This is a genomic window from Tenacibaculum sp. 190524A02b, assembly GCF_964036645.1.
Classification (GTDB): domain Bacteria; phylum Bacteroidota; class Bacteroidia; order Flavobacteriales; family Flavobacteriaceae; genus Polaribacter; species Polaribacter vairaonense.
The window spans coordinates 4938056-5036910 of sequence record NZ_OZ038525.1 but is presented as its reverse complement, the minus strand read 5'-3'; the positions used below and the strand labels follow the sequence as shown (position 1 = coordinate 5036910).

The window sequence follows — 98855 nt, the reverse complement described above, 5'->3', positions numbered from 1 at the left end:
ACTGGTAAAAAACGATTATTTTGTTAAATTTCATTTAGGATTCAGGGGATTCTAAACTCTCATATTTAGATGAACAAAAATGTGAATAAATTTCAGTAAAAAAAAACCAAATCACTATTGATTATTATTTTTTTTTTATGTATTGTTATTCTAAAAATTAATATTTTGCATCAACACACAACATCTACTAGAATTCGATATGGTGAAACAGACCAAATGGGGGTAGTATATCACGGCAACTATGCACATTTTTTTGAAATTGGCCGAACCGAATGGCTTCGCAATCTTGGTGTTACCTACAAATATATGGAAAAAAACGGCATCATACTCCCTGTTATTTCATTAAACTGTATTTTTAAAAAATCTGCTTTTTATGATGATATTATCACAATAAAAACGTACCTTAAAAAAGAACCGTCAGTAAGAATTGAATTTGATTATGAAATTACCAATCAAAACAATGAAGTATTGTGTACAGGAAGTACCATTTTAGCGTTTTTAGATAGTATAACTAAAAAGCCCATTCGTTGCCCTGAGTTCTTATTACAAAAATTAAACACAAAAACTGTAGATAATTTATAATGAAAATATATACAAAAACAGGAGATAAAGGTACCACAGCCCTTTTTGGTGGGACAAGAGTCCCTAAACACCACTTAAGAATAGAAAGCTATGGAACAATTGACGAGCTTAACTCCCATATTGGTCTTATAAGAGATCAAAACATTAACTTATCTATAAAAAATAATTTAACTAAAATACAACATGACTTATTCACTTTGGGAGCTATGCTGGCTACTCCTATTGAAAAGGAAACCTTAAAAAGCGGTAAAGAGCGATTAAATATTCCTAAAATTAATAATGATTCAATTTCTTTTTTAGAAAAGGAAATTGATCAAATGAACGAATCCTTACCACAAATGACACATTTTATTTTGCCAGGGGGACACCCTACCGTGTCATTCTGTCACATAGCTCGTTGTGTATGTAGACGTTCTGAGCGTTTAACTGTCGCTTTAAGCGAACAGGAGGTTATAAATGATACCGTTTTAAAGTACTTAAACCGACTTTCTGACTACCTTTTTGTATTGGCACGGAAGTTGACTCAAGAATTACAAACTGAGGAAATTAAATGGATTCCTGAAAAGTTTTAAAACAAGTTCTTTAATTTTACGATCACATTTGATAAAAAAAACTTGACTTTTTATAAAAAAAAATTATTTTTGCGAAAATCAAAAACACCGATAAAGAAATGTATTGGACACTTGAATTAGCATCTTATTTAGCAGATGCGCCATGGCCGGCAACAAAAGACGAATTAATTGATTATGCCATTCGTACGGGAGCCCCGTTAGAGGTAGTAGAAAATCTACAGGATATAGAGGATGAAGGAGAGGCTTATGATTCAATTATAGAAATTTGGCCAGATTATCCCACAGAAGAAGATTATCTTTGGAATGAAGATGAATATTAAAACAACATAAAAAAGTCTCTTTTCAGAGGCTTTTTTTTTGCTTAATTTTAAGCACTAACATAATAACTATTTTAACACGTTAATTAACTAAACTTAATTAACTGTAAAACAATATTTTAAAAATGAGTATTTTAAATTCGATTATAAAGATTTTTGTTGGAGACAAGCAACAAAAAGACCTTAAAACACTACAGCCAATTGTAGAAAAAGTAAGAACCTATGAAAGCGCATTAAATAATTTATCTAATGATGAATTAAGAGCAAAAACTATCGAATTTAAAAATAAAATTAAAGATGCTACTGCCTCTTATACTGAGAAAATAGCTTCATTAGAAACTGAAGCTACTAAAGCTGATATTGATAGACAAGAAGATATCTATACAGAAATAGACAAATTGAAAGATGAAGCTTATGAAGCTTCTGAAAAAGTTTTAGAAGAAATTATGCCTGAAGCTTTTGCTGTAGTTAAAGAAACTGCAAAACGTTTTACTCAAAACCAAGAAATTAAAGTTACCGCTACTCCTTTTGATAGAGAACTATCTGCTACTAGAGAGCACGTTAACCTAGACAATGATTACGCTTTATGGGATAATTCCTGGGACGCAGCTGGTAAAGACGTAACTTGGGACATGATTCACTATGACGTTCAGTTAATAGGTGGTTCTGTTTTACATCAAGGTAAGATTGCAGAAATGATGACTGGTGAAGGAAAAACACTAGTATCTACACTACCAGTTTATCTTAATGCATTAACAGGTAACGGTGTTCATGTTGTTACTGTAAATGATTACTTAGCTAAACGTGACCGTGCATGGATGGCTCCTATTTTTGAGTTCCATGGACTAAGCACGGATTGTATTGATTTCCATCAGCCTAATTCTGAAGAACGAAGAAAAGCTTATAATGCTGATATTACTTATGGTACTAATAACGAATTTGGCTTTGACTACTTACGTGATAACATGGCTAGTTCAAAAGAAGATTTGGTACAAAGAGCACCTAATTATGCTATTATTGACGAGGTTGATTCTGTTTTAATTGACGACGCTAGAACTCCTTTAATTATTTCTGGAGCTGTGCCACAAGGTGACCGCCATGAATTTAATGAATTAAAACCTTTAGTATCTGATATTGTTGCTATCCAAAACAAGTACCTAGTAGGTGTTTTAGCAGAAGCAAAAAAACTTATCAAAGAAGGAGACACCAAAGAAGGAGGTTTCCTTTTATTAAGAGTTTATAGAGGTTTACCTAAAAATAAAGCTTTAATTAAGTTCTTATCTCAAGAAGGTGTAAAACAAATTCTGCAAAAAACAGAGAACTTCTACATGCAAGATAACAACAAGTTAATGCCTGAAGTTGATGCTGAGTTATGGTTTACTATTGAAGAAAAAAATAATCAAATAGATCTTACTGATAAAGGAATTGCTCATTTATCTAACGTTACTCAAAACGATACGTTCTTTGTTTTACCTGATATTAGTGTAAAAGTTGGAGAAATAGATAAAAGTGATACTACTCCAGAAGAAAAAGCGGCTCAAAAAGAGGAACTATATAGAGAGTTCAGTGTAAAGAGTGAACGAATTCACACTATGAATCAACTTTTAAAAGCATATACTGTTTTTGAAAAAGACGTTGAATATGTAGTAATGGATAATAAAGTAATGATTGTAGACGAACAAACTGGACGTATTATGGATGGCCGTCGTTACTCAGATGGATTACACCAAGCAATCGAAGCTAAAGAAAATGTAAAGATTGAAGATGCTACACAAACTTTTGCTACTGTAACTTTACAAAATTACTTTAGAATGTACCGTAAGTTATCAGGAATGACGGGTACCGCAATCACTGAGGCAGGAGAGTTTTGGGAAATCTATAAATTAGACGTTGTTGAAATTCCAACTAACAGACCAATTGCTCGTGATGACAAACAAGATTTAGTTTATAAAACTACTCGCGAAAAATATAATGCTGTAATTGATGATGTAGTAGAATTAGTACAGCAAGGAAGACCTGTTTTAGTTGGTACTACTTCTGTAGAAATTTCTGAATTATTAGGTAGAATGCTACAAATGCGAAAAATTTCTCATAATATCTTAAATGCTAAATTACACAAGAAAGAAGCTGATGTTGTAGCCGAAGCAGGAAAACCTGGGCAGGTTACCATTGCTACAAATATGGCTGGTCGTGGTACCGATATTAAATTGTCTGATGAAGTAAAAGCTTCAGGAGGTTTAGCTATTATAGGTACTGAACGCCATGATTCAAGACGTGTTGACCGTCAGTTACGTGGTCGTGCTGGTCGTCAAGGTGATGTAGGTTCTTCTCAATTCTATGTAGCTCTAGATGATAATTTAATGCGTTTGTTTGGTTCTGAAAGAATTGCCAAAATGATGGATAGAATGGGATTAAAAGAAGGAGAAGTAATTCAACATTCTATGATTTCAAAATCTATTGAACGTGCCCAGAAAAAGGTAGAGGAAAATAACTTTGGTATTCGTAAACGTTTGTTAGAATATGATGATGTTATGAACGCACAACGTGAATTTGTTTACAAACGCCGTCGTCATGCATTAGATGGTACTCGTTTACAAATTGACATTGCAAATATGATTTATGACACTTGCGATTCAATTGTTAAAGCGAATAAATTAACTAAAGATTTCCAAAATTTTGAATTTGAATTAATCCGCTTTTCTTCAATGACTTCTCCTTTTTCTGAAGAAGAATTTAACAATACTTCAGAACAAGAATTAGTAGATAAATTATATAAAATAGTTGCTGACCACTATAAAAATGACACTGAAAGAAATGCTGCTCAAGCTTTTCCTGTAATTAAAAATGTTTTTGAAAATGAAGGAGATCGTTATGAACGTATTGTAGTTCCTTTTACGGATGGAAGTAAAACCTTACAAGTAGTAACTAATCTTAAAGAAGCATATGAAACTGAAGGAAAATCCTTAGTTAATGACTTTGAGAAAAACATAACTTTAGCCATCATAGATGAAAATTGGAAAGATCATTTACGTAAAATGGATGAGCTAAAACAAACCGTTCAAAATGCAACATATGAGCAAAAAGATCCTTTATTAATTTATAAATTTGAGGCCTTTGAACTTTTCCAAGCAACTATTGACAAAGTAAATAAAGAAGTACTTTCTTTCTTGTTTAAAGGAAAACTTCCTACACAGGATGAATCTCAAATTTCTGAAGCTCGTGAACAACAACGTGAAAAGTTAGACTTACGTAAAGATGAAGTTCAAAACTCTACTCAACAAGCTATAAGTAATGCACGTCAACAAGAAACACAAGAACAACAAGCGATCGAGACTATTGTTAGAGAACAACCTAAAATTGGACGTAACGAACGTGTTACTATTAAAAATGTAATGACGGGAGAAGAAAAAGAAGTTAAATACAAACAAGCTATTCCTTTATTAGAACAAGGAACTTGGGTCCTATACAATAAATAACAACGAAATACATATTATGTAAAAAGCTCAGATGAATTCTGAGCTTTTTACGTTTATATAACCTTATTTTTACAATAAATAAAACTTTTTATTACTAAATATTCATATTCGCTTATCAATAACCAAACATTAGTAAAGTAATTTTGATTTAATTGGCAGTAAACCTGTTATGATATAGACACTATTACTTTATAATATGAAAAAACACAAAAAACGTAAACTTGATATTGTTGTTATATCTGATATCCATTTAGGTACCTTTGGTTGCAGAGCCACAGAACTTAACAACTACCTAAAAACTATAACACCAAAAACTATTATTCTTAATGGTGATATAATCGATATCTGGCAATTTAATAAACGTTATTTTCCTAAACCTCATATGAAAGTAATAAAACAGTTAATGTCTTTTATTACCTCAGGCACAAAAGTATATTACATAACAGGAAACCACGATGAAACACTACGTAAATTTAAAGGTTTTACTCTTGGGAGTTTTGAAATAGTTAATAAAGTAATTTTAGATATTGATGGTAAAAAAGGCTGGTTTTTTCATGGAGATGTTTTTGATGTTACCATGCAACATTCTAAATGGCTTGCCAAGCTAGGTGGTATTGGTTATGATACTTTAATAATGATAAACACTGCTGTAAATTGGATTAGTGAAAAGTTTGGATATGGAAGACTTTCTTTTTCAAAGAAAATTAAAAACAGTGTAAAAAGTGCTGTCAAATTTATAAATGATTTTGAAACAACTGCCTCTGATATAGCCATTGAAGAGGGGTATGATTATGTTGTTTGTGGGCATATACACCAACCTGAAATAAAAGAAATCAATAATACAAATGGAAAGACTTTATATCTAAATTCAGGAGATTGGATAGAAAACTTAACAGCTTTAGAGTACAATAACAACTCTTGGAGCTTGTACGAATACGAAAAAGATGAATTAGCTCAAAACATTCATCTTGATTATAAAATAAAAGATTTAGAGTTAGTGAGTGCAGAAGCTAATAATGCACAGCTATTTGAAGAACTTTTAGCTGAATTTAATATTAGTAAAACTTTAAAATAAAATAGTTTATGAAAATTTTATACGCAATTCAAGGAACAGGAAACGGGCATGCTAGTAGAGCTATAGAAATCATACCTTTTTTACAAAGAAAAGCAGAAGTTGATGTTTTAATTAGTGGCTACCAATGTGAATTGAAATTTCCTTTTGATATCAAATATAAATTATATGGTTTAAGCTTTATTTTTGGAAAAAAAGGTGGTGTTGATATTTGGAAAACCATAAAAAAAATAAGGTTGCGAAACTTATACAAAGAAATTCAATCTATTCCTGTAGAAGAATATGATTTAGTTATCAATGATTTTGAACCTATTACTGCATGGGCTGCTAAATTAAAAAACATTCCTATTATTTCTTTGAGTCATCAAAATGCTGTTTTAGATGAAAATGCACCTAAATATGGTCTCTATAAATTTGAGCGATTAATTTTAAAATATTATGCCCCAGCAAGAGTAAAATTTGGATTCCACTTTAAGCCTTACTCTTCTGCTATTTTTACGCCAATTATTAGAAAGGATATAAGATATAGAAATGTTACTAACAAAGGACATTACACTGTGTACCTTCCTGCTTATAGTGATAAAAAAATCATTAAAGTTTTATCTGAATTTAAAGGTGTTAAGTGGGAAGTATTTTCAAAGCACACAGATAAACACAAATACAAAAAGAATATTACTATTAGGCCCATAAATGGTAACGAATTTATTAAAAGTATTGCTTCTTCAAGTGGTGTATTATGTGGCGCCGGTTTTGAAACACCAGCCGAGGCATTATACCTTCGTAAAAAACTATTGGTTATTCCTATGAAAAATCAGTATGAACAACAATGTAATGCTTTAAGCTTACATGAAATTGGTGTTCCTGTTTTGAAAAAATTCAATAAAAATCAATACGCTAAAATTAGTAAATGGTTAAAATCTAAAGATATTGTAGAAGTACACTATCCAGATATTACTGAGGATATTTTAGACGCCATTACATTACCTTTCTATAATGAAACTATTTTACCTACCATTGTATAGTAGGTAACTGTTTTTCTTGTAAAAACACATTTGTTTTCGAGAAATGTTTATTTCCAAACCAATAGCCTCTATTGGCACTTAAAGGTGATGGGTGTCCTGAAGTTAAAACATGGTGTTTTTTCTTATCTATTTTTGCGCCTTTCTTTTTAGCGTACCCTCCCCATAAAAGGAAAACAATATCTTCTCTATTTTTAGAAATCTCATCAATAACAGCATCTGTAAACTCCTCCCATCCTTTCTTTTGATGGCTTCCAGCTTGTCCCGCTCTTACAGTTAGCGTTGCATTTAATAAAAGTACACCTTGTGCTGCCCACTTAGATAAGTCACCAGATTTTGGATAAGGAATTTCTAAATCACTTTCAATTTCTTTAAAAATATTAATTAATGATGGCGGATGTGCAATACCATCATGTACCGAAAAACACAAACCATTTGCTTGTCCAGCTCCATGATATGGATCTTGTCCTAAAATTACCACTTTTACCTCTTCAAAAGCACAATTATCAAAAGCAGCAAATATATCTGAACCTTTGGGATAACATGTTGTTGATACATATTCTGATTTCACAAAATTGATAAGTTCTTTAAAATATGGCTTTTCAAACTCTTCTTGCAAAACATTTTTCCAACTATCGGCTATTTTTACTTGCATTCTTTCTTATTTTTGTGCACCCAAAAAAGTTATTGACTAATTGTCTTGGGAAAGTATCCTTTAAAATTTAATCAAAAGTAAACATTGAAAACCGTAATTGCAGATAAAACATTACAAGATTTAGAATTTAATACTGTTTTAGAACAAGTAACTGATTTTTGTATTTCTAACTTAGGTAAAGAAAAGGTTTTAGCAACTAAACCTTATACTAACATAAAAAAGTTATTTTTTGAATTGCATTTAGTCAATGAATATACGAGTTCTTTTGAAAATGAAAATAGAATTCCTAATCATGGTTTTGAAGATATTACGGAACATGTTAAAAGATTAGCTATTGAGAATAGTTTTTTAGAAACTGAAAACTTTTTAAAACTTGCTACGGTTACGGAAACTGTAAATGAGTTAAAGAAGTTTTTTCTAAAATTTAAAGAATATTATCCTACGCTTTGTGAATTAAGCGAAAATATTGAATACACAACCTTTGTTTCTGACGCAATCACCAAAATAATTACTTCTTATGGAGAATTAACAGATAATGCTTCTCCTACTTTAAAACAAATTAGGAAAGACATCAATAGTGTTAGAGGTAAAATTTCTGAGAGTTTCTCTAGAGCTTTAAGTAGAAACATTGCCAATGGTTATTTAGATGATATTAAAGAAACGATTATAGATAATCAACGCGTACTTGCTGTTTTAGCAATGCATAGACGTAAAGTACAAGGTAGTTTATTAGGATCATCAAAATCAGGTAATATTGTTTACATAGCTCCACAGGCTACACTAGCTTTTAGTAGAGAGCTTCAGAATTTAATATATGAAGAAAAACAAGAAATTGTAAAAATACTTAGAGCTTTAGCGGAAGAAATTAGACCCTATACTCCGCTACTGACTCAATATATAACTTTTTTATCACATATAGATGCTGTTGGAGCTAAAGCTAAATATGCACGAGAAATTAATGCGATTCTTCCTAAAATTACCAAACGTAAAAATATTTTTTTAAGAGATGCTTATCATCCTGTTTTATGGAGGAAAAATAAAGCAAAAGATATTCACACAGTTCCACAAACTATTTCTTTAAATAATAAACAACAAATTATTGTTATTTCTGGTCCTAATGCTGGTGGAAAGAGTATTACTTTAAAAACTATTGGTTTACTACAAGTAATGTTACAAAGTGGTTTTTTAATTCCCGTTCATGAACGTAGCGAAACCACTTTTTTTAGCACTATTTTAACAGATATTGGAGATAACCAATCTATAGAAAATCAATTAAGTACGTATAGCTACCGATTAAAAAATATGCGTAACTTTTTGCGTAAATGTAATGACAACACCTTGTTTTTAATTGATGAGTTTGGTACTGGTTCCGATCCTGAATTAGGAGGAGCTTTAGCTGAAATTTTTCTAGAAGAATTCTATGATAAAAAGGCTTTTGGTATTATAACTACCCACTATGCTAACTTAAAAGTTTTGGCAAATGAATTAGACAATGTTACCAATGGAAATATGCAGTTTGATGAACGTACTTTAGAACCTTTATATAAATTATTTATAGGACAAGCGGGTAGTTCATTCACTTTTGAAGTGGCTCAAAAAAATGGAATCCCTTTTAGTTTAATTAACAGAGCTAAAAAAAGAGTTGAAACGGAAAAAGTACGTTTAGACAAAACAATATCTAAACTTCAAAAAGAGCGTAATCGACTTCAAAAAACTTCTGACTCTTTAGAAAAACAAAAATCTAAAGAGCAGGAGCATATAGAAAACTTAGAAATTAAAGAGCAGAAAATAAGAGAAAAATTAGAAGGATTTCAAGAGTTATATGATAACAACCAAAGAATGTTATCATTAGGAAGAACTATAAATGAATTTTTAAATAAGTATTTCCAAACTAATAATAAAAAGGAACTTAGTACGAGTTTTTTTAAATGGGTAGCTGCTGAAAAAACAAAATTCACGAAGAAAAACCCTCCTAAGAAAAAGAGTAAAACAGAGAAAAAACAGGAACAAATTGCTGATAAGAAACAAAAAGAGGCTATTAAACAAGTAGAGAAAGAAGTGCTACAAAAAGTAGTAAAAGTTAGAGAAGAAAAGAAAAAAGAAGCTGCAAAAATAGCACAAGAAAAAGCTAATTATGTTTTTAAAATAAATGACCGCGTTCGCTTAACTGATGGAAATGCTGTGGGAACCATTGATAAAATTGAAAAGAAATCTGTTTTCATAAATTATGGTTTATTTACCACAAAAGCCTCTATAGAAAAAATAGAACTGGTAGAACGTGCTAAAAAATAAAAAGGTTAGTCTTAAGACCAACCTTATTTTTTTACACCATATGGCCTTGGCAAGCAAGCATTGAACATCTGCCAAATAAATTTCTACAAAAACCCCAACCGCAACCATCATTGTTACCACCTATTCCATTACCCTTAATTGTTTTTAGTTCTTCTTTCTTTAGAACTTTCCCCAAATTTAAAATTGTTTTTTTCATACTACTTTTAAGTTTTAGTTTGATTAATATTTTGTAGTCTTAAAATGTAAAAAACCACACTCATTACTTTTTACAACATTCTTAAAAAGTAACTTTGTAAATGTAAAAACTAATAAAACACGGAAAACCACCCGATTAGGGTGATTAACTTTTCTTTAACAATTTTAAAGTATTACTTATTAACTCTTAATAAGACACTCCTGGTGTTTTATATAAATAGTTTTTGTTTTCTATTTGCTTTATTAAAAAGTCAGCTACATTTGCTCTTGAAATTTTTAATTTTAATGTTTTAATCAATGGGCTAAAACCATGTTGGTAACTTTTTATTTCTTCATTATCAATAAATGCACTGGGACGTGCAATTGTCCACTCTAGGCCGCTATTCTGTACATAATATTCTTGTAATTCATGATCTAAAAACACCTGCTTTAAAAACCATCCAAACATTATACGTTTCCAAAAAAAGTTAAGGTTATGTGTACTAGCCCCAGCTCCTAATGTTGTTTGACAAATAATTCTTTTAAGGTTATTATTTTTCATTCCTTCAAGAATATTTTTTGTTCCTTGAGAGCGAACTTTACTTTTTCTATTTTTTCCAGCACCTAAGGTAACAATTACTACTTCTTGATTTTTTAATGCTTTATTTACATCTTCAATAGTTAAAACATCTCCAACCACAATCTTCAAGTTTTTATTTCTAACCGCAGCTAATTTTACGCTACTTCTACAAAATGCCGTTACTTCATATCCTTTTTCTAATAACTGTTGAACTACTAATTTACCAACACTTCCTGTGGCTCCAAAAACGATTATTTTTTTCATTTCTATTTACTTTAAAATTACACTCCAAAAGTAAAAGACATAAATTTTTAATAATTGAACAAAACCGACAATTGTATTTAAATATAATGCTTTAGGTAATAAGAAGGCGTTTTTCCCGTATAGCTCTTAAAAGTCCTTATAAAGTGAGATTGATCTGAAAAACCACTATCTATTCCTATAGCTATTAGAGAGTTGTATTTTTCTTTTGTTAGCTTATTCAGTGAAGTTTGAAACTGAATAATTTTAGCAAATTGTTTTGGAGTTAATCCTACGCTTGTTTTAAAGTGTCGTTCTAAAGTACGTTCAGTCATATATACTTGATTTAAAACATCTTTAATTTTTACTCTTCCATTCTTTTCTAAAATAAATTTTATTGCCCTTTCAATACTATTATTCCTCGCTTGTTTATTAACTCTTATAAGCATTCTAATTAACTCATAAATTATATGTAACTTTTTATCTTGGTCATTATTCAAAACCAATTGTGCCTTAAAAGAGTTTACATCTAAATAGTCTATCTGCAACAAATCATAGCAATCATCATTTAATAGTTTAGGGTTTACATCTAGTAAATATTTAGAAGCAAATGGATACAACTGTATTACTATATATTGATAGACACCTGTAGTATTTAATGAAATTGGTTGAATAGTTTGACCATACAAGAATAACTCTGATAACTTTTTTCTTTTTGGTAATAAGTAAAAACCATTTTCTGCTTGTTGAAACATAATCCCAGGATAACCATCTGCATACAAAGGAATAGATGTTTCTACCTCTTTTTTAAAACTTTCTCCTATCATAATACAATTAATATAAGGAGCTAAATCTTCTGGTATTTTATAATTTACTTGTATCAAAATAATTAACAAAAATGCTTTTAGTATCAAAAAACGGTTCTTTCATATAAAAATATTTTCTTAAAAGTTTTCTTCTTATATATTCACATATATACCTACGTAACTTTAAAGATATGCTACGACCTATTCATAGTTTTCAAAAAAAACTTAAACATTTAACTATCCAATATCTAACTTTTATTCTTTTAACATCTTCTTTCTATACTAAAGCTCAATATTTAGACATTGACACAACCAAAATAAACAAAACATTACTTAGTCTACATAAAAAAAATGATTTTAGTGGAACAGTTATTATAAAACAAAAAGACAAAATCTTATACCAAAATCATTTTGGATATAGTGATATTAAAAATAAAACTTCATTTAATTACAACACCAAATTTCAAATAGCCTCCTTATCTAAACAATTTACCAGTTTTGGTATTTTAATTTTAGAACAAGAGAACTTATTGACTACAAATGATTTTGTTTCTAAACATATTCCTGACTTTCCTTTTCCTACTATCCAAATTAAGCATTTAATGTCGCATACTTCTGGATTACCAAATTTTGTTAAAACCATGTGGAAAGATTTAGATACTACCAAAGTTAATGGCAATGCCATTATGCTCTCTATGTTAAAATCTAACAAATATCCTTTACAATGGGAACCTGGTACTAAATTCGAATACAGTGACATTGGTTATTGCTTGTTAGCTATTATAATTGAAAATGTTAGTGGCGTTGATTTTAAAACCTTTATGAAACAAAAACTATTTACTCCTTCTGGTATGTACAATACTAATGCTGAATTTGTAACAGACACTCGTTCATTAAATTATAAAGAATTAGCTAAGGGATATGAATTAAATAAAACTTCTAATCAACTATTAATAGCTAACCAATTACCTTCTAATAATTATGTTTATTGGTTAGGTGGTTTTTATGGTGATGGTTCTGTAATATCTACCGCAAAAGATCTTTTAAAATGGGATAAAGCATTATACCAAAATACAGTTATTTCTAAAAAAAGTTTACAAAAAGCAATGACTCCTTTTACTTTAAATAACGGTCTACTTTCTAAAGCTTGGGGTACAAATTACGGGTTGGGTTGGTTTTTGTACAAATCGCCAGTTTTTGGTATTATACAAACACATTCAGGTGAACAACCTGGTTATAGAAGTAGACTTGTTAGAGCTCCAGAAAAACAACTTACTATTGTAATTCTCTCAAATATTTCAAATCCAAACTTTAATCAAATTAATATTTTAAAAATATTAGAAGAGCAATTATAAATCATAATAAAAAACCGAACAATCTGATGTTCGGTTTTTTTATATTTTAAACTGTTTTTGTTTTTCTAAACATTAACCAAAGTCCAATTAAAACTAACGGAATACTTAGAACTTGTCCCGTATTTAAAGAGTTAAACACCCAGTCTTCTCTTCCTTCAACTTGAGCTTTCTTTACAAACTCAATAAAGAATCTTAAAGACCATAAAACTACCATAAACACTCCAAATAAATATCCTGATTGTTGTTTCTTATCTGTTTTCCAATATAAATGCCAAAGCACAAAAAATAAGGCTAAGTAACTAAATGCTTCATATAACTGCGTAGGATGAGAAGGCAACCTCTCTCCTGCTCTTTTAAAAATAACACCAAAACTACTACCTGTATGTTTTCCGTAAATTTCTGAATTAAAAAAATTACCCATTCTAATAAAAAAACCAGCCAAGGCAACCATAATACCTAACCTATCTAAAATAAACAACCATGGCTTTTGCAAATGTTTTTTTGCATAGAAAAATAGTGCAATTGGAATAGCTATGGCTGCTCCATGGCTTGCAAAACCAGTAAACCCAGTAAACTTCCAACCTTTTAGCATACCAAATAAAGCGGTTGCTCCTTCTTGCTTTTTAATAGGCAAAACTATTTCTAATAAATGGTTTTGATAGTAATCCCAACTATAGAAGAATACATCACCCAAACGCATTCCTACTAACATAGATATAAAAACGTACATGAATAATGGGTCTAATTTTTCAATTGAAATTTTATCTTCAATATAAATTTTCTTCATTAGGCGTAATCCTAAAATAAAAGCTATTACAAACATTAAGCTATACCACCTAACACCGAAACCTCCTATTTTAAATATTTCAGGATCAATATCCCAAACCACAGATAAATAAGTCATTCTTTATTTTTAGTTTTTAGTCATCATAAATAAAACAAAGTTTATTCTTTATTGTTTTTCTATGTTACTATTATTCTTTATTTGCTTTTGTTTCTTTTTCTGGTACTGGATCATAACCACTTCCTCCCCAAGGGTGACAGCTAAAAATTCTTTTTAGAGCTAACCATCCACCAGAAAAAAGCCCATGCTTTTGTAGCGCTTCTATTGTATAATGTGAACAAGTAGGTGTATATCTACAACTAGCTGGTGTAAATGGAGAAATAGCTGTTTGATAAAAACGAACTAATAAAATGAATGGATATGTTAGTATTTTTTTCAAATTAATTAATAGTGAACGTTGTACCTTCTCTACCGTCTTTCAATTGAATTCCTAAAGCTATTAGCTCGTCTCTAATCTGATCAGATAATGCCCAATCTTTATTTTCTCTTGCTTCTTTACGTAACTTAATTAACAACTCTACAACTCCTTCAATCTTGTCTGAGCTTTGTTCTTTAGCATCATCCAACAATCCTAAAATATCAAACACAAAAACATCCAAGGTGTTTTTTAACACCGTTAAGTCTGCTTCTGTTATTTGCGCTTTTTTATCATTTAATAAATTAATAAACTTAACTGCTTCAAATAAATGTGCAATTAATATTGGTGTATTAAAATCGTCATTCATCGCATCGTAACATTTCTGTTTCCATGCTTGTACGTCAAAATCTGTAGTTTTACCTGTAGCTATTGATTTTACAATTTTCACTGCTTCCATTAATTTATTATAGCCTTTTTCCGAAGCCAATAAAGCATCTCCTGAAAAATCTAAAATACTACGATAGTGTGCTTGCATAATAAAGAAACGAACAACACCAACATTAAACGCTTTTGGTAACACATCGTTTTCTCCAGTTAAAATTTCATTTGGCAACACATAGTTCCCTGTAGATTTTGCCATTTTTTGTCCATTAAGCAACAACATATTGGCATGCATCCAATAATTTACTGGCTGTACTCCTGAACAAGAATGTGATTGAGCTATTTCACACTCATGATGCGGGAATTTTAAATCCATTCCTCCACCATGAATATCTATTTGTTCTCCTAAGTACTTTGAGCTCATTACAGAACACTCTAAATGCCAACCTGGAAAGCCATCACTCCAAGGAGAAGGCCAGCGCATAATATGACGATCATCTGCTTTTTTCCATAAAGCAAAATCTTGAGGATTTTTCTTGTCCGATTGACCATCTAATGCTCTTGTATTATGAATGGCATCTTCTATAGTGCGTCCTGACAAAATACCGTAATTATTATCTTCATTGTACTTTAAAACATCAAAATACACAGAGCCGTTTACTTCATATGCAAAACCTTTTTCCATGATTTGTTTTATCATTTCAATCTGCTCTACAATATGCCCAGTTGCTGTTGGCTCTATACTTGGTGGCAAGAAATTATATTTTGCTGTTACTGTATGAAAGTCTACTGTGTAACGTTGTACCACTTCCATTGGCTCAATTTCTTCCAAACGAGCTTTCTTTGCTATTCTATCTTCACCTTCATCTGCATCATTTTCTAAATGGCCTGCATCCGTAATATTTCTAACATAGCGAACTTTATATCCTAAATGTAGTAAGTAACGAAACACCATGTCAAAAGACATAAAGGTTCTAACATTACCTAAATGAACATTACTATACACCGTTGGACCACAAACGTACATCCCTACTCTACCTTCGGTTACTGGTTTAAAAAGTTCTTTACTTTTGGATAGTGAGTTATATATTTTAAGTTGATTGTTTTTGTATAATTCCATAGTAATAGTGACTATTAACAGATGCTAAAGATAGGCACTTTATAAAGAATAGCGAAATGGAATTTAAAGGAAGTTTTTCAAGCAATTTAGTGTAAATCTCTTAACTTTTATTCATAGGTTTTTAACTGTGAATGCTTTCCTTTTATAGTAATAGTTTTATCAGTTGCTATGATCTTAAAACTTCCATTAATGCTTTTTTTATCATCCGTATTTACAATAAGTTTTGTGATTGGTTTATGATGATAGTATGGATGCTTATCACCAATAATATACTCCAATTCTTTATTAGCTCCTTCTAGGTTAATAACCGCATTTGCATAGTTTAAAGACACTTTTAATGTTTGGAAATTAGGATGAATTTTCTCTATAACCAATTCTCCAAACTTATTATCTACTTCTACATTACTTTTTACATAAGCAATATTCAATCCAGACGATTTAGCGTTTACTTTTGTATTGGTAACCGATGCTAATTTTGCATCGGTTACGTTATTTAAAACTAAAATACTCTTATCTAAAACATTAATACTTACTGGTGAAAAAGAAATATTTAAACTTCCTCCATTAATAGCATCTGCTTTAAAGTTTCCATAACTAACTTTTCCATTTACTTTTGTTTTAGGAAGTTTCACTTTACAATGACGAGTATTTAAGTTAAAGGTAGCTCCTTTTGGTACTTTTACTGTTATTTTTTTGGTGATTTTCACTTTTTTACCATTGATCATTAAATTACCATGATCTGACGACATATACCCAAATTGCACATGTTTTAATGCTTCTTTAGCTTCTTGCAGAGCTCTTTTCATTTCATCAGCTTTAATTCTTCTTACCCCTGCTCTTACTTTTCTTTTTTCTGCATTTTTTTTCCTTAATTCTTCGGCTCGTTTTCTTAGTTCTTTTGCTTTTTTATCTCTCTTTTTAGACCTTTTAGCTCTTTTAGTCCTTTCTTTAAACTTTTTATATTCTTTAGATTTTTTAAATTTCTCCCAATCTTCTTTTGATTTTATTGTGATGCTATTTACACCATCTTTCCAATCATAAAAATAAACATCTCCATCATCTTCATACTTTTCAAAATCAAACTCGATATCCTCTAATCCAGAAACTATTTCTTCTACATCAATATTTATTTCTGGAATATCAGCTATAACAGGATGTGCACATTCATTTTTATTACTTGAATTACAATTTTCAGGATATTTATGATGCGTATTATAATACACAAAATTATCTCTACCAAAATTATAAAAATTGTTACTTGTTGCTTTTATTTTTACGGTATTTTTATTACCTAAAGCTTCAAAATTCCAGTTATTTAAGTATTCTTCAGCTTCTTTTTTATTCATGCCTTCTACTTCAATTATTGCTTCAACAGCAACTTCATTTTTATTCCATGTAGTTACTTCTATATCTGCATTATTTGCATTAATATCAATTACTACATCTTTATTAGTATAAAATCTTTCATTAAATTTTTTATCTACTTTTTGCGCCCATAAAGCTCCAGTTAAAAGCAGTAAAAAAATACTTGTTTTAAATCGTTTGCTCATAATTTTGATTTGGATTTTTAAATTCTTGTAATTGTTTTTGCATACGTTTTAACAGCTGTAAACGCAATTGCAGATTTCCAATCAATGCATTGATAGTATCATCGTTAACTCCTTTTGTATTGAGCTCTTTGGTTAACGATTTATATTCTTTTGTTAATTCACCAAGTTGTGCCAAGTACACATCAAATACTTCTTTATTTTCTTTAGTGAGTTCTAATTGACTTAACTGGTAATTAATCGTATTAGTATAATATGTTTCGATGGTTTTTAACTCAGGAGAAATACTTCCTAAACTAATTTCTGATATATTTTCTTTGGTATTTGTTGTTACAATAGGAGGTTGATTACTCCCCTCAATACCGCCTGATTTTGGATAAAATGTAATTCCTAATCCAACTAATATTACAATAGACGCTGCTACATATAACCATTGGTATGATTTACTTTTTAGTTTAACCTCATCCTTATGAAATTCTTTATGCAACTTATCTTGAAAACGAGCACGATGATTTTTTGACAACGTTGCCTTTTCACCTTGATTATTTTTTACAATATCTCTCATATCTTTATGCATAATACTTCGTTTTTAAATGCTCTTGTACTTGTTTTCTTCCTCTCATTAAATGTGTTCGGGAAGTTACTTCTGAAATCCCTAATATTTCTGAAATTTCTTTATGATCGTATCCTTCTAATAAATACAAACTTAGTACAACTCTATATTTTTCTTTTAATTTTTCAATACAACACACAATATCTTCATAGGTTATATTTGAAGCTACTTTCCAATTATCTTCTTCTATTATAGCTCCTGTAATTTCTTCATTTAATGAAACAACTTCTAGCTTTTTCTTTTTAAGCCAATCAATACTTTGGTTGATAACTATTCTTTTTAACCACGCTCCAAAGGCTACTTCTTCTTTATATAAATCAATTTTTTTAAACGCTTTTATAAATGCATCTTGCATTACATCTTCAGCATCATGTGCATCTTTCACATAACGTAATGCTACATTGAACATGGCATCACAATACAAATCATACAATTGCATTTGTGCCTTTGCATCATTGTTTTTACAAGCCTTGATTATAGCTATATGTAGCTTTTTAGTTGATTTCATGCTCAGTTTCTTGCCTTAAATACGATTCTTTTTAGAGCGCGTTGCATTTTTAGCTAAAATTTATTTCTAAATTTACATTTTATATTTTGTTTTTATAAAAATGAAACAGCAAAACAAATCCGCATTATCAGAAAAAGACGGCGTTTCTAAACCAGAAACAACAAGTGAAGCCTCTGCGAAAAAAATTAAGTTAAATAGGCGTAAACAAACTTCTGTTAGTGAATTTATTGAAAAAATTATTGCTGGAGATATTACTTATTTAAGTAGAGCTATTACACTGGTTGAAAGTACTAATAATAGGCATCAAGAAAAAGCTAATAAAATTCTTGAAGCTTGTTTGCCGTATGCCAATAATTCTATTAGAATTGGTATTACAGGAGTTCCTGGTGTTGGCAAAAGTACTTTTATTGAATCATTTGGCTCACACTTAACTTCTTTAGAAAAAAAAGTGGCTGTTTTAGCAGTAGACCCAAGTAGCTCTATTAATAAAGGTAGTATTTTAGGTGATAAGACTAGGATGGAACAATTAGTAACAGATAAAAATGCTTTTATTCGTCCTTCTCCTTCTGGTACTTCTTTAGGTGGTGTTGCACAAAAAACTAGAGAAACTATTATTTTATGTGAAGCTGCTGGATTTGATACTATTATTATTGAAACTGTTGGTGTTGGACAATCAGAAACAGCTGTACATTCTATGGTAGACTTCTTTCTACTTTTAAAACTGGCTGGTGCTGGAGATGAATTACAAGGTATTAAACGAGGTATTATTGAAATGGCGGATGCAATTGTAATTAATAAAGCAGATGGAGATAATGCTAAAAATGCAAAAATTGCTAAAGTTGAATTTAATAGAGCTTTGCATTTGTACCCTCCAAAAGAAAATGGCTGGGTTCCTAAGGTATTAGTAGCAAGTGCACTTCACCATCAAGGCATTGATGAAATTTTTAACATGATTGACATGTACATTGCTAATGCTAAAAAAGAAAATTATTTTACGTTAAAACGAAATAATCAAAATAAATACTGGCTGTTAGAAACTATTAACCAACAATTAAAAGCTAACTTTTATAATACCCCTAAGATCTCTCAACTTTTAGAAACCGAAATTAAAAAACTTGAAAACGGCGTAACTACTCCTTTTAATGCTGCTAAAAGGTTGCTAAACCAATAAGAGAGTTTTTTTTAAAACAAGCTGCTAAACTATCCTATTAATTAAATAGATTAACTCAAATCTTATCAATTAAAATACACTTGTAAATTCCTCAAAAAAACAAACCTAGGGAAAACCCTTAACAAAAAAACACAACAAAAAACTCATTATCAAAAAACTAAAAAAAACACCACATTTAGACTAAGCAAAACCCCTTAGCTTTAAACTAGGGTTATTAGGTATACATAAAAAAGTAATTTTAACATTTTACATTCAAAAACTATTGTATATTTGCCTCAGATCTAGGAGACGTCCTAGGTTCTTTTCTTTTTCATAGCAATTTTCCCACTCAATTTTTTGAGTGGGTTTTTTTATTCTAAAAGGTTTCTTAAAATCACTATCAACTCATGCTTATAATATTCTTCTGTAGAAAAAAAGAGTTTTTTATTTACTGAATGCTAAAAACTCTTCTAATAAAACTACAATGAATTCATACTAATTTTACCCATTCTAAAACCAACTAAGGGTTTCCACTTAGTTAAACCTAAAATTTAAAACTGATTATTAATCACTTAAAAATAAAACAAAAATCAAACTAAGGGTTTTCACTTAGTTTAAGTTCAGGGTTTTTAGGTATACAAAAAAGTAGTTTTTTTAACATAACATACGCCTTAACTGGTATAAATTTGTACTCGGTCTAGGAGACGTCCTAGATTCTTTTCTTTTTCATAGCAATTTTCCCGCTCAATTTTTTGAGTGGGTTTTTTATTTCTTGAAATGTCCCGTCCTAAAATAGCGTTACAACTAAAAGTTATTTTATGGATTCTAGGAAATCAGATTATGTAAAGCGAACCCAAAAGGATTATAGTTTGTCCTTTAAACTACAAGTTGTTCAAGAGATTGAGCAAGGATTATTAACCAGAACTCAAGCGATTGATAAATATGGTATTCAAGCAAGATCTACGATTCGTACTTGGTTAAAAAAATATGGTAAATTTGATTACGATTTTAGTATAAATCAAACCATGTCAAAAACACCTGAACAGCGTATTTTAGAATTAGAGCAACAAGTCAAGCTTTTAGAAAAGCAAAAAGCACGTGCTGAATATTTAGCAGAGCTTGCTGATAAAAAAGTCATCATTTTTGATATGATGATTGATATTGCTGAAGAAGAATTTAATATTCCAATCAGAAAAAAGCACGTACCCGAGTTATCAAAAAATATAGTCAAGAAGCCAAAGAAAGCATAACAGCTACCTGTGATTTACTCGGGGTGAATAGGCAGGTATATTATAGAGCTATTCATTCATATAAAGAGAAACAAAAGCTTAGTAAAAAGGTTATTGATTTAGTAAATACTATCCGTATATCAATGCCGAGAATAGGTACAAGGAAATTATTTTATCTTTTAAAATCTGAATTAAAAGCAATTGGTGTTGGTCGTGATAAGTTGTTTAAAATATTAAAAGCTAATAATTTATTAATTCTACCAAGAAAAAAATATCATATAACTACAAATTCTCATCATAGATTTAGAAAACATGTAAATCAACTTAAAAATATAGAATTTGTAAGACCTGAACAAGTATGGGTGAGTGATATTACTTACATTGGAAAGAGAGAAAACCCATGTTATTTAGCGCTAATTACTGATGCTTACTCTAAAAAAATAATGGGGTATGATGTCTCTAATAGTTTAAATGTAGCAGGTTCTTTAAGAGCCCTAGATATGGCAATCTCTAATAGAAATTATAATAAAGAACCTATTATTCATCATTCAGATAGAGGGTTACAATATTGCTCTAATGAATATCAAAAAATGTTAAGTATCAATAATATCAAACCTAGCATGACTGAAAAATATGATCCTTATGAAAATGCTATAGCTGAAAGAATCAATGGGATTCTTAAACAAGAATTTGCAATTGATAAATACGACGTTTCTATACAAATTAAAAAGAAGTTAATTAAAAATGCAATCAATATTTACAATCAAATAAGACCTCATTTATCAAATTCAATGTTAACTCCTAATCAAATGCACCAACAAAAAAAAGTCAAAAGAAAAAGCTACAAAAAACTAAAGGTAGCAATTTAAAAATTACTACCTTTAATATATTAATTATTGTAACGAGTATTCAGGACGTCACAAAACTTTATAAATAATTTCGGTATAACCATTTCTTCTTTTCCTCTTTAACTGAAAAATTAAAGAATTCTCACTCTATATTCATCATGAAAACACAACAAAATCGTCCGCGAAAGTCGTTGACACCTCTGTTAACTCAACAAAGGTAGTTCCTAGAGTCGGAGAAAAACAGATAATTAATTACTTTAAGTTAAAAATATACATCATGTTAACTAATACTAATTATTCCTGTATATTTAATCCTAAATTTTAAGCAATGACAGAAATAGAAAACGATTTAATTACTTGGAATGATTTTACTAAAGTTGAAATGCGTATTGGTACTATTATTACAGCTGAAATATTTGAGGAGGTAAGAAATCCTGCTTATAAAATGCAAGTTGATTTTGGTGAATATGGTATAAAGAAAACCTCTGCTCAAATTACCAAATTATATACACCTGAAGAATTAATAGGCAAACAAGTAGTAGCCGTTGTGAATTTTCCTAAAAAGCAAATAGCCAATATTATGAGTGAGTGCTTGGTACTTGGTGGCGTTGGTGATAACAAGGAAGTTACTTTATTAAACCCAGAAAGAAAAGTTAAAAATGGCACTCGAATTGGGTAAGCAATTGTCTGCGAAGAATATATTTTTAGTTGATGCTGTTGGTGCCTTACTATCAGCATTTCTTTTAGGTGTACTACTGCCAAAGTACCAATATTTATTCGGTATACCTATCAATACTTTATACATACTTGCTTGTATTCCTTTGCTATTTATTGTTTATGACATAGCTTGTTACTTTCTAATAAACAAAAATCCAACTATTTTTATAAAAGTTATTGCATTATTCAATATACTTTACAGTATAGTTTCATTGACTTTTGCTTTTATACATTATCATCAAATTACAGTATTGGGCTGGATTTATATGATTACAGAAATTGTTATCATTCTTACTTTAGTTACTATAGAAATTCGTTTAGCCAATAGAAGCATTATATAGCTCTTTATTTAGTATATTACTACTTTTAAATTTTAACTTAATGATAAAAAACACTGGTGTAAAAAACCTTCAGGAACTTCTAAAAAACATGAAACCTATATTAAATGAAGGAAATTATGTTTTTACTTCTGTTAGTGATATTAACTCTATACCTAGAGAGCTTGCTATTTGTGAGATGAGAGAACAAGAGGGACATACCGTTATTTTATTAAAAGAGAAAGCAGATCAATTAGGTTTAACTTATGAGTATATTGCTTCATGGATCACACTTACTGTACACTCTTCCTTAGAAGCAGTTGGTTTAACAGCTGCTTTTGCCACAGCACTTGGTAATAATAATATTAGTTGTAATGTGGTTGCTGGCTATTATCACGATCATATATTCATTGATAAGAAAGATACTGAAAAAGCTATGGAAGTTCTAACCAGTTTAAGTAAAACTATTTAACCGAAAAATCACAAACATCAAACATTACATTATTAGGAATAAAGTGTTGCACTTTTAAGATTGTTTTATTTGATTATCAGAATAATTATGCACTACATAATCTCCCCACTCGGCAATAGACCTTAATAATGGAATTAAGGTTTTACCAAATTCACTTAAAGAATATTCTACTTTTAATGGTGGTTTACTTGCATATACTTTTCGTATAACAATACCGTCTTCTTGTAATTGTTGTAACTGCAAGCTTAACGTTCTTTCTGTAACTCCTTTCATTTTTTTTCTTAGTTCATTATACCGTAATGTACCATCCATTAAATAAAATAATATTACGGTTTTCCATTTTCCGCCTATCATCCCCATAGTTACACTTGTACAACAGGGATATTCTTTGCCTTTTACTGTAAACATATTGTTAAAATTACTACTATCCTTTTTGACCGTTATTGTAAAACTTAAAAACTATATTTAGTTTTGTTACTATAATTTTTATAGTTTAAAATACAATATTATGAGTTTTCTTGAAAAAATGCAAAACAGATATACAACAAAGGTTTATGACACCTCTAAAAAGTTAACTAAAACTCAAATTGACGATTTAAAAGAAGTGCTACGTTTAAGTCCTTCTTCTATAAACAGTCAACCATGGCAATTTACTTTTGTTTCTGATACTGAAACAAAAAACAAACTTGGTTTGGCTTCTTTTTTTAATAACGAACGTATTCAAAACTGCGATACACTTGTTATTTTTAGTGCTATTAACAATTTAGAGTTATTTGAAAATCAAATCAATAAAGGTTTACCCGAAGCTGCTGTAGGTTATTACAATCAGTTTATTAAACCACTTCCTAAAAGTCAAATTATGACTTGGTTTGAAAAGCAAACGTATTTAGCATTAGGTGTTTTTTTAAGTGCTTGTGCAGAAATGGATATTGATGCTACTCCCATGGAAGGTGTAGAACCAGAAAAGTATGATGCCATTTTAAAACAGAAGGATTATACTACTTTAATGGCTGTAGCTATTGGTTATAGAGACCAAGATGATTTTAATCAGCCTTCTAAAAAAGCTAAATCTAGAAGAGCACAAGAAGAAGTTATTGTAACCATATAGTTAATTTCTATAGTTTATACTAAACCGTACCTAATAAACAACCTTAAACTAAAGTTTTAAGGTTGTTTATTTTTTAAAACTCCAGCACACAATTCTGGTTAACTTATTTCCTTGGTGCATTGGAATTACTTTGAATGTTTTTACTCCTAGTTTTTTAGCAGATTTTTGTAAACTTTCTACATTTTCTTTTTTAGATACCAAACTGGTAAACCATATACTAGCTTCAGGGTGCAAAGAACTCTCATATAAATATGTATGCAGAAACGCTTTTTCGCCTCCTACATACCACAATTCATTTTCATTACCTGCGAAATTTCTAACAGTATTGTTTCCTAAATTTCTTGATTTTCTTCTATTCGCACCTCTTGCTTCTTCTAAAGATTTATAAAAAGGCGGATTGCACATCGTTGCTGTAAACGCATCCTTTTCTTTGAGAATACCTTTTAGTATATGATTTTCGTCCTTTTGAAACCTTAGCTTAATACTTTGCGTTAGTCCGTTTTTATCTATAATTTTTTGAGCAACTGCTAATGAATCTGCATCAATATCTGTAGCGGTAAAATTCCAGTTATAAACAGCTTTTCCTAATAATGGATAAATACAAGTAGCCCCTGTTCCTACATCTAAAACATGTGCTTGTTTTTCATTTCCAATTAAACCTGCTAAATGATGAATGTAGTCTACTCTTCCTGGTATTGGCGGGCATAAATTTTCATCTGGAAATTCCCAATGAGCAATTCCATAATGCGCACTTAACAATGCTTTATTAAAGATTTTTACAGCTTCTGGATTGGAAAATTCAATGGTTTCTTTTTCGTATTTCTCAACTACAAACTTAGTTATTGCTGGATATTTTTCTTTTAACAAAGTAAAGTCATACCCTTTGTTATGAATGTTATTAGGATGTAGTGATTTCATACAAAATGATTAAGTAGAGTAGCTTTTTTGCTACGACGCAAAGAAACAAAATTCTAAAACAATTAATGTTCTTTTATTTTTGCTCTAAGGCTTTACTTCTGCTCAAACTTACCTATTTCTTAAACCCAGTAGTAAACAAGTTCCTTGCTCCTTTCAATCCACATTTTTGATATTTATGATAAACCTGAGCGGCTCGTTCATCAATTTGTTTTCCTGTTTCACCTTTTATCCATCCATCAATAGCAGCTTTTAAGGTATATGCTTCTGGTGCCATTAAATGTGTTGTCCATAAAATAGGATTCGCTTTTGCTTTTTCTATTTCAGTTGAAAAATAGGCTTGACTATAGCATGCTAAAACAATTGCATCTACTTTTTTAGTTACTGTAGGTTTATAGTTAATATTTACATTAAACTCCATTAAACCATCATGTCCTATATAAGTTACCAAATCAGAAGCTCCTCCAAAATTTAGTATTAATTTATTATGAGTAACTACTACTGGATTTTGTGTGTTAGATGCTTTTAAAAAATCTTCTGTACACATTTTTATATACTCGCCATCATAAGCATCTGCTAATAAATAAATATCTTGTGTATTATGTTTAAAAAGTAACCTATCTAAAATTTTAGGGTTGGATGATTTTAACTGTTGTATCAATCTCCAATCTTTGGTTCTAGATTTGAAAAATGTTTTAACTCCAAAACCTGCACCCCAATACAAATTACTTTTAGGATCTTTTCCGTTTCCTAATTGTTTAGGTACTGGAACTATTCCTTGAAATTCATTGTCACATAATGCAACAAACACATGAATTGTTTTGGGTTTTGCTTGAGCTAACACCGCTACAAACAACATAAATACAATGACTATTTTTCTTTTCATTTTTTTAATTTGATTTTATATACTCATTCATAAACTTCTTATAAATTATCTCTTGATCATAACTAAAAGCCATTGCTCTAGTTTGAAAAATAAATAACTTATTTTCAATTTGACAAAAAAATGGAGTCGTATTGAAATAAACTAAACTTCCTACTTCTTTTATTTGTTCTAACGCTTTCTTAGCTGCACCTTTATTAGCAAATTCCCATTGTTCAATTACACCATCAGAAATTAAATCACTTTTATTTTTCTCTCGGTAATAATATCCCCAAATGCTTTCTACTCTTTTAAATATTTCAATGTCAAAATTGATAGGGTATTCACTATTAATTTCAGATTTATACGCTCTATATATTGAACTTTTCTCTAATTTTATTGGGTAAAAAGGTCTGTTTTTAAGATACTCTACATTATGTCTGTCCAGTTCAGCATAGATAGCTACTTTTTTTAACCTTTCCTCATCTGAAACCCAATTATATTTTTCAATATTAATCACAAATTCCTGAATTTGGGAACAAGGTATATTTACATTAGCTACTTCGTCCTTCCTTCTAAATTCCTCAAGCCTACTTCTCCAAGTATCTATTTGTTTTTGTTTTCTACTTTTACAAGCTCCTAAAAAGAAAGGAATCAAAAATAGTATTATAACTCTCTTTTTAATCTTTTTCATAAAAAATCTTACTCCAAAATCAGCAATGTAAACGTTAACTCTAATGGGTGTAAATTATCTTTTAAATGCTTAATAAAACCGTTGCTATATTCTAAATAATACTCAGAGAAATTACGTTGACGTTCTTCTAAACTCTGATTAGGTAATATCTCATTTTGTAATTCTGTTATGCGTGTAACTAAATCATGCTGTCTTCTTTTTTCTGCACGTACCCAACGTTTCTCTAAGTTTTTTAGCCCTTTTAATTGCTTTTTTTCCTGAGCATTTACCGCTCCTACAAAAGAAACATCTGTTTTTTCAGCAACCTTTCTCAAGGTTTCAAACTGATTTTCTAAAAATGCTTTTTGTTGACTAAAGTCAACTTGTTCTTCTGCATTTTCTAATACTTTTTGTTTTAGTAATGTGTTTTGTTTAATAAAAACTTCTTCTGTAGTAACCTTCAGTTTTGCTAACTTTTTAACTTGTTTTTCTGAAAATACTTGTACTGAATTCCTTAATAATAAAATAGGAAACGGAACAGCTACAGCTTCAAAATAAGCTTTTAATTGTAACCAATACGCCAACTCTCCTCCTCCTCCAATGTAACACAAATTAGGAAGAATTACTTCTTGATATAAAGGACGCATGATTACATTGGGTGAAAATCGTTCTGGAAATTCATGAGTATGCTTTTCCAAAGCTTCCCAATTCCAAGTAATATCCGTATTATTTACTTTGTACACATCATCTTCGAACAAAATTCGCTCTCGGATTCCATCGTGTAAGTAAAAAAGATTAATTTCTCTTGGGTTTACCTGAATCTTATAATTTTTTCTTAAGTCTTCAACGGTTTTTGTTACTTCTTTAAAAGAAACCTGTTCTGTTAATTCTTTAACTACATAAGGTGTAAATACCTTTTTTAATTCGCTATCATCTCCATCAACAACCACCAATCCGTAAACACCAAACAATTCATTCGCAATATATCTTGTGGCAGAGGCTAAATGGGTATGTTCAACATAGGCTTTTTTAAATAAACCTTTTAAATATTCCGCATTTTTAGAACTTCCTAAATGTTCAGAAAACACTGCTAAAACTTCTTCCAATCCTTCGGTTGAAAAACGCCCAACACCACCAGTTTGTGTGCTATTCCACTGTACTTTTTTTCCTTTGAAATTAAAGTAATTGATTTCCTCAAAATCATGATCTTCTGTAGCCATCCAATAAATAGGCACAAAATGCTCTTCTGGAAATTTCTCTCTTAACTCTTCGCAAAGGTTTATGGTAGCTATAATTTTATACAAAAAATATAAAGGGCCAGTAAACAAGTTTAATTGGTGTCCTGTAGTAATAGTAAACGTATTATTTTGCTGTAATAGCTCAATATTTTCTTCCGTTTTCTCACTTGTAGGTAATCCTTCGTATTGTTTTTTCAAAGACAACACTAAGCTATCTCTAGTTTCTTGTTTAAAATCTAACTTCTTTGTTTGTAGCTGATTTTTAAAACCTTCAATATTTGGAAAATTATAGTAAAAAGGTTGTATTGTTTCTTTTTGATCTAAATAATCTAACATGGTTTTAGAAAAAAAACCTGTTTTTTTAAAAGGTATTTGTTTTATTTCCATGTATTCCTGCTATTTAAAGTAGTTACTATTTTTGAGTGTATTGATAAGCAGGCAAATTGTTGCAAAGTATTTAAATTAGTTTCCTTAGTTTGGAAACATTCACTTTCTGTTGTAGTCATAGTTCAAAAATACTAAAATTTACGTTTTAGTCGATGACGGATACACATTCTAACAGATTTTTAACTAGTTTGTTTTTTAAAAGATGTTTTTACTTATTTTTACAGTTGGTTTTTAAGAAAATATGCAGTTTAAACATCCTGAAATTCTATACTTTTTAGCACTGTTGGTAATTCCAATTATTGTGCATTTGTTCCAATTACAAAAATTTGTTAAAGTTCCGTTTACTAATGTTGCTTTTTTACAAAAATTAGCCATGCAAACCCGTAAAAGTTCCAAAATTAAAAAGTGGCTTGTGTTAGCTACTCGTTTACTTTTACTTACGTTTTTGATTTTGGCTTTTGCCCAACCTTATTTTAGCAATAGAAGTGCTAATGAACAATCTCGATATCATATTTTTTTAGACAACTCGCTAAGTACAAACACGCAAGGTAAAAAAGGCGATTTATTACAGGTTGCTTCTCAAGAAATTATTGACAACCTTTCTGAAAAAGCCAGCTATACTTTACAAACCAATGCTCAATTTTACAGAAATAAAACAGCTTCAGAATTAAAAGAAATCCTTTTAAAAATAGAGAATACTCCCCAACAAAAAGAAATGAAAGAAGTGGTACTCAAACTAAGTTCAGAAAATAGTTTGTATGATACTCCTAATAAAAATATTGTTATTTCTGATTTTCAAAATGCAACTGCTTCATCATTTAAAAACTTAGAGACACCAACTTCATTTGTTCAGTTAACACCACAATTAAAAGAAAACTTGTCTATTGATAGCGTAACTGTTGATGAAAATGGTTCGACTAATTTTACAGTTAACATTACTGTAAAAAACCAAGGAATTGCTAAAAAGGACATTCCTATTGCTATATATAATCATCAAAAATTAATTAACAAGCAGACTTTTTCTATTGATGAAAATGTAAGTAAAAAAGTAACCTTCTCTATTCAAAAAACGCCTACTTTTTTAGGAAAAGTACTTTTGAATTACAACGATGCTTTTTCTTTTGACAATACTTTTTATTTTACGCTAAATTCAGGTGAAAAAATTAACGTGCTAAGTATTGGTAAGCAGCCTTCTTTCTTATCAAAAGTTTATACCAAAGATGAATTTAATTTCTTACAATATTCTGTTGATAATATAAACTATAATGCTATTCCAAACCAACAACTCATTGTTTTAAATGAAGTAGAAAGTATTCCAAATACCTTAATTGCTAGTTTGGTTGATTTTACTAAAAAAGGAGGGAATTTAGTTATAATTCCTCATCAAAAAAGTAGCATTAATACCTACAATAATTTATTAAAACAATTACAGGCTGGGCAAATTGTAAAACAACACAACGATAGTTTAAAAGTTACGAACATTCAATTTAACCACCCCATTTTTAAACATGTTTTTGAAAAACAAGTTCGTAATTTTCAGTATCCATATGTAGCTTCTTATTATAATAGTTCTTTAAAAAGAGCCTCTTCTATTTTAAATTTTGAAAATAAGAAACCGTTTATTTCTCAAGTGCAACTTGAAAATGCTGCCGTATTTTGGGTAGCTTCTTCTTTAAATAAAGAAAATAGTAATTTTATTAATTCTCCAATCATAGTTCCTATTTTTTATAATATTGGAAAGCAAAGTCTACAGCTATCTAAGTTGTATTATACTATAGGGAAACAAAATACAATTGATGTTCATAAACGATTAGGTAAAGAAACGGTGTTGTCTATTAAAAATAAGGAAAATGCTTTTATTCCTTTACAACGTGTTTTTCAAAGTAAAGTTAGCATTACTACAACTGAACAACCTTTAAAAGCTGGCTTTCATTTTGTAATGCAAGAGAAAGACACGCTTAAAAGTCTTGCTTTTAATTACCCTAAAGAAGAAAGTTCCCTTGAATATACAGCAATACAAGATGAAATAAACAACTCAAAAAGTAATACGATATCCACCTCGGTAAAGGAAACTTTGCAAGAAATACGTAAAAAAAATGAAGTTCAATGGCTTTGGAAATGGTTTTTAGCCCTTTCCATTGTATCTTTGCTCCTTGAAATTTTGATTTTAAAATTCTTCAAACCATGACAACGCTGTTAAAGTCGGCAACTATTATAGACGCTTCAAGTCCTTATCACAACCAAGTAAAAGATATTTTAATTGCGGAAGGCCGTATTACTTCTATTGAAAATGAAATTCCTACTCAAGAAAACTACCAAGTTATTCAGCTAGATAATTTACATGTTTCTACGGGTTGGTTTGATACCAGTGTGTGCCTTGGTGAGCCTGGATATGAAGAAAGAGAAACTATTAACCATGGTTTGCAAGTAGCTTCTAAAAGTGGTTTTACAGAAGTAGCTGTGAATCCGAATACGCAACCTATTACGGAAAACAAAGCTGCTGTTGAATATTTAATTCATAAATCACACGGACATGCCACTAACTTATACCCTATTGGCGCTTTAACGCAACAAAGTAAAGGTATAGAAATGGCTGAGTTGTATGATATGCAACAATCAGGAGCCATTGCTTTTGGTGATTATAACAAACCCTTAGCTAATGACAATTTGGCAAAAATAGCCTTGTTGTATGCGCAAAACTTTGATGGCTTGGTGTTAAGCTTTCCTAACAACAAACTAATTGCTGGTGAAGGTGTTGCTAATGAAGGTATAAATAGTACTACTTTAGGTTTAAAAGGAATTCCTGCTTTGGCTGAAGAGCTTCAAATTTCTCGTGATTTATTCTTATTAGAATACACAGGTGGTAAATTACACATTCCTACTATTTCTACTGAAAAATCTGTAAAGCTTATTAAAGAAGCTAAAAAGAAAGGATTAGATGTAACCTGTAGTGTATCTGTACATCACTTATTTTTAACGGATGACGAATTACATGGTTTTGATGGTAATAAAAAAGTAAACCCACCTTTACGCACTAAAAAAGACACAAAAGCTTTGATTAAAGGTGTTAAAGAAGGTACTATTGACATTATTACTACGGATCATAACCCTATTGATATAGAGCACAAAAAAGTAGAATTTTCTACTGCAAAAGATGGAACCATTGGTTTAGAAAGTGCTTTTGGCGCCTTAAACTCTATTTTAGATGTTGAGACTATTACAAAATGTTTATCGGTAAACCCTAAAAAACGTTTTGGTATTCCAGTACATAGCATTCAAGAAAATGAAAAAGCCTGTTTATCTTTATTTAATCCTGAAGGGGAAACTGTTTTTACAGAAAAAAACATTCTTTCTACTTCAAAAAACAGTGTTTTTTTAGATAAAAAATTACAAGGAACATGCTATGGTATTTTTAACAACAATCAGTTAGTAGTAAACAAATAACATGAGCAATCTTAGCGTAGTTGAAGAAGGTAAAACCAATGCCATTATTAGTCATTTTTGGATTATAGGAACCTTAGTCGCTTTTATTTTAGACAACAATAAAAAAAATCCTTTCACACGTTTTTATTTAAGACAAATGATTGGTATTCATCTTTTATCACTTATCAATGGATGGGTAGTGTATAAATATATTGGTGGTTTTGTTGGATGGATTATTAGCGCTGGTTTAGTATTCTTTTGGATTATTAGTTTTATTAATGTTCTAAAAGGAGAAAAGAAATTAGTACCTATCTTTGGCGAACATTTTCAAGAATGGTTTAAATCTATATAAGAAATTTAATGAGCTTACATCATATTGTTAGACAGCCTAAAACGGCGAGTGAAAATCCACCTTTATTAATATTACTTCATGGCTATGGAAGTAATGAACAGGATTTATTTTCTTTTGCAGAAGAGTTACCTGATAATTTACTAATTGTTAGTGCTAGAGCACCGCATGATATGGGCTTTGGTGGTTATGCTTGGTACGCTATTAATTTAGATGCCAATAATGGTAAGTTTTCTGATATTCCACAGGCAAAAGCTGCTGTAGAACAAATTGCTAATTTTATTGATGAAATTAAAACTACTTATAACACACATCCTGAAAAAACATTTTTATTAGGCTTTAGCCAAGGGGCCATTTTAAGTTATGCCTTAAGTTTAAATCACCCTAATAAAGTACAGTATGTAGTAGCTTTAAGTGGTTATATTAATGATGAGTTGTTACCGAATGCGGTAAGCAACGAAATTGCTACAGATTATTACATTTCACACGGTACGGTAGATCAGGTATTACCGGTAGATTGGGCAAGGAAAGCGCCTCATTTTTTATCGGCTAATAATTTATCACACGCCTATTCAGAATACCCTGTGGGGCATGGTGTAGCACCTCAAAACTTTTATAGTTTTAAAAGTTGGATAGAAGAGAGATTATAATGAATAGTGGTTTACAAGCATGTAAACATGCTTAAATTTTAAAGTTTATACTATGTTTGACATATTAAATCAAGACACCCTTTATTTTTGGAGTGCGCCTTTTTTTCTGTTAGTTATTTTAATTGAAATGTATTTTAGCTACAGAGCAAAGGCTAAAAACTACGAATTTAAGGATACTTCTACCAATGTATATTTTGCCTTGGTAAACTTTAGTCTAGATTTACTAATGAAAGGATTTTCTTTCTTAGTAATGGGCTTGTGTTACCAATACCGCTTTATTACTTGGGATAGTTCTTTAGTATATTGGTTGGTCGCTTTTATAGGACAAGATTTCTTGTATTATATCCACCATTATGTAGATCATCACTCACGTTTTTTCTGGGCGGTACACGTTACACATCATAACTCAGAATTTTACAATATTACTACAGGATTTAGATCGCCTGTTTTACAACCATTATTCCGTTATATGTTTTTCTTACCCTTAGCTTTTGCAGGTATTGAACCCTTACATATTATGTTTGCTTATGCTATGAATCAAAACTACGGAACACTTTGTCATACTAATTTTATTAAAAGTAAATTAGGTTTATGGGGTTATATTTTTGTAACGCCTTCACATCATAGAGTTCACCATGCTTCTAACACTAAGTATTTAGATAAAAACATGGGAATGGTATTAATTATTTGGGATCGAATTTTTGGTACGTTTCAAGCAGAGGAAGATGAAATGGAGTATGAGAAATTAAAGTTTGGTTTAACAAAAGATTTAGAAGACAGAGGCCCTATTAATGTAATTTTCCATGAATGGAAAGAAATTTTTAAAGACTTCTTTGTTCGTAAAAAAGATTTACCAATAGCTACCAGAATAAAGTATGTTTTTATGCCTCCAGGCTGGAGTCATGATGGTAGTTCAAAAACAAGTAAGGAATTACAAAAAGAGCTACGAGAAACAAGTGTTAAAAAAACAGCGAATAAGAAAGTAGCGTAATTGTAAATGATATATCTAAAAACCCAAGAGTGTTGCTCTTGGGTTTTTATTTTCTGTTATATATCGAGGTTAACCCGTAATAATAACTTAGCTTTTACAGATTACAAATCTGCTTTCTCTTTTAATACACGCTCCGAGCGAATAGTATTTAACCTTTCTTAAAACATAACTTTTTTTCTAGATATTTAACTATTTAAAAGCTCTAAATTTAACGGTTTTAAATCATCATATTTTGCATCTATTTCAATTCCAAACTCTTTATTTAACATCTCTAAATATGCATTTCCTTCTTCTATTTCAAACATCTCTTCTTTACCGTTTATCATTCGTTTTAATTTGGTATCTAATAAGGTTATAATTCCATTTTTTACTGGAATGGCAGCAACTCTTTTATTTGTAAAAAAAGAATTTTTACTTGTTGAGCTAAAATGATTTCCGTATTCAATATCTCCATCATATATAAAACTTAAATCAAAACTATATAAGTCTTTCCACTCCTCTATTTCTTTTTTCTGAAGCATATAACCATATAGTTTACTATCTATTAATCTATACGAATTGTTTTCATAAGATATAACTTTATTAAAAACTAAAGGAATAGGCAATAGTGGTGAATTAGAACCAAAGCCTAAATCTACAATCCACTTTTTTTCTTCAATAGTTACCAATGTCATTTGATGTCCTCTTCCTGTTGGCTTTCCTGTTACATGTACTCTACTTAGTAATGGACGTGCATCAAACCCAAAAGAGTTAAGTGCCATTAGCAAAAGTCCATTTAATTCAAAACAATAACCTCCCCTTTTTCTATCAATTAATTTATTTACAATATCCATTGGCTCTAAATTAATGCTACGTCCTAAACAAATATCAAAATTTTCAAACGGAATTGTTAAATGTTGCGCACGATGAATAGCTTTTAAAGATTCGTAACTTACAGTTACCGTATCTTGAAATTTTATTCTTTCTAAATATTTCTCTTTGTTAAAAATAAACTTACTCATATTAGTATACTTTTTATTATTAAACCATCACATATTTCATTCTAATTTACACTCTAACTAGAAACTAGAATTTTAACATGCAACTAGATTCTAATAAAACAACTCAACCCTTCTTTATTAAATTATTTTACTATTCTACTATTACAAACTTAGATTAAAAAAGTAGGTTGTATTACTATTTTCAATACGAAACACTTACTTGCAAATAAGTAAAACCTATTTAAAATAAAAAACAATAAGACATTCCAATACACTTGTTCTATAAGAACTATGAAGTACCTAAACCTACATAAACTGGACAGAAATTTTTAAGAAATTAAATTTGTTTTAAAGAGGGATAAAATCAAGTTTTTTCAATAATATAATTAGTTGTGTAAATTTGATAAAGTCACCCGAAAAGAATAAGAAAAATGCTAAGATTATTATAAGGTTAGCTGTATAGTTTATGTACTAAATTAGTACCATACTTTATATAGCTTCGTATTTGTTTACTACAAATTTTAATGCTTTAATACAATCATCTAAACAATCGGCTAATTGTGTTTTCCAAATTGTTACTTCAGTAAAAGAACCATCACGTTGAATAACCCTATAATTCCCTATTCTGAAATTCATTTTAAATCGAAGTAACCTTTTTTTAATTTTAGATTTCCCTTCAATTATTTTTTCTCCATTAATAAGTTCCATATAATCAAACCTTTCAATGTTTTTCCCTAAAATTTTAGTGATTTCTTTTTTATCAATAAAATAGATATGTTTCGTTGTTACAAGAATTCTTCTTGATCTTTTAAGTTTAATCAAAAGAACCTCTAATTCGTTATTTTCTATAACTATATCTTCTTTAAGTTGCTTATTGGGATTGTCAAGAAATACGATTCCTCTACTATTTCTATAGTACTTTACCTTTTTTAATATTTGATTCCTTATGGCTTCTTTTTTCTTTTTCAATGCCACGTGTTTTTAAAGATTCTTTTTTATTAAGTTTTCTCTTTTAGGATTTAAAATTTCTTTCGAATTCTCTTCTATTATTTTATCTAATAAAGCACTATAACCATTATTAATTTTGAATTCTATTTCATTTTTATATAAAGGAAAAAAACTATAAATATTTATAATCCTTCCCTTCTTTTTAATTTTTGTAAAACTTTCATCAAATGTTACTGATGGTAAAATTATACCGCCCACAAACGCTGTATCATCTCCATATGGTAAAAAATTAGCATCATAAACAATGGAATGCCCTATTCCTATCCAACTATCCTCTTGATGTGGAAACTTAGCCGCTTGTTTTAACATTGATATGATGTAGTCATTTTTATTTTCTCCTGTGTAAACCTTTTCAAATTCAATTTCTTTAGGAATTAGCATCATTATCTCTGCAAACTTAAGATCATTTGAATTTTCAACTTCTTCTGGAATTTCCATTTCTAAAGAGCTCATACCCGAAGTTATCAAAACATCAAATTTATATGACTTTGTTTTAATCAAATGTACATGTATCTTAAAATCTAAAGCCATTAATTCGTGAAAAACTTTTACTTCTGAATCTGGAAAGTATTTTTCAATATGCTCATTTATCCACTCATAATGTTCCTCAAAATAATCTCTGTTTTGAAAAGAATCGATTATATTTTGTATTACACTCATTTTCCTTACTATTCTATTTGTATATCCACAACAAAGTAGGTTTTCTTTTCTTTTTTAACAAGCCATCTATTTGTTTCATTAATTTATTTGAAACAGCCGGACAGCCCCAACCTTCTGGTGCTCCTTTCGGATATAGCTCGTTTTCTGGAATCATTTTCCAAGAATGCAATACTATAAACCTTGAATAAGCCTTGCTGTTCGTTTTTTCTAATCCGTGAAGTTTATAATTTACATGTATTCCCCAATTGCTATACCCTCTTTTTCCTATTTTATATTTTCCAATAGAAGAACAATGGCTATTTTCTACATTACTAAATGTGGGATTGGTTTTGGTAGCATCTACACCCCATGGATTATCACAACATCCGTGAGAACATAGACCTTGATTGATAATTGACTGGTTTTTAAAACTGTAAATAAAAAATCTATTTTTCCCTGAGTGAATACTCATATCTACCAAAAAGCAAAACTCAGTATTCAATCCATTTTTTTTACAGTACTCAAGGGCTTCCTTTGTTTTATCTTTTAACTTAGTATTAAAAATAGGTTTAATGAAATCTCCTTGGCTATTGTCTTTACTATTAAAATTTAGCAGCGTAATAGCTATAATTAGTATTCTTAGCAAACTTCTTTTCTTCATAGATTAATTTCTTTTTATGTAATTTATTATACCTAATAATTAACTTGCTTTTTACCAAAAATAACTAAAAATTATTCGTTTTAGCTTTTAATAGAAATCTCTAATAAATTATTATAATACAAATTGCTTTGTTTGGAAATATTATAGCTCAGATAAATTTTAAAGAAGACAACATCATACACAACAAATTTACAGTCTCCACAAGGATTCGAGTACTAATTTTTCAAACAAGTAATTAAATCACTTTTTTTTATACCCCTTACTATTATATGGTATTTTTATTTCATCTCTTCAATCGGTACTTGTTCTTTTGAATTGCTAATCAATATTGCATAATCAATAAATTGCAATGTATTTTTTCCTCTTAATTTGGTCGTGTTATAGTCTTTTAAAAACATTTTTATTTCAACTAAATCTGTACCGTTCAAATAAGGTGAATTTTCTTGGTTTAGTTTAAAAATAGTCAAATCAGACAATCTTGTTTTTTTCAAGTTCTTTATCCCTTTAAAATACTCTTTCCAATAGTCTGAAATTCCAAAGCCTGCTTTTGTGGTGTAGCCTTTATAATTCTGTTCTTTGTCATGTTTTTTATCCCAAAGAACTTTACTCTTAGTCAAATACCCAATAATAGTAATTATATTTTCTCTAGAGTAGATATTATTTTCAATTAGTCTTGTGAAAAATGACGGATAATTTCCTTCTCTGTGCTTTTGTAGATGTCCATATCCATATTTTGCAAATTGTTTTTTGTTTTCCAAATTAAATTTTGATTTCAAGACTAAATAATTGTCAAATATTATTTTTTCTCTTTCTCTTCTCTCTTGAAAATTGTAATTAATTGTTTGAATTATGTGGTTAAAAGTCCATATATCATCAATTTGTGTAGAATACTTCTCTTTGTTTGAAAGGTAATCTTTAACAAAAGATTTTACTTTTTCATTTAGTTCTTCATTCCAAATAGTAAAGTTTAAACCTTCTTGATTAATAGCTTTCTCCAAAACTTGTCTTTGAGTCCAATTACCATCATCTTTTGATAGCAATAGAATATGTTTTATGGGAAACTCATATTCATTAACCACATCACAACCAATTACTTTAATTGATTTCTCAGGATGTTTTTTTAGTATTTCACGAATGTTTTTCCAATGGTTATAAGTTTGAATAGTTCCTTCTTGAGAAACCATTGTTTGAAAAGCATAAGTCAACTTATTTAACAATTTTTCATCTCCTGTTTCTAAATATTTTTGCACGAAAAATGCTTGACTAAAATTTGCTTCAATTATGTAATAGTCTAGCATATCTTTTTCAAGTAGTGATTTTACTAAAATTATTTCAGCTTCATAAGGTTTAGAACTACCATGCAATGCTCCAAATCCAATAATATTAAAGTTAGTTTCTGTTACGTTTGGTTTTTCGCTTCTTAAATCAACTCGGTTTTTAGATAAGTACTCAATTTTGTTTTGCGCAAATACTCCTTGAGTTAAGATTAGTACTAAAAACGTAATTCCTATCTTTATTTTCAATGACATGTTTTATATTTTAATAACGCAAAAGTAAAAGAGTATTCATTAAAAAAATTGTAAAAAAGGAACATTAGGGTTTAAGATGCCAAAAGGTGTATTTCTTATCTAAAAGTGTTCCTTTATCAAAAAAAGATTTAGGGGTATATTTAGTAAGGTTTTTATAAGTTTTAATTAAGTGAGACTGATCACTAAAGTTAAACTCGTAAGCTATTTCTGCAAAATTTTGGTTTGATTTTTCAGAAAGTTTTTTATTTATAGTTTTCCTAAAAACAAAAATCTCATGAAATTTTTTTAAAGAAACTCCTAAATGAGATTTAAAAACTCTAGTTAAATGCTGTCTACTAACTCCAAGTTCTTTTGAAATTTCCGATACTGAAAAATTTTCATAGTGGTTGAAAATGTATTGAAGTGATTTTTCTACTACCGGGCTATCAAATTTAATTAATCTCTTTTCTAAGAATTTATCAAGTAAATTAATGAGAACTTCTGTTTTTTCCGTTGAAAAAAGTTGTTCAAGTTCTTTTTCAGAAAAAAACTTAACGTCTGTTATATAATTTGAAAAATCTAACCCTCTATAAAACTGTTGAACCCCTAAAGGATGGAACACAACTACTACTCTATGTAGTTTTCCTAATTGTTTTACAGTTAAAATATTTTCACGTAAAGGTGTAAAAATCTGATACGGTTTTGCATTTTTATCAAATACCATTTCTCTATCTTTTAAGCGAATATGAGACTTATAAAGTGAGATGGTATTATTAAAATGAGGAAAACATTGAAACTCACTAGTTACATTATCTGGTTTTATGTCTAAATAATAATAATCAACGAATTTTTTAACAATCGAATTTTGTGGCTTAAACGTTTCAAATAATTCATTCATTTATCTTAGTTGTAGTTCAAATGTCAATAGTTTTGTATATAAGCACTAGCAATTTTTTATGCAACTACTTTTCCGATTACAATATACTTTAATAAAATGAAAAAGCTACAGCAAAGTAGAGTTTACCTCATTTTTTAGCTCCTTAATTCAATATTTGTGTTTGTAAAAAATAAACCCTTCTTAAAAAGGTTTATTTAACATTACTTTTTACAAAACCGTGATCCTATACAATGGTTACCTTTGTTTACCTTTCGTATTTTATCTTTTCCGCTTATAACAATTTTGCACTATTTGGTTTAAATAGGTTTTTGTTTCAATCAACTCATACTTCTGCTCGTTTGGTAATTCAGTAAACAATGAAGAACCACCACCTAATAAAATCGGAATAGTCGTAAGAACCATTTCATCAATCAAGTCTTCCTTTAAGAAATTTCTAATTGTTGTTCCTCCATCAATATATAACCTCTCATATCCTCTTCCGTGAATTTGCTCTAAAATTTCTGTTAGAGTTCCGTTAACTAAAAAAGCCTTTTCTTTATGAGATTCAGGTATTTCTTTAAGTTTATTACTCAATACAAAAACAGGTTTCGTGTAAGGCCAAGGAACATCAAAACTAATTACGGTTTCAAAAGTCGTTCGTCCCATAACAAGTGCGTCAATTCCTTTAGAGAATTTTACATATCCCATATCATTGTTGTTTGGATTTGGAATAGATTGTAACCAATCAATTCTGCCTTTTTTGTCAGCAATATAACCATCCAAACTTGTTGCTATAAACACTTTATTTTTTTTATCCATATCTGTACTTTGTTTAAAGTTAAATGCAAAATTAAATGATTCCTATGCTTTGAAATTGTACAGAATTTACCCTTTCATAAATTGTTTTGGTGTTAATCCACTATATTTTTTAAATGTTCTTATAAAATGTGATTGGTCATAAAAACCACAGTCAAGACCTAAACTTGTGAGGTTTTTATATTTATTGGTTTTAAGTTTAATTATTGCGTGATTGACTTGTTTTAATCTCACGTATTCGTTTGGTGCTATATGAAAAGTATTCTTGAATTTTTGAATAAAACTCTTTTGAGAAATCGAAATTAACTTATTAAAATCCTTTATTCTCTTTGGTTCAACTATTTTTTTATTTAGATAGGTCTCAAATTTTATCAAATCATTTTCTAAGTGTGAGTTTTGAAATAATTTAAACAACTCTACTTCAATTTTTTTTAAATCTGGTTTTGTTTTTATAAAAAACTGTTCAAACAGGATTTCAGATAAATTTCCAATTATTGAACTGTTAATTTGCTTTGCTATTAATCCATAACAAAACGGTTTTAAGATGAGTCCAACGTTAAGATGCTTGCCCGAAACTTGTGTATGAAATGGTTTTGTTTTTAGCCCCGATAATATTTGATGGTTATTCTGAAAATTAAATTCCTCAACATTTTGCCCATTTACAGAAAATGAGTCACCATAATTGAAAATCAATTCCGTGAACAAAGGTGCGTAATGAATTGTTTGAATTTCATAATTATCTGATTGACTTACCCATATTGCATTTATAAATTGGTTAAGCGGATAATTTGGACAATATGTTTTAGTATTATTCAATTAAATTTCGGATGTTACTTCTATATGAATATCAACATTATAAGATTAAATCATAAAACCTTATGCATATTAATTTTCTAAAAATAATAATATCATCTAAAATACCTATTTCTCTTTATATTGTTTCTTACTCATAATCACCACATGAAAAGATTCGTGGGAGAGCTGGGGAAAAATAAAAAGAATAAATATGGACTTTTAAAACAGGCACAAAAGTGACTTGAATTTGTAGTGTTTGTTTTTAAATGATTTAAAATCAAAATATAAAAACTCATAAATAAATCTAAAAAATTGCCACTAAATAACTGAAAATAAAATAGCTAAAAAAGTCGTTTTACCCCTTACCATATTCTGGATCAGTCAACAAGACATATATATAGCGTTAACCTATCAGCACGCCATACGCTTAGTTATTGTATGCAGTTTTTATATTAATACACTATTTAAATAGGTTTGATTATTTATTAAAGTTTCTTCTAAAATTGATTTATAGTAATTACTACCAAATACAGATTTATCATCATTAATTTTGGTTAAGACGAGTTGTTTGATTTGGTTTTCATCAAGAAGACGACTACTTGCAGATATTAAGTTTGTCAACTCTGATATAATTTTATGGCTCTCTTTTTTAAATCTTTGAGGTAAGTGTAAACGTGAATAGTGATTCTCTAATAAATCAAAAAAATCAGGATTTATATTATTAATATTCCGTAATTCAAAAGTTGGTTGTATGTTATTTGCAGTGATAACCAAATCGACAAATAAATACTGGTCATTTGGTAAAATGTCCGTATAAAGATTTAGGAAAATAGTTTTATTATTCTCTTTCCAATTTTCATTTTTATGGCTGTTACAAGTGGTACACGCAGGTAATAAATTCTTTGGGTTAACTGAAAATTCGGGAAACTCACCTTTAGGAACAATATGGTCTAAGGAGCCAACTGGTGCAATAGTACAATATTGACAAGTGTTCATAGCTCTATTATCTAAAACAGTCGTAATGCTATTTTTTAATTTTACTAAACGTGAATTGCCTGAAGTATATAGTTTTAATAGATCCTCTTTTTCTTGATTTACATACCCATTTGGAATTAAACTTACGTGATTATTTGTATTATGAGCCGTATCGTAATTATTATAAAGCACTTTTATATTAGGAGAAAGTAGATTTACTCTTTGTTTATAATCAGGGTCTTTCGAAGAATTTCTTTTTGATGCTATAACCTCATCTAAGAAATCTGATGTGCTATCATTGTATACATTAAGATTTCTCATCAATTATACTTTTTAAATAGATTCTCGTATTAAGGCTCAATGGAATATTTTCAGATGAGATTAACGATACTATTTCATCATACGATTTACCTGATTTAACTAAACGAGTTAATATCTTTTTGTATTGATTAGGAATACTATTGTTGCCAAAAATATCTTCAGTAATTACTGTCAGGTTTTCACCAAATGTTTCTGAAATCGGCTTTCTAACACTTAAAACGGATTCTTCTCTATCCATAATATAAACATTGCTTGAAAGGAGTTCCCTAACTATAAGTGGTGAGTGAGTCGCTAAGATACAATAAGATTGAAATTCATTAGTAAGGTTATATATAGCATTTATTAATTGAGATATAGCATTGGGATGCAGATGTGTTTCTGGCTCATCATAAATAACTAATGAAGCATAACGAATATTTGCAACAATCTCTGTAATTATATACAAGAGAATACTTTGACCGGAACTAAGTTTTTTACTAACGCTATTAAAGCCTTTTATATCAACTGTGTACTCCCAAGAAACTTCTGTTTCAACTATAAATTCATTAATAAGTTCTTGGTCTAAAAAGAAAGGAAGTAAATTAAGCCATTTATCAAATCTTCTATTAGTAGCTATTTTTTTCCAAGAGCTATGAAATCTTAATTTTAGACCTTTTTCACTGTAAAGTTCCCCTTTGGAATCCTTTAGACCACAATAGACATAATTAAAATCCGCAGTTTTTTTAGGAATATCAAATGAGTCGAATGCGCTATATGAAACCGCTACTACCTTACTAAATAATGGTGTTTTTGGAGTAAAAACATCATTGTTCTTCTTCGAAATATCAATTGGCAGTGAAGTAATTAATTGAGTTTTTCCTGTTCCATTTTTACCAATTAATGCGAAAATTCTACTTGGGATAGCTCTATTTGCATCAAAATCAAAATGTACATCTATTGGTTCATCGGCAAATTTAGGTTTGAACGAATACTGGAAACTATAGAGGTTTTTAAGGTTGTAATCATAAAGACGATACTTTACTTCACGTAATAACTGCTCTTGCTCATCATACCTTATTAAAGAATTTCTAAAATAATAGTGATTTTCAAATTCCTCTAAAATGTCGGGAAATATTGCAATATCCTTTAATGCCCAAAAAATACTGTCATAAGTCTTATCAAATATTGATTTTAAATTTTCATAGTAGCTATACTCTGTACCGAGAGAACTAAAGTTTTCATTTAATACAGTAAAGCTCTCATTTAAAATATCAGGAGTGTTATCTATTTCTTGATGAATAATTTTTACAGAACCTATTTTTAAGCATTCATCTCTGTTTGGGTAAAAATATAAATAGTACGTTGACCTATTACCATAATCATTCCATCCACTATTATTTGATAAAACAAAACAAGGGAATAAATCTGGAGTTCTGTGGGTGTCTTTATAATCATAAAATCCATCAGGATTATTATCAATGAAAAATGGAATTTTATTTTCAATTATTGTAGAAGGTACTACATTCTTTATGTCTATTTCCTTAACAACATAAACTGGTAAGCCTTCTTCAGTATATGATTCAAGGGAATAGGTTAAATTTTCCTTTTCTAAATATGGGTTGATTAATAAATAATACCTCGTAATGTCATCATCATTATTTCTAATATTTGGATGAATAATCTTATTCAAAAAGGAAAGAAAAACATCAAGTTCATCGACAATATTGAATCTCTCTGTAAGAACATATTCGTACTCCCAATCGTAATTATTAACTAAATGCTGAAAGGCGTCATCATAAGCATTGTTATACCTACTATCTTCAGAGGGAAGAGATTTTAAGTCAAGCATCTCATCCAAAAACTCAATTATATTAATATCATCTTGAGATTCACCAAATAAATCCTGTTCTGATAGAAGCATTCTCAGGATATTTAACCTTATTTTTTTTGTCAATTTCACTTATTGAATTCTTCTGTTTTTTAATTGCATACAACATTATAGGATTAAATCATATAAGCCGCAGGCGCATTTTGATTTAACCCGTAGTTGAACTATGCGGTATCATTTTACCTATGGTTTATTATGAGGATTACCCCCTTTTTTTCTGTTTACCAAATTTAAATTATTTTACTAATAGAAGATCAATTTTTCTGTGTTATTCTGATTTATATAGCCATTATAAAAAATAAGGAGTTTTTATACTGTTTGTTGTTTGGTTCTACTAGTTTATTTTGTTTTTGAGCACAAGTTTATTTATCAGAAAAAAGAAGGTTTTCTGGTAGTTTTATCAATTGATTATGTACTATTTTTATTTTCTATAGCTTTTCTAAATTATTAATATAGGGTCAGCTCTAATAGGGAGTATTATTTTAGTATTCTTTATAAGACCACTTTTACATTTACAGCATACTAGCTCTTTTAGTGATCATTTTGGATATACAACAGACTTTATTTTGATAGCATATTTTTTCAGTAGTTATTCTTACAAAATCTTTTGGTAATATTATGTTTTATTTACAGGCATTCTTCCGTTCGTGTTCAATTAGCCATTTCTTTCGCTCAATTCCTCCACCATATCCAGTCATTTTTCCATCTTTCCCAATTACTCTATGACAAGGTATAATAATAGAAGTTCTATTGTTACCATTTGCGGACGCAACTGCTCTAATTGCTTTTGGTTTGTTGATTTTTTCTGCTTGTTTTTGATAAGTTATTGTTGTTCCGTATTCTATTTGTTGTAAACAATTCCAAACTGAATTTTGAAAATCAGTTCCAGGTGTTTCAAGTTTTACGTCAAATTTTTTTCTTACCCCCTCAAAATATTCTTTAATCTCTTTCTTAACTTGTTTGATGTGTTCGTTCTCGCCCAAAATAATATTAGCCTTCAATAATTTTTGTAAATCTTTAAATTCTGTTTCGAGCATTCTTCTGTCAACAAATTCCAATAAACAGATTCCATTATCTGTTGCACAAACAAACATTGGACCTAAAGGTGTTGTAAGTCTGTTAATAAGTATTATGTTTTTATCTTTAATTTGTTTTGGTGATTTACCTACAAGTTTTTTAAAAGTGTACCCAAAACCACTTAACGATTCGTAACTTGTGTCAAAAGCAGTATCTGTAGCATTCTTTCCTTTTTTCAGTTCTTGAAAGGCATTGTTTATTCTATACATTCTTTGATATGCTTGAAAAGTCATACCATAATTATTTTTAAACCATCTACGCACAACCTCTGGACTAATTCCTTTTTTTCTTAATTGAAAGTCGGTTATTTTGTCTTTAGGATTTTCTTTTACCAATATAATAGCTTTCTCGACTTGTTCAGGTGCTTGATTTGCATTTTCCGTTGGTTTACAAATTTTACAAGGTCTATATCCATTATCCAAAGCCTCCTTAAATGAAGTATAAAACTCTACATTTTTCAATTTTGGTTTTCTTGCTCGGCAAGTTGCAATACAAAAAACGGAAGTGGTTTTTACACCTACAAAGAAAATACCTACAAAGCTCTGTTTTCTATCTAACAGAGCTTGATAATAAGTTTCGATTTTGTTATTGTCTGTAATCAGCATTTTAAAATATTGACTTAAATGAACTTTGATTTATAACAGTTTGTAAACTTTCTTCAAATTTATCATACATCTTGTCAAAAAGGAAATTCCCCATACTTATTCGTTTTACACCTAATTTTGCTAATGTCTCAAAATTTGGAAGGTTAGGCATACACATTACATTAATTGGTAAATCTGTTGATTCGACTATTGCTTTAATGTCATTTTCTTTCTCAATACAAGGAACGAAAATTCCATTTGCTCCAGCATTTTGATAAAGTTGAATTCTTTTTTTTGTTTCTTCAATTACATTATCTTGAAGTAAAATAAATGTATCTGTTCTCACATTTATAAAAACATCAATATTTTCCTTTTTTAATTCCCTCTTTATTTCTTTAAGTGTCTTTGCGAAGTCTTTAGCGTTTAATAAAATCCGTTTTTCGTTAACAACACTATCTTCGATATTAATTCCAACAACTCCTAATTTTGCTAATCTTTTAATATGATTAACAATTTCTTTTGGTTTGCGACTATATCCCGATTCTAAATCAACTGACAAAGGTAAGTTTGTGTTTATAGCAATCTTCTTTACGAAATATTCCAATTCAGAAAATTCCATTTCTTCACCATCTTTATACCCTAAAATTGATGCAATTGCGGAACTCGAAGTTCCAATTGCTTGAAAGTTTAACTTTTCGGCTGTTTTTGCACTTGGTACATCCCAAACATTTCCAATTAATAAAGGTTTATCTTGGCTGTGTAAATTTCTAAACTCCATCTTTTTATGTTTTGATGCAAAGTAACTATGATAAAATTTAGTCAGCAACCGAAAATTGGACGAGTATTTTTTTTGCTTGCACAAAACGTATAAGGTCTAAATTTAGCGTTGTGTGGTTACATAAATTATTCGTGTAGTGATCATTAAGAAAAATAATTTGTGTAATGAAATTCAGAACCTTTTGTCTGCTGTTTTTATTTTGATTTCATTTCTGTTAAAATTAATAATAAAAAAAGGAACTGTTACAAATTCGGAACAATTTAAATCTAAACTTTTTTCCAATATTCCCATAGCGTATAAAGTTTTCAATTTTAGGTTCCTGCAAGTACTCAATCTAACATAACTGAGCACCTCTTATTTTTTACTATAAAAACATTACTAAACTATATTACTTGGCTTTTAAACGTTTAATTTCCTCCAATAAAAAGGTATACTGTGCTTCTAGCCCATTTACTTCACTCTGAATTTGCAATACCTTAACTAACGATCGCTCTTTTAATCGAATTTCTAAGTGCGATTTACGCAAACCTATCCAATGTTGTTGCTCTTGTGTTAAGTTTGTTTTTAACAACTCATTACAAGCATGGATACCTCGTAACCAGTTTAATCGGGTAAGCTCTAAGGCCTGCAAGGTTTCTTTACGCTTCTCTATACTTTCGGTTATTTTTTTAGCGTATTTTTCTAAGTGTTCAATACACTTCTTCTCCTCTACTTCTATAAAATTAATAGCCCCAGAAAGCTCGGTTACTGGTAGTTTTAATGCTAAGGCATTGTGCAAAGGAATCAAAGCTTGGTAATGTGGCAAACTCATTTGCCTACGCCCAACAACTAACGAGTTAACAAAACTATAAGAGCTGCGTAAATATTTAGCCAAAATAGTAGTGGTTATATTATAATGTAGTTTAATACTGTTTAGCATTTTTTTGCAATTTTATTTTAGTAATCTTCCTAGAAAAATCTTGTACAAACTTTTTTCTCTAAAAAATTTTCTTGTACAACGGTGTACAAACATTTGCTGTACAAACTTTTTTTTGTCATTTTTTTTCTTGTACAGACTTGTACAAACTTTTTTTTCTGAAAAATTTTCTTGTACAACGGTGTACAAGCATTTGCTGTACAAACTTTTTTTTTGCATTTTTTTTCTTGTACAGACCTGTACAAACTTTTTTTTCTGAAAAATTTTCTTGTACAAATGGCCTCCAAAAAAGCCCAACATAATACGTTAGGCTACAATACACTAAGCAGTTAAGACTGCTTTACGCGCTTCTAATTGTGAAATAGCTGCTTCTAAAACAGGTATTTGTGAATCTAATTGCTGGTGGTTTAACTGGCTTTCAATTACATCTACCGCACTATAATTAGCATCTCTGTTTTGTAACGATTTTAATTTGGTTTCTTCACGTTCAATTTTTAACTCCAAATTTCGTTTTTCTTTAGCGTCGCTAATTACCTCTAAGGCTGCTTGGTACCCAGTTATAATGGCTTGTACACTTACAATTCCTTCTTTTACTTCTACTGTTTTGGAAGATTTTCCCTCTAAAGATTCTCCTAGATTTCGCAATCTTCTTTCCAATAGCGTTTTTTCGGCTTGAGTAATTTCAATAGCAGTTTCACATTCTGCAACGGTGGTCAATAAACTTACGTCTAATTCCATGATATAAAATAATTAATGATTAACAATTTTTCTTTTAAGAGGTACGCTAATATAAAACAGAATTCAATAAGTACAACAACCTCAACTAGTTTTAACCTTTGTTTAATATTTTTTTAACATTCAGTCTTTTTAATAGCAAAAATGCCTTGCACAAGGGTAGTTTATTTATGAGTTGACTTATATGTAACTGGTAATGCTCCTTTTTAACACTAAAATGTACTACCCTTGAAATTATTTGTAATACAATTGAAACTCTTTTTTATCGAGGAATTTTCATATTCGGAATTGTTCTCGATACATCTCCTTACAGTCGACACTCGGAATGACAGTAAAATTTTAAACAATGTCATCACGATTGTAACGCAGTGAAAAGAAGTGATCTTTTTATTTTAAATGATAAGTTTTAAGTTACTACTAATTAAAAACTAATAACTACATTACAGAAAATTGATAAAAAGATTCCTTCACTTCGTAAACTACGTTCGGAATGACACAACTCAACGTCACTACAAGGCATCGAAGCAATCTTTTCACATACAGTTAGCCAAAAGCCAATGGCTCAAAGCTAACAGCCAAAGGCAAAAAACAACTAATATTAAGGGAAAACCCTTAGATACATTTCAGGGAAACTGAGTATTGCAATTCACACAAAAACCCTTTATGTTTGAAGCTTACAAAAACACAACAACTAACTAATAACCAACACAAAAACACTTACACCCTCTGTTATTTCATAGTATATTTACATTAGTTATTAATAAAAAAAACCAATGTAAACATGAAAAAAGTAACATTAATTATAAGCGCTATAATAGGTATGTTAGTACTGGCTAGTTGTACAGATAATACATTAGAAGAAGTTGAAAGTAGAGAACAACAAAGAGTCCAATTCATTGAACCAGGAGATGATGGAACAATTAAAGATTCCGACCCAGACGACGACGGAGAAGGCTAAAAAATATTCAAGGAGTATAGTAGCTGTTATTTTTTTAGTTATTGGAATAACAGCATCTTTTCCTCATAAATTTTTTACTCCTACTAGTAAAAACCCTAAAATATATAAACTCAATAAGGAAAGAGCTACTCTTAAACAATTTTGGAACCATAAGGAATATGTGCATGATAGTTTATTTAAAAACAACTTGATTACAAAAGAAGCTTACTTTTCCATCAAAGCAACCAACGAAAAAGCACGTATTACCGCCTTTAGAGAAATTAGTAAAAAACGAAAACTATATACTCACGAATTTGCTTTTAATGGTAGAGGAAGTCTTAACTATTGGTTATGGTTATTTGGTGTATTACTTTCTCTTTTTATATGTGCCAGCTTTTTAGCTATTAAAGATGCCCGTTTAAAAAGAGCTGGTTTATTAAAATGGTATGAACCACATGCCTCAATGGGGTTTATTTTAGTTTCTTTATTTTGGTTATACCATGCTATATTTAAAACCTCTAATGATTTTTCTCTTTCTATTTATACCTTATACATACTTGCTGTTTTAGTACCGCTATCTTACTTTATATATCACTTTTTAAGAAGAACTTTTGTTATTGAAGAAAAACTATTGGAAAACATTCGTGATTTGGTATCACATGTATTAAAAAACACCAAAGAAGATAAGGAGCATGAAAAATGGGAATTATTAGATAAAGTATCAAAAAATGGAAAGTAAAAAGAAAAAGAAAGTTATAGAACAGCTACAGCAAACGGCTCAAATTCCTATTAAAGATAAAGAGGAACAATTAGAGGTTATTATAAAAAAACAGGAAGATGAAATAGCCAAATACAAAGCCATTTCTATTCAAAACTTAAACAAGTATTTTTTATAGACTTATTAAAAAACAACTTATACAATTTAAAAAGTGTATTATTCACTTTTTAAATATGCTAATAAATCTTCTTTAGAGGCAGTAATTTGTGCCACTTTTTTAGCTACTTTAATCCCTACCATATTAGCAAATACTTTTTGTTTCATAAAAGCTTCTTCATTAGCTACTACAAAAGCAGCCAATTCATCTATGGTAACTTTTACTCCTTCTTTTTCAAAATACAGTGTTGTTTCCTCCTTAGCCTTTACGCCTGTTAACAACCACTCTATTGAATATTGTGGATATTTTTCATGAATAATAGATGCTAAATTTCTACTAATAGCCGATTTTCCTCTTACTATTTTATAAAGCCTTTCAGGTCTATCAAAACCTAATTCTTCTGATAATTTTTTTACATTACCCAGTGCCAAATCTTCTACTATAAAATGTATAACCTCAATAGATTTTTTAATCCTAATATCCATCGTAAAGAATATTTTTTTTAAAACATACACTAAAAAAGTTGTTTTACACTTTTTTTGTTGTATATTTGAAATGTCAAACGTTGCTAACAAATATATGTAAATATAACCTTTTAAGAGGTACAACTTGCGTATATAAGACGTACAGGCATGTATACAATAAAAGAATAAAGAAAGTAACCTTATTAATAACTAAAAATGTTTATCAACTACCCAAACCATCAGCAACCAATCCCCATACTTTATGAAAACAAACATACTTCACAATCATTACAGATTGTTAGCTATTGTAGAAGCCTATGCCAGTGTGTATAGTGATGATGTACAAAATGTAGTTTTGCAGAAGGAAATCATTGATACGTTGAGTGACGCCCGTGAAATACAAAAACAAGGCTCAGTACCCTTGTTTGTATTTCCTAATTAGGTTAGTGCTTTTATAAGTTTAGAAGGGTACTTATAATTGTAATTAACTGTTCTTTCCTTGAAATGGTCAACTATTAGGTGTGCTTAGTGTTTGGTTTAGTACACAATATCGGTTGCACGCCTTTTAGTTGACCTAAATATAATTAATTATACAAAAACAACTTACCATACTCCTAAAATCTTTAGAAATCATGAAGAAAAAAAGAATAAAAAACTTTAACTCTATAAAAACTTTAATATTCTTAATTATAATTTCATTTACACTTAAAAATTGTAGTACTACAGAAAAAGTAGAAACTTTAAAAATTAAAAAGTCTGTAGCTGTTGTAAGCTATAATGATTTTTTAGATACCTCAATAATTAAAGAGAGTAATTTAAAAATACTTGATGCAACAAATTATAACTACTTTAAAAGCTCTAATGAAGAAATAAAATTTAAATTATTACAAAACTATGTATTAACAAGTAAAATAAAAGATCAGCTTACTTATTCAATCCCCATAGAACCATTAAGCTATATAGATAAAAAATACCTTTATTATTTAATTATTGAAAAAAACAATAAAGGACTAACTAAATATATACTAAAAACATCTACATCCGGAAATAAAATAAGCCTTCAAAAAATAGCAGACGAAAAAGAGAAAAATGTTAAAACTAAAAATAAAACATACAATAGGAATAATAACTGCACCTTTATTACTATTGAATCACCTCCAACTTGTGAATGCGGATATTATAACAATGGCAACTGGGTACAAGTAAGTACTGCAAATCCTGGAGGTACTATAACAACCATGATTTGCCCAAATCAAGGGCAACCAATAAAAGCTACTTTTCATACTAGTACAACCTCACAAGGAAGTGGTGGTGGAGGGAGCGTGAGTAGTTCAGCTTTTGGTGCAAACCCAGGACCTGTATACGTATATTCATCACAAGAAGAAAGATGTTATCCTGATGGTACTTGTACACCTCCACTATATATTCCCACGGTAAGTACACTTAATGATAATCCTGAAGTCCCATCCGAAGAAGACAACCCACTTTTAGGAGCGGATTGTAGAAGTTTTGAATATGCCCAGCCTCCGGGTTCTTTACAACGAGCTTGTGGAGTAAAAGACTTTAAACATACTTTTTATAGTTTAGAAGTAACGAGCGATGGAAGAATTAAAGCCTATGAAGTAACCTCAAACTTCCCTATAGTTTACTTTACAATGCCTACTGGAATAACCAATGGACAAGCTGCTAATAATACAGCCAAAGCTATAACTGCAGCTATTAGAGCTACAGATGTTTATTATGGAATAAACCCAAGAGCTTCTAAAGAGCAAGTAGGTGATTTTTTTAAACAGAGTATACAAACCGCTTTAGCTGTTTATGGTGGAAGAATGACTCCTGACGCACCTTTTAGCATTAGAAGTCCTGCTCCCTATTTAACAAGCTTGATTGGAGCAAAAACAGATTGTAATTAATTATATTTGTTTAAACTATTAGATAATAGAATGCAAGTATTTATATCATATTTATTACTTTTTAACCAGATTACAATGAATATAAATCATAAAGAATTTGAAACTTGTTTAGGAAAAGAAGTGTCTGAGGTAAATAAAATACTAACTTTAAGTTTTAGTAATATACACACTAGTAACAAACAATTATACTTTGCTTTTTTAGAAGAAGATAAATACTATTATCAACAGTCTTATAAGGCAATTTCTTTGATTCTTAACAACAAGAAAAAAGTAATTTCATTAACAATTCACTTTAATCAACTAGTAAACAATCAATTTTACAAAAGTTTACAAGCTGCTTATGGTGCACCTAACTCAATTCAAGTAATTGAACAAGAAAAAAGAATAGCTAAAACCTCTATTAACGATACTTTATTTAAACAAGAGTTAAGTAAAAATATAGTAACAACAAGAAAAGGAAGCTTAGAAGAAAATCCTTTGTTTATTATGTGGAAATCAGAAACTATTTCTATAGAAATACTCAATAAATACAAGCAAAGTACAAGCGAATTAACCTTTAAAGCTATTGATTACTAAACTCCAGAATATTAATAAGCATAAATAAGGGAACAATTTAAAACGGTTACCTTATTTTTATTGCTTTCTCTTTATGTTTTAAAAGCAATAAGAATAGTAGTATAACCTCTATTAAAAATAAAAACTTGAAGTTATAAGTTATTTCTAGTTTTATACTTTAACCGTTATCTTTTCTTACGCACGCCTTTTGGTTGACCTAAATACATAAAATTTAACAGCACTGCGTTTTGTAATTTATTAGCTAATATAGATAAGCTACTTATTAAAAAAGTTTAAGCTAAATAAAAATATTGTGTGCATAATCATCAACTTTTTTATTACTGTTATACAATTAAATACTTAACAACTTCTTAAAGTTTTGTGATTGCCTTCTTGATATTTCTACATTAATTCCTTGCTTCATTTCTAATTTAAGCTTTCCATTAAACCAAGGTGTTATATTTACAATATGATTTGTATTAATAATTTGCTGCCTGTTGGCTCTAAAAAAATAAGTATTGGGTAATTTTTCTTCTATTTGATTTAAAGATTTATATAGTAATGGTTTGTTATTCTGAAAATAAACACGTGTATAATTTCCTACAATTTCAAAAAGCGTTATTTCATAAAGTTTAACTAACCAACAATCTTCTCCTTCTTTAATAAATATTTGACTGTTTTCTGAAAGTTTTTGAGTTTGTAGTTCTGAAATAGTACGTGAAGCTATTTTTTTAGAAACCTTATCTACAGCACTTTTAAATCGTTTTTTATTAATAGGCTTCATTAAATAATCCAAGGCATTATACTCAAATGATTTTACAGCATATTCATTATAAGCTGTGGTAAAAATAACCATGGGCACCTCATCTAATTCTTCTAACATTTGAAACCCATCTTTTTCAGGCATGTTAATATCTAAAAACAATAAGTCTGGCTTCGTATTTTTAATTAAAAGAATGCCTTCATCTGCATCTTGGGCTTCTCCTATTAAATTAATATTTGAAAAATCTTTTATCAACTCTTTTAACTCATTTCGTGCTAAACGTGAATCTTCTACTATTACTGCATTTATAATCATAGTAATGGTATTTTAATGGTTGCTAATACCTGATTATTTTCTTCTTTTAAAATAAAACTAGCTTTTCCTTTATATAATAAAGCTAAACGTTGTTTTATATTTTCTACCCCTAATCTAGTAGAATCACTATCCATTTGCAATTGTCCTGTATTACTAACTTTTATATACAGCATTTTATGTTTTTGTAAGATGGTTAGTTTAATTCTTCCTCCCTTTTTAAGCTGAGCAATACCATGTTTTATTGCATTTTCTATTAACATTTGTATAATCATTGGTGGAATTTGAATCCCTTCAAGGTTTATCAAAATTTCTTTTTCAAATTGTAAGCGTTCTTCCATTTGGATTTTAGAAATAGCCACATAATTATCTACCATTTCTAATTCCTCTTCTAATGAAATGGCATGTAGTTTATTTTTAGTAAGGGAATAACGAAGCATTTCAGAAAGTCTAGTAATCATTTCTCTAGATCTTGGCACGTTTTCTAACATTAAACCACGAATATTATTTAAATTATTAAACATAAAATGAGGATTAAGCTGTCCTTTAAGTGTATCTAGCTGAGATTCTTTTAAATTAGCTTCTAAACTAAGTTGTTTAAGTTCTGCATTCTTTAAACGGTTTTGGGCTTTAATCATCAAAAAAATAAAAAGGCTAATGCTATTAAAGATAAAAAAATAGAGACTATTGTATATTTTTTCTAATGAAAGCATTGTATAATCTTTACTTTCAATATTTAATAGTGAGCTTTCCATTAGAAACCATATTAATAAGGTATAAAGTAATTGAACTATAAGAAATATTATTAGCGCTTTAAAAATGTATTTTTTAAAAGGGTTATTTAAATTGACTTTATTTTCAATAATAAAAGAAGTGCCAAAACTTAACAGAAAAGCCAAAACACCGCATATAAACCCTTTTAACCAAAGATCAGAATCTAAGTTTATACTGATATCCACTTCTAACCCTACTTCTTTTTTTATTAAAAGTAAGTTTGGGCCAGAAGTGTATATAAAAAATAATATTTGCCAACTTATAAAAAGAAATGTAATATATCTTTTATTTGTACTAATCTTCATCTATGATGAGTATTTTACCATTTCTAATGTAAATTTACTCAATTAATCTAATCTTGTTTTACTATTTTTAACACTTCATTTTTACCTGTAGAAGTATTAATTTCTAGATAATAAACCCCATTACTTCCATAAATAGGAACTGTTAATATATTGGTATTTGTATAGTTTTTTTGAGAGATGGTTTGACCAATAGCGTTTGTAATGGTTAGTAGTACATTTGTATAGTTATTTCCTAGATTTATTTGAACATTATTTTGAGTAGGATTTGGAAATGCTCTGAAATCCTGAACTTTTAGAGTTGAATTACTTAAAACTTGTGAATTTGTAAGTACACGCACATAACCTGATTCTAAACCGTTATCACTATTTAATTCTGATCCTATTGCTACAGTATTCCCATCATTACTAATACTTACAGAAAATCCTGAATAATCATTTTCATTTGCCCCACTAATTACTGTTTCAACTAATGACCAATTATTGGCTTTATAATTCATGACATGTGTAGAACCTGAATTTACCACACTACTATGAACAAATGAGGCTCCAATTGCTAAAGTAGTTCCATCGGCATTTAAACTTAAAGAACTTGGAAAAAACTTATTACTCGATGGTCCATCAATATCACTCCCTAATTGTGTCCAAGAACCTGAAATATTTTTATAAACACGAACATGCCCTGAATTTGATCCATTTCCATCATTACTTCGAGCGCCAATAGCAATTGTAGATCCATCATCACTTAAACTAATAACCTCTCCAGAATTATCATCTTCCGCTTCTCCATTTATATCGTCTCCAATTTGATTCCAACTTCCAGAAGTATATTGATATATCTGTACGTGACCTGCATCTTCTCCATTTTTATTATTATTGTACGGCGCTCCAATTGCTACAGTATAACCATCTGCACTTATAGCTACACTAGTACCAAAAAAGTTATGGTTCGCTGCACCATCAATATCATTCCCAAGTTGTTCCCAAATCCCTGCTTCATATTGATACACTCTGACATGCCCCGTATCTTGTATTCCATTGGCATCATTATAACGTGCCCCTATGGCTACAATAGTACCATTATGATTAATGCTTACTGCACCTCCTGAGTTATTAGCCAATGCTTCTCCGTCAATATCAGTTCCTATCTGATTCCAAGTTCCATTTACATTCTTAAAAATTCTTACATGTCCTGAATTTCTACCATTTCCATCATTAAAAAGAGCTCCAATAGAAACGGTAGTTCCGTCACCACTTAAACTAAGTGCTTGTCCGGAAAGATCATCTATAGCTTCACCATTAATATCTTCACCTATTTGAATCCATTGGTTTGCTTCATAACCAAAAACTCTTACATGTCCTGATTTAGTACCATTACCATTATTGTATCTAGCTCCAATGGCCATAACAGTTCCATCACTGCTAAGACTTACATTACCTGCTCTATCAGAAGCAAACTCTCCTGCAACAGTGTTTCCTAACTGCGTCCATTGTGCAAAATTAACTAAGGGTACTAGCAAAAAAAGTAGTGTAATTTTTTTCATTTTATTTTACATTTATTAATAATAGTAAAGTATTCTCCTATAGTACCTGTACTTAAAAAACAATTGATTCTTTATTTTCAATAAGTTTAAAAACTAGTATCAATTAAATTTTAATATTTAGTTACTATAAATACTATTCATATACTTACTATTATTTTATTATATCGCATCCAAAAATAGCTGTACAGTATTGTCTATTTTATAAAAATATGAGGAACGGTAATTTTAGATAGTTAAACGGTTAGTTAAGTAAAACTGTATTTTAAAGTATTGACTCTATGAGGTATTTGAAAGGTTTGAGTAAACCATTAACAGATAGATTGCTTATTATTTTTTCCATGTTATTGCTAAAATTGATAAACACGTGCTTTTTCTGTACAAAAAAAAACTAAAAAACACATTTACATTTACCCTATAATTATTAGGGCGTAACTCGAAAAGCCTTTATTAAATAGAGTAGAGTAATTAAATAAAAAAATATGCCTCCAATTACAGTAAACGTAGGTGAAATATTAGAAGTAAATCAGAATAATGAAATTAGAACCCGTGGTTGCGATCCATGTGTGGGTTTAATTGTAATCTATGACGCAGGTGGGGGAAACTTAATTAAAAGATGTGCGCATTTTACAGTTAATTTTGCAGGTCCCTATACCCAAGATAGAATAGACCAAGCTTTAAACCCTATTCTTAATAATTTTTTTCAACCTATAGGCATAATCAGTGTTGGATATACCTGGGGAGAAGGAGCCGCAGGCATGGGATCTAATTTCATTTGTAACAATCTTGATATATATTTTGCTGACTTTAATCCTGTTTCTAGCAATAATAATGATAGTATAACTTCAAATGGCGCCAACGTTCAATTATTAAACAATCAACATTGGGCATTTACAAACATTCCTCCTCTTAATAATAATGCTGATTTAAATTAATCAGAGAATATCATTCTTTTAACAAAAAACAGTTTCATTAGGTTAATGAAACTGTTTTTACAATTCAATTTCTATAATTAAAATTGATTAGCTAAACTAACCATGAATCTCAAAATATTTTTATTACTTTTTCCAAGCTCTAAGTCTATCAATATACAAATAGGTTTCCACAAACTTTCGGTGTGCAGTGCTTGTCATTTTTTCTACTAAATTTAATGCCGTAATATAACTGGTTAAATTTCCGTTGGAAGAACTAAACTTACCATCTTCAACAAAAGTTACCAAACTATCATTCTGGACTTTTAAATTAGGATAATCTTTTTGTAATTGTTTTCCGCCACCTATCCAAGTTACAATTTTGTGTCCATCTGCAATACCTGATTTCCCAATTAACTGTGCTCCTCCACAATTGCTTACCATGTATTGGGTTTCTTTGTTTTTTTCTTTTATAAAATTAACCATGGCTTTATTACGTACCTGCGCATACATATCATAACCACTTGGTACAAATAAAGCGGTTAGCTTAGGGCAGTTTTCAAAAGTATAATCGGGCACCAAGTGTAAACCTTCTTCTGTAGTGATTGGTTTTTCTGTTTGCGCTATGGTGATTACATTGAATAATTGCTCTCCTTTATGCGAGGGTTTTCCAAATACATCTGAAGTAGCTACTACTTCACCTTGTAAAACTCCATTAAACATAAGCAATCCAATAGTAGGCAGTTCTGGTTTAAATGGTTTTAAATGCTTTGTTAAGGTATCTACTTCTACTACGTGTTGCTCTTTAATTACTACTTTTTGATTGTTTTTTGATGGTTGAGAATTACAACCTATAAGCATCAATGTAAAAATAAAGGTTGCTAAAAAGTGTTGTTGTTTCATAATTTAGTATTGTTGTTAGTATTTATTGGTGTTCTCTTTCTGAAGGTTTTATAATCATTCTAAAATATTGATCCTTGTAGATATAATATCCTAACCAATTGTAGAGGGTTCGTACTTTATTTTTAAAGTTTACCAAGCCCATAATGTGTACAAAAATCCAAATAAGCCAACTGGTAAATCCTTGCATCGTAAACTTTTGTTTTGGAAAGTCTAGCACGGCCTTATTTCTACCAATAATAGCTAAAGCTCCTTTATCTATATATTTAAAAGGGCTCCATTTATTATCCTTTCTATGTAAATTTTCAGCTAAGTTTTTAGCTTGCTGCAATGCAGCTTGAGCTAACTGAGGATGACCTTTAGGATAACTTTCATCTCCTTCTATGATAGCACAATCTCCTAAGGCATAAATATTATTATAAGATATTACTTGGTTAAAACGATTGGTTCTTAATCTTTTTCCTGATCCAAAACAGTTTTCATGAAATCCTTCAAACACTTTTGCAGATACACCTGCTGCCCATATGAGGTTTTTAGACTGAATTTCTGTACCATTAGATAACAACACGGTTTCTCCATTAAAATCATTTACAAACGTATTCATGGTTAATGAAACTCCTAACTCAACTAATTTTTTACTGGTATATTGACTTGCTTGTTCTGACATAGCGGCAAGTACAGCATCTTGGCCATCAATTAAATGTATTTCACCTAAATCTTTGGTTTTTAGTTCTGGATAATCTTTACTTATAATGGAACTTTTAATTTCAGCTAATATCCCTGATAATTCTACTCCTGTTGGTCCAGCCCCTGCAATTACAAAAGTTAAGTGTTTTATTCTTTCAGCTTCATCTTCAATTCTTGTTGCTCGGTCAAATCGAGTGAGAATTACATTTCTAAGTGATAATGCATCACTAATAGTTTTCATAGGCAAACTATGTTTTTGGATGTTTTTATTTCCAAAAAAATTAGTTTCTGTGCCCGTAGCCATGACTAAAATATCATAAGACAACTCACCATTATTTAATTGAATTTTATTTTCTTCTGGTAATACTTTTTGAAGTGTTCCTAAACGAAATCTAACATTTTTATACTTACGTAAAATTTTTCGGAATGGATAACTGATAGCGGAAGGCTCCATAAAACCTGTAGATACTTGATAGATTAAAGGTGGAAAAAAATTGTAATTGTTACTATCTACTAAAACAATTTGATAATTGGTTAATTTAGATAAGTTTTTCACCAATTCCAAACCTGCAAATCCCCCACCTACAACCACAATATTTTTAGTATTTTTCATAGTTGTGCTTTGCTTTTGTTAATTATAAAAACAAAGTTAGCGGAAGCTTTTATGAAAAAAATTAAGCTGGTTTAAGAAAACTGTTTCTTCTTAATTTCACTTAAATATTCGGGTGTTAAACCTAAAAAACTAGCTAAAACATATTGAGGCACGCGTTGTACAAATTCTGGGAACTTTTCTTTAAATCGAAAAAATATTTCTTCCTTTGAGTAGGTATTGTTATACTTAAAACGCATTAAAGCCGCACCATAAGCAGTTTCATAAATGGTTCTAAAATACCGTTCCATTTTTGGAAATTTATTTAACAACTCATGGTATTTTGAAAAGCTAATGGATAAGATTTCAGACTTTTCTACCGCTTCAATATTAAAATTTGACGGATGTTGATTTTGAAACGCTAAAAAGTCTGTTAACCACCACTCTTCTATAGCAAATTGTGTAGTTTTTTTATTCCCTAAGTTATCAAAAAAATAGAGATGTAAACATCCTTTCATCACAAAAAACACGGTATCACAACGTTTTTCAGAAAAAAGTAACGTTTCTTTTTTAGTATAAAAATGATATTCAAAAAAAGTAGCAATTTCAGATGCTTCTTCTTCTGAAAGTGTTATGTAAGTTCGTATATGGTCTATTAAAATTTGTTCCTTCATCCTATAAGGATTACACTGTGATTTATGTAGTTTTCTTTATGGTATAAATTTACTCATAAAGCTTCCTTTTTCCAAGAAAACTGGGCTTGTATTCTATCTTTTATTCCCATAAAAAAGTTAAGCTGTTTTAAGAAACGAAAAAACTTAATTTACATTTTTTGCCCTTTTAATTTTATGCGTGATTTTTTTTCGCATTACTGGACTGTCAATCACATGCTCTTTGTCATAAACTTCTAGCAACCTATTTTCTTTGTTGTACTTATAAACTTCGTAGACTAATGTTAAATTAGGGTGGTTTTTCACTTCAAATTCTCCTTCTCCAAATGCTTCCTCAATTTCATTCCAATTGGGTTTGTATCCAGAAGTAATATTTTCCATCCCTTTTAAATATTCAATTTGAATAAAATTACCATATTCGCTATGCCTCATCCAATGCTTATCTGTTAATACGAATCTTGATTTAGGAAAAATTTTCTTTATAACTTTTTTTCCTACTGACTCTTTATGAAAACCAAAGTAATACCCAGGTTCAATTGTCATTCCATAATTAAAATGAATTGCTATAACATCTTCCAAAACATACTTTTGGAATTTACTTTCAGACTCACAAATAATACCTTGTATACTACTTAATTCTTCTTTTTCTTCTTCATCTACATACTTCTGTAACAAATTAAAATCATTATTTAATGACTCTATAACTTCTTTTTTATTTAAAACTTTATCAAAAGTATAGTTCTCATCAACTTCATAAAACAACGTTTTTGTTAAAACATCTATTTCACTAAAGTCAAAGCTGTTCAATTCATCAAGGAGTTTTATTGGGTTCAAAATAGATTTAGGATAATATATTTCAAACCTTCTATCATTATCTCTAGTTAACTCTACAACATATTTTCTACTGAATTCTTTTGATGCCCTCTCTTTATATCTAAAACGTTCTTGTTTTTCAACTTCAAACATTACCTTCTCTTCCCAAATTGGCACTAATTTCATTTTTGTAAAAATATTTATAGATTAATTCAATTCTAAATTAACATTTACACTTTCTTATCATAATTTCTTTAAACTAAAAAGAGTTTTAAAGAAGTTCTGTTAAATTTCTGATTAATACATCTACCTCTTTTTGCGTATTAAAAATATGAGTAGAGAATCGTAATACATTTATTTTCCCCAAGTTTTTTACTACCATATTTTTCTCTTTTAACGTAGTATAGATTTCTTTTGATGTTTTTCTTTTAGGTGTTATTGCTACAATCCCTGATTGTAATTCTTTTGAATTAGAAGTAAGTATAGAAGCTTGTTTATTTTCTTGTAGTGCTTTTAATAAATACGAGGCTAATTTTGTATTATGCTTCTCTATAGCTTGGATTCCTCCCCATTTTGCTTGTTCATCTATGGCTTTTCCTAATCCTATAAAATTAGCTACATTTCTTGTTCCTGTATTATGATTATACAGTTTATAACCTGAAGCCAACTCTAAGGTGTTAATGTTTTTTTGTTGGTTTTTAGCTATGTACAAAAAGCCTGTTTCTTTAGGTCCTAACATCCATTTATGGCCGCTAGCTGCAAAAGCATCAACTCCCATAACTTTTACATCAACTTGTAACATTCCTATTGATTGTGCGCCATCACTAATTAAAAAAATTCCTTTAGGTTTGGTTATTTCTGATAGTTCTTTAAAAGGCATTCGCATTCCCGTTACTGTAGAAACATCCATAAAGCTACAAACCTTTGTTTTAGAAGTAATTTGTTTTTTTATAATTTCTAAAACTTCATCTGTTGTTAAATTTTTTCTAGGAAAAGCTATTTTTTTAACTTTAATACCTTGGTGTTTTTCTAAATACTCCCATCCTACTCTTCCTCCATAATGTTCATCTGTTGAAATAATTACTTCATCTCCTGCTTTTAATTGTAATCCTTTAACTAACATATTCATTCCCTCAGTAGTGTTTCGCGTAAGAATTATCTCGTCTTCCTGAGCATTGATATAATTAGCTATTTTGGTTCTTACAGCATTGGCTTGTCTTCCTATAGGTCCCCAATTATTGCTAACCGGATTGGCTTCTAATAAACACATATTTTTATAAACTGTTTCTACTACTTGTTGGGTAGATGGCCCTAAGCTTCCAGTATTAAAATAACTTAAACCTTCTTCTAGTAAAAACTCTTTACGAATAGACTTACTATCTGCTTTTAATAATTGTTTTTTATTTTGAAAAAGAGGTAACGGACTCGCTGCAAAAGCTCTAGTTCCTATACTTGCTCCCATTACCCCTAATGATACTTTTTGTAAGAATTTTCTTCTTGATGAACTACTCATAATTAAATTTTCTCCCCCCAAGGTAGTAATTCTTGACTCTTTACAGTATGTATAAATTAACCTTTTGTAATGATATTTTTTGATTAACTAGTAAAATACTATACTAACAAACTAGCTATTTTTCCTATTTTCCATGGAGCTGTATTATTTTCATCTCCATCATTCCTATTGTCATAATGTGTAAATCGCAATAATTCTTCTTTACTTTTAGTTCCAAAATCTACACAATGTACATACTCATGAACTAATGTGTTTACAATACTTTTTTTAGACCGCCTTAACTTAGCTGTATTTACAGATATTTTAGTTCCATTTCCTGTTTTTGCATTGGCGCGTCCAAACGGATTCCAATACGTTCTTATATACACTTTATCTCTGTAATCTTTAATCAGCCCTCCTACTTCCTTTGGAGAAAGTTTACTATTATCAAATGTTTTGCAATTAATTACTGCTTCATAAAAAGTTGAAGCTTCTAAAATTTCATTTGTTTTTTCAACCGCTAATCGTAATCTTTTATTTCGCTTTCTATATACTATTCTCATATCATTAATTTTTACTAAAACATGGTTAAAAATTTTGCTGCATTTTTATAAAAAAAATTCTCAATATACTCTTTTAGAACAGGCTTATTAAAAATGCCTATATACTCCTTATCATAGTCATATTGAATACCATGATTGTATAGTATATGCCAATCACTCCCGTACATTACTTTATCAGAAAACTTATAGGTTTCATTATCATTTTCAAATAAATACTGAAGTCTTTTTACATAGTTTTCCATTTTTCCATCATTTTTAACATGAGATAAAAAACCTACCTCGCAATATACGTTGGGGAACTTAACACACAGTTCATACATTTTTTTTGCATAAGGATATTCTATATTTCCTGCCTCATCTTCTGAACCAGTAAATACTTCTCCTTCGTCTGGATCAAAATCATCAAACCAACCATCAACTCCTCCAGCATGTCCCATACAAATTCTCAGGTTCTTAAACTCTTGTATACTTAGAAGTTCTTCCCAATATTTAGGGTTACAATTTTCACCCGATATACCTGGTTGAGCTTGAAATCCTTCATTGGTACAATGCGTTAAAATAGGTATGTCATATTCAATACAAAATCGAAAAAGTTCTTTATTATTTCTATTTACTTCTTCATCTGGATCATTGATAGGTTTATAACCAAAAGAAGGGTAAAACTTTACTCCGATAAACCTTTCATGATTCATATACTTTTTAATCAACCTTAAACTCTCTGGCCTTTTGGGATTATAAGGCAAAAAACCTATTAAATCTGTATGCAAATCCAACATCTTTTTCATCCTCTTTATTTGTTCTTCAATTCTATAATAGGCAGGGTTACCAAAAGCACTGCTACTATCTTTAAAATAATGATAACCATCTAGCATATGAAAAACAAAAGTGTTCACACTTGGGTAGCTTTTTTTCATTTTTTCATAAACTTTTTTTTCTGAACGAGTCATAAATAAAAACCACTTAAGAAAATGAAAACCTGATATTACCTTCTTTATCAATTTTCTCAGTTTTCTTTTAATTGAAAACAGTTTCAGTGCTTTTGCTTGCTTGGCTGACTTCATTCCTCCTATCTCAGTAAAAATCTCTTTATCTAATTGATCATTTTCTATATCATATACAGCTTCATAAAAATATTCTTCATCCATCAACCTTTCAATTTCATGATCATCAAGTAAATCAACAATGTTTTCTGCTAAAACATCATTCTCTTCTTCTAGCATTTTAATATCTATTGTTTTACGAGTATCTTCAAAAGACATGTTTTTAAACGCTTCTAACTCTTTAAATCTACTCTTTCCTGTGGCTATTAATAAAACAATTTCAGCTGTTTTTGCATGTGCATCTTTTATAAAAGGAGCATACGCTTTTATGGCTCCAAAAATAGGTATGTATTTTAAGTTAAAAATATGTACATGCATATCTATTATTTTTTCTGGTAGTATCATCATCATTCTATTTTAGTTACAATAAGGGCAATCTGGTAAATTATAGCTTTGTTGTAGTTGCTTATAATAAGCACATTGCTTTTTTAAAGCATTGGTATTTCCTGCACACTTATATGTATATGCTGCTTTACATTGTACTTCAAACTGAGTACTCATATCTGGTCCATTATAGTTAGACAAAGAACAATTAGCCCCTGAAGACTGTTCTGCTATTTCTTCATCTTCTCCAAATAATTCTTCACAACTACTTATACTTAGTGAAAAAATAAAGTATAAACTCCAAATTAAAATTTTGTTTGTTTTCATAATCCTATGGTTTTTTATCTCTTTTTCAAAACTACCTTAGGATTCCAATAAAAATATCATACTTTAGTATGGTATTTTTAAAAGCTTATGAAAACCAAACTATTAACTACCACCTTACTTTTTAGTTTTCTCTTTTCTTTTGCTCAAGAAGACAAAACCAATACTATTTATAATCAAATTTGTGTAATCTCTTCTAAAGAAAAATGGGGCATTGAAGAGGTCTATCATAAATTCAAAGACTCTAACTTCACCAAAACAAAACTTAAAAAACTTTATAGAAAACTAGGGAAGAAGAATTGGTGGTTATACATACCTGTAAAAAAAGCAAATGGAGAACAATATTTAACTTTTTCTTTCCCCTATTTAGCATACGGAAAATTGTATTTATGTAAAAACGATTCTATTATACCATTACACAGAACTTCCTATTATAAAAAGTTTCCTTACAAATATCTATTTTACAGACACCCTACTTGGGAAATCCCTTCTGACTCATTAAACAGTAGCGAAGTAATTCTTAAATTAAAAAACGGAGGTAGTAGAACACGACTAGAACTGCATTTGGAAACTAAAAATGAGTTCCTCAAACGAACTCAAACTGAATATATCCAATTTGGATTATTCATCGCTTTTTTAATATCTATGATTTGTATACTCCTATTCTTTTCTATTTTAAAAAAGGAATACAGTGTTCTCTTTTACGCTGTTTATATTTTTTGTATGGTTATTGAATTTTTAGCTGGTAAAGGTCTAGGTATTCAATTCATATGGTCTGACTATCCTTTTATAACCAAAAACATTAGAAGTTTTACTCAAACTTTTGCTGTATTTTGCATGGGATTCTTCTATTTAAGGTTTTATACTTTTTCAAAGGATGAAACTATTTCTAAAAACATTTTTAAATGGGGTACTATACTTACTATCCCATTAATGCTACTTTATTTATATAAATATCTTGGAGGAGGAATGGTAAGTTTATACTTGTATGTATGGGTTTTATTAAAGATTATTATATTTATTTGGTTTGTCAATCATATTTATTTAGCTCGAAAAAAGAGAATCCCTAATTACCTTGTTTTTGCTTTTGCTGCACCTATTGTAAGTATTATCATTTCTCAAAGTATTAATCCTTTAAATACGGATAGTAATTGGTGGATTTATGGTACTGCTAATATTTTTTACATTGCTTTAGTTATTGAAATTTTATGTTTTACTCGCTTTATTTTTAATGCAGTTATACAATCTCAAAAAAAATACACACAATTAAAAAAGATAAGTGATGAGTTAAAATATAGTCTTCAAAATAAAACAATAGAAATACAAGAACAAGAAAGAAATAAATTACTAAAAAATGTTCATGATAGCTTTGGTGGATACTTAGAAGCTTTAAAACTTAGATTACTAAATAAAGATAAAGATACTCCTAAAAAAATTGAAGAAATTTTAAATGCTTTTGATAATGACTATAGATACCTTTTAAATAATTTATACGCTCCTAAAATTAACGCTAATAACTTTATTGAGACCTTAACCGAATTTATTTATAAAATAAATAATATAACGAATAATATTATTTCCTATAATATCTCTTTAGAAAACACTCAGTTATCTAAAGAAAAATGTATTCATTTATATAGAATAATTTCTGAATTAGTTACCAATGCTATTAAACATTCAAATGCAAATAAAATTAAAATTGTGATGTCTAAAACCACCTCCAATACTATTCTATTAGAAGTTAATGATAATGGGTTAGGTTTCAATACGTCTAAACATTATAAATCATTCGGCTTACAATCTATTCAAGAAAGAGTAACTAAAATGAAAGGTAAATTTAGCATACAATCCAATAAAAATTTAGGTACCTTAGTTACTATTAAAGTTCCTGAGAATGAAGAAAATTAATATTGTTATCGCTGACGACAATCGTTTTTTTTGTGACGCCTTAAAAGATAGTATTCAACAACATAATGATTTTTTGGTGAAAGCAACTTTTAACCATTTAAACGATTTAATAAACTATACCAATCATTGTATTTTTGATATATTAATTCTTGACGTTAATTTCAATGGTATAAGTTCACTTGAATTTATAAACGAAATTAGACCTGTAGAAAATAATTTTAAAATTATTTTACTTACTACATTAAATAACAATTTAACCAAACAAGAAGCTTTAGAAAAAGGTATAGATGCTTTTGTAGGAAAAGACTCTGATTTAAGTAGTTTTAAAAACACTATTATAAATACACTTAAAAACGGTAGTATTAAAACGAACAATACTAAAGCGAAAATAAGTATTAACAACACTACCTATACAAAACGAAAGATTGAAATTTTAAGAGCTTTGTATAAACATTCTGATAAAAATGAAAAAGCACTTTCTAAAATTCTTCACATTTCAGAAAGTGCTTTAAAATCTCACAAACGTGAGTTGTTTGAAATTACTGACACAAATAATACCACAGAACTTATAAAATATGGCATTAAAAATGGTTTAATTTTACCTTAGCTATAGTATTTGAGCTGCGTGTTCTTTCGTTTTTACCTTTAAAATTACTTCTTCAATAATCCCTTCAGCATCTATTATAAAAGTAGTTCTATGAATTCCGTCGTATTCACGTCCCATAAATTTCTTAGGTCCCCAAACACCATAGGCATTAATCACTTCTTTTTCTTCATCCGCTAAAAGAGGGAAAGGCAATTCATGTTTATTTATCCAATTTTGTTGACGTTTTGCACTATCTGCACTTACTCCTAAAATAGCATACCCTTTAGCCAAAAACTCTTGATAATTATCTCTTAAATTACAAGCTTCTGCTGTACAACCAGGCGTACTTGCCTTAGGATAAAAAAACAATACTAATTTTTTACCTACATAATCTGATAATTTTCTTTCTGTTCCGTTTTCATCTTTACAGTTAAAATCTGGCGCTTTATCTCCTTTTTTTAATGTTGTCATATTTTTTATTTGAATAGTTTGTTTAATCAAATTTACAAATTACTACCTAATATATAAAGTACAATTAAGGAAGTTTGTAAATTAGCATTCCAAAATACTTGATACCTATACCATGACTAAAGCCGAAAAAGTACAGTTTGTAATAGATACATTAGAAAAACTATATCCTGAAACACCAATTCCTTTAGATCATAAAGATCCTTATACTTTATTAATAGCTGTGCTTCTTTCTGCTCAAAGCACAGATGCAAGAGTAAACACCATTACACCATTATTATTTGAAAAAGCAGACAATCCGTATGACATGGTTAAATTAACTGTAGAAGAAATTAGGGAAATTATTAAACCCGTTGGGTTATCTCCCATGAAGTCTAAAGGGATACACGGATTATCTCAAATATTAATTGAAAAACATAATGGTGAAGTACCTGCCGATTTTGATGCTCTTGAAGAATTACCTGCTGTTGGTCATAAAACGGCTAGTGTAGTAATGGCACAAGCTTTTAATATTCCTGCTTTTCCTGTAGACACACATATTCACCGTTTGATGTACCGCTGGAATTTAACTACAGGTAAAAATGTAGCTCAAACAGAAAAAGATGCAAAACGTTTATTCCCTAAAGAATTATGGAACAAACTACACTTACAAATTATTTATTATGGTAGAGAATATTCTCCCGCACGTGGATGGAATATTGAAAATGACATAATTACAAAAACTATAGGTAGAAAATCTGTTTTAGATTAAAAATAAAAACCAAAAGTTGCGCATTACTAAAAAAATAATTAGCAATTAGCCTACTAAACTAGAAGGGTTTACTTTTTTTATTTAAATTGGCATAACAAATTATTAACAATTTTTAAACCCTTCTACTTATGAAAATCAATCAATTTAAATTTATTGGTCTTATTGTCGTATTCGGAATTTTTACACAATCATGTAATAACAACCCCGAAGTAGTTAACTTACCTGAGCCCCAGAATCAAGAAATTCCACAAGAGGTAATGAACAAACTAAAAGAAGTTAACTTAAATACCAATTACATTAAAAAAGTCACCTATGAAACTCTTGAAGGAAATATTGAGCATGCCTATGAAGTTGAGGGTGACGTTGTTATTTCTCATGATGAGTTAATGCGCTTAGGAACACAATCTCTAGGAAAAAGTAATGCAAATTCTAAAAAGCAATACAGAACTTTTAACCTAGTTAGTACACCTAGAACCATCACTGTTGTTGGTTATACCGGCGGACAATTTGCTTTAAGTAATACTGCAAGAACTGGTTTACGTTATGCTGTTAACAATTTCAATGCTTTAAACATGTCTATCCAAATGAATTTAGTTTTTACAACTAACTTTGATGGAGACGATATTGTAGTATATTATGATGCTGGCAGAGAGTTACCTGAAGACAGCGTAAGAGGTAGAGCAGAATTTCCTTCGAGTAATGGTTTACCTGGACTTAGAGTACGCATAAATACTGGAGCAAACAGATCTGGAGATGCGCAAATTATAGAAGGCCTTATGACCCATGAAATTGGCCATACACTTGGATTACGTCATACGGACTGGGATACTAGACAATCTTGTGGACAAAGTGGTGAATCACCAGGTTCTATTGGAGCAGTTTATATTCCTGGAACAGCTGGGGCTAGTAATGACCCTTCTTCAATTATGAATTCTTGCTTCCCTTCTAGTGTACAAGGAGAGTTGAGTCGTTTTGACAAAATAGCCTTGGAATACCTTTATTAAAAATAACCTTAGATAAGTACAGATTGACTTTACGGGGCAGAGAAAAGCGAGATTATCAAATATAATCTCGCTTTTTAATGTTTTTACAATACTTTTGCTAACTACCTTTAACCACACATTAACGCTGAAGGATTAGTACCACAACAAGGATGCATGCTATTACTAGGATATCTGCAAAAAGTCCACCAATCTACACCTCCATTCCCATTAATTTCTTTTAATTCTTGCTTTTTCAAAACTTGAATTTCTTTGTTTTTTAAAATGTTTGTTAACATAACTATATTTAATTTTGGTTAGTATACTAGTTTGTTATTTTTAATACGGAAGGTACTAAAATTAAAAAAAGTCTCAAATACTATATTTGAGACTTTTTCCACTCTTAATTCAAATTCAATTCAATGAGATAGTTTGATTTAGTTCTAACTATATTTAATGATTTTGAGAAGTCAATTAAAAACTGAATTGTTTCTTTTTTAGGATTCATTTTAGAGTCATAAGACTTGTCTGAGTAAATGTGCGTCATATAATATTTTTTATGCTTGTTTCCAAGTATTAAACGCAACTTTTCTCGGTTTATTATACTAATTAACTAAAATAATATTATTTTTTTCTACAATCTTTCTTAAATTGATTAAAGCATAGCGCATTCTTCCTAAAGCAGTATTAATACTTACTCCTGTATTTTCTGATATTTCGTTAAAACTCATATCATTATATATACGCATTACTAACACTTCTCTTTGTTCTTCAGGTAATTCGTCTATTAATATTTTCACATCTTCTAAGATTTGCTCTTTAATCATCTTATTTTCAACATTTAAAGAACCGTCACTTATTACTGAAAAAATATCAAACTCATCTGAATTATTGAATTTAGGCATTCTATTACCTTTTCTAAAATAATCAATAATTAAGTTGTGTGCAATACGCATAACCCAAGGTAAAAATTTACCTTCTTCATTATAAGAACCTTTCTTTAAAGTTCTTATTACTTTAATAAATGTGTCTTGAAAAATATCTTCGGTAGCATCTTTATTTTGTATCTTGCTATAAATAAAGCTATACAATCTTTGTTGGTGGCGTTTGATTAAAATTTCTATAGCCAGCTCATTTCCGTTAATGTAATTCTTTACTAATTCGCTATCAGTGGTAACGTTTGTATTCATATAACTACTTTTTACGAAGAAAACTATAAGCTCTCTTCTAGGTTAAGGGGTAAAATTTATTTTTATAAAAAGTAATTATATTCTATAGGCGTTATTCTTTAATATTGACTAATAAACATTTACAAATATTGTATTTTTAAAACACTTATACAAATAATATTTCATTTTTTTTAATCAAAAACCTAATTAATCGTAATCTTACAACACTTTTTTAATAAGATTTTTAATTTTGGAAACAGCAAAAAAAATACTATTCGCACAGTTAAAACAATTAACTTTTAATATACCCTACCAAAAAAAATCATTTTTTTACATTTTTTTACACTTCTTTACATTAAAATAGTTTTGAATTGCCCTATACAACTATTTTATACGTCAAAAAATTAATGTATCTTAATAAGATTAACTAACTAAACTAAAGATGAAACACACTGAAATTCAAACAAAAACAACTTGCATCACTAACATTTCTGAGAAAGAAATTATCTTCCCTCCTGGTGAACTATTAATTAATGATGGTAGAGAATATATAAATGTTTTTCCTTCTGGAAATATTAACTACCATAGTAACTTTACGCAACCTTTACCTTCTCTAGTAGAAGCAGTATATGAGCCAATAGATGATGAAAATGGGGTAATCAAAGTAAATGTTCTGTTTTTTGTTGATTCTGAAGACGATTTAAATAACATTAAAGTAAATCAGCTTTTTTGTATTAGTAGCTTAGGTGAATGTAAACTACAGTTTTTTATTTATTGTGATGAAGCTCAACTAAATTCTTTAACAAAAAGCTCCAATAAATACAGAGCCTATACTGTAAATTTTGAAACCAATAGTACTAACAATTTCCCTAAGGGTAAACCCAAGCCTGTTAGTTTAAAGGATATTAAAGTCGTAGAAACTTTTATATGGAATATTGATCCTGAAACGTCTAGAGGTACAGAAACTAGCGTTCAAACTACTGATTAAACATAGATACTATTTTAATGACTAGTTATAAAACGTTTTTACTTTTAACGTTCTTATGCTGTTATACATTAGTTTTTTCACAAAAAAAAGAAGATAAATATTTTTTCTCCTTTTCTAAGAAAGTAAATCAGCTAAAAATAACAGATAAAGACTTTACAAAAACAACCCATTCTTTTTTAAAAAAAGAATGGGATTCAGTACTTATTTATTCTGCTAAGTTTTTAATTAAAAACATTCATAAAGATGCTACTAACTATACTCATTATATGCGTGGTTATAGCTTTATGAAAAAAAAACTTTACAAAGAAACCTTAAAGGAATATAATAAGATACCTCCTTCATTTCCCTTTTATTATAAAATCACTAGAAACCTTGGTGGTATTGCTTTAGAAGAACGTAAATACCAAAAAGCCATTTTCTTCTTTGAAAAATTAAATAACTTACCTGATTCTGTCACTGATTACAACAAGAGTTCTGTAATACATGATTTAGGCATTAGTTATTTCCATTTATCAAACTTCAAGGAATCTGAAAAATATTTATCAAAAGCAATTTTACTTCAAGAACAAGCTAAAGACACTTTACGTTTAATAGGTTCTTATATGGATTTAGCAAATGTGTATTATGAACAATATAAAGACAACATAGCTATTCCTTATTTTGAAAAAGCTTACCAACTTTCTAAAAAAGTTACAGACTATAAAATAAAGCGAAAAGCTTCTCTAAATATGGCTGTAGTAGAAGAAAATAGAAAAAATTTTGCTAAAGCACTTAAATATAGAAAAGAATTTGAAAAATGGAAAGATTCACTTAACAATCAACATAAAATCTGGTCAGTTGCTCAATTTGAAAAAAAGTTAGCTATTACTCAAAAACAAAAACAAATAGACCTTTTAGCTACAGAAAATAAATTAAAAGCCTCACAACAAAAAGGACTTTTAACTACCTTATTTCTATTATTACTTTTGTTAATATTAGGCATTTATTTTTATTTTCAAAAAAGTAAAAGCCATAAAATAATAACTTCCCAAAAAGAAAAATTAAACACTCTTAACCAAACAAAAGACAAACTTTTTTCTATTGTTAGTCATGATTTACGCTCTTCTGTTAATCTTTTAAAAATAAGTAACAAACAGTTATTAAGTGAAATTGAAAATAGAAACTATACTGTGTTAGATACTTTGGTTACTAAAAATGCATCTATTGCTAATAACACCTATAATTTATTAGAAAACCTTTTAAATTGGGCTACTATGCAAACTAGACAATTGTATTTTCATATTGAATCTATTGACCTGTATTCTGTAATGCAACAAGTAGCTTTTAATTATAAACCTTTATTAGAAAGTAAAAACCTTGTCTTAAAAAACACCATACCTCCTGCTTCATTTATATTAGCTGATTTAGACTCTCTTAAAATTATTATTCGTAACATATTGGATAATGCTATTAAATTTTCTAAGCCTAATACTCCTATAGTAACTCATATAGAAGATATAGATAAAACTATTTACCTAACTATTGAAGATACTGGAATAGGTATGAGTAGTGAAACCGTAAAAGAACTTTTAAAAGAAACTGATTTATTAACTAAAAAAAAGAACAAAGAAGAAATAGGAACAGGCTTAGGTATACAATTATGTAAATCTTTTGCTGCTAAAAATTTAGCCTCTTTTACTATTAAAAGTAAAGAAGGTATAGGAACTAAAATAATTATTGGATTTAAAAAACCTAATACTCATGGATAATGTAAATATTTTAATTATTGAAGATGACAGTATTTTAGCTAATGAGTTAAAAAATGTACTTGAGAAAAACAGCTACCATGTAGTTGGCATTGCTACTCACTACCAAGAGGCTTTAACTCTATTTTACCAGTTACCTGTTGATTTGGTAATGATTGATATTTTTTTAGGCGAAAATCCAGAAGGTATTACTTTTGCGGAAACTATTTCTACAGTTCCAAATGCTTTAAAGCCATTTATTTTTTTAACTTCATCTAAAGATCGTCAAATATTTGAACGAGCAAAGTTAACCAAGCCTTTTCGATACTTACTAAAACCTTTTAATGAATTAGAAGTTTTATATGCTATTGAAATAGCCATTGAAAAGTTCTACGAACAACCTAATGTTTATGCTAGTACTGAAGAAAACACGGTTATTAGTGATAACTATTTATTTATAAAGAAAAGGAATACATTAAAAAAAGTAAATCTGGCTAGTATTATTTACATTGAAGTAGAAAATAGGTATTGTAACATTATTACAGAGCTAGAAAAGTTTGTCATTCAAATATCTCTTAGTAAAGTAAATCAATATTTAAATCAGGATTTCTTTAAACAAATACACCGAAAGTATATTGTAAATACTGAAGCTATTGAAGAAATTACCCCTCCAGAAAATGCTTTACGTTTAAAGAACAACCATCTCATTTATTATAGTGATAAATACAAAAATCTTATTCAAAACTTTTCTATTTTAAAGTAATCTACTTTTTTCTCTATAAAATCCTGTACACGAAATTGTTTTATCACTTTTTTTCGTGTACACCTGTTGTACACGTTTTTTTCTCGCAATTTTTTCATGTACACTAACTATACACCTTTTTTTACTGAGAAAAAAAAGGTATACAAACTTTTCTACTATATTTTTCTTGTTTTCATTCTAAAACCTTCCTTATTCACAACACAAAATTGCTTACTCACAACATCCAACTCATTTAACCTAGTATTTAAAAGTAATTTTATATCAGAGAACGAGAAAATAGCGCTATCAAAAGTTTTCTAACAGTAACCAAACGTAGAGTTCAGAAACTACTATAAAAAACGAGGCGAATTCCGAAAAGCCTTATGAATAGGAATAACTAATTTTTAAATTTTATTAAAATGGAAAATACGATAACCAACAAAGAAACAGAAAACTTAATTTTAAGTAAAGGACCAAAAGGCAAAAGGTACATCATGAAATTAGCCGAAGGGCAATACCTTGGATATCCTAAAAATACGGATCCTGAAAAGGAAGAAAACATGATTATTGTTGATAATGAAAATGATGCCGTATTAATTAATAGATCTACAAAAAGTTTAGCAGAAGATGGCTATTACACTTGGGCATTCTACCCTCATGGAGATAAGAAAAAAGGTAAGAGAATAGACTACCGATTAAGAAATGGCTTCCGTAGAATATTTGGTAATAATAATGACAGTTTAGCAGTTTCTTGGAAGCCTGAACATGAAAATGGTGGTAAATTTTACGCTGTAGCCCCAAAAGTACCTGAAGCCTTACATCCAAGATTGGGCAATAAAGGAGAAAATTTAATTGCTGCTGCAAAGGGTGGCTATGAGATTGAATTGATAGAAAGAAAATAAAACTTTTAAGCCTCTATTTAAACTAGAGGCTTTTTTAAAAACCAACAATCCCCCTTGAAATCAAAAAAACTAAGAATTAACTAATTAAACCACAAAATTATGTCAGAAAATGTTAAAGGGATTATCCAAGTAGACAACCAAACAGATGCGTATGCTATCGCTTCTCCTAACTCTACAGATGTAGATTATGGTAAAATTCAAGAAGGTCCATACTCAGTACCACCTCATACAAGACAATTAGGTATAAAATGTCAAGGTGCTAAAGGAAGTGCTACAGGGACAGATTTTACCCAAACTTGGGAAATGAGTGATGGAGGTACTATAAAGGTATATGTTGATGCTCCTTATTCAAAAAATAACAAGTCCAAGTTAAAAGAAAACACTACCAAGTATGAAGTTACAGCTAACCTTTTAGATCCTCATGGTAATGCCGTTGTTGATTTAATTATTAAATAAATAATTAAAATGTAGAGTTCAGAAACTACGATAAAAAACGAGGCGGATTCCGAAAAGCCTTATGAGTAGGAATAACTAATTAAATCATTAATTATGTCTAATTTTTTAACAACAACCTTTAAATTTATCACAGAAAAAGAAAATGCAACTTTTTATATCGATCATGTAAAAACATATGGAGTTAATGGATGGGTCACTATGCCCATTAATCAAGAAGTTCAAGGATTTCAAAATCAAGGAATACAGTATTTAAACATTATCAATAAGAAAATAAGTGCAAATTCAACAGGGGATTCAAACACTAATGGAGTATTAAGTTTACAGATAGACCCAGAAATTGTCAACCAAGTACCTTATACTCCAGAGGGAGCCAGTTTACTTATATGTGTAAATGGCTCAAACATAGAAATAGATATCCACAAAAATGGCGGGATAAAATCTGTTGGCACTTCTGGTGATAAAAGTGTAACATTTGAACCTGACTTTGGAAACGTAGGAAATACCAGTTTCATTTTTTGTTCTTAAAAGAATCAAAATTATACGTATCGCTATGTGATTTTAAACGTAAATTTTTGATATTAAAAAAAGAATTTCTATTTCTCAATATTCTATTAATTGTCTATTTAATTTTAAAAAGAACTTCATACTTGAAAGACAAAATTGCAATAAAAAGCTTTTAAAAAATGTAATGTAGAGTTCAGAAACTACGATAAAAAACGAGGCGGATTCCGAAAAGCCTTATGAGTAGGAAACCAAACTTAAATTAAAAATTATGTCTAAAAAAGTTATTGGTTATTTCAGTAATTGGATTAACCTAGAAGATGTTAAAAACAAATACGAAGGATATACTGATATTTTATTTGCTTTTTGGCAAGACCCAAATACTGGTATGGTAGGTGCTGCTGAAGCAGTTACTAAAACCCCTGAAATAATAAGTTTTTTAAAGAACAAAAACAAAAAATGTATTCTAGCTGCAGGAGGAGCTAACTTAGCTCCGTTACATTTTGTAGCTAAAGATTTTGGTACCGAATTAGCAAATTTTGCTATACAATATGGTTTTGATGGAGTTGATTTAGATATCGAAAACTTAACCACTCCTCCTACACAAGAAGAAATTAACTGGCTTGTAGAAGCTACTAAAGCGGTAAAAAAGGTAAATAAAAACCTTTTAATATCACATGCTCCTCAAGCTACTTATTTTACAAATAATGGAGGGTACAGCTTAGTTGAAAAAGGCACTGGTGGTGCGATAGACTACTATAATATCCAGTATTATAATCAAGGATCTTGGGGCTACCAAACTTACTCTAATTATGATGACATATTTACAATCATGTATGAAAATCAAGTTAATGAAACCTCTATTCCTAGTATTATTAAACAAGGAGTTCCCGCTAACAAACTTATGGTAGGAAAACCTATAACTATTCAAGATTTAGGAAGCCCAAAATCTACTGGATATATTCCTTTAGAAGGACTTACTAAGATAATCAATCAAGCCTTAGAAAATAAAATACCTTTTGGAGGAGTTATGGGATGGAAAATTGATAGTGACAAGAATGGTCATTGGGGAAAAACCATGAAGCAAACGTTATCTAATAAAAAAGTACCTGTTAAAATCTAAAAATTTTACGTAAATACTAATTGAACCTCCTCGGTACAAATACATAATAGATCTATGATCCTTACCATTAACACCAGAGGTTGTTTTTAAAAGTTAATTTTTCAGGCAACCTCTATTTACAAAAACATATTTGTATCTTTTCTTTAATTATGGTCTATTAATTTTTCATACCTCAAACCAATAGACTTATTCCTAAAACAAATGGTTTAAGGACTTTTTAAATTTCAAAAGTTTTATAAATTCTTTATTTTTAATATACACAAGCTAATATTTTCATATCAATTTTAATAAATTCAAATCTTATGACACTAATCAAACAAGAAACCACAGAAAAGTTATTAAAACATCATATAGATGATTTTTTAAAAGAAATAAAAGGATGCCTTCCTTCAAATGTAGAAATATCAACCAACTGGGGAAGTTTAGAAGATGTTTTTCAGCATACTAAAAAAAGTCAAATATTTAACAGACGTTTACAATTCAACCCTTTTGTTATTGTTTTTTGTGAACAAGAATCTGATGTATTAACTACTTATCAAGCTGCTAAAAACAACAATTTACCTATTAAAGTGAGAGCAGGTGGACATGATCATGAAGGTGAATGTACAGGAACTAATATTGTTTTGATTGATGTGTCAAAAATGAGTGAAGCTAAACAAGTAAAAATTGATCCTGCCACAAAAGTAGCACACATTCCTCCTGGTATTCGTTTTCAAACTTTAACTAGTGAATTAGCTAAACATGATGTTATGATTCCGCATGGAACCTGTGCCACTGTTGGCATATCTGGTTTTACCATGGGTGGCGGCTGGGGGCCATGGACCAGAAAAGAAGGGATGTGTTGTGAACATTTAGTGGGTGCAAATATTATTTTAGGTGATGGTACTTTACATAAAATAGAAGCAAAAGGCAATGAAGTTCCTGAATTACTTTGGGCATTGCGTGGTGGTGGTGGTTTGAGTTATGGTATTGTTACAGAATTACGTATTCAAACATTTCCTCTACCTCCTGTTTTGCATCGTTTTGACTTAACATGGAATCCATATGAGGATAATGATCCTGATTCTTTAATTGAAAAAGTTCCTACGCTTAAGGTATTACAAAAGTGGGAAAATATTATCAAATCTGAAGAAACACCTCAACTGACTGGAACTAATTTAAAAATAAACGGAAGACCATGGGAAGCCAACAAACCCGTTCCTTCAAATATTTCTCATAATTGTGTTTTTTATGGGTACTGGGAAGGAACTGAAGAAAGTCTAGATAAATTTATAACCAAAAACTTCACTGATGATTTAACTCCCAGCATCATCAATATTGAACCTCCAACAGGTGCTGATTATGGTGATAAAGAATATGGATTACAATTAATGAGCTCTTGGGATAGAGAATCATTATATAAAATTAGACTAAAAATGTCTGTTGATTTACAAGGTACTCCATTGCAACCCGACGAAGACGAACCCGCTCCGCATAAAATTACTTCTAGATTAGTTAATAAAAACGGATTAGATGCTAATAACCAAAATGGATATCAAAAACTATTAGAGAGTCTTTCTTCTGATTTGTTATTAGAAGGAAATAGAGCATTAGGACTATTTAATTACGTAACTCTTGGAGCTATTGTTGGTGATTTTTATAAAAACAACATAGATAAAACGAACAGTGCTTTTCCTTATAAGGATAAATTATACACCATTCAATACCAATGTTGGTGGAATGAAAAAGAGTTTCAAAAACAAGAGTTTCAAGATAACTTTGTGTACGATAGAACTAATAGAGCTTTAGATTGGATTGAAGTGAGTAGGGATTATGACATTCCAAATACATCTGGAGCATTTATTAGTTTTAAAGATAGTTCTATTCCTACCAAAACTTATTTTGATAAGAGTTACCATCGACTTATAGAAATCAAAGAAAACTACTCTAAAGACAAATACAATCACTTTAGGTCTAGAAAAACAATTATATAAATATACTAGTATAACGACGCTATTACTTTTTATAATTTATTTCACTTAGAAATAACTATCTAAATATCAACACATTTAAGGGTTCTCCCTTAACACTATTAGTAAAAATACTGACTCTTTTTCAAGGGATATTGAGTATTGTAAATCAAGTAATTACACATTAACTTTGATATCAGAGGTAGTCTTATAAACTACTTTATAAAAGTTATAATTAGCGCTAAAATAATTTTTAAACTGCCAAAAGTAGAGTTCAGAAACTACTAAAAAAACGAGGCTTTCCTATGTAGCCAATCACATTAGGACTAACTATATAAATTAAAAAAAATGGAAAATCAAGATACGGTATTCCCAGTTAAATACATAATTAGTAACAACCTTCCTGGAGGAGTTTCTTTTAACGTAAACTTATTTGTAGATGTATACCACAAAAAAGTTTCTGGTTCTGGAAGAATTTTTCAAGCTACTAACCCGCCTTTAAATATCCCTACAGCTTTACATGGAGATTACTCTTATATGGCTACTATGCAATCTACTAACATTTTAGTTGTAGCAGAGGGGGTGAACCCTTTAATACCTATTATACCAGGTATTCCTAATGCTAAATTAAGAATGGTTTTAGATGAAAACTGGAGAACTGGTACAGCATACTATTCTTACCTTCAAGATGGTCAATGGATAAAAGTAGGTCCACAAAAAGTAGAGGCTATTGAAATTACTTCTAACGATACTGATATTGAAAGATTAGCTGATACTGTTAAAAAGGAGGAAGCTGAGTTAGCAACTGCTTAATAACTTTGCACTAAATATAATACGCCAATATAGCTACACCATTTTCATGGTGTAGTTTTTTTATTCCTAAAAACTATTATTTAAACTTCAAAATAAAAGACTTTTAAAAGAAAGTCTTTTTGTTTTTATTAAATATATAAAATTGTACTTTTACTTCTTATTTTTTGAGTAAATGAAAAGAGACTTATCTACCGTAAATCCTAAGGAAAATATAATAATTAAAGGCGCTAAATTGCACAATTTAAAAGATATTGATGTAGTTATTCCGCGTAATAAGTTAGTAGTTATTACTGGACTTTCTGGATCAGGTAAATCTTCTTTAGCTTTTGATACGTTATATGCAGAAGGACAAAGACGTTATGTAGAGAGTTTATCCTCATATGCTCGTCAGTTTTTAGGTAAATTACATAAACCAAAGGTTGATTATATTAAAGGAATAGCTCCTGCAATAGCCATTGAACAAAAAGTAAACTCAACCAACCCAAGATCAACGGTTGGAACTTCAACAGAAATATATGATTACATAAAGTTATTATTTGCTAGAATTGGTAAAACCTTCTCTCCTATTTCTGGGAAAGAAGTTAAAAAACACACCGTAACTGATGTTCTCAATTTTGTAAAAACATTTGAAGAGAGAACAAAACTTTTATTATTAGCTCCAATAACTATAAACGAAAACAGGAAATTAGAAACTGTTTTACAAGTTTTAACACAACAAGGCTATGCTCGTTTAAAATATAATGATACTGTATATAGAATTGATGATTTTCCTGTTAAAGAGTTTAAAGGTAACGAGCTTTTTTTAGTTGTAGATAGAATTGTTGTAAAACATGAAGATGACTTTTACAATCGTTTAGCAGACGCTGTTCAAACAGCTTTCTTTGAAGGCAAAGGTATTTGTTATATAGATAATTTAAACACAAATGAAACAAATGCTTTTAGTAATAAATTTGAGTTAGATGGTATTACTTTCTTAGAACCTAATACACACTTTTTTAGTTTTAATAACCCCTATGGAGCATGCCCTACTTGTGAAGGGTACGGAAATGTTATTGGTATTGATGAAGATTTGGTAATTCCAAATACTGGACTTTCTATTTATGAAGATGCTATTTTCCCTTTTAAAACGGATAGTTATAAAAAGTATAAAAATGACTTGATTCTAAATGCAGCTGATTTTGATATTCCTATCCACAAACCTTGGTTTGAACTTACAGAAGGGCAAAAAGATTTGGTTTGGAATGGAACTAAGAAATTTAAAGGAATTAATCGTTTATTTAAAACCTTAGAAGAAAAAAGCTATAAAATTCAAAATAGAGTTATGTTATCTCGTTATAGAGGTAAAACTACTTGCTCTGAATGCGAGGGGAAACGTTTACGTAAAGAGACTAACTATGTGAAGGTATATGGTAAAACCATTTCTGAATTGGTAACTCTTCCTTTAGATGAATTAGCTAGTTTTTTTAATACTATAAAACTAAATAAATACGAAGAAAAAATTGGAAAGCGACTACTAGCAGAAATTAACAGTCGTCTTCAATTTTTACAAGATGTTGGTCTTAATTATTTAACCTTAAACAGAACTTCTAACACCTTATCTGGAGGAGAAAGCCAACGTATTAATCTAGCAACTTCTTTAGGCAGTAGTTTAGTAGGTTCTATGTATATTTTAGATGAGCCTAGCATTGGATTGCATCCTAAAGATACAGAGCGATTAATTAAGGTTTTAAAAAGTCTACGTGATTTAGGAAATACCGTTATTGTAGTTGAACATGATGAAGACATTATGAAAGAGGCAGATTATATTATTGATATTGGCCCTGAAGCTGGTACTTATGGAGGAAATTTAGTTGCTGAAGGAACTTTTAAAGACATCATTAAATCTAAATCTTTAACAGCTCAGTATTTATCTGAAAAATTAACTATTGAAGTTCCTAAAAAAAGAAGGAATTCAAAAAACACCATTAATGTTATTGGTGCCAGAGAAAATAATTTAAAAAATATAGATGTTTCTTTCCCTTTAAATTGTTTAACTGTTATTACTGGAGTTTCTGGTAGTGGAAAAAGTACTTTGGTAAAAAAGATTTTGTATCCTGCTATGCAAAAACACCTAATTGGTTATGGAAATAAGTTAGGTCAACATACGGAAGTTAATGGAAGTTACGACACGCTAAAACATGTTGAATTTATAGATCAAAATCCTATTGGTCGTTCGTCACGCTCTAACCCCGTAACTTATATTAAAGCATACGATGATATTAGAAAATTACTTTCTGCACAAAAGCTTTCTAAAATTAGAAACTATCAGCCAAAGCATTTCTCTTTTAATGTTGAAGGTGGTAGGTGTGAAGTTTGTAAGGGAGAAGGAGTCGTAACTATAGAAATGCAGTTTATGGCTGATGTACATTTACAATGTGAAGCTTGTAATGGAAAACGCTTTAAAAAAGAAGTATTAGAAGTAAATTTTGAAGGAAAAAATATAGACGACATTCTCAATTTAACTATTGATGATGCTATTGATTTTTTCCAAAAACATGAAGTTACCAAAATAGCTAAAAAACTTAAACCTTTACAAGATGTTGGATTAGGTTATGTGCAATTAGGACAATCTTCTTCTACCCTATCTGGTGGAGAAGCACAAAGAATTAAACTTGCCTCTTTTTTAGTAAAAGGGAATACCAAAGACAAAGCGCTATTTATTTTTGATGAACCTACCACAGGGTTACATTTTCACGACATACAAAAGCTATTAAACTCTTTTGAAGCTTTAATTGAAAAAGGGCATTCCATTATAGTTATAGAGCATAATATTGAACTAATTAAATGTGCTGATTATATTATAGATTTAGGTACTGAAGGTGGAAAAAAAGGCGGAAATTTAATTTTTGCAGGGACTCCTGAAGAATTAGCCAAAGATAAAACTTCTTTTACTGCTAAATATCTTGCTGAGAAACTATAAATAAAACTAACACCTCTTCAATACAAACACATTAAAAGATCTTCTTAGCTACATTGTTTAATACTAAAAAAATAAGACTACTCGTTAGAATAGCCTTATTAGTAACAACACACAAAATTTAATCTATACAAGAAATAGATTAATTTTTAATTATTTTTCTATTTATAAAACCTTTGTTAGTTTTAATAGATAAAATGTATACACCACTAGCATATTGAGCGATATTTAATGCTAATCTAGTATTAACAGTTTCATTAAATGACAATACCTTTCCATTTACATCTAACAATTTAATTTCCTCTATAGCTACTACCGAAGATTTTATAGTTATTTTCTCAGCAGTTGGATTAGGATAAATAACGATATCATTACCTAATACATCTTCATCATTAACTGACAAAACCACATCAGAACCATAGATTTTATCAGACATTGCTTGTGATGCATCTACTGTTTGCAGGTTCCAAAAATAGGTTTTGTCAGCTTCTAAATATTTCAACTTCCATGAAGTTCCGTATACAGGATAAGAAGCGATATCACTTTTATCTTTTTGAGTTCCTACATTTAAAATATAGTACAACGATTTACTTTTAGTAAAATCATCAGTAGCCATATTCCATTCAAATAAAATTTCATTTCCATTTTTGGTAGTAACTAAATCTGATGCCATTAACGGCTTATTATTTTTTTCACCAGTAAGGTTCTCATGTAAAAATGTTCCTGATTTATACTGTTTATCTTTTGCATCTGTATACCAACCAGAAACTATAATATCTATATCATTATCTAAGTCAAAATCACCCCAGCCTAAACTTGTATTTCCTCCTAATTGCATAACTCCTTCTTCAGAAATTTCAAATTTACCTTTCGTATTCTTATAAACTATTGTTACATCATTATAATCTACATCAGTTCCAGAAATCACCAAATCTAACTCACCATCATTATCATAATCACCCCAACTTATAGGTGTTGTTCCACTGCTATTATCTATCCCCTTTAAGGTTTGGTATTCTGCAAATTCTCCTTTTACATTTTTATAAATTTTAGCTGCATAATCATCATTTGTATCATCCCCCATAACTGCAAAATCTAAATAACCATCTGCATTGAAATCTCCAAATGCAAACCAACCTAAATACATTCCTGGTAAATTTTGCTTTTCTGTGTAAACTCCATTTACATTTTCAAATGTTTTTAAAATATAGTTATCATTCTTATCCGTTCCCATTAGTAAAATATCTAAATCTCCATCCACATCAATATCAGCAAATTCAGCATTTCCATTTTGAACAGCAGGTAGGTTTATAGAAGCATCTACAAAGCTTCCATTCGTATTTTTATAGATTTTAGTAATTTTTGATGCACCTCCATGAGATTGTTGCGCTCCAGTTACTAATAAATCTAATGTTCCATTATTATCAAAATCTCCAAAGCTTATAGATGAATAAATAACTCCGTCTAGTTCTTGTTTTTTGGTAAAAGCTCCACTCTTATTTTCATAAACAGTTAAGTAATACTTAGTAATATCATTATAATTTTGACCACTTGTTACCAAATCTAAATCACCATCATTATCAATATCAGCAAATTTTACCGCACCTAAATGTAATCCGTAAACTTCAGGGCTAATAACTTCCTCAAACTGTCCGTTTTGTTTATTTCTATATAATTTTATAGCACTAACATCCGCACTAAAATCTAAATTATTATCTAACCCTCCTGAAATTACTAGGTCTTTATAACCATCATTATCAAAATCTCCCCAATCCAAAGACGCATAATAAAAAGCTGGAATAGAAGCCTCTGACACTAAATTAAATCTATTAACTAAGTTATAAGCATAAACGGCACCAACTCTATCTGTTCCCTCATCACTACCTATTAAAATTTTATCATTCTTTAAAGCTACACTAGCTCCATAATTATCATCTTCCCTTTGAGTTTGTTTACTAATTTCTTTTGAAGTCCATAAAGTACCTTTATTAGTGAATACAAAAACTCTTCCTTTTCTTGAATTATATCCTTTTGAACTAACTACAATTTTATCTCCTTCCATAGCTATTTTATGCCCAAAAATTTCATCTTGTACTGGTGATGGCGAAACCAATGTTTTAACTAAATTCCAACTATCCTTATTTCCTTTTTCAAACACGTATACTTTTCCGGCTCTACTTACACCTTCAACGCTTGCATTAGGTGCTGAAATAGCTATTCTATTTTCGTAAATAGCAACATCATAGCCTACTAAATCATCTGGATTCGCCTCATCAATTAAAAATTGCTTTTGTTGTCGCCAAGTTGTTCCTTCACGTTTAAAAACATAGGCTGTACCCACATCTTCTTTAGTATTTGCATCGTATTTATAAGCACCTAAAACCGCATAATCTCCATATAAATCTCCTGACCACCCTAGATACTCCTTACTTTGTGGTTTGCTTACTTTTAACTTAGCTTGTTGTCCCCAATTATTATCTCCTCCTTGATTTTTAAAAAAGATATATGCAGCACCGGTATCTCTTCCTCCTTCATCATCTCCATTAGCTGATACTAAAATATAATCTCCATTAACCGCTACATCTCTTCCAAATAAATCATATGAATTTCCAATTTCTTGCTTTAATATTTTAGCTTCTACCCATTCATTACTGGCATTTTTATTAAAAATGTATGCTAATCCTTCTTTTTTAGATTCATTTTTATCATGCTTTCCATAATAGGAACCGACCACTAAATAATTATCATTTACAGCTAAACTGTTTCCAAAATAAGCTGATTTCATTGGCTCAGAAGGAAATAACTTCTGATGTAGTTTATTAGTTGAATTGTATACATATACAGCTCCACCATTTGATTTGCTTTCATCAGATGTTCCCACAACTGCTTCATCATCTAACGAAGCTCCTATAAAATAATAGTTGCTATTGATACCTACTGAAACTCCATATTTATCATTCTCTTTAGCTACTAAAGCCTCAAACTTGGAGGTATCTTTCCATACTTGCGCATTCGTTACTCCAATTATAAATAGCACTAATAATGTAGTAAGTGTATTTTTTTTCATTTTAAATTAAAGTTAAATTTCAATATGCGAAATTAACCTATTTTTATTTATTCTAAATAAAAATAAAATTATTTTAACATAAAAATTTTTACACTTACATCAACCTTAAAAAAAGACAACCTAATCAAATTTTAATTGATTAGGCTGTCCATAACGTAACAAAAAACTAACAAAATTCAATAAATTAGAAATTTATTGAAGATTTTTATCTCCTGGATTAGGGTTATATACATACTTAAATGTAAAATACCTTCCATTTGCTTGATTTATCTTTTTATCTTTATAATAACTTTCTATTTCAACTTTTGCATAACTACCTTCAATGGTTTTGACCACTAGAATTATCCCTGCCTTTGGCTCTATAACATGGTCTTTAAAATTATACAAGTACCATCCATTATTACTACCTTTAGTAATAGCTAAATTCTCTTTAGCATCTTGTTTAAATTCACTATCTGCTGGCGCTTCTTTTAAATCTTTTAATGTATTCTTTACAAGAGCAACTGCTGCTTTCCCTGTTCTATTAGGCTCTTCATTAATATTCTCTACATTAACTCCTCCATTAACAATTATTTCAGTAGCTCTAAAAGCAATATCCCAATTGTCTCCATCTACTTTTTTTCCTTCTTTAAAACTAAACTTTGCAAAATCACCAGTATAGTTTCCACCACCTCCTCCAGCTGGCGCATGAAAATTTTCTATTGTTTTAGTTTCTGAAGGTTTTACTAATGGTTTTTCTATAGTGGTATCATTATTACTACATGATGTTACTAGAAATGCTATGACTAAACTTCCTAAAATTGTTTTTAAATTTCTCATTATATAATCCTATTTATTGTATTAAAAATTAAACTGTATTCTTCCAAAATATGTTCTTCCTAATTGCAAATATGTATCTATAGGTATGGTTTCTCCAGTGTTTGAATTTGGATCAGGAAAATTGAAAACCTCACCATTTTCTATAGCTGTATTATCAAACAAATTATCAATGCCAAACTGAATCACTAATAAATTGTCAAAAAACGATTTATCCATTGAAAAGTTTATTTGTGTATTTGCCACAACAAAATCATCAAACGTATCTATTACCCCATTACTATTGGTATCTAAAGGAGCATATTTACTTCTATAAACCCCTCTTATGTTTGCTGAAAAATTATGCTCATAGTTTTCGTAAAACAACTTAGCGTTTATCATGTGCTTTGATCTATCAGCTAATCCAAAATAAGCTGATGAATTCAAACGTATAGATGTTCCACTTGCATCTTTGATAAATAAAGACTCCTCTTCCAATTTCTTTATAGCCTCTTTATTTCCAGTATCTAAAAACTGATACCCTGCAAAAAACTTAAAATTATCTGTTAACCTCCATTTTATATCTACTTCTACTCCTTGCGTAAATACTTCATTTATATTTCTGTATGAAAACAATCTATCACCTGCTTTTAAACCAAACTGCTCTGGGGTGTTTCCAAACCTTCCTGGATCATTTAATTGTGTGTCATAAACATCAATTAAATCAGTAATATCATTTCTAAAAGCATTTACACTTACAGTTAATCCGCCAATTGGTTTTGCATCAAATCCTACATTTATACCTGTAGAGGTTTCTGGTTTTAATTCCTTTTTAACTGTATTTATACCATTTACATTAGGATATAAAGTATGTACTGTTTGCGTACCTAAAACAACATATCCATTATTTACATTTCTAAAATCAAAAAATAATTGTCTAAAATCTGGTGCTTTAAATCCAAAACCTCCGGATGCTTTAAGCGTTAACCAATCAGTTACTTCATAACCTATTGATAGTTTAGGTGAAAAATTAGATTCGTATGTATCACTATCTTCAAATCTAGCTCCCAAAATCACATTAAAATTTTCAAAAGGATAAAAATCAAACTGACCAAAAGCATACATGGCATTATAAGTTTTGTTACCACTTATAGAAGTTCTATCTAAAGCATCAAAATTTCCTCCAACACCTGCTATCATAGTACCCTTCCATAAAGCCAACTCTGTTTTTACCTCTGGTCTAAACAAGCTTCTATTAAACAAAGCCGTTTCTCCATTAAATTGACTCTCAGTTTTAAATCGAGTTCCGTAAAATGAATAATCTACTTTCCATGTATTAGATATCTGGTGTTTTATATTTCCATTAAAATTCCAATCAATCTCTTTATTAACAGACTCATTTACATATTGGTTTATTTGATAAATTCGTTGAGACACTAACACTTTCAACTTTTCTGAAACATCATACGAAAATTGTAGATTCCCTGTATAACTCTGGTGTGGGTTTACCGTTTTTGCAGGACTTTTAGGCGTTAAATCAAAACCTTCACTTGAATTAAAATTTAAACCAGAAACCACACTCATATTTTTCTTTCTGTACACTACATCTGCATTCAAATCCAACTCATTCTTAGCACCTCCTCTACTTAAAATATGATACTTTATTTTTAACTGATCTCTTTTTGGTTTCTCTGTAATAATATTAATAACTCCTCCTATAGCCTCTGATCCAAACAAGGAAGAAGAAGGGCCTTTTACAATTTCTATTTGCTTAATATTATTCACTGTTATTCTACTTAAATCAATATTACCTGATGTTCTTCCCACAATTGGAACTCCGTCAATTAGTACAAGTGTGTAATCTGCTGATATCCCTTGTAATTGTACACCTTCTGAATTTCCAAAATCTTTAACCATTGTAATTCCCGTTTGCTCTAATAGGATATCTCGTAGTCTTACTGAACCAGACTTTTGTATTTGTTCTTTAGAGATTAAAGTTACTGGCATTGGAACGGATGATAATTGCCTTGCCGTTCTAGTTGCCGTTACAATAACTTCATCTAGTTTATTATTTTTTAAAGAATCTAGCTTTTGCTTTTTCTCTTGTGAAAAGCTAGTGATACTCAACATTACTAAAACTATAGCCTTAAACTTATTTAGAAACATTCTTAATAAATTAATTTTCGACGGCAAATATATAACCTTATTTTAAATCAATCTAAATAAAATTTATATTTTTGCATCGAAATATTAAAACTTAAAGAGTAACAAAATGAAAAAATTAATCGTCGGAAGCTTAGTATTACTGTCTTCAGTAACTATAAATGCACAGAAAAAAAAGGATAAAGAAGCGATAAAAAAAATGTGTGGTTGCTTTGAAGTAACTTTCAATTTTGCTGAAACTTTTAACTATAGTAAAGATTCTTTATATAAGCCTTCAAAAAATAAAGTAGCTAAAGCTTTAGAATGGGCAGGTTTAATAGAAGATGAAACCAATAAAGTTTCTATCCAACATTTATTACAAGTTGGTAACCCTGCTAAACCTAGTATTGTAAAACATTGGCGTCAAGACTGGGTATATCAAAACACAGATTTTTACATGTACAATGGAGATAATGAATGGCTATACGAAACCAAACCTAAATCAGCTGTAAAAAAACAATGGACTCAAAAAGTATATCAAGTAGATGATAGCCCTAGATATGAAGGTTCTGGTTCTTGGGTACATATAGATGGTAAAAGTTATTGGGAAAACACTACTGATGCTCCATTACCAAGAAGAGAGTATACTAAAAGAAGTGACTATAATGTAACTGTTAGAGGTAACCGACATGAAATTACTGATTATGGTTGGTTACACGACCAAGACAATAAGAAAGTTATTCGTAAAAAAGGAGAAGATGATTTTGTATTAGCTCATGAAAAAGGTTACAACACTTACGTAAAAGTTGATGATAATAGATGTAAAGCTGCTCAAGAGTGGTGGAAAAAGAATACTAATAAATGGCAAATAGTTAGAAATAAATGGGAAGAGGTTTATGGAAGAAATTCTAAATTACTTTTAGAGAAAAAAGTTAAAAATAAGGCTTTATACAAGCATCTTTTTGCTGAAGAAGTAAACCAAGAAGATGCCATTAATGAAATTATTGAGTCTTTCGTAAAAAAATAAACAATGTTTAAGTCTATTTACAAACTAGTTCTTGTGCTGCTATTTTTAACTGTTAGTATTCAAGCACAAGAAAGCAATATTTTTTTACAGAGAGATTATTGGAAAACAAATCCATCTATTGCAGAAGTAGAACAGAAAATAACTGAAGGCAATAGCGTTACAGCATTGAATCGATATGGATTTGATGCTGTAGTTTATGCAATACTTGAAAAAGCACCTAATGAGGTTATTAAACATCTTTTAACTAAAGAAGGAAATGGTGTTAACAAATTAACTCATGATAAAAGAACGTACATTTTTTGGGCTGCTTATAAAAACAATGTTCCTTTAATGAAGCATTTAATTGCTAAAAATGCTCGAATGGATCTAAAAGATTCTCATCAATATTCACCTTTAACCTTTGCTGCTGCAACTGGGCAAACCAATACTGAAATCTATGATTTATGTATTGAAAATGGTATTGATATTAAAAATGATGTAGATGAAAAAGGTGCTAACGCTTTACTATTACTTATTGGTCATTTAAAGAACTTTGATCTTATAAATTATTTCACTTCTAAAGAGTTAAGTATACAGAGTACTGACATAAATGGTAATGGTGCTTTTAATTATGTGGCAAAAAAGGGAAATAAAAAACTTCTTGAAATTCTTATTAAAAAAGGATTTAAGTATAAAAATGTTAATAAAAATGGGGAAAACCCGATTTTATTAGCTACAAAAGGATCTAGAAAAGGGTACAATTCACTTGAATTTTTTAAATACTTGGAAGGTTTAGGGATTAATCCTAATATTACCAGTAAAGACGGAAAGACGCCTTTACATAATATTGCTTACGGAAATAAAAACATCGCTACTTTCAATTACTTTTTAAATAAAGGTGTAAATGTTAACCAAGTTGATAAAAATGGTAATACTCCATTAATCAATGCAGCTGGCAGAAACTCTTTAGATATTATTAAACTATTAAGTTCTAAAACTTCTGATATTAACCTGCAAAATAAAAAAGGAGTTTCAGCGCTTTCAGCAGCTGTAGAAAGAAATTCTTTTGAAGTGGTTGACTATTTAATAAGTAACAATGCTGATGTAAATACTAAAGATACTAAAGGAAACTCTTTAGGATATTATTTAGTGAATAGCTATTCTCTTAAAAAAGCAGAAGAGTTTAAGAAGAAACTAAACCTTTTAAAAGAAAAAGGAGTAAACCTTAAAGCTACACAAAACAATAACAACTCATTATTACATGTAGCTATTGATAAAAATAACATTCAGCTTTTAAAAGAAGTTCAAAAATTAGGTATTGATATTAACGCTAAAAATAAAGATGGATTAACCGCATTACATAAAGCGATTATGCAAGCTAAAGATACCAATACTATAAAATATCTGTTAAATGCTGGCGCAGATAAATCTATTACGACTAATTTTGGCGAGTCTGTTCATGATTTAGCGAAAGAAAATGAGCTTTTAAAAAATGAAGATATTGTATTTTTAAAATAATATTATTAAAAGACAAGAAAGATGATGAAAGTTAAAAATTTAAGTAAAGGAATCTTTATACTACTAGCAACCGTTTTTTGCTTGTATGGTTTTACTAAAATAAGTGATAGTAAAACATACAAGTGCATGATTCAAATGAAAAATTATTCTGGTGAAGGTGCCTATATTGTTATTTCTTTATTGAAAGATGGAGAATACGTAGAAACGTTATATGTACAAGGAGATGATGAAGATTGGTATTCTGATATCACTGAATGGTGGCAATTCCAAGGTAAAGTTCGTAGAGATATTGATGCTATTACTGGCGCAACTGTTAGTGGTGGTAACAGAACTGTAAGTTTGTTAAATATTGATAACAATAAAATAGATAATGGATATAAAATCAGGTTCGAATCTGCTGTTGAAGATCAAGAATACTACAAAGATGACATTGAATTTGACCTTACTTCTGAAAATATTAAAAATAAAATGGAAGGAAAAGGCTTTATACGCTACATACGTTTAATGCCGCAATAATATCTAACAAAAATGACCATTTCTATTTGGAGGTATAGCCATTTAACACTGGCTATATCTTCTTTCGTTTTTATACTTATAGCTTCTATAACTGGAATTATTTTAGCTTTTGAACCTATTGAACACCAAACAACTCCTTATAGTATTGGTAACACACAATCTATTTCTTTAGCAAATACTATTAGTGCTTTAACTAAAGAATACAAAGCTGTTGTTTCTGTTAAAAAGGATCACCATGATTTTATTACTGCTTCGGTTATTACCAAAGAAGGTAAAAATGCTACTTTTTATATTGACCCTCTTTCTGGTAAAAAATTAGGTAAAATAATAAAGAAAAAACCAATATATAAGTTTGCTACTAGCTTACATAGGTCTTTATTTTTAAAATCTACAGGTAGATTTATAGTAGGATTTACCTCTTTTTTACTTTGCTTAATAGCCATTACTGGTCTTATTTTAATAGCCAAAAGACAAGGTGGATTTTTACAGTTATTTTCAAAGGTAGTCAAAGAAAATTTTGAACAATACTATCACATCATTATTGGCAGATATACATTAATACCTATTATTATTATTACTGTAACTGGTATCTATCTTTCCTTAGATAAATTTTCTCTTTTACCTTCTCATAAAACAAAACATAATCTAAACTTTAACCATACTAATGATTCCAAAAAAATAGTACCTTTTGAGTTTCCTGTTTTTAAAAACATTTCTCTTCAAGAGCTAGAAAGTATAGAATTTCCTTTTTCTGAAGATGAAGAAGATTACTTCTTTTTAAAATTAAACAACAAGGAACTTTTAATACATCAGTACACAGGTGCTGTATTGAGTTCTCAAGAAATTTCGCTTTCAAAAAGATTGGTTAATTTAAGTCTTATACTGCATACAGGACAAGGAAGTATTACTTGGTCTATTATCTTACTATTATCTTGTATTGGTATTTTGTTTTTTATCTACTCAGGTTTTGCTATGACTTTTCAGAGGCGTAAAAACAACTTTATTCCTAAGAACAAATACAAAAAAAACATTGCTGAGTATGTCATTTTAATAGGCTCAGAAACTGGAAGCACCTATTCTTTTGCTAATGCATTATACGAAGCTTTGTTAACACAAAATAAAACTGTTTTTATTGATGCTTTAAACAACTATACTAACTACAATAAATGTACACATTTAATAGTACTTACAGCAACTTATGGTGAAGGCGAACCACCAATCAATGCTAAAAAATTTTTAAAGCAATTTCAAAACATAAACCCCGTAAATCCTATTAAATATGCTGTAGTTGGATTTGGTTCTATGGCTTATCCAAAATTTTGTAAATTTGCTGTAGAGGTAGAAAATATATTCGCTCATCATACAAGTTTCTCTCCTATTTTACCACTTTACAAAATTAATAATCAATCTTTTGATGCTTTTAAAAATTGGGGAATTCAATTAAGTAAAGCTTTACATACAGAGCTACCAATAAAACAACCTCTAAAAAAAATAAAAAAGCAACTACCTTTTATAGTAGTTGATAAAACAGAGTTAAATAACGATCAAACTTTTTTAGTCAGATTAACCCCTAAAAACAAAACCAAATTTACTTCTGGTGATTTATTGTCTATTTATCCTAAAGAAGATAATATTGAACGTTTGTATTCTATCGGTAAAATTGAAAACGATTTGTTATTAAGTATAAAAAAACATGAATTTGGCATTTGCTCTAATTACCTAAGTCGATTAAAACTGGAAGATGAAATTCAAGGGAACATTCATACACATAAAGATTTTCATTATCCAAAAAAGGCAAAAGAAGTCTTATTTATTGCTAATGGAACAGGTATTGCTCCTTTTTTAGGAATGCTTCAATCCAACAGTATTGGTAAAAAGTATCTTTTTTGGGGTGGAAGAAATAAAGCTTCTTACCAAATTTACGCTGGTTTAATTGAAGATAGTATTCGTAAAAAGCAGCTGCAGGATGTACATATTGCTTATTCACAAGAAAATGCAGAAAAAGTATATGTGCAAGATCTTATAACACAACATAGTGAAATTGTTGTTTCCACCTTAAAAAATAATGGTTGTATTATGATTTGTGGCTCCGTTGCGATGATGAATGCTACTTTTAGGGTTATAGAAAACATTACGCTAGCCGAATTAAATAAACCCTTAGATTTTTATAAAAAGAAGCAACAAATAAAAACGGATTGTTATTAATACCTCTAAAAAAGAAACAAAGTTTTAGACAGAATATTTTTCAATCAATCGTTTTTCTATCCCTAAAACTTTGCCTAAACTAGCTAGTATTAATATACCCGATTTTTGAATGAAATATGGAATTCTAGGTGAAAAGGTATCCATCATATGCAATGCTATTGTCAAATAAAATATATTTTTAGGAAGCCCTTCTTTATTTATTTTTCCTTCATTAGCTAATCCATACATAATTTTTAGTCCGTGAATCATTTTTTGAGGATTTAAAATCTCTACATCAAAAATCACCTGCTCATTAGAATTATTGTAAAACATATGAGCTGTACTCGCAGGAATAGTATAACTACTACCTGCTTTTAAAATACTTTCTTTTTTATTGAGTACTACGCTTAACTCTCCTTGTACTACTTTAAATGTTTCGTTTATTTTCGTATGATAATGCAGTTGATTTTGTCCTCCTCCTTTTTCTAAAAAAGTTCTAAATCTTAATATATGCTTTGAGTTTTCTATTACTTCTATACGGTCTTTTATTACTGAATTAGAAAACTCACTTTTTTTATACCTCATTTAGCTAAAAGGTCTGTTTTTTATCTATTTCAGGAATCGCTTCGTCTATTCTTTTTGCTAATTCTGGTAATTTAATAGTTGGTACAGCAGGAAATAGATGATGTTCTAAATGATAAAACATACTAAACGTTATTTTGTTTTTCCAATTTCCTCTTTGCGTTCTGGCAAATTTTGGATTATCTTCAGTATCATGGTGTACCGTCCAAACCGCAAAAAAAGCCATTAAAAACTCTCCTATTATCATGATTATTATGTGATATACTAACCAATGAATATTGAAATAAATAACAATTGAAGTAAAAACTAAAATAGACAGTAGCTCTATAAACATATTTTTTCTGTATTTTCTGCTTCCTATCTTCCAAGTAATTTGGTGAATTTTAAACAGATGAACAGGACCATAAAGAATAGCTCCATACCAAGTCATATGTGCTGATTTTCCTTCTTGGTCTTCCTCAGACAGACAATATTTATGATGTCTTAAATGATTAAATTTTACGGCATGAATTGATGCCATCATTAAAATACTATTGATATAAAGCGACAACCAGGTTAAAAACTTACTTGTTCCTAAAGAATTATGAAACCCGTTATGTACTTGTCTTAATCCTGTTAAAAAGAAAAATGCAGAACAGGGTAGCGCCAACCAATAATACTCAAAATAAGCAAAAACCCAAGAAGATAAAACCCATGGTATTGTTAGGTTATTTTCTATAAGCATTTCTTTTAAAGAAAGTCTTTTTAAATCTTTCCATTCAACTTTTTTTAAAACTTCTTCATGTGTCATTATCTCTACAATTTAAAGATTTTTTATTAGCTATACTTAACAAATAAACACCGTTTTTGATTAAACAAAGATATCTAATATTGGTTAAGCCTATTGTAAGTAAACATATAAACTTATTAAATAGGTTGTTCTTATTTTCAACCTATACTTGTTGAAACATGTTTTTTAACTTTCTCTCTCCAACTCTTATCTGTTGGTTCAATAATTAGTGTTTTAAAATTCAATTTCCTTCCTTCAACACCAATACCTTTTAAATCATCAATATGTAAATCAAAACCAAATGCAGGTGGGTATTTAGATGCTTTAATATTTTGGGATTTTAAAACCTTTCTATTTTCTGTTTGATTAACAATTCTCTTAACTTTAATTCCGTAGTATTTTAAAGTCAATCTTATTTTTATTTTTGAACGAAAAGACGTTGTGTAAATATGAACTTTATATCCTTTTTTTTGTAAATCAGCAATTAATTCAGGAGCTCCTTTTCTTAGTTCTTCAATTCCTAAAAGCTTAGCTATTCTACCCCTATTTTCTACCTCAAACTCCTTACCATTTGGAATTAATGTACTGTCTAAATCAAAACTTATGTCCATATTAACTTACATCCTTTATCATAATCCTTCATTTATTTAACATAAATATCATTCTATTTCGTTTAACAATGATGGCATAAAATATTTTTCTCTGTACTTTGCCATTTCTTTTGGATATAACTTGGCCATTATTCTTTGATACTTTTCAATATTATATCCACGATTTCCTAGTCCTGTAGTTCTTAGAAAAACCTTATTTTTTTCTTTGGTATTTCCAATTATAAAAAAAGGACTACTAATATCTTCTTGATAATTAATATCAAAATCAATCATCATTTTTTCTAAATTAAGTGAATCATTTTTTAAATCATAAACAACTTTTTTAAAATGCAAAGGTTTATCATTCATCACACGTTTTTCTTTTAATTGAATATAAATACTGTTATTTGATTTTGTTATTTGTAATTGATCGCTTTCTCGCCATGTACACATTGACAAAATCACTTCAATATTCAATGTATCATTTTCTTCCATCTTAGATGTAAATTCTACATAGTCACGAGCAACTTTAAATTTTGATTTCTTATGTTCAGCTTTTTGATTACATCCTAAAATTAGAATAGTAATTATAAGTACCAATATTTTATTTTTCATACCTCAATCTAACCTTTTTTAGTAGTCTATTTTTAACTACTTCCAGTCATTAACTTAGCTATTTTATCAGAGTTTTCAATTCCCATTTCTATCAAAGCTTTTTTTATTCTGTTTTCAAATCTATTTAAACCTTTTCTTACTGAGCGAATCTCAGCAAAAAGTTCTTTTTCAGAAAGTTTAAATTTCTCTGACATACCCTTAAAGTCCTCAAGACTAAAATCGGTATATTCTGAAAATGAAACAGTATCATTATTTCGTTTATAAAATAACCAAGGATGACCAACCCATAATTGCGTCCATTTATTTAATTCAGTTTTTTCTATCTCTTCCCAATTCTGTATATTAGATAAATCTCCACAACAAGTAGGTTCAATGATTACTTTTCCTTTATTTTTAATCACAATTCCCCCTATTATTTGACCAACATATTCTTGATAATTTGATAAGTCAACTTCGTTTAATTTATTTTTAAGTATAATTTTCAGTTCAGAATCCTTTACAGTTTCTATATCAACCAAATAAGACCCTAATTCAACAGGTTTAAAATCTTGAAGCTTACTATCCGAAATACATTTATACCAAAATTCACTCCATTTTTCAGGGCTCTTATCTCGGGAAATATTTGGGAATTCATATTCGTTTTCTGTATAATCCCAAGGCTCAATTTCTATAGTATTTAATAATTCCATGTAAAGCTATTTAAGATTTAACCAAATAATCTGCAGCATGTTGTCTATAATTATTTGCAATTTTTGCTTGTAAAGTTAATTAAAAACACTAAAAACTCAACATTAAAAATTAAGAACTAATAACTAAAACATACGAATTCTAATTTATCTCCAACGAATTCTAATTACTCCAAAATCCAACTGTATTCCCATAGTACTTTTGACGTATAAAACAACAAATCATGAGTTTAGAAAACAACTATTCAGTACTACTAAACATGTATTTACAAAAACACAAACAATTAAAAATACATGTAAACAAAAGTGGGAAGGTTGCTAAAATTGAAAAAGAAGAAAACGGAAATTGGAAAACAGATAGAAACTTGTGCAATATTATAAACAGGTATTCTAATGGATTTGAAACAGATAAAAACTTAGTGATAACCTTAAAACAATAATCTTATGAAAAGAACAATCAAAACTTTAGGAATGACAATGGGATTGTTATTACTAACCGGAACATTTTTCAACTGTACTAATAGTAAAAAAGCTGAAAAAGAAACTACACCTGCTAATGAAACTGCTATGAGTGTTGTTAATGACAAAGAAAGTAATGTTATCTTTAGAAAACCTGTAGTATTTATTACTGGGTACGATAAGAAAAGTAATAATTACTATGCAAGCGCTAAAACGTATTTTAAAGGAAAAGATTATCAAATAATTGAAAACGCTTATTCGTTAGAAGAAATTATTCAATGGTTAAACAGTAATGCTTCTAAAAACCCTTATGGTGAAATTCATATTGTAAACCAAAGTAACCCTTGGTTAGGTATGGACTTAGAAACTACTGTAAATGGAGACAGAATTACTAGTAAATCGTTACAAAAGTCAATGAATGACGGTAATTTACCTTCTTTAAAAAGTGTAATTGCTGAAACGTCTAAAATTATTTTACATGGTAATCAGTTTGCAAAAGACACAGAGCTAGTAAACACACTTAAAAGTGCATTTATAACAGACAAAGTTCCGCAATTGGTAGCTTCTCCTTATTTTACAGTTTTTGGAGGAAAATTTACCAATCATTATTTAGCAAAGCCTTATTATGTATTTTATCCAACCGCTAACTCGCCTGGTAAAGTGGACTTATCAAAAGAAATAGCTAGAAAATATCCTAAGGAAGATGAAATTGAATGGTTTTCT

100 protein-coding genes (1 of these 100 cut by a window edge) are annotated in these 98855 nt (G+C 29.5%); 47 read left to right on the top strand and 53 right to left on the bottom strand.

What is annotated here, in order from left to right; translation table 11 throughout:
- Nucleotides 1–165 precede the first annotated feature (165 nt).
- The 6 genes from ABNT65_RS20970 (at nucleotide 166) to ABNT65_RS20945 (ending at nucleotide 7041) form a co-directional block, all read left to right on the top strand.
- On the top strand, nucleotides 166–582 hold the full coding sequence (locus tag ABNT65_RS20970) for a thioesterase family protein (RefSeq protein ID WP_348704050.1): 417 nt from the start codon (nucleotides 166–168) through the stop codon (nucleotides 580–582).
- Nucleotides 582–1154, top strand: a complete 573-nt coding sequence (locus ABNT65_RS20965; RefSeq protein ID WP_348704051.1) for a cob(I)yrinic acid a,c-diamide adenosyltransferase — start codon at nucleotides 582–584, stop codon at nucleotides 1152–1154. Before ABNT65_RS20970 ends, ABNT65_RS20965 begins: the two co-directional genes overlap by 1 nt.
- A gap of 98 nt (nucleotides 1155–1252) precedes the next feature.
- Nucleotides 1253–1474, top strand: coding sequence for a DUF2795 domain-containing protein (locus ABNT65_RS20960; RefSeq protein WP_047789198.1), 222 nt, complete (start codon nucleotides 1253–1255; stop codon nucleotides 1472–1474).
- 122 nt (nucleotides 1475–1596) lie between these two features.
- The gene (gene secA, locus ABNT65_RS20955) at nucleotides 1597–4947 is read left to right on the top strand and encodes a preprotein translocase subunit SecA (RefSeq protein ID WP_348704052.1); all 3351 of its coding nucleotides are present in this window, start codon (nucleotides 1597–1599) and stop codon (nucleotides 4945–4947) included.
- A gap of 196 nt (nucleotides 4948–5143) precedes the next feature.
- Nucleotides 5144–6022: a UDP-2,3-diacylglucosamine diphosphatase gene (locus ABNT65_RS20950; RefSeq protein ID WP_348738249.1), complete on the top strand. Its 879-nt coding sequence runs from the start codon at nucleotides 5144–5146 to the stop codon at nucleotides 6020–6022.
- A gap of 8 nt (nucleotides 6023–6030) precedes the next feature.
- Nucleotides 6031–7041: a glycosyltransferase family protein gene (locus tag ABNT65_RS20945; protein ID WP_348704054.1), complete on the top strand. Its 1011-nt coding sequence runs from the start codon at nucleotides 6031–6033 to the stop codon at nucleotides 7039–7041.
- Here the strand turns inward: ABNT65_RS20945 and ung are convergent.
- Nucleotides 7028–7693, bottom strand: coding sequence for a uracil-DNA glycosylase (gene ung / locus ABNT65_RS20940; RefSeq protein WP_348704055.1), 666 nt, complete (start codon nucleotides 7691–7693; stop codon nucleotides 7028–7030). The two genes, ABNT65_RS20945 and ung, sit on opposite strands and share 14 nt — an antisense overlap.
- Before the next feature lie 84 nt (nucleotides 7694–7777).
- On the opposite strand from ung, the gene ABNT65_RS20935 reads away from it, so the two are divergent.
- A complete protein-coding gene (locus ABNT65_RS20935; RefSeq protein WP_348746809.1) occupies nucleotides 7778–9985 on the top strand; it encodes an endonuclease MutS2 in 2208 nt (735 codons plus the stop codon).
- Between the two features lie 31 nt (nucleotides 9986–10016).
- On the opposite strand, the gene ABNT65_RS20930 is transcribed toward ABNT65_RS20935, so the two are convergent.
- From ABNT65_RS20930 to ABNT65_RS20920, 3 genes are all read right to left on the bottom strand, one after another.
- Complete coding sequence (locus ABNT65_RS20930; RefSeq protein ID WP_348704058.1) at nucleotides 10017–10181, bottom strand: hypothetical protein; 165 nt, start codon at nucleotides 10179–10181, stop codon at nucleotides 10017–10019.
- A gap of 186 nt (nucleotides 10182–10367) precedes the next feature.
- Nucleotides 10368–11003: an SDR family oxidoreductase gene (locus tag ABNT65_RS20925; RefSeq protein ID WP_348704060.1), complete on the bottom strand. Its 636-nt coding sequence runs from the start codon at nucleotides 11001–11003 to the stop codon at nucleotides 10368–10370.
- A 77-nt stretch (nucleotides 11004–11080) separates the two neighbouring features.
- Nucleotides 11081–11863 (bottom strand): helix-turn-helix domain-containing protein, encoded by a 783-nt coding sequence (locus tag ABNT65_RS20920; protein WP_348746808.1) that lies wholly within the window; start codon nucleotides 11861–11863, stop codon nucleotides 11081–11083.
- A 113-nt stretch (nucleotides 11864–11976) separates the two neighbouring features.
- Here ABNT65_RS20920 and ABNT65_RS20915 point away from each other — a divergent pair, with 113 nt between their 5' ends.
- Nucleotides 11977–13140: a serine hydrolase domain-containing protein gene (locus ABNT65_RS20915; RefSeq protein ID WP_348746807.1), complete on the top strand. Its 1164-nt coding sequence runs from the start codon at nucleotides 11977–11979 to the stop codon at nucleotides 13138–13140.
- A 46-nt stretch (nucleotides 13141–13186) separates the two neighbouring features.
- Here ABNT65_RS20915 and lgt read toward each other — a convergent pair whose 3' ends face one another.
- From lgt to ABNT65_RS20885, 6 genes are all read right to left on the bottom strand, one after another.
- Nucleotides 13187–14044: a prolipoprotein diacylglyceryl transferase gene (lgt, locus tag ABNT65_RS20910; protein ID WP_348746806.1), complete on the bottom strand. Its 858-nt coding sequence runs from the start codon at nucleotides 14042–14044 to the stop codon at nucleotides 13187–13189.
- A gap of 70 nt (nucleotides 14045–14114) precedes the next feature.
- On the bottom strand, nucleotides 14115–14363 hold the full coding sequence (gene yidD / locus ABNT65_RS20905; protein ID WP_348702772.1) for a membrane protein insertion efficiency factor YidD: 249 nt from the start codon (nucleotides 14361–14363) through the stop codon (nucleotides 14115–14117).
- A 1-nt stretch (nucleotide 14364) separates the two neighbouring features.
- Nucleotides 14365–15843 (bottom strand): cysteine--tRNA ligase, encoded by a 1479-nt coding sequence (gene cysS / locus ABNT65_RS20900; RefSeq protein WP_348702771.1) that lies wholly within the window; start codon nucleotides 15841–15843, stop codon nucleotides 14365–14367.
- A gap of 107 nt (nucleotides 15844–15950) precedes the next feature.
- Complete coding sequence (locus tag ABNT65_RS20895) at nucleotides 15951–17393, bottom strand: hypothetical protein (RefSeq protein ID WP_348702770.1); 1443 nt, start codon at nucleotides 17391–17393, stop codon at nucleotides 15951–15953.
- Nucleotides 17377–17967, bottom strand: coding sequence for a hypothetical protein (locus tag ABNT65_RS20890; protein WP_348702769.1), 591 nt, complete (start codon nucleotides 17965–17967; stop codon nucleotides 17377–17379). Before ABNT65_RS20890 ends, ABNT65_RS20895 begins: the two co-directional genes overlap by 17 nt.
- The gene (locus ABNT65_RS20885) at nucleotides 17960–18511 is read right to left on the bottom strand and encodes an RNA polymerase sigma factor (RefSeq protein WP_348702768.1); all 552 of its coding nucleotides are present in this window, start codon (nucleotides 18509–18511) and stop codon (nucleotides 17960–17962) included. The genes ABNT65_RS20890 and ABNT65_RS20885 overlap by 8 nt, the downstream gene beginning before the upstream one ends.
- Nucleotides 18512–18611: 100 nt before the next feature.
- On the opposite strand from ABNT65_RS20885, the gene meaB reads away from it, so the two are divergent.
- From meaB to ABNT65_RS20855, 6 genes are all read left to right on the top strand, one after another.
- The gene (meaB, locus tag ABNT65_RS20880; RefSeq protein ID WP_348746805.1) at nucleotides 18612–19682 is read left to right on the top strand and encodes a methylmalonyl Co-A mutase-associated GTPase MeaB; all 1071 of its coding nucleotides are present in this window, start codon (nucleotides 18612–18614) and stop codon (nucleotides 19680–19682) included.
- A 797-nt stretch (nucleotides 19683–20479) separates the two neighbouring features.
- On the top strand, nucleotides 20480–20911 hold the full coding sequence (locus ABNT65_RS20875) for a helix-turn-helix domain-containing protein (protein ID WP_348745999.1): 432 nt from the start codon (nucleotides 20480–20482) through the stop codon (nucleotides 20909–20911).
- Nucleotides 20875–21759 carry an IS3 family transposase gene (locus ABNT65_RS20870; protein WP_348747839.1) on the top strand — a complete coding sequence of 295 codons (885 nt, stop codon included), beginning with the start codon at nucleotides 20875–20877 and terminating at the stop codon, nucleotides 21757–21759. Before ABNT65_RS20875 ends, ABNT65_RS20870 begins: the two co-directional genes overlap by 37 nt.
- 307 nt (nucleotides 21760–22066) lie before the next feature.
- Nucleotides 22067–22417: a tRNA-binding protein gene (locus ABNT65_RS20865; protein WP_348746804.1), complete on the top strand. Its 351-nt coding sequence runs from the start codon at nucleotides 22067–22069 to the stop codon at nucleotides 22415–22417.
- Nucleotides 22398–22796, top strand: coding sequence for a hypothetical protein (locus ABNT65_RS20860; protein ID WP_348746803.1), 399 nt, complete (start codon nucleotides 22398–22400; stop codon nucleotides 22794–22796). Before ABNT65_RS20865 ends, ABNT65_RS20860 begins: the two co-directional genes overlap by 20 nt.
- A 40-nt stretch (nucleotides 22797–22836) precedes the next feature.
- Nucleotides 22837–23244 (top strand): ACT domain-containing protein, encoded by a 408-nt coding sequence (locus tag ABNT65_RS20855; protein ID WP_348746802.1) that lies wholly within the window; start codon nucleotides 22837–22839, stop codon nucleotides 23242–23244.
- Between the two features lie 54 nt (nucleotides 23245–23298).
- Here ABNT65_RS20855 and ABNT65_RS20850 read toward each other — a convergent pair whose 3' ends face one another.
- Nucleotides 23299–23652, bottom strand: coding sequence for a helix-turn-helix domain-containing protein (locus tag ABNT65_RS20850; RefSeq protein WP_348746801.1), 354 nt, complete (start codon nucleotides 23650–23652; stop codon nucleotides 23299–23301).
- 100 nt (nucleotides 23653–23752) lie between these two features.
- Between ABNT65_RS20850 and ABNT65_RS20845 the strand changes: the two genes are divergently transcribed.
- Nucleotides 23753–24352: a nitroreductase family protein gene (locus tag ABNT65_RS20845; protein WP_348702762.1), complete on the top strand. Its 600-nt coding sequence runs from the start codon at nucleotides 23753–23755 to the stop codon at nucleotides 24350–24352.
- 66 nt (nucleotides 24353–24418) lie between these two features.
- On the opposite strand, the gene rlmF is transcribed toward ABNT65_RS20845, so the two are convergent.
- The 4 genes from rlmF to bshC form a co-directional block, all read right to left on the bottom strand.
- Nucleotides 24419–25270: a 23S rRNA (adenine(1618)-N(6))-methyltransferase RlmF gene (gene rlmF / locus ABNT65_RS20840; RefSeq protein WP_348746800.1), complete on the bottom strand. Its 852-nt coding sequence runs from the start codon at nucleotides 25268–25270 to the stop codon at nucleotides 24419–24421.
- 112 nt (nucleotides 25271–25382) lie between these two features.
- Complete coding sequence (locus tag ABNT65_RS20835) at nucleotides 25383–26153, bottom strand: hypothetical protein (RefSeq protein ID WP_348746799.1); 771 nt, start codon at nucleotides 26151–26153, stop codon at nucleotides 25383–25385.
- 4 nt (nucleotides 26154–26157) lie between these two features.
- A complete protein-coding gene (locus tag ABNT65_RS20830) occupies nucleotides 26158–26823 on the bottom strand; it encodes a hypothetical protein (protein ID WP_348746798.1) in 666 nt (221 codons plus the stop codon).
- Nucleotides 26824–26831: 8 nt separating this feature from the next.
- The gene (gene bshC, locus ABNT65_RS20825) at nucleotides 26832–28427 is read right to left on the bottom strand and encodes a bacillithiol biosynthesis cysteine-adding enzyme BshC (RefSeq protein ID WP_348746797.1); all 1596 of its coding nucleotides are present in this window, start codon (nucleotides 28425–28427) and stop codon (nucleotides 26832–26834) included.
- 241 nt (nucleotides 28428–28668) lie between these two features.
- Here bshC and ABNT65_RS20820 point away from each other — a divergent pair, with 241 nt between their 5' ends.
- From ABNT65_RS20820 to ABNT65_RS20800, 5 genes are read left to right on the top strand one after another with little or no spacing between them, the layout of a single operon-like run.
- Nucleotides 28669–30615 carry a BatA domain-containing protein gene (locus ABNT65_RS20820; protein ID WP_348746796.1) on the top strand — a complete coding sequence of 649 codons (1947 nt, stop codon included), beginning with the start codon at nucleotides 28669–28671 and terminating at the stop codon, nucleotides 30613–30615.
- Complete coding sequence (locus tag ABNT65_RS20815; RefSeq protein WP_348746795.1) at nucleotides 30612–31871, top strand: dihydroorotase; 1260 nt, start codon at nucleotides 30612–30614, stop codon at nucleotides 31869–31871. The genes ABNT65_RS20820 and ABNT65_RS20815 overlap by 4 nt, the downstream gene beginning before the upstream one ends.
- Nucleotide 31872: 1 nt before the next feature.
- The gene (locus ABNT65_RS20810; RefSeq protein ID WP_348702755.1) at nucleotides 31873–32202 is read left to right on the top strand and encodes a hypothetical protein; all 330 of its coding nucleotides are present in this window, start codon (nucleotides 31873–31875) and stop codon (nucleotides 32200–32202) included.
- 8 nt (nucleotides 32203–32210) lie between these two features.
- Nucleotides 32211–32849 (top strand): alpha/beta hydrolase, encoded by a 639-nt coding sequence (locus tag ABNT65_RS20805; RefSeq protein WP_348702754.1) that lies wholly within the window; start codon nucleotides 32211–32213, stop codon nucleotides 32847–32849.
- Between the two features lie 52 nt (nucleotides 32850–32901).
- The gene (locus ABNT65_RS20800) at nucleotides 32902–33840 is read left to right on the top strand and encodes a sterol desaturase family protein (RefSeq protein ID WP_348738264.1); all 939 of its coding nucleotides are present in this window, start codon (nucleotides 32902–32904) and stop codon (nucleotides 33838–33840) included.
- Nucleotides 33841–34025: 185 nt separating this feature from the next.
- On the opposite strand, the gene ABNT65_RS20795 is transcribed toward ABNT65_RS20800, so the two are convergent.
- From ABNT65_RS20795 to ABNT65_RS20730, 14 genes are all read right to left on the bottom strand, one after another.
- A complete protein-coding gene (locus ABNT65_RS20795; protein WP_348746794.1) occupies nucleotides 34026–34841 on the bottom strand; it encodes an arylamine N-acetyltransferase family protein in 816 nt (271 codons plus the stop codon).
- A gap of 468 nt (nucleotides 34842–35309) precedes the next feature.
- Nucleotides 35310–35789: a hypothetical protein gene (locus ABNT65_RS20790; RefSeq protein ID WP_348746793.1), complete on the bottom strand. Its 480-nt coding sequence runs from the start codon at nucleotides 35787–35789 to the stop codon at nucleotides 35310–35312.
- A 12-nt stretch (nucleotides 35790–35801) separates the two neighbouring features.
- A complete protein-coding gene (locus tag ABNT65_RS20785) occupies nucleotides 35802–36488 on the bottom strand; it encodes a suppressor of fused domain protein (RefSeq protein WP_348746792.1) in 687 nt (228 codons plus the stop codon).
- A 13-nt stretch (nucleotides 36489–36501) separates the two neighbouring features.
- Nucleotides 36502–37128: a murein L,D-transpeptidase catalytic domain-containing protein gene (locus ABNT65_RS20780; RefSeq protein WP_348746791.1), complete on the bottom strand. Its 627-nt coding sequence runs from the start codon at nucleotides 37126–37128 to the stop codon at nucleotides 36502–36504.
- Nucleotides 37129–37406: 278 nt separating this feature from the next.
- Nucleotides 37407–38657: a hypothetical protein gene (locus tag ABNT65_RS20775; protein ID WP_348746790.1), complete on the bottom strand. Its 1251-nt coding sequence runs from the start codon at nucleotides 38655–38657 to the stop codon at nucleotides 37407–37409.
- 64 nt (nucleotides 38658–38721) lie between these two features.
- A complete protein-coding gene (locus ABNT65_RS20770; protein ID WP_348746789.1) occupies nucleotides 38722–39534 on the bottom strand; it encodes an AraC family transcriptional regulator in 813 nt (270 codons plus the stop codon).
- A gap of 258 nt (nucleotides 39535–39792) precedes the next feature.
- Complete coding sequence (locus tag ABNT65_RS20765; protein WP_348746788.1) at nucleotides 39793–40332, bottom strand: dihydrofolate reductase family protein; 540 nt, start codon at nucleotides 40330–40332, stop codon at nucleotides 39793–39795.
- A gap of 66 nt (nucleotides 40333–40398) precedes the next feature.
- A complete protein-coding gene (locus tag ABNT65_RS20760) occupies nucleotides 40399–41145 on the bottom strand; it encodes an AraC family transcriptional regulator (RefSeq protein ID WP_348746787.1) in 747 nt (248 codons plus the stop codon).
- A gap of 426 nt (nucleotides 41146–41571) precedes the next feature.
- Entirely contained in the window at nucleotides 41572–42420 is an 849-nt protein-coding gene (locus tag ABNT65_RS20755) for an HNH endonuclease (RefSeq protein ID WP_348746786.1), read from the bottom strand.
- Complete coding sequence (locus ABNT65_RS20750; RefSeq protein ID WP_348746785.1) at nucleotides 42407–44359, bottom strand: AAA family ATPase; 1953 nt, start codon at nucleotides 44357–44359, stop codon at nucleotides 42407–42409. The genes ABNT65_RS20755 and ABNT65_RS20750 overlap by 14 nt, the downstream gene beginning before the upstream one ends.
- A 551-nt stretch (nucleotides 44360–44910) precedes the next feature.
- Nucleotides 44911–45969: a methylated-DNA--[protein]-cysteine S-methyltransferase gene (locus ABNT65_RS20745; protein WP_348746784.1), complete on the bottom strand. Its 1059-nt coding sequence runs from the start codon at nucleotides 45967–45969 to the stop codon at nucleotides 44911–44913.
- Nucleotide 45970: 1 nt separating this feature from the next.
- A complete protein-coding gene (locus tag ABNT65_RS20740) occupies nucleotides 45971–46726 on the bottom strand; it encodes an isocitrate lyase/phosphoenolpyruvate mutase family protein (RefSeq protein WP_348746783.1) in 756 nt (251 codons plus the stop codon).
- 388 nt (nucleotides 46727–47114) lie between these two features.
- Complete coding sequence (locus ABNT65_RS20735; RefSeq protein WP_348746782.1) at nucleotides 47115–47645, bottom strand: hypothetical protein; 531 nt, start codon at nucleotides 47643–47645, stop codon at nucleotides 47115–47117.
- Between the two features lie 318 nt (nucleotides 47646–47963).
- On the bottom strand, nucleotides 47964–48380 hold the full coding sequence (locus ABNT65_RS20730; RefSeq protein ID WP_348746781.1) for a hypothetical protein: 417 nt from the start codon (nucleotides 48378–48380) through the stop codon (nucleotides 47964–47966).
- Between the two features lie 778 nt (nucleotides 48381–49158).
- On the opposite strand from ABNT65_RS20730, the gene ABNT65_RS20725 reads away from it, so the two are divergent.
- From ABNT65_RS20725 to ABNT65_RS20715, 3 genes are read left to right on the top strand one after another with little or no spacing between them, the layout of a single operon-like run.
- Nucleotides 49159–49335 (top strand): hypothetical protein, encoded by a 177-nt coding sequence (locus tag ABNT65_RS20725; RefSeq protein ID WP_348746780.1) that lies wholly within the window; start codon nucleotides 49159–49161, stop codon nucleotides 49333–49335.
- A complete protein-coding gene (locus ABNT65_RS20720; RefSeq protein WP_348746779.1) occupies nucleotides 49289–50053 on the top strand; it encodes a hypothetical protein in 765 nt (254 codons plus the stop codon). The genes ABNT65_RS20725 and ABNT65_RS20720 overlap by 47 nt, the downstream gene beginning before the upstream one ends.
- The gene (locus tag ABNT65_RS20715) at nucleotides 50043–50210 is read left to right on the top strand and encodes a hypothetical protein (RefSeq protein ID WP_348746778.1); all 168 of its coding nucleotides are present in this window, start codon (nucleotides 50043–50045) and stop codon (nucleotides 50208–50210) included. The genes ABNT65_RS20720 and ABNT65_RS20715 overlap by 11 nt, the downstream gene beginning before the upstream one ends.
- Nucleotides 50211–50248: 38 nt before the next feature.
- Here the strand turns inward: ABNT65_RS20715 and ABNT65_RS20710 are convergent, their stop codons facing one another.
- Complete coding sequence (locus ABNT65_RS20710; protein WP_348746777.1) at nucleotides 50249–50674, bottom strand: hypothetical protein; 426 nt, start codon at nucleotides 50672–50674, stop codon at nucleotides 50249–50251.
- A 241-nt stretch (nucleotides 50675–50915) separates the two neighbouring features.
- Here ABNT65_RS20710 and ABNT65_RS20705 point away from each other — a divergent pair, with 241 nt between their 5' ends.
- The 3 genes from ABNT65_RS20705 (at nucleotide 50916) to ABNT65_RS20695 (ending at nucleotide 53142) form a co-directional block, all read left to right on the top strand.
- Nucleotides 50916–51095 (top strand): hypothetical protein, encoded by a 180-nt coding sequence (locus ABNT65_RS20705; RefSeq protein ID WP_348746776.1) that lies wholly within the window; start codon nucleotides 50916–50918, stop codon nucleotides 51093–51095.
- A gap of 190 nt (nucleotides 51096–51285) precedes the next feature.
- The gene (locus ABNT65_RS20700) at nucleotides 51286–52566 is read left to right on the top strand and encodes a hypothetical protein (RefSeq protein ID WP_348746775.1); all 1281 of its coding nucleotides are present in this window, start codon (nucleotides 51286–51288) and stop codon (nucleotides 52564–52566) included.
- Between the two features lie 75 nt (nucleotides 52567–52641).
- Entirely contained in the window at nucleotides 52642–53142 is a 501-nt protein-coding gene (locus ABNT65_RS20695; RefSeq protein WP_348746774.1) for a hypothetical protein, read from the top strand.
- A 331-nt stretch (nucleotides 53143–53473) separates the two neighbouring features.
- Here ABNT65_RS20695 and ABNT65_RS20690 read toward each other — a convergent pair whose 3' ends face one another.
- Genes ABNT65_RS20690 through ABNT65_RS20680 form a run of 3 tightly spaced genes read right to left on the bottom strand, consistent with a single transcriptional unit; the run spans nucleotide 53474 to nucleotide 56816 of the window.
- Nucleotides 53474–54199, bottom strand: a complete 726-nt coding sequence (locus tag ABNT65_RS20690) for a LytTR family DNA-binding domain-containing protein (protein WP_348746773.1) — start codon at nucleotides 54197–54199, stop codon at nucleotides 53474–53476.
- Complete coding sequence (locus ABNT65_RS20685) at nucleotides 54196–55275, bottom strand: sensor histidine kinase (RefSeq protein ID WP_348746772.1); 1080 nt, start codon at nucleotides 55273–55275, stop codon at nucleotides 54196–54198. Before ABNT65_RS20685 ends, ABNT65_RS20690 begins: the two co-directional genes overlap by 4 nt.
- A gap of 47 nt (nucleotides 55276–55322) precedes the next feature.
- Nucleotides 55323–56816, bottom strand: coding sequence for a T9SS type A sorting domain-containing protein (locus ABNT65_RS20680; protein ID WP_348746771.1), 1494 nt, complete (start codon nucleotides 56814–56816; stop codon nucleotides 55323–55325).
- Nucleotides 56817–57295: 479 nt separating this feature from the next.
- On the opposite strand from ABNT65_RS20680, the gene ABNT65_RS20675 reads away from it, so the two are divergent.
- Complete coding sequence (locus tag ABNT65_RS20675) at nucleotides 57296–57748, top strand: hypothetical protein (protein ID WP_348746770.1); 453 nt, start codon at nucleotides 57296–57298, stop codon at nucleotides 57746–57748.
- Between the two features lie 123 nt (nucleotides 57749–57871).
- On the opposite strand, the gene ABNT65_RS20670 is transcribed toward ABNT65_RS20675, so the two are convergent.
- The 8 genes from ABNT65_RS20670 to ABNT65_RS20635 form a co-directional block, all read right to left on the bottom strand.
- Nucleotides 57872–58627: a DJ-1/PfpI family protein gene (locus ABNT65_RS20670; protein ID WP_348702738.1), complete on the bottom strand. Its 756-nt coding sequence runs from the start codon at nucleotides 58625–58627 to the stop codon at nucleotides 57872–57874.
- Between the two features lie 22 nt (nucleotides 58628–58649).
- Complete coding sequence (locus ABNT65_RS20665) at nucleotides 58650–59924, bottom strand: NAD(P)/FAD-dependent oxidoreductase (protein ID WP_348746769.1); 1275 nt, start codon at nucleotides 59922–59924, stop codon at nucleotides 58650–58652.
- A gap of 71 nt (nucleotides 59925–59995) precedes the next feature.
- On the bottom strand, nucleotides 59996–60574 hold the full coding sequence (locus ABNT65_RS20660; protein WP_348738189.1) for a Crp/Fnr family transcriptional regulator: 579 nt from the start codon (nucleotides 60572–60574) through the stop codon (nucleotides 59996–59998).
- A gap of 144 nt (nucleotides 60575–60718) precedes the next feature.
- Complete coding sequence (locus tag ABNT65_RS20655) at nucleotides 60719–61570, bottom strand: hypothetical protein (RefSeq protein WP_348746768.1); 852 nt, start codon at nucleotides 61568–61570, stop codon at nucleotides 60719–60721.
- Between the two features lie 85 nt (nucleotides 61571–61655).
- Complete coding sequence (locus tag ABNT65_RS20650; RefSeq protein WP_348746767.1) at nucleotides 61656–62897, bottom strand: aminotransferase class V-fold PLP-dependent enzyme; 1242 nt, start codon at nucleotides 62895–62897, stop codon at nucleotides 61656–61658.
- Between the two features lie 98 nt (nucleotides 62898–62995).
- Nucleotides 62996–63439 (bottom strand): hypothetical protein, encoded by a 444-nt coding sequence (locus ABNT65_RS20645; protein ID WP_348702732.1) that lies wholly within the window; start codon nucleotides 63437–63439, stop codon nucleotides 62996–62998.
- Between the two features lie 14 nt (nucleotides 63440–63453).
- The gene (locus tag ABNT65_RS20640; protein WP_348746766.1) at nucleotides 63454–64890 is read right to left on the bottom strand and encodes an amidohydrolase family protein; all 1437 of its coding nucleotides are present in this window, start codon (nucleotides 64888–64890) and stop codon (nucleotides 63454–63456) included.
- Between the two features lie 6 nt (nucleotides 64891–64896).
- Nucleotides 64897–65190: a hypothetical protein gene (locus tag ABNT65_RS20635; protein WP_348738183.1), complete on the bottom strand. Its 294-nt coding sequence runs from the start codon at nucleotides 65188–65190 to the stop codon at nucleotides 64897–64899.
- Between the two features lie 87 nt (nucleotides 65191–65277).
- On the opposite strand from ABNT65_RS20635, the gene ABNT65_RS20630 reads away from it, so the two are divergent.
- Both ABNT65_RS20630 and ABNT65_RS20625 read left to right on the top strand, forming a co-directional pair.
- Nucleotides 65278–67095 carry an ATP-binding protein gene (locus ABNT65_RS20630; protein WP_348746765.1) on the top strand — a complete coding sequence of 606 codons (1818 nt, stop codon included), beginning with the start codon at nucleotides 65278–65280 and terminating at the stop codon, nucleotides 67093–67095.
- A complete protein-coding gene (locus tag ABNT65_RS20625; protein WP_348702728.1) occupies nucleotides 67082–67702 on the top strand; it encodes a response regulator transcription factor in 621 nt (206 codons plus the stop codon). Before ABNT65_RS20630 ends, ABNT65_RS20625 begins: the two co-directional genes overlap by 14 nt.
- On the opposite strand, the gene bcp is transcribed toward ABNT65_RS20625, so the two are convergent.
- Nucleotides 67703–68152 (bottom strand): thioredoxin-dependent thiol peroxidase, encoded by a 450-nt coding sequence (gene bcp / locus ABNT65_RS20620; RefSeq protein ID WP_348738180.1) that lies wholly within the window; start codon nucleotides 68150–68152, stop codon nucleotides 67703–67705.
- Between the two features lie 112 nt (nucleotides 68153–68264).
- Here bcp and ABNT65_RS20615 point away from each other — a divergent pair, with 112 nt between their 5' ends.
- On the top strand, nucleotides 68265–68900 hold the full coding sequence (locus ABNT65_RS20615; RefSeq protein WP_348738179.1) for an endonuclease III: 636 nt from the start codon (nucleotides 68265–68267) through the stop codon (nucleotides 68898–68900).
- Nucleotides 68901–69028: 128 nt separating this feature from the next.
- Nucleotides 69029–69904 carry a M57 family metalloprotease gene (locus ABNT65_RS20610; protein WP_348746764.1) on the top strand — a complete coding sequence of 292 codons (876 nt, stop codon included), beginning with the start codon at nucleotides 69029–69031 and terminating at the stop codon, nucleotides 69902–69904.
- Between the two features lie 107 nt (nucleotides 69905–70011).
- On the opposite strand, the gene ABNT65_RS20605 is transcribed toward ABNT65_RS20610, so the two are convergent.
- The 3 genes from ABNT65_RS20605 to ABNT65_RS20595 form a co-directional block, all read right to left on the bottom strand.
- The gene (locus ABNT65_RS20605) at nucleotides 70012–70179 is read right to left on the bottom strand and encodes a hypothetical protein (RefSeq protein ID WP_348702724.1); all 168 of its coding nucleotides are present in this window, start codon (nucleotides 70177–70179) and stop codon (nucleotides 70012–70014) included.
- A gap of 104 nt (nucleotides 70180–70283) precedes the next feature.
- Complete coding sequence (locus ABNT65_RS20600; RefSeq protein ID WP_348702723.1) at nucleotides 70284–70427, bottom strand: hypothetical protein; 144 nt, start codon at nucleotides 70425–70427, stop codon at nucleotides 70284–70286.
- Nucleotides 70428–70485: 58 nt separating this feature from the next.
- Complete coding sequence (locus ABNT65_RS20595) at nucleotides 70486–71070, bottom strand: RNA polymerase sigma factor (protein ID WP_348702722.1); 585 nt, start codon at nucleotides 71068–71070, stop codon at nucleotides 70486–70488.
- A 421-nt stretch (nucleotides 71071–71491) separates the two neighbouring features.
- Here ABNT65_RS20595 and ABNT65_RS20590 point away from each other — a divergent pair, with 421 nt between their 5' ends.
- The 10 genes from ABNT65_RS20590 (at nucleotide 71492) to uvrA (ending at nucleotide 83206) form a co-directional block, all read left to right on the top strand.
- A complete protein-coding gene (locus tag ABNT65_RS20590) occupies nucleotides 71492–72037 on the top strand; it encodes a hypothetical protein (RefSeq protein WP_348702721.1) in 546 nt (181 codons plus the stop codon).
- A 17-nt stretch (nucleotides 72038–72054) separates the two neighbouring features.
- A complete protein-coding gene (locus tag ABNT65_RS20585) occupies nucleotides 72055–73785 on the top strand; it encodes a tetratricopeptide repeat-containing sensor histidine kinase (protein WP_348702720.1) in 1731 nt (576 codons plus the stop codon).
- Nucleotides 73778–74524 carry a response regulator transcription factor gene (locus ABNT65_RS20580; protein WP_348702719.1) on the top strand — a complete coding sequence of 249 codons (747 nt, stop codon included), beginning with the start codon at nucleotides 73778–73780 and terminating at the stop codon, nucleotides 74522–74524. The genes ABNT65_RS20585 and ABNT65_RS20580 overlap by 8 nt, the downstream gene beginning before the upstream one ends.
- Nucleotides 74525–74922: 398 nt before the next feature.
- A complete protein-coding gene (locus ABNT65_RS20575) occupies nucleotides 74923–75405 on the top strand; it encodes a hypothetical protein (protein ID WP_348702718.1) in 483 nt (160 codons plus the stop codon).
- A 99-nt stretch (nucleotides 75406–75504) separates the two neighbouring features.
- Nucleotides 75505–75861, top strand: a complete 357-nt coding sequence (locus ABNT65_RS20570; protein ID WP_348738170.1) for a hypothetical protein — start codon at nucleotides 75505–75507, stop codon at nucleotides 75859–75861.
- A gap of 93 nt (nucleotides 75862–75954) precedes the next feature.
- On the top strand, nucleotides 75955–76386 hold the full coding sequence (locus ABNT65_RS20565) for a hypothetical protein (protein ID WP_348702716.1): 432 nt from the start codon (nucleotides 75955–75957) through the stop codon (nucleotides 76384–76386).
- Between the two features lie 247 nt (nucleotides 76387–76633).
- Nucleotides 76634–77485, top strand: a complete 852-nt coding sequence (locus ABNT65_RS20560; RefSeq protein WP_348702715.1) for a glycoside hydrolase family 18 protein — start codon at nucleotides 76634–76636, stop codon at nucleotides 77483–77485.
- 302 nt (nucleotides 77486–77787) lie between these two features.
- Nucleotides 77788–79458 carry an FAD-dependent oxidoreductase gene (locus ABNT65_RS20555; protein ID WP_348746763.1) on the top strand — a complete coding sequence of 557 codons (1671 nt, stop codon included), beginning with the start codon at nucleotides 77788–77790 and terminating at the stop codon, nucleotides 79456–79458.
- 324 nt (nucleotides 79459–79782) lie between these two features.
- Entirely contained in the window at nucleotides 79783–80247 is a 465-nt protein-coding gene (locus ABNT65_RS20550; RefSeq protein WP_348702713.1) for a DUF1842 domain-containing protein, read from the top strand.
- 172 nt (nucleotides 80248–80419) lie between these two features.
- Entirely contained in the window at nucleotides 80420–83206 is a 2787-nt protein-coding gene (uvrA, locus tag ABNT65_RS20545) for an excinuclease ABC subunit UvrA (RefSeq protein WP_348746762.1), read from the top strand.
- A gap of 139 nt (nucleotides 83207–83345) precedes the next feature.
- Here uvrA and ABNT65_RS20540 read toward each other — a convergent pair whose 3' ends face one another.
- The 3 genes from ABNT65_RS20540 to ABNT65_RS20530 form a co-directional block, all read right to left on the bottom strand.
- On the bottom strand, nucleotides 83346–86270 hold the full coding sequence (locus tag ABNT65_RS20540; RefSeq protein ID WP_348746761.1) for an FG-GAP-like repeat-containing protein: 2925 nt from the start codon (nucleotides 86268–86270) through the stop codon (nucleotides 83346–83348).
- A gap of 192 nt (nucleotides 86271–86462) precedes the next feature.
- Complete coding sequence (locus ABNT65_RS20535; protein ID WP_348746760.1) at nucleotides 86463–87089, bottom strand: HmuY family protein; 627 nt, start codon at nucleotides 87087–87089, stop codon at nucleotides 86463–86465.
- Nucleotides 87090–87110: 21 nt separating this feature from the next.
- Complete coding sequence (locus tag ABNT65_RS20530; protein WP_348746759.1) at nucleotides 87111–89231, bottom strand: TonB-dependent receptor; 2121 nt, start codon at nucleotides 89229–89231, stop codon at nucleotides 87111–87113.
- 106 nt (nucleotides 89232–89337) lie between these two features.
- Between ABNT65_RS20530 and ABNT65_RS20525 the strand changes: the two genes are divergently transcribed.
- From ABNT65_RS20525 to ABNT65_RS20510, 4 genes are read left to right on the top strand one after another with little or no spacing between them, the layout of a single operon-like run.
- The gene (locus ABNT65_RS20525) at nucleotides 89338–90234 is read left to right on the top strand and encodes a DUF6607 family protein (protein ID WP_348738159.1); all 897 of its coding nucleotides are present in this window, start codon (nucleotides 89338–89340) and stop codon (nucleotides 90232–90234) included.
- 3 nt (nucleotides 90235–90237) lie between these two features.
- Nucleotides 90238–91731, top strand: coding sequence for an ankyrin repeat domain-containing protein (locus ABNT65_RS20520; protein ID WP_348746758.1), 1494 nt, complete (start codon nucleotides 90238–90240; stop codon nucleotides 91729–91731).
- Between the two features lie 24 nt (nucleotides 91732–91755).
- Nucleotides 91756–92247: a DUF2271 domain-containing protein gene (locus ABNT65_RS20515; RefSeq protein WP_348738201.1), complete on the top strand. Its 492-nt coding sequence runs from the start codon at nucleotides 91756–91758 to the stop codon at nucleotides 92245–92247.
- Nucleotides 92248–92259: 12 nt separating this feature from the next.
- Nucleotides 92260–94452 carry a PepSY domain-containing protein gene (locus ABNT65_RS20510; protein WP_348702705.1) on the top strand — a complete coding sequence of 731 codons (2193 nt, stop codon included), beginning with the start codon at nucleotides 92260–92262 and terminating at the stop codon, nucleotides 94450–94452.
- Between the two features lie 24 nt (nucleotides 94453–94476).
- Here ABNT65_RS20510 and ABNT65_RS20505 read toward each other — a convergent pair whose 3' ends face one another.
- The 5 genes from ABNT65_RS20505 to ABNT65_RS20485 form a co-directional block, all read right to left on the bottom strand.
- Nucleotides 94477–95016 carry a cupin domain-containing protein gene (locus ABNT65_RS20505; RefSeq protein ID WP_348702704.1) on the bottom strand — a complete coding sequence of 180 codons (540 nt, stop codon included), beginning with the start codon at nucleotides 95014–95016 and terminating at the stop codon, nucleotides 94477–94479.
- 4 nt (nucleotides 95017–95020) lie between these two features.
- The gene (locus tag ABNT65_RS20500) at nucleotides 95021–95803 is read right to left on the bottom strand and encodes a fatty acid desaturase family protein (protein WP_348702703.1); all 783 of its coding nucleotides are present in this window, start codon (nucleotides 95801–95803) and stop codon (nucleotides 95021–95023) included.
- A gap of 137 nt (nucleotides 95804–95940) precedes the next feature.
- A complete protein-coding gene (locus ABNT65_RS20495; RefSeq protein WP_348702702.1) occupies nucleotides 95941–96393 on the bottom strand; it encodes an HAD family hydrolase in 453 nt (150 codons plus the stop codon).
- A gap of 48 nt (nucleotides 96394–96441) precedes the next feature.
- Nucleotides 96442–96972, bottom strand: coding sequence for a hypothetical protein (locus ABNT65_RS20490; protein WP_348746757.1), 531 nt, complete (start codon nucleotides 96970–96972; stop codon nucleotides 96442–96444).
- A gap of 47 nt (nucleotides 96973–97019) precedes the next feature.
- The gene (locus tag ABNT65_RS20485; protein ID WP_348702700.1) at nucleotides 97020–97676 is read right to left on the bottom strand and encodes a hypothetical protein; all 657 of its coding nucleotides are present in this window, start codon (nucleotides 97674–97676) and stop codon (nucleotides 97020–97022) included.
- 221 nt (nucleotides 97677–97897) lie between these two features.
- Between ABNT65_RS20485 and ABNT65_RS20480 the strand changes: the two genes are divergently transcribed.
- Both ABNT65_RS20480 and ABNT65_RS20475 read left to right on the top strand, forming a co-directional pair.
- Entirely contained in the window at nucleotides 97898–98113 is a 216-nt protein-coding gene (locus ABNT65_RS20480) for a hypothetical protein (protein ID WP_348702699.1), read from the top strand.
- A gap of 4 nt (nucleotides 98114–98117) precedes the next feature.
- Nucleotides 98118–98855 carry the 5' portion of a hypothetical protein gene (locus ABNT65_RS20475; protein WP_348702698.1) on the top strand. It continues 354 nt past the right edge of the window, so the window shows 738 of its 1092 coding nt (coding positions 1–738); it begins with the start codon at nucleotides 98118–98120; its stop codon lies beyond the right edge, outside the window.

Coding starts and splice junctions, on each gene's coding strand:
- ABNT65_RS20965 (WP_348704051.1), top strand. CDS start 582: ATGAAAATATATACAAAAACAGGAGATAAAGGTACCACAGCCCTTTTT.
- ABNT65_RS20960 (WP_047789198.1), top strand. CDS start 1,253: ATGTATTGGACACTTGAATTAGCATCTTATTTAGCAGATGCGCCATGG.
- secA (WP_348704052.1), top strand. CDS start 1,597: ATGAGTATTTTAAATTCGATTATAAAGATTTTTGTTGGAGACAAGCAA.
- ABNT65_RS20950 (WP_348738249.1), top strand. CDS start 5,144: ATGAAAAAACACAAAAAACGTAAACTTGATATTGTTGTTATATCTGAT.
- ABNT65_RS20945 (WP_348704054.1), top strand. CDS start 6,031: ATGAAAATTTTATACGCAATTCAAGGAACAGGAAACGGGCATGCTAGT.
- ung (WP_348704055.1), bottom strand. CDS start 7,693: ATGCAAGTAAAAATAGCCGATAGTTGGAAAAATGTTTTGCAAGAAGAG.
- ABNT65_RS20930 (WP_348704058.1), bottom strand. CDS start 10,181: ATGAAAAAAACAATTTTAAATTTGGGGAAAGTTCTAAAGAAAGAAGAA.
- ABNT65_RS20925 (WP_348704060.1), bottom strand. CDS start 11,003: ATGAAAAAAATAATCGTTTTTGGAGCCACAGGAAGTGTTGGTAAATTA.
- ABNT65_RS20915 (WP_348746807.1), top strand. CDS start 11,977: ATGCTACGACCTATTCATAGTTTTCAAAAAAAACTTAAACATTTAACT.
- lgt (WP_348746806.1), bottom strand. CDS start 14,044: ATGACTTATTTATCTGTGGTTTGGGATATTGATCCTGAAATATTTAAA.
- cysS (WP_348702771.1), bottom strand. CDS start 15,843: ATGGAATTATACAAAAACAATCAACTTAAAATATATAACTCACTATCC.
- ABNT65_RS20895 (WP_348702770.1), bottom strand. CDS start 17,393: ATGAGCAAACGATTTAAAACAAGTATTTTTTTACTGCTTTTAACTGGA.
- ABNT65_RS20890 (WP_348702769.1), bottom strand. CDS start 17,967: ATGCATAAAGATATGAGAGATATTGTAAAAAATAATCAAGGTGAAAAG.
- ABNT65_RS20885 (WP_348702768.1), bottom strand. CDS start 18,511: ATGAAATCAACTAAAAAGCTACATATAGCTATAATCAAGGCTTGTAAA.
- meaB (WP_348746805.1), top strand. CDS start 18,612: ATGAAACAGCAAAACAAATCCGCATTATCAGAAAAAGACGGCGTTTCT.
- ABNT65_RS20875 (WP_348745999.1), top strand. CDS start 20,480: ATGGATTCTAGGAAATCAGATTATGTAAAGCGAACCCAAAAGGATTAT.
- ABNT65_RS20865 (WP_348746804.1), top strand. CDS start 22,067: ATGACAGAAATAGAAAACGATTTAATTACTTGGAATGATTTTACTAAA.
- ABNT65_RS20860 (WP_348746803.1), top strand. CDS start 22,398: ATGGCACTCGAATTGGGTAAGCAATTGTCTGCGAAGAATATATTTTTA.
- ABNT65_RS20855 (WP_348746802.1), top strand. CDS start 22,837: ATGATAAAAAACACTGGTGTAAAAAACCTTCAGGAACTTCTAAAAAAC.
- ABNT65_RS20850 (WP_348746801.1), bottom strand. CDS start 23,652: ATGTTTACAGTAAAAGGCAAAGAATATCCCTGTTGTACAAGTGTAACT.
- ABNT65_RS20845 (WP_348702762.1), top strand. CDS start 23,753: ATGAGTTTTCTTGAAAAAATGCAAAACAGATATACAACAAAGGTTTAT.
- rlmF (WP_348746800.1), bottom strand. CDS start 25,270: ATGAAATCACTACATCCTAATAACATTCATAACAAAGGGTATGACTTT.
- ABNT65_RS20835 (WP_348746799.1), bottom strand. CDS start 26,153: ATGAAAAGAAAAATAGTCATTGTATTTATGTTGTTTGTAGCGGTGTTA.
- ABNT65_RS20830 (WP_348746798.1), bottom strand. CDS start 26,823: ATGAAAAAGATTAAAAAGAGAGTTATAATACTATTTTTGATTCCTTTC.
- bshC (WP_348746797.1), bottom strand. CDS start 28,427: ATGGAAATAAAACAAATACCTTTTAAAAAAACAGGTTTTTTTTCTAAA.
- ABNT65_RS20820 (WP_348746796.1), top strand. CDS start 28,669: ATGCAGTTTAAACATCCTGAAATTCTATACTTTTTAGCACTGTTGGTA.
- ABNT65_RS20815 (WP_348746795.1), top strand. CDS start 30,612: ATGACAACGCTGTTAAAGTCGGCAACTATTATAGACGCTTCAAGTCCT.
- ABNT65_RS20810 (WP_348702755.1), top strand. CDS start 31,873: ATGAGCAATCTTAGCGTAGTTGAAGAAGGTAAAACCAATGCCATTATT.
- ABNT65_RS20805 (WP_348702754.1), top strand. CDS start 32,211: ATGAGCTTACATCATATTGTTAGACAGCCTAAAACGGCGAGTGAAAAT.
- ABNT65_RS20800 (WP_348738264.1), top strand. CDS start 32,902: ATGTTTGACATATTAAATCAAGACACCCTTTATTTTTGGAGTGCGCCT.
- ABNT65_RS20795 (WP_348746794.1), bottom strand. CDS start 34,841: ATGAGTAAGTTTATTTTTAACAAAGAGAAATATTTAGAAAGAATAAAA.
- ABNT65_RS20785 (WP_348746792.1), bottom strand. CDS start 36,488: ATGAGTGTAATACAAAATATAATCGATTCTTTTCAAAACAGAGATTAT.
- ABNT65_RS20780 (WP_348746791.1), bottom strand. CDS start 37,128: ATGAAGAAAAGAAGTTTGCTAAGAATACTAATTATAGCTATTACGCTG.
- ABNT65_RS20775 (WP_348746790.1), bottom strand. CDS start 38,657: ATGTCATTGAAAATAAAGATAGGAATTACGTTTTTAGTACTAATCTTA.
- ABNT65_RS20770 (WP_348746789.1), bottom strand. CDS start 39,534: ATGAATGAATTATTTGAAACGTTTAAGCCACAAAATTCGATTGTTAAA.
- ABNT65_RS20765 (WP_348746788.1), bottom strand. CDS start 40,332: ATGGATAAAAAAAATAAAGTGTTTATAGCAACAAGTTTGGATGGTTAT.
- ABNT65_RS20755 (WP_348746786.1), bottom strand. CDS start 42,420: ATGAGAAATCTTAATGTATACAATGATAGCACATCAGATTTCTTAGAT.
- ABNT65_RS20745 (WP_348746784.1), bottom strand. CDS start 45,969: ATGCTGATTACAGACAATAACAAAATCGAAACTTATTATCAAGCTCTG.
- ABNT65_RS20740 (WP_348746783.1), bottom strand. CDS start 46,726: ATGGAGTTTAGAAATTTACACAGCCAAGATAAACCTTTATTAATTGGA.
- ABNT65_RS20735 (WP_348746782.1), bottom strand. CDS start 47,645: ATGCTAAACAGTATTAAACTACATTATAATATAACCACTACTATTTTG.
- ABNT65_RS20730 (WP_348746781.1), bottom strand. CDS start 48,380: ATGGAATTAGACGTAAGTTTATTGACCACCGTTGCAGAATGTGAAACT.
- ABNT65_RS20725 (WP_348746780.1), top strand. CDS start 49,159: ATGAAAAAAGTAACATTAATTATAAGCGCTATAATAGGTATGTTAGTA.
- ABNT65_RS20720 (WP_348746779.1), top strand. CDS start 49,289: ATGGAACAATTAAAGATTCCGACCCAGACGACGACGGAGAAGGCTAAA.
- ABNT65_RS20715 (WP_348746778.1), top strand. CDS start 50,043: ATGGAAAGTAAAAAGAAAAAGAAAGTTATAGAACAGCTACAGCAAACG.
- ABNT65_RS20710 (WP_348746777.1), bottom strand. CDS start 50,674: ATGGATATTAGGATTAAAAAATCTATTGAGGTTATACATTTTATAGTA.
- ABNT65_RS20705 (WP_348746776.1), top strand. CDS start 50,916: ATGAAAACAAACATACTTCACAATCATTACAGATTGTTAGCTATTGTA.
- ABNT65_RS20700 (WP_348746775.1), top strand. CDS start 51,286: ATGAAGAAAAAAAGAATAAAAAACTTTAACTCTATAAAAACTTTAATA.
- ABNT65_RS20695 (WP_348746774.1), top strand. CDS start 52,642: ATGAATATAAATCATAAAGAATTTGAAACTTGTTTAGGAAAAGAAGTG.
- ABNT65_RS20690 (WP_348746773.1), bottom strand. CDS start 54,199: ATGATTATAAATGCAGTAATAGTAGAAGATTCACGTTTAGCACGAAAT.
- ABNT65_RS20685 (WP_348746772.1), bottom strand. CDS start 55,275: ATGAAGATTAGTACAAATAAAAGATATATTACATTTCTTTTTATAAGT.
- ABNT65_RS20680 (WP_348746771.1), bottom strand. CDS start 56,816: ATGAAAAAAATTACACTACTTTTTTTGCTAGTACCCTTAGTTAATTTT.
- ABNT65_RS20675 (WP_348746770.1), top strand. CDS start 57,296: ATGCCTCCAATTACAGTAAACGTAGGTGAAATATTAGAAGTAAATCAG.
- ABNT65_RS20670 (WP_348702738.1), bottom strand. CDS start 58,627: ATGAAACAACAACACTTTTTAGCAACCTTTATTTTTACATTGATGCTT.
- ABNT65_RS20665 (WP_348746769.1), bottom strand. CDS start 59,924: ATGAAAAATACTAAAAATATTGTGGTTGTAGGTGGGGGATTTGCAGGT.
- ABNT65_RS20660 (WP_348738189.1), bottom strand. CDS start 60,574: ATGAAGGAACAAATTTTAATAGACCATATACGAACTTACATAACACTT.
- ABNT65_RS20655 (WP_348746768.1), bottom strand. CDS start 61,570: ATGAAATTAGTGCCAATTTGGGAAGAGAAGGTAATGTTTGAAGTTGAA.
- ABNT65_RS20650 (WP_348746767.1), bottom strand. CDS start 62,897: ATGAGTAGTTCATCAAGAAGAAAATTCTTACAAAAAGTATCATTAGGG.
- ABNT65_RS20645 (WP_348702732.1), bottom strand. CDS start 63,439: ATGAGAATAGTATATAGAAAGCGAAATAAAAGATTACGATTAGCGGTT.
- ABNT65_RS20640 (WP_348746766.1), bottom strand. CDS start 64,890: ATGATGATGATACTACCAGAAAAAATAATAGATATGCATGTACATATT.
- ABNT65_RS20635 (WP_348738183.1), bottom strand. CDS start 65,190: ATGAAAACAAACAAAATTTTAATTTGGAGTTTATACTTTATTTTTTCA.
- ABNT65_RS20630 (WP_348746765.1), top strand. CDS start 65,278: ATGAAAACCAAACTATTAACTACCACCTTACTTTTTAGTTTTCTCTTT.
- ABNT65_RS20625 (WP_348702728.1), top strand. CDS start 67,082: ATGAAGAAAATTAATATTGTTATCGCTGACGACAATCGTTTTTTTTGT.
- bcp (WP_348738180.1), bottom strand. CDS start 68,152: ATGACAACATTAAAAAAAGGAGATAAAGCGCCAGATTTTAACTGTAAA.
- ABNT65_RS20615 (WP_348738179.1), top strand. CDS start 68,265: ATGACTAAAGCCGAAAAAGTACAGTTTGTAATAGATACATTAGAAAAA.
- ABNT65_RS20610 (WP_348746764.1), top strand. CDS start 69,029: ATGAAAATCAATCAATTTAAATTTATTGGTCTTATTGTCGTATTCGGA.
- ABNT65_RS20605 (WP_348702724.1), bottom strand. CDS start 70,179: ATGTTAACAAACATTTTAAAAAACAAAGAAATTCAAGTTTTGAAAAAG.
- ABNT65_RS20600 (WP_348702723.1), bottom strand. CDS start 70,427: ATGACGCACATTTACTCAGACAAGTCTTATGACTCTAAAATGAATCCT.
- ABNT65_RS20595 (WP_348702722.1), bottom strand. CDS start 71,070: ATGAATACAAACGTTACCACTGATAGCGAATTAGTAAAGAATTACATT.
- ABNT65_RS20590 (WP_348702721.1), top strand. CDS start 71,492: ATGAAACACACTGAAATTCAAACAAAAACAACTTGCATCACTAACATT.
- ABNT65_RS20585 (WP_348702720.1), top strand. CDS start 72,055: ATGACTAGTTATAAAACGTTTTTACTTTTAACGTTCTTATGCTGTTAT.
- ABNT65_RS20580 (WP_348702719.1), top strand. CDS start 73,778: ATGGATAATGTAAATATTTTAATTATTGAAGATGACAGTATTTTAGCT.
- ABNT65_RS20575 (WP_348702718.1), top strand. CDS start 74,923: ATGGAAAATACGATAACCAACAAAGAAACAGAAAACTTAATTTTAAGT.
- ABNT65_RS20570 (WP_348738170.1), top strand. CDS start 75,505: ATGTCAGAAAATGTTAAAGGGATTATCCAAGTAGACAACCAAACAGAT.
- ABNT65_RS20565 (WP_348702716.1), top strand. CDS start 75,955: ATGTCTAATTTTTTAACAACAACCTTTAAATTTATCACAGAAAAAGAA.
- ABNT65_RS20560 (WP_348702715.1), top strand. CDS start 76,634: ATGTCTAAAAAAGTTATTGGTTATTTCAGTAATTGGATTAACCTAGAA.
- ABNT65_RS20555 (WP_348746763.1), top strand. CDS start 77,788: ATGACACTAATCAAACAAGAAACCACAGAAAAGTTATTAAAACATCAT.
- ABNT65_RS20550 (WP_348702713.1), top strand. CDS start 79,783: ATGGAAAATCAAGATACGGTATTCCCAGTTAAATACATAATTAGTAAC.
- uvrA (WP_348746762.1), top strand. CDS start 80,420: ATGAAAAGAGACTTATCTACCGTAAATCCTAAGGAAAATATAATAATT.
- ABNT65_RS20540 (WP_348746761.1), bottom strand. CDS start 86,270: ATGAAAAAAAATACACTTACTACATTATTAGTGCTATTTATAATTGGA.
- ABNT65_RS20535 (WP_348746760.1), bottom strand. CDS start 87,089: ATGAGAAATTTAAAAACAATTTTAGGAAGTTTAGTCATAGCATTTCTA.
- ABNT65_RS20530 (WP_348746759.1), bottom strand. CDS start 89,231: ATGTTTCTAAATAAGTTTAAGGCTATAGTTTTAGTAATGTTGAGTATC.
- ABNT65_RS20525 (WP_348738159.1), top strand. CDS start 89,338: ATGAAAAAATTAATCGTCGGAAGCTTAGTATTACTGTCTTCAGTAACT.
- ABNT65_RS20520 (WP_348746758.1), top strand. CDS start 90,238: ATGTTTAAGTCTATTTACAAACTAGTTCTTGTGCTGCTATTTTTAACT.
- ABNT65_RS20515 (WP_348738201.1), top strand. CDS start 91,756: ATGAAAGTTAAAAATTTAAGTAAAGGAATCTTTATACTACTAGCAACC.
- ABNT65_RS20510 (WP_348702705.1), top strand. CDS start 92,260: ATGACCATTTCTATTTGGAGGTATAGCCATTTAACACTGGCTATATCT.
- ABNT65_RS20505 (WP_348702704.1), bottom strand. CDS start 95,016: ATGAGGTATAAAAAAAGTGAGTTTTCTAATTCAGTAATAAAAGACCGT.
- ABNT65_RS20500 (WP_348702703.1), bottom strand. CDS start 95,803: ATGACACATGAAGAAGTTTTAAAAAAAGTTGAATGGAAAGATTTAAAA.
- ABNT65_RS20495 (WP_348702702.1), bottom strand. CDS start 96,393: ATGGACATAAGTTTTGATTTAGACAGTACATTAATTCCAAATGGTAAG.
- ABNT65_RS20485 (WP_348702700.1), bottom strand. CDS start 97,676: ATGGAATTATTAAATACTATAGAAATTGAGCCTTGGGATTATACAGAA.
- ABNT65_RS20480 (WP_348702699.1), top strand. CDS start 97,898: ATGAGTTTAGAAAACAACTATTCAGTACTACTAAACATGTATTTACAA.